The 114742-nt window shown below is 70.4% G+C and carries 104 protein-coding genes, 1 tRNA gene, 2 pseudogenes and 2 CRISPR repeat arrays (1 of these 109 cut by a window edge); of the genes and pseudogenes, 63 read left to right on the top strand and 44 right to left on the bottom strand.

The window, feature by feature from the left end; all coding sequences use genetic code 11:
* The 4 genes from gltB to pyk form a co-directional block, all read left to right on the top strand.
* Positions 1-981, top strand: the end of a protein-coding gene (gene gltB, locus AB0M95_RS11940) for a glutamate synthase large subunit (protein WP_363762431.1). Its footprint begins 3534 nt before the window's first position; 981 of the gene's 4515 nt are visible here — the last part of the coding sequence; its start codon lies beyond the left edge, outside the window; the stop codon is at positions 979-981.
* 16 nt (positions 982-997) lie between these two features.
* Positions 998-2482: a glutamate synthase subunit beta gene (locus AB0M95_RS11935; protein ID WP_363762428.1), complete on the top strand. Its 1485-nt coding sequence runs from the start codon at positions 998-1000 to the stop codon at positions 2480-2482.
* A 272-nt stretch (positions 2483-2754) separates the two neighbouring features.
* Positions 2755-4476 carry a S8 family serine peptidase gene (locus AB0M95_RS11930; protein WP_363762425.1) on the top strand — a complete coding sequence of 574 codons (1722 nt, stop codon included), beginning with the start codon at positions 2755-2757 and terminating at the stop codon, positions 4474-4476.
* A gap of 423 nt (positions 4477-4899) precedes the next feature.
* A complete protein-coding gene (pyk, locus tag AB0M95_RS11925; RefSeq protein ID WP_363762422.1) occupies positions 4900-6330 on the top strand; it encodes a pyruvate kinase in 1431 nt (476 codons plus the stop codon).
* 170 nt (positions 6331-6500) lie between these two features.
* On the opposite strand, the gene AB0M95_RS11920 is transcribed toward pyk, so the two are convergent.
* Positions 6501-6573 (bottom strand) — tRNA-Leu (locus AB0M95_RS11920).
* 50 nt (positions 6574-6623) lie between these two features.
* Here AB0M95_RS11920 and AB0M95_RS11915 point away from each other — a divergent pair.
* The 6 genes from AB0M95_RS11915 (at position 6624) to AB0M95_RS11890 (ending at position 12501) form a co-directional block, all read left to right on the top strand.
* Positions 6624-7217, top strand: a complete 594-nt coding sequence (locus AB0M95_RS11915; protein WP_363762419.1) for a response regulator — start codon at positions 6624-6626, stop codon at positions 7215-7217.
* 374 nt (positions 7218-7591) lie between these two features.
* Positions 7592-8788, top strand: a complete 1197-nt coding sequence (locus tag AB0M95_RS11910; protein ID WP_363762416.1) for a branched-chain amino acid ABC transporter substrate-binding protein — start codon at positions 7592-7594, stop codon at positions 8786-8788.
* 99 nt (positions 8789-8887) lie between these two features.
* Complete coding sequence (locus tag AB0M95_RS11905) at positions 8888-9856, top strand: branched-chain amino acid ABC transporter permease (protein ID WP_358513897.1); 969 nt, start codon at positions 8888-8890, stop codon at positions 9854-9856.
* Complete coding sequence (locus tag AB0M95_RS11900; protein ID WP_363762413.1) at positions 9853-11001, top strand: branched-chain amino acid ABC transporter permease; 1149 nt, start codon at positions 9853-9855, stop codon at positions 10999-11001. The genes AB0M95_RS11905 and AB0M95_RS11900 overlap by 4 nt, the downstream gene beginning before the upstream one ends.
* A complete protein-coding gene (locus AB0M95_RS11895; RefSeq protein WP_363762410.1) occupies positions 10998-11780 on the top strand; it encodes an ABC transporter ATP-binding protein in 783 nt (260 codons plus the stop codon). Before AB0M95_RS11900 ends, AB0M95_RS11895 begins: the two co-directional genes overlap by 4 nt.
* Entirely contained in the window at positions 11770-12501 is a 732-nt protein-coding gene (locus AB0M95_RS11890) for an ABC transporter ATP-binding protein (RefSeq protein ID WP_358513901.1), read from the top strand. The genes AB0M95_RS11895 and AB0M95_RS11890 overlap by 11 nt, the downstream gene beginning before the upstream one ends.
* Before the next feature lie 112 nt (positions 12502-12613).
* Here AB0M95_RS11890 and AB0M95_RS11885 read toward each other — a convergent pair whose 3' ends face one another.
* Positions 12614-13174, bottom strand: coding sequence for a DUF4352 domain-containing protein (locus tag AB0M95_RS11885; protein WP_363762407.1), 561 nt, complete (start codon positions 13172-13174; stop codon positions 12614-12616).
* Between the two features lie 190 nt (positions 13175-13364).
* Between AB0M95_RS11885 and AB0M95_RS11880 the strand changes: the two genes are divergently transcribed.
* The 3 genes from AB0M95_RS11880 (at position 13365) to AB0M95_RS11870 (ending at position 15902) form a co-directional block, all read left to right on the top strand.
* Entirely contained in the window at positions 13365-14210 is an 846-nt protein-coding gene (locus tag AB0M95_RS11880; RefSeq protein ID WP_363762404.1) for an ABC transporter substrate-binding protein, read from the top strand.
* A gap of 85 nt (positions 14211-14295) precedes the next feature.
* Complete coding sequence (locus AB0M95_RS11875) at positions 14296-15081, top strand: amino acid ABC transporter permease (RefSeq protein ID WP_358513907.1); 786 nt, start codon at positions 14296-14298, stop codon at positions 15079-15081.
* A 5-nt stretch (positions 15082-15086) separates the two neighbouring features.
* Complete coding sequence (locus tag AB0M95_RS11870; protein WP_363762400.1) at positions 15087-15902, top strand: amino acid ABC transporter ATP-binding protein; 816 nt, start codon at positions 15087-15089, stop codon at positions 15900-15902.
* Between the two features lie 283 nt (positions 15903-16185).
* On the opposite strand, the gene AB0M95_RS11865 is transcribed toward AB0M95_RS11870, so the two are convergent.
* On the bottom strand, positions 16186-16533 hold the full coding sequence (locus AB0M95_RS11865) for a hotdog fold thioesterase (RefSeq protein WP_358514240.1): 348 nt from the start codon (positions 16531-16533) through the stop codon (positions 16186-16188).
* Between the two features lie 167 nt (positions 16534-16700).
* Here AB0M95_RS11865 and polA point away from each other — a divergent pair, with 167 nt between their 5' ends.
* The gene (gene polA / locus AB0M95_RS11860) at positions 16701-19403 is read left to right on the top strand and encodes a DNA polymerase I (protein ID WP_363762397.1); all 2703 of its coding nucleotides are present in this window, start codon (positions 16701-16703) and stop codon (positions 19401-19403) included.
* A gap of 82 nt (positions 19404-19485) precedes the next feature.
* Here polA and AB0M95_RS11855 read toward each other — a convergent pair whose 3' ends face one another.
* On the bottom strand, positions 19486-20286 hold the full coding sequence (locus tag AB0M95_RS11855; protein ID WP_358513913.1) for a DUF2127 domain-containing protein: 801 nt from the start codon (positions 20284-20286) through the stop codon (positions 19486-19488).
* A gap of 142 nt (positions 20287-20428) precedes the next feature.
* Here AB0M95_RS11855 and AB0M95_RS11850 point away from each other — a divergent pair, with 142 nt between their 5' ends.
* From AB0M95_RS11850 to coaE, 4 genes are all read left to right on the top strand, one after another.
* Positions 20429-21478, top strand: a complete 1050-nt coding sequence (locus AB0M95_RS11850) for a polysaccharide deacetylase family protein (RefSeq protein WP_363762394.1) — start codon at positions 20429-20431, stop codon at positions 21476-21478.
* 217 nt (positions 21479-21695) lie between these two features.
* Entirely contained in the window at positions 21696-23174 is a 1479-nt protein-coding gene (gene rpsA / locus AB0M95_RS11845) for a 30S ribosomal protein S1 (RefSeq protein ID WP_363762391.1), read from the top strand.
* A gap of 80 nt (positions 23175-23254) precedes the next feature.
* Positions 23255-23725: a GNAT family N-acetyltransferase gene (locus AB0M95_RS11840; RefSeq protein ID WP_363762388.1), complete on the top strand. Its 471-nt coding sequence runs from the start codon at positions 23255-23257 to the stop codon at positions 23723-23725.
* Positions 23726-23774: 49 nt separating this feature from the next.
* Entirely contained in the window at positions 23775-24380 is a 606-nt protein-coding gene (coaE, locus tag AB0M95_RS11835; protein ID WP_363762385.1) for a dephospho-CoA kinase, read from the top strand.
* A 77-nt stretch (positions 24381-24457) separates the two neighbouring features.
* Here the strand turns inward: coaE and AB0M95_RS11830 are convergent, their stop codons facing one another.
* Entirely contained in the window at positions 24458-24682 is a 225-nt protein-coding gene (locus AB0M95_RS11830; RefSeq protein ID WP_363762382.1) for a hypothetical protein, read from the bottom strand.
* 88 nt (positions 24683-24770) lie between these two features.
* Here AB0M95_RS11830 and AB0M95_RS11825 point away from each other — a divergent pair, with 88 nt between their 5' ends.
* Positions 24771-25388, top strand: a complete 618-nt coding sequence (locus AB0M95_RS11825) for a hypothetical protein (protein ID WP_363762380.1) — start codon at positions 24771-24773, stop codon at positions 25386-25388.
* Between the two features lie 327 nt (positions 25389-25715).
* A complete protein-coding gene (gene uvrB, locus AB0M95_RS11820; RefSeq protein WP_363762377.1) occupies positions 25716-27827 on the top strand; it encodes an excinuclease ABC subunit UvrB in 2112 nt (703 codons plus the stop codon).
* A gap of 53 nt (positions 27828-27880) precedes the next feature.
* Here uvrB and AB0M95_RS11815 read toward each other — a convergent pair whose 3' ends face one another.
* Together AB0M95_RS11815 and AB0M95_RS11810 are read right to left on the bottom strand one after the other, a co-directional pair.
* Positions 27881-28045 carry a hypothetical protein gene (locus AB0M95_RS11815; RefSeq protein ID WP_363762374.1) on the bottom strand — a complete coding sequence of 55 codons (165 nt, stop codon included), beginning with the start codon at positions 28043-28045 and terminating at the stop codon, positions 27881-27883.
* 42 nt (positions 28046-28087) lie between these two features.
* Positions 28088-28636 carry a hypothetical protein gene (locus tag AB0M95_RS11810; RefSeq protein ID WP_363762372.1) on the bottom strand — a complete coding sequence of 183 codons (549 nt, stop codon included), beginning with the start codon at positions 28634-28636 and terminating at the stop codon, positions 28088-28090.
* A gap of 607 nt (positions 28637-29243) precedes the next feature.
* On the opposite strand from AB0M95_RS11810, the gene AB0M95_RS11805 reads away from it, so the two are divergent.
* From AB0M95_RS11805 to AB0M95_RS11785, 5 genes are all read left to right on the top strand, one after another.
* Entirely contained in the window at positions 29244-29441 is a 198-nt protein-coding gene (locus AB0M95_RS11805; RefSeq protein ID WP_363762568.1) for a DUF3073 family protein, read from the top strand.
* Positions 29438-29659: a hypothetical protein gene (locus AB0M95_RS11800; RefSeq protein WP_363762369.1), complete on the top strand. Its 222-nt coding sequence runs from the start codon at positions 29438-29440 to the stop codon at positions 29657-29659. The genes AB0M95_RS11805 and AB0M95_RS11800 overlap by 4 nt, the downstream gene beginning before the upstream one ends.
* Positions 29659-29988 carry a metalloregulator ArsR/SmtB family transcription factor gene (locus AB0M95_RS11795; protein WP_358513961.1) on the top strand — a complete coding sequence of 110 codons (330 nt, stop codon included), beginning with the start codon at positions 29659-29661 and terminating at the stop codon, positions 29986-29988. Before AB0M95_RS11800 ends, AB0M95_RS11795 begins: the two co-directional genes overlap by 1 nt.
* Positions 29985-31703 carry a SulP family inorganic anion transporter gene (locus AB0M95_RS11790; RefSeq protein WP_363762366.1) on the top strand — a complete coding sequence of 573 codons (1719 nt, stop codon included), beginning with the start codon at positions 29985-29987 and terminating at the stop codon, positions 31701-31703. The genes AB0M95_RS11795 and AB0M95_RS11790 overlap by 4 nt, the downstream gene beginning before the upstream one ends.
* Before the next feature lie 381 nt (positions 31704-32084).
* Complete coding sequence (locus AB0M95_RS11785) at positions 32085-33125, top strand: iron ABC transporter substrate-binding protein (RefSeq protein ID WP_363762363.1); 1041 nt, start codon at positions 32085-32087, stop codon at positions 33123-33125.
* Positions 33126-33488: 363 nt separating this feature from the next.
* Here the strand turns inward: AB0M95_RS11785 and AB0M95_RS11780 are convergent, their stop codons facing one another.
* The 6 genes from AB0M95_RS11780 to AB0M95_RS11755 all read right to left on the bottom strand — a co-directional run bounded on the left by AB0M95_RS11780 (position 33489) and on the right by AB0M95_RS11755 (position 38389).
* Positions 33489-34679 (bottom strand): Dyp-type peroxidase, encoded by a 1191-nt coding sequence (locus AB0M95_RS11780; RefSeq protein WP_363762360.1) that lies wholly within the window; start codon positions 34677-34679, stop codon positions 33489-33491.
* Positions 34672-35223 carry a copper chaperone PCu(A)C gene (locus AB0M95_RS11775; protein ID WP_363762358.1) on the bottom strand — a complete coding sequence of 184 codons (552 nt, stop codon included), beginning with the start codon at positions 35221-35223 and terminating at the stop codon, positions 34672-34674. Before AB0M95_RS11775 ends, AB0M95_RS11780 begins: the two co-directional genes overlap by 8 nt.
* A gap of 151 nt (positions 35224-35374) precedes the next feature.
* Positions 35375-35929, bottom strand: a complete 555-nt coding sequence (locus tag AB0M95_RS11770) for an MFS transporter (RefSeq protein WP_363762355.1) — start codon at positions 35927-35929, stop codon at positions 35375-35377.
* Positions 35930-36135: 206 nt separating this feature from the next.
* Positions 36136-36393, bottom strand: coding sequence for a Uma2 family endonuclease (locus tag AB0M95_RS11765; RefSeq protein WP_363762352.1), 258 nt, complete (start codon positions 36391-36393; stop codon positions 36136-36138).
* A 422-nt stretch (positions 36394-36815) separates the two neighbouring features.
* Positions 36816-37430 (bottom strand): DUF4126 domain-containing protein, encoded by a 615-nt coding sequence (locus AB0M95_RS11760; protein WP_363762349.1) that lies wholly within the window; start codon positions 37428-37430, stop codon positions 36816-36818.
* Between the two features lie 281 nt (positions 37431-37711).
* On the bottom strand, positions 37712-38389 hold the full coding sequence (locus AB0M95_RS11755; protein WP_363762347.1) for an acyltransferase: 678 nt from the start codon (positions 38387-38389) through the stop codon (positions 37712-37714).
* Positions 38390-38544: 155 nt separating this feature from the next.
* Here AB0M95_RS11755 and AB0M95_RS11750 point away from each other — a divergent pair, with 155 nt between their 5' ends.
* From AB0M95_RS11750 to der, 11 genes are all read left to right on the top strand, one after another.
* Complete coding sequence (locus tag AB0M95_RS11750; protein WP_358513977.1) at positions 38545-40215, top strand: CTP synthase; 1671 nt, start codon at positions 38545-38547, stop codon at positions 40213-40215.
* Positions 40216-40294: 79 nt separating this feature from the next.
* Positions 40295-40936: an NUDIX hydrolase gene (locus AB0M95_RS11745; protein ID WP_358514242.1), complete on the top strand. Its 642-nt coding sequence runs from the start codon at positions 40295-40297 to the stop codon at positions 40934-40936.
* A 41-nt stretch (positions 40937-40977) separates the two neighbouring features.
* A complete protein-coding gene (locus tag AB0M95_RS11740; protein ID WP_363762345.1) occupies positions 40978-41907 on the top strand; it encodes a site-specific tyrosine recombinase XerD in 930 nt (309 codons plus the stop codon).
* A gap of 90 nt (positions 41908-41997) precedes the next feature.
* Positions 41998-42927, top strand: a complete 930-nt coding sequence (locus AB0M95_RS11735) for an AAA family ATPase (protein WP_363762342.1) — start codon at positions 41998-42000, stop codon at positions 42925-42927.
* Between the two features lie 128 nt (positions 42928-43055).
* A complete protein-coding gene (locus AB0M95_RS11730; RefSeq protein WP_363762339.1) occupies positions 43056-43958 on the top strand; it encodes a segregation/condensation protein A in 903 nt (300 codons plus the stop codon).
* Positions 43948-44571: an SMC-Scp complex subunit ScpB gene (scpB, locus tag AB0M95_RS11725; protein ID WP_358513985.1), complete on the top strand. Its 624-nt coding sequence runs from the start codon at positions 43948-43950 to the stop codon at positions 44569-44571. Before AB0M95_RS11730 ends, scpB begins: the two co-directional genes overlap by 11 nt.
* A complete protein-coding gene (locus AB0M95_RS11720; protein WP_363762336.1) occupies positions 44568-46682 on the top strand; it encodes a pseudouridine synthase in 2115 nt (704 codons plus the stop codon). The genes scpB and AB0M95_RS11720 overlap by 4 nt, the downstream gene beginning before the upstream one ends.
* 174 nt (positions 46683-46856) lie before the next feature.
* Entirely contained in the window at positions 46857-47216 is a 360-nt protein-coding gene (gene aroH, locus AB0M95_RS11715; protein WP_358513989.1) for a chorismate mutase, read from the top strand.
* Positions 47213-48310, top strand: a complete 1098-nt coding sequence (locus AB0M95_RS11710) for a prephenate dehydrogenase (RefSeq protein WP_363762333.1) — start codon at positions 47213-47215, stop codon at positions 48308-48310. Before aroH ends, AB0M95_RS11710 begins: the two co-directional genes overlap by 4 nt.
* A gap of 100 nt (positions 48311-48410) precedes the next feature.
* A complete protein-coding gene (gene cmk / locus AB0M95_RS11705; protein WP_363762565.1) occupies positions 48411-49046 on the top strand; it encodes a (d)CMP kinase in 636 nt (211 codons plus the stop codon).
* 89 nt (positions 49047-49135) lie between these two features.
* Entirely contained in the window at positions 49136-50560 is a 1425-nt protein-coding gene (gene der, locus AB0M95_RS11700) for a ribosome biogenesis GTPase Der (RefSeq protein ID WP_363762330.1), read from the top strand.
* A 39-nt stretch (positions 50561-50599) separates the two neighbouring features.
* Here der and AB0M95_RS11695 read toward each other — a convergent pair whose 3' ends face one another.
* Positions 50600-52204, bottom strand: a complete 1605-nt coding sequence (locus AB0M95_RS11695) for an MFS transporter (RefSeq protein ID WP_363762327.1) — start codon at positions 52202-52204, stop codon at positions 50600-50602.
* Between the two features lie 6 nt (positions 52205-52210).
* Positions 52211-52963 (bottom strand): LppX_LprAFG lipoprotein, encoded by a 753-nt coding sequence (locus AB0M95_RS11690; RefSeq protein ID WP_363762324.1) that lies wholly within the window; start codon positions 52961-52963, stop codon positions 52211-52213.
* A 354-nt stretch (positions 52964-53317) separates the two neighbouring features.
* Here AB0M95_RS11690 and AB0M95_RS11685 point away from each other — a divergent pair, with 354 nt between their 5' ends.
* Together AB0M95_RS11685 and AB0M95_RS11680 are read left to right on the top strand one after the other, a co-directional pair.
* The gene (locus tag AB0M95_RS11685) at positions 53318-54157 is read left to right on the top strand and encodes a DUF1684 domain-containing protein (RefSeq protein WP_363762321.1); all 840 of its coding nucleotides are present in this window, start codon (positions 53318-53320) and stop codon (positions 54155-54157) included.
* A 71-nt stretch (positions 54158-54228) separates the two neighbouring features.
* A complete protein-coding gene (locus tag AB0M95_RS11680; RefSeq protein ID WP_363762318.1) occupies positions 54229-54591 on the top strand; it encodes a nuclear transport factor 2 family protein in 363 nt (120 codons plus the stop codon).
* Positions 54592-54881: 290 nt separating this feature from the next.
* Here the strand turns inward: AB0M95_RS11680 and AB0M95_RS11675 are convergent, their stop codons facing one another.
* The 7 genes from AB0M95_RS11675 to AB0M95_RS11645 all read right to left on the bottom strand — a co-directional run bounded on the left by AB0M95_RS11675 (position 54882) and on the right by AB0M95_RS11645 (position 61125).
* Positions 54882-55376: a MarR family transcriptional regulator gene (locus AB0M95_RS11675; protein WP_363762316.1), complete on the bottom strand. Its 495-nt coding sequence runs from the start codon at positions 55374-55376 to the stop codon at positions 54882-54884.
* 323 nt (positions 55377-55699) lie between these two features.
* Positions 55700-56467, bottom strand: a complete 768-nt coding sequence (locus AB0M95_RS11670; RefSeq protein ID WP_363762314.1) for an MBL fold metallo-hydrolase — start codon at positions 56465-56467, stop codon at positions 55700-55702.
* Between the two features lie 163 nt (positions 56468-56630).
* A complete protein-coding gene (locus AB0M95_RS11665; protein ID WP_363762312.1) occupies positions 56631-57620 on the bottom strand; it encodes an ornithine cyclodeaminase family protein in 990 nt (329 codons plus the stop codon).
* Positions 57617-58297 carry a GntR family transcriptional regulator gene (locus tag AB0M95_RS11660; protein ID WP_363762310.1) on the bottom strand — a complete coding sequence of 227 codons (681 nt, stop codon included), beginning with the start codon at positions 58295-58297 and terminating at the stop codon, positions 57617-57619. The genes AB0M95_RS11665 and AB0M95_RS11660 overlap by 4 nt, the downstream gene beginning before the upstream one ends.
* A gap of 160 nt (positions 58298-58457) precedes the next feature.
* Positions 58458-59261, bottom strand: a complete 804-nt coding sequence (locus AB0M95_RS11655) for an SDR family oxidoreductase (protein WP_363762308.1) — start codon at positions 59259-59261, stop codon at positions 58458-58460.
* Positions 59262-59338: 77 nt separating this feature from the next.
* Positions 59339-60163, bottom strand: a complete 825-nt coding sequence (locus tag AB0M95_RS11650) for a M55 family metallopeptidase (RefSeq protein ID WP_358514011.1) — start codon at positions 60161-60163, stop codon at positions 59339-59341.
* Entirely contained in the window at positions 60160-61125 is a 966-nt protein-coding gene (locus AB0M95_RS11645) for a N(4)-(beta-N-acetylglucosaminyl)-L-asparaginase (protein WP_358514013.1), read from the bottom strand. Before AB0M95_RS11645 ends, AB0M95_RS11650 begins: the two co-directional genes overlap by 4 nt.
* Positions 61126-61245: 120 nt before the next feature.
* Here AB0M95_RS11645 and AB0M95_RS11640 point away from each other — a divergent pair, with 120 nt between their 5' ends.
* The 9 genes and pseudogenes from AB0M95_RS11640 to AB0M95_RS11600 all read left to right on the top strand — a co-directional run bounded on the left by AB0M95_RS11640 (position 61246) and on the right by AB0M95_RS11600 (position 68628).
* A complete protein-coding gene (locus AB0M95_RS11640; RefSeq protein WP_363762562.1) occupies positions 61246-62184 on the top strand; it encodes a membrane dipeptidase in 939 nt (312 codons plus the stop codon).
* Positions 62181-62552 carry a serine hydrolase domain-containing protein gene (locus tag AB0M95_RS11635; protein ID WP_363762306.1) on the top strand — a complete coding sequence of 124 codons (372 nt, stop codon included), beginning with the start codon at positions 62181-62183 and terminating at the stop codon, positions 62550-62552. Before AB0M95_RS11640 ends, AB0M95_RS11635 begins: the two co-directional genes overlap by 4 nt.
* Positions 62553-62589: 37 nt before the next feature.
* Positions 62590-63546, top strand: a pseudogene (locus AB0M95_RS11630) (serine hydrolase domain-containing protein); the annotation flags it as partial.
* Positions 63547-63632: 86 nt separating this feature from the next.
* Positions 63633-64574 (top strand): ABC transporter substrate-binding protein, encoded by a 942-nt coding sequence (locus tag AB0M95_RS11625; RefSeq protein WP_363762304.1) that lies wholly within the window; start codon positions 63633-63635, stop codon positions 64572-64574.
* Positions 64571-65068 (top strand): hypothetical protein, encoded by a 498-nt coding sequence (locus tag AB0M95_RS11620; protein ID WP_363762302.1) that lies wholly within the window; start codon positions 64571-64573, stop codon positions 65066-65068. Before AB0M95_RS11625 ends, AB0M95_RS11620 begins: the two co-directional genes overlap by 4 nt.
* Positions 65068-65367: a hypothetical protein gene (locus AB0M95_RS11615; RefSeq protein WP_363762300.1), complete on the top strand. Its 300-nt coding sequence runs from the start codon at positions 65068-65070 to the stop codon at positions 65365-65367. The genes AB0M95_RS11620 and AB0M95_RS11615 overlap by 1 nt, the downstream gene beginning before the upstream one ends.
* The gene (locus tag AB0M95_RS11610) at positions 65364-65834 is read left to right on the top strand and encodes an ABC transporter permease (protein WP_363762298.1); all 471 of its coding nucleotides are present in this window, start codon (positions 65364-65366) and stop codon (positions 65832-65834) included. Before AB0M95_RS11615 ends, AB0M95_RS11610 begins: the two co-directional genes overlap by 4 nt.
* The gene (locus tag AB0M95_RS11605; RefSeq protein ID WP_363762296.1) at positions 65831-66721 is read left to right on the top strand and encodes an ABC transporter permease; all 891 of its coding nucleotides are present in this window, start codon (positions 65831-65833) and stop codon (positions 66719-66721) included. Before AB0M95_RS11610 ends, AB0M95_RS11605 begins: the two co-directional genes overlap by 4 nt.
* Before the next feature lie 35 nt (positions 66722-66756).
* Positions 66757-68628 (top strand): ABC transporter ATP-binding protein, encoded by a 1872-nt coding sequence (locus tag AB0M95_RS11600; protein WP_363762294.1) that lies wholly within the window; start codon positions 66757-66759, stop codon positions 68626-68628.
* Positions 68629-68739: 111 nt separating this feature from the next.
* Here AB0M95_RS11600 and AB0M95_RS11595 read toward each other — a convergent pair whose 3' ends face one another.
* A complete protein-coding gene (locus AB0M95_RS11595; protein WP_363762292.1) occupies positions 68740-69885 on the bottom strand; it encodes a Glu/Leu/Phe/Val dehydrogenase dimerization domain-containing protein in 1146 nt (381 codons plus the stop codon).
* A gap of 96 nt (positions 69886-69981) precedes the next feature.
* Positions 69982-70908 (bottom strand): LysR family transcriptional regulator, encoded by a 927-nt coding sequence (locus tag AB0M95_RS11590; protein WP_363762290.1) that lies wholly within the window; start codon positions 70906-70908, stop codon positions 69982-69984.
* Between AB0M95_RS11590 and AB0M95_RS11585 the strand changes: the two are divergent.
* The 3 genes and pseudogenes from AB0M95_RS11585 to AB0M95_RS11575 all read left to right on the top strand — a co-directional run.
* A pseudogene (locus tag AB0M95_RS11585) lies at positions 70891-71634 on the top strand (hypothetical protein); the annotation flags it as partial. The gene AB0M95_RS11590 and the pseudogene AB0M95_RS11585 sit on opposite strands and share 18 nt — an antisense overlap.
* Positions 71604-73283: a transketolase C-terminal domain-containing protein gene (locus tag AB0M95_RS11580; protein WP_363762288.1), complete on the top strand. Its 1680-nt coding sequence runs from the start codon at positions 71604-71606 to the stop codon at positions 73281-73283. The pseudogene AB0M95_RS11585 and the gene AB0M95_RS11580, both read left to right, overlap by 31 nt.
* 14 nt (positions 73284-73297) lie before the next feature.
* Positions 73298-74485, top strand: a complete 1188-nt coding sequence (locus AB0M95_RS11575; protein WP_363762286.1) for an acyl-CoA dehydrogenase family protein — start codon at positions 73298-73300, stop codon at positions 74483-74485.
* 30 nt (positions 74486-74515) lie between these two features.
* Here AB0M95_RS11575 and AB0M95_RS11570 read toward each other — a convergent pair whose 3' ends face one another.
* Positions 74516-75916, bottom strand: a complete 1401-nt coding sequence (locus tag AB0M95_RS11570) for an aminopeptidase P family protein (RefSeq protein WP_363762284.1) — start codon at positions 75914-75916, stop codon at positions 74516-74518.
* 176 nt (positions 75917-76092) lie between these two features.
* Between AB0M95_RS11570 and AB0M95_RS11565 the strand changes: the two genes are divergently transcribed.
* Together AB0M95_RS11565 and AB0M95_RS11560 are read left to right on the top strand one after the other, a co-directional pair.
* Positions 76093-76521 carry a CBS domain-containing protein gene (locus AB0M95_RS11565; RefSeq protein ID WP_363762282.1) on the top strand — a complete coding sequence of 143 codons (429 nt, stop codon included), beginning with the start codon at positions 76093-76095 and terminating at the stop codon, positions 76519-76521.
* A 43-nt stretch (positions 76522-76564) separates the two neighbouring features.
* A complete protein-coding gene (locus AB0M95_RS11560; RefSeq protein ID WP_363762280.1) occupies positions 76565-76795 on the top strand; it encodes a hypothetical protein in 231 nt (76 codons plus the stop codon).
* Between the two features lie 90 nt (positions 76796-76885).
* On the opposite strand, the gene AB0M95_RS11555 is transcribed toward AB0M95_RS11560, so the two are convergent.
* From AB0M95_RS11555 to AB0M95_RS11530, 6 genes are all read right to left on the bottom strand, one after another.
* On the bottom strand, positions 76886-77086 hold the full coding sequence (locus AB0M95_RS11555) for a DUF397 domain-containing protein (RefSeq protein WP_363762278.1): 201 nt from the start codon (positions 77084-77086) through the stop codon (positions 76886-76888).
* Positions 77077-77904: a helix-turn-helix transcriptional regulator gene (locus tag AB0M95_RS11550; protein ID WP_363762276.1), complete on the bottom strand. Its 828-nt coding sequence runs from the start codon at positions 77902-77904 to the stop codon at positions 77077-77079. The genes AB0M95_RS11555 and AB0M95_RS11550 overlap by 10 nt, the downstream gene beginning before the upstream one ends.
* Positions 77905-78176: 272 nt before the next feature.
* Positions 78177-78914, bottom strand: a complete 738-nt coding sequence (locus AB0M95_RS11545; RefSeq protein ID WP_363762274.1) for an ABC transporter permease — start codon at positions 78912-78914, stop codon at positions 78177-78179.
* Entirely contained in the window at positions 78911-79633 is a 723-nt protein-coding gene (locus AB0M95_RS11540; RefSeq protein ID WP_363762272.1) for an ABC transporter ATP-binding protein, read from the bottom strand. The genes AB0M95_RS11545 and AB0M95_RS11540 overlap by 4 nt, the downstream gene beginning before the upstream one ends.
* A 153-nt stretch (positions 79634-79786) precedes the next feature.
* The gene (locus tag AB0M95_RS11535) at positions 79787-81220 is read right to left on the bottom strand and encodes an FAD-binding monooxygenase (RefSeq protein WP_363762270.1); all 1434 of its coding nucleotides are present in this window, start codon (positions 81218-81220) and stop codon (positions 79787-79789) included.
* A gap of 177 nt (positions 81221-81397) precedes the next feature.
* Entirely contained in the window at positions 81398-84763 is a 3366-nt protein-coding gene (locus AB0M95_RS11530; protein WP_363762268.1) for a S8 family serine peptidase, read from the bottom strand.
* Between the two features lie 299 nt (positions 84764-85062).
* Between AB0M95_RS11530 and AB0M95_RS11525 the strand changes: the two genes are divergently transcribed.
* Together AB0M95_RS11525 and AB0M95_RS11520 are read left to right on the top strand one after the other, a co-directional pair.
* Complete coding sequence (locus tag AB0M95_RS11525) at positions 85063-85317, top strand: Smr/MutS family protein (RefSeq protein ID WP_203983620.1); 255 nt, start codon at positions 85063-85065, stop codon at positions 85315-85317.
* A gap of 97 nt (positions 85318-85414) precedes the next feature.
* Positions 85415-85777: a hypothetical protein gene (locus AB0M95_RS11520; RefSeq protein ID WP_363762266.1), complete on the top strand. Its 363-nt coding sequence runs from the start codon at positions 85415-85417 to the stop codon at positions 85775-85777.
* Positions 85778-85981: 204 nt separating this feature from the next.
* Here the strand turns inward: AB0M95_RS11520 and AB0M95_RS11515 are convergent, their stop codons facing one another.
* Positions 85982-86326: a metalloregulator ArsR/SmtB family transcription factor gene (locus AB0M95_RS11515; protein ID WP_363762264.1), complete on the bottom strand. Its 345-nt coding sequence runs from the start codon at positions 86324-86326 to the stop codon at positions 85982-85984.
* Between the two features lie 216 nt (positions 86327-86542).
* Here AB0M95_RS11515 and AB0M95_RS11510 point away from each other — a divergent pair, with 216 nt between their 5' ends.
* The gene (locus AB0M95_RS11510) at positions 86543-87748 is read left to right on the top strand and encodes an MFS transporter (protein WP_363762262.1); all 1206 of its coding nucleotides are present in this window, start codon (positions 86543-86545) and stop codon (positions 87746-87748) included.
* A 221-nt stretch (positions 87749-87969) separates the two neighbouring features.
* On the opposite strand, the gene AB0M95_RS11505 is transcribed toward AB0M95_RS11510, so the two are convergent.
* The 12 genes from AB0M95_RS11505 to AB0M95_RS11450 form a co-directional block, all read right to left on the bottom strand.
* Positions 87970-88974 (bottom strand): hypothetical protein, encoded by a 1005-nt coding sequence (locus tag AB0M95_RS11505; RefSeq protein WP_363762260.1) that lies wholly within the window; start codon positions 88972-88974, stop codon positions 87970-87972.
* Positions 88971-89531, bottom strand: a complete 561-nt coding sequence (locus tag AB0M95_RS11500; protein WP_363762258.1) for a sigma-70 family RNA polymerase sigma factor — start codon at positions 89529-89531, stop codon at positions 88971-88973. The genes AB0M95_RS11505 and AB0M95_RS11500 overlap by 4 nt, the downstream gene beginning before the upstream one ends.
* Positions 89532-89690: 159 nt before the next feature.
* Positions 89691-91112: an NAD(P)/FAD-dependent oxidoreductase gene (locus AB0M95_RS11495; protein ID WP_363762256.1), complete on the bottom strand. Its 1422-nt coding sequence runs from the start codon at positions 91110-91112 to the stop codon at positions 89691-89693.
* A gap of 117 nt (positions 91113-91229) precedes the next feature.
* Positions 91230-91445, bottom strand: coding sequence for a hypothetical protein (locus tag AB0M95_RS11490; protein WP_363762254.1), 216 nt, complete (start codon positions 91443-91445; stop codon positions 91230-91232).
* Positions 91446-91465: 20 nt separating this feature from the next.
* Positions 91466-92216: direct repeats of the CRISPR family, unit length 30 nt; unit sequence GTTGCGACCCCTCTCAGGGGCGATGAGGGC.
* 132 nt (positions 92217-92348) lie between these two features.
* The gene (gene cas2, locus AB0M95_RS11485) at positions 92349-92612 is read right to left on the bottom strand and encodes a CRISPR-associated endonuclease Cas2 (protein ID WP_363762252.1); all 264 of its coding nucleotides are present in this window, start codon (positions 92610-92612) and stop codon (positions 92349-92351) included.
* 6 nt (positions 92613-92618) lie between these two features.
* Positions 92619-93599, bottom strand: a complete 981-nt coding sequence (gene cas1b / locus AB0M95_RS11480) for a type I-B CRISPR-associated endonuclease Cas1b (RefSeq protein ID WP_363762250.1) — start codon at positions 93597-93599, stop codon at positions 92619-92621.
* Positions 93600-94097, bottom strand: coding sequence for a CRISPR-associated protein Cas4 (locus tag AB0M95_RS11475; protein WP_363762248.1), 498 nt, complete (start codon positions 94095-94097; stop codon positions 93600-93602). It lies immediately after the preceding gene.
* Positions 94094-96442, bottom strand: coding sequence for a CRISPR-associated helicase Cas3' (gene cas3, locus AB0M95_RS11470; protein WP_363762246.1), 2349 nt, complete (start codon positions 96440-96442; stop codon positions 94094-94096). The genes AB0M95_RS11475 and cas3 overlap by 4 nt, the downstream gene beginning before the upstream one ends.
* 2 nt (positions 96443-96444) lie before the next feature.
* Positions 96445-97113 carry a CRISPR-associated protein Cas5 gene (cas5, locus tag AB0M95_RS11465; RefSeq protein WP_363762244.1) on the bottom strand — a complete coding sequence of 223 codons (669 nt, stop codon included), beginning with the start codon at positions 97111-97113 and terminating at the stop codon, positions 96445-96447.
* Positions 97110-98144 (bottom strand): type I-B CRISPR-associated protein Cas7/Cst2/DevR, encoded by a 1035-nt coding sequence (cas7i, locus tag AB0M95_RS11460; protein ID WP_363762242.1) that lies wholly within the window; start codon positions 98142-98144, stop codon positions 97110-97112. Before cas7i ends, cas5 begins: the two co-directional genes overlap by 4 nt.
* Positions 98145-99569 carry a hypothetical protein gene (locus AB0M95_RS11455; RefSeq protein WP_363762240.1) on the bottom strand — a complete coding sequence of 475 codons (1425 nt, stop codon included), beginning with the start codon at positions 99567-99569 and terminating at the stop codon, positions 98145-98147. It abuts the gene before it with no gap.
* Positions 99566-100294, bottom strand: a complete 729-nt coding sequence (locus AB0M95_RS11450; RefSeq protein ID WP_363762238.1) for a CRISPR-associated endoribonuclease Cas6 — start codon at positions 100292-100294, stop codon at positions 99566-99568. Before AB0M95_RS11450 ends, AB0M95_RS11455 begins: the two co-directional genes overlap by 4 nt.
* Positions 100295-100595: 301 nt before the next feature.
* A CRISPR array of direct repeats spans positions 100596-101013; the repeat unit is 30 nt; unit sequence GTCCTCATCACCCCTGAGAGGGGTCGCAAC.
* A gap of 201 nt (positions 101014-101214) precedes the next feature.
* Between AB0M95_RS11450 and AB0M95_RS11445 the strand changes: the two genes are divergently transcribed.
* The 8 genes from AB0M95_RS11445 to AB0M95_RS11410 all read left to right on the top strand — a co-directional run bounded on the left by AB0M95_RS11445 (position 101215) and on the right by AB0M95_RS11410 (position 114352).
* A complete protein-coding gene (locus AB0M95_RS11445; RefSeq protein ID WP_363762236.1) occupies positions 101215-102303 on the top strand; it encodes a hypothetical protein in 1089 nt (362 codons plus the stop codon).
* Complete coding sequence (locus AB0M95_RS11440) at positions 102288-103895, top strand: hypothetical protein (protein ID WP_363762234.1); 1608 nt, start codon at positions 102288-102290, stop codon at positions 103893-103895. Before AB0M95_RS11445 ends, AB0M95_RS11440 begins: the two co-directional genes overlap by 16 nt.
* Positions 103892-106213 (top strand): RAMP superfamily CRISPR-associated protein, encoded by a 2322-nt coding sequence (locus AB0M95_RS11435; protein ID WP_363762232.1) that lies wholly within the window; start codon positions 103892-103894, stop codon positions 106211-106213. The genes AB0M95_RS11440 and AB0M95_RS11435 overlap by 4 nt, the downstream gene beginning before the upstream one ends.
* A complete protein-coding gene (locus AB0M95_RS11430; protein WP_363762230.1) occupies positions 106210-107892 on the top strand; it encodes an RAMP superfamily CRISPR-associated protein in 1683 nt (560 codons plus the stop codon). Before AB0M95_RS11435 ends, AB0M95_RS11430 begins: the two co-directional genes overlap by 4 nt.
* Positions 107889-108440 (top strand): CRISPR-associated protein Csx19, encoded by a 552-nt coding sequence (csx19, locus tag AB0M95_RS11425; protein WP_363762228.1) that lies wholly within the window; start codon positions 107889-107891, stop codon positions 108438-108440. The genes AB0M95_RS11430 and csx19 overlap by 4 nt, the downstream gene beginning before the upstream one ends.
* Positions 108437-110686, top strand: a complete 2250-nt coding sequence (locus tag AB0M95_RS11420) for a TIGR03986 family CRISPR-associated RAMP protein (RefSeq protein ID WP_363762226.1) — start codon at positions 108437-108439, stop codon at positions 110684-110686. The genes csx19 and AB0M95_RS11420 overlap by 4 nt, the downstream gene beginning before the upstream one ends.
* 109 nt (positions 110687-110795) lie before the next feature.
* Positions 110796-113048, top strand: coding sequence for a hypothetical protein (locus AB0M95_RS11415; RefSeq protein WP_363762224.1), 2253 nt, complete (start codon positions 110796-110798; stop codon positions 113046-113048).
* Positions 113049-113212: 164 nt separating this feature from the next.
* A complete protein-coding gene (locus AB0M95_RS11410) occupies positions 113213-114352 on the top strand; it encodes a hypothetical protein (protein ID WP_363762222.1) in 1140 nt (379 codons plus the stop codon).
* Positions 114353-114742 lie beyond the last annotated feature (390 nt).

The following is a 114742-nucleotide window of genomic DNA, read 5'->3' as shown; positions in this document are numbered from 1 at the left end:
GTCGGCCACGCCGAGTTCCTGGACACCACGGCCGCCGAGGACCACTGGAAGGCGGCGGGCCTGGACCTGTCCCCGATCCTGCACGTGCCCTCGCTTCCCGAGGGCACGCCGCTGCGGCACACCGTCCCGCAGGACCACGGCCTGGACAAGGCGCTGGACAACACGCTGATCCAGCTCGCCGAGGGCGCGCTGAAGTACGGCGACCGGGTGACGCTGGAGCTGCCGATCCGCAACGTCAACCGCACGGTCGGCACCATGCTGGGCAACCAGGTGACCAAGCGGTACGGCGGCGAGGGACTGCCGGACAACACGATCGACGTGAGCTTCACCGGCTCGGCGGGCAACTCCTTCGGCGCGTTCGTGCCGAAGGGCGTTACGCTGCGGCTGACCGGCGACGCCAACGACTACCTGGCCAAGGGCCTGTCGGGCGGGCGTGTCACCGTGCGGCCGCACCCGGACGCGCCGTTCAGCGCCGAGACGCAGGTCATCGCCGGCAACGTCGGCCTGTACGGCGCGACCTCCGGCGAGGTGTTCATCCGCGGCGTGGCCGGCGAGCGGTTCTGCGTCCGCAACTCCGGCGCGACCGCCGTCGTCGAGGGCGTGGGCGACCACGGCTGCGAGTACATGACCGGCGGACGCGCGGTCGTGCTCGGCCCGACCGGCCGCAACTTCGCGGCGGGCATGTCGGGCGGAATCGCCTACGTGCTGGACCTGAACCAGGCGCGGGTCAACCGCGAGATGGTCGAGATCGAGCAGCTCACCGAGTCCGACTCGGAGTTCCTGCGCGAGATCGTCGAGCGCCACCTGGCCGAGACGGGCTCCACCGTCGCCAAGGCGCTGCTGGACGACTGGGACGGCACGCTTACCCGCTTCGGCAAGATCATGCCGATCGACTACAAGAGGGTGCTCAAGGCCGCCGAGACCGCGCGGGCCGAGGGCCGGGACATCGACGAGGCGGTCATGGCCGCCGTGCACGGTTAAAGGGGGGTTTCACCGAATGGCCGACCCGAAGGGTTTCCTGACGCACGCCCGTGAGCTGCCGGCGCGCCGCCCGGTCGACGTGCGCATCCGCGACTGGCGCGAGGTCTACGAGGACTTCCCCAAGCCCGCGCTCACCACGCAGGCCGCGCGCTGCATGGACTGTGGCATCCCGTTCTGCCACAACGGCTGCCCGCTCGGGAACCTCATCCCCGAGTGGAACGACCTGGTCTATCGCGACGACTGGCGCGAGGCGATCGAGCGGCTGCACGCGACCAACAACTTCCCGGAGTTCACCGGTAGGTTGTGCCCCGCCCCGTGCGAGGCGGCGTGCGTGCTCGGCATCAACTCCGACCCGGTGGCGATCAAGCGCGTCGAGGTCGAGATCATCGACCGCGCCTTCGCCGAGGGCTGGGTGCCCCCGCGGCCGCCGACGTCCAAGACCGGCAAGCGGGTGGCCGTGGTCGGCTCCGGGCCCGCGGGCCTGGCGGCCGCCCAGCAGCTCACCCGGGCCGGGCACGACGTCGTGGTGTTCGAGCGGGCCGACCGTATCGGCGGCCTGCTGCGCTACGGCATCCCCGAGTTCAAGATGGAGAAGCGCCACGTCGACCGGCGCCTGGCGCAGATGCGCGCCGAGGGCACCGAGTTCCGCGCCGGGGTCAACGCCGGCGTGGACGTCACGGTCGCGCGCCTGCGCGAGGAGTTCGACGCCATCGTGCTGGCGGGCGGTGCCACGGCGTGGCGCGACCTGCCGGTGGCGGGGCGCGAGCTCGCGGGCGTGCACCAGGCGATGGAGTACCTCCCGCCCGCCAACAAGGCGCAGGAGGGCGACTACCCGCGGTCCCCGATCTCCGCCGAGGGCAAGCACGTCGTGGTGATCGGCGGCGGCGACACCGGCGCCGACTGCATCGGCACGGCGCTGCGCCAGGGCGCGGCCTCCATCACCCAGCTGGAGATCATGCCGATGCCGCCGGCCCAGCGGCCGGACGCCCAGCCGTGGCCGACCTACCCGATACTGTTCAAGGTGGAGAGCGCGCACGAGGAGCTCGAGGCCGAGGGCGGCGCGCGGGTGTACGCGGTGTCCACGACCGAGTTCGTCGGCGACGAGCGGGGCCGGCTGAAGGCGCTGCGCCTGGTGGACGTCGAGGGCCCTGCGAGCGGTTTCAAGCCCATCCCGGGCTCGGAGCGCGAGATCCCCGCCGAGCTGGTCACGCTGGCGATGGGCTTCGTGGGGCCGGAGAAGGGCCCGCTGCTCGACGACCTCGCGGCGCTCGCGGACGAGCCGGAGGCGTTCTTCGACGCCCGCGGCAACGTCGCGCGGGACAAGGGCTACATGTCGGGCGTCGAGGGCGTCTTCGTCGCCGGCGACATGGGCCGGGGGCAGTCGCTCATCGTCTGGGCGATCGCGGAGGGCCGCTCGGCGGCCGCGTCCGTCGACCGCTACCTGACCGGGCACACCGCCCTGCCCGTGGCGATCCCGCCGACGGCCCGCCCCCTGGTCTGAGGGGTACGCTCTGAGGGCTCACGGTGTGACGGCACGGTCCGGGGCGCGGCTGCGGCGGCCCTGGACCTGCCGGTGAGGTGACCTGCGAGGACGGCGTTTCGCCCACCGAAGCGCCGTCCTCTTTATGTGTTTTTATGCGCGTCTCATATAGCTTGTAGTTACATCTGTATAGATCGGATCGTATGCCGGAGGAATCTGTCCACAAGTTGCTTTGGTCCTCGATCCACTGAAAGATGCTGCCTCGTCGTAGGTGAGGCAAGAGGAGAGGGTCAATGGTGCGGGGGTACGGACGCCTGAAAGGCGCGGTCGTTTCGGTCACGGTGGGTGCGCTCGCCGCCGGTTCTGTCCTGACGGGTGCCGGTCCCGCCGGCGCCGCGCCGGCCTCCGGGGCGACGTCCGAGTTCCTGGTCTTCTACGCCCCCGGAGCCCGGGACGACGCGCTCGGCGCGATCAGGACCGCGGGCGGCTCGGCGGGCGCGGTGGACGCCAAGCTCGGCTACGTCGTCGCCCGGGGCGCGGGAACCGCGTTCGCCGCGCGGCTCGGCGCCTCCTCGTCCGTCGTCGGCGTGACGAGCGACCGCCGGATCGGCACGGCCACCGCCCTGACCTCCACGTCCGCGCGCGGCGCGGCGGACACGGTCCGGCGCGCTTCCGAGAGCACCGTCTCAGAGAGCACGGCGTCCGAGAGCACGGCGTCCGGGAGCGCCGCGGCCAAGGGCGGCGCGGACCCGCTCTCGTCCCGGCAGTGGGACATGAAGATGATCGGCGCCACCGCCACCGGCTCCTACGCCACGGCGCGCGGCAACAAGAAGGTCCTGGTCGGCATCATCGACACCGGCGTGGACGGCAAGCATCCCGACATCGCCCCGAACTTCAACCGGGCGCTCAGCCGCAACTTCGTCACCGACCGTCCCAACGACCCCAACGGCAAGACGCTCGACGGGCCGTGCGAGGCCAAGGGCTGCAAGGACCCGGTCGACGTGGACGACGACGGCCACGGCACCCACGTCGCCAGCACGATCGGCTCGCCGCTCAACGGCATCGGCGTCGCGGGCGTCGCGCCGGACGTGTCGCTGGTCAACATCCGCGCCGGCACGGACTCGGGCTTCTTCTTCCTCAAGCCGGTCCTGGACGCGCTCACCTACGCGGGCGACGCGGGCATCGACGTGGTCAACATGAGCTTCTTCGTCGACCCCTGGACGTTCAACTGCGCGCACAACCCGTCGGACTCGCGGGCCGAGCAGCTCCAGCAGCAGGGCGTCGTCACCGGCGTCCAGCGCGCGCTCGACTACGCCCGCGGCCACGGCGTCACGCTCATCAGCGCCCTCGGCAACGGTTCCACCGACCTCGGCCGCCCGACCGTGGACAAGGACAGCCCCGGCTACCCCCTCAACAGCGAGCGCGAGCGCAGGATCGACAACTCGTGCATCAACGTCCCGGCCGAGTCCCGCGGTGTCATCTCCATCTCCGCGCTCGGCCCGAGCGGCGGCAAGGCCTGGTACTCCGACTACGGCGTGGAGCAGACCGACCTGTCCGCCCCCGGCGGCGACCCGTCCGACGAGGGCACGTCCCTGAAGGGCACGGCCCGTGAGATCCTCGCCGCGGCTCCCGAGAAGGCGCTGCGCAGGCAGAACCTGATCGACGCCTCGGGCAGGCCCAAGAGCTCGCAGGTGGTACGCGACTGCCACAACGGGAAGTGCGCCTACTACCAGTACCTGTCGGGCACCTCGATGGCGTCGCCGCATGCCACCGGCGTCGCCGCGATCCTGATCAGCCGCTTCGGCAAGCCCGGCAAGGGCGGCCTGGCCCTCAGCCCGGCCACGGTGGAGAGGCTGCTGTACGCCACGGCCACCCCGATGGCGTGCCCCGCGTCCGGCTCCACGAAGTACTCCGTCAGCGAGGAGACGCACGTCTGCGCCGGCTCCCGCACCAAGAACGGCTTCTACGGGCGCGGCATCGTCAGCGCCTCCCGCGCCGCCGCCACCAAGGGCTGACCTGTTCGGGGCGCGGTGGTGTTCTGGAGGAGGAGGGAGGAAGGGTGAGGGACGAGCCCTTCCGAGTGACGACGGAAGAACATCGCCTGAAGTGTGCCCCGAACCCGCCGTGCCGAAGGCGCGGCAATAGGCACCGTTCGGGGCGCGGCGGTGTTCTGGAGTTCTCGGGTGCAAGGGTGAGGAACGGTCCCTTGTGCCTGAGGGCGGAAGAACGCCGCCTAAAGGGGCGCCCTGAATTGCCGAGCCGGAGGCTCGGCAATGGGCACAGTCGCGTCCCCACTCTGGCGACCCCCTGGCGACAGGGGCCTCTTCCTGCGACTCGGCGCGCCGCGGCCCTTATGGCGGCCCCACGTCACCTGGATTTCGCCGGGGGCTGTGGACTTCGTCATCGCCAAGTGGTCTGTACCAATTAGGGTAGGACTTGTGAGTCGTCGAGCGAAGATCGTGTGCACACTGGGGCCGGCCACCTCCTCTCCGGAGCGCCTGCGCGAACTGATCGCGGCGGGAATGAACGTCGCCCGGTTCAACCTCAGTCATGGGAGCCATGAGCTCCACAAGGAGATTCACGGCCGGGTGCGGGAGGCCGCCGCCGACCTAGGCAAGGCCGTAGGCGTCCTGGCGGACCTGCAGGGGCCCAAGATCCGGGTCGGCCGCTTCGCCGAGGGCCCGGTCCGCCTGGGCTTCGGCGACGTCTTCACGATCACGACCGAGGACGTCCCCGGCGACCGCGCGCTGGTCTCCACCACCTACGAGGGCCTGCCCACCGACGTCAAGCCGGGCGACAAGATCCTGGTCGACGACGGGCGCCTGGTCCTGGAGGCCACGGCCGTCGAGGGCCCGCGCGTCGTCACCAAGGTCGTCGTCGGCGGCATGATCTCCAACAACAAGGGCCTCAACCTGCCCGGCGTCGCCGTGTCCGCCCCCGCCCTCACCGAGAAGGACGAGGAAGACCTGCGCTGGGCGCTGCGCACGGGCTTCGACCTGATCGCCCTCTCCTTCGTCCGCAGCCCCGATGACGCCGCCCTGGTCCGGCAGATCATGGACGAGGAGGGCGTGCACCTCCCGCTGCTCGCCAAGATCGAGAAGCCGCAGGCCGTCGACCTCCTGGAGGAGATCGTCGACGCTTTCGACGGCATCATGGTCGCCCGCGGCGACCTCGGCGTGGAGCTTCCGCTGGAGCAGGTCCCGATCGTCCAGCGCCGTGCCATCGCCCTGGCGCGCGAGAAGGCCCACCCGGTCATCGTCGCCACCCAGATGCTGGACTCGATGATGAGCGCGCCCCGGCCCACCCGCGCCGAGGCCTCCGACGTCGCCTACGCCGTCATGGACGGCGCCGACGCGGTCATGCTCTCGGGCGAGACGTCGGTCGGCGACCACCCGATCGAGGCCGTGGCCACCATGGACCGCATCGCCTGCGCCGCCGAGGCCGAGACGCTGCAGTCCACCCACACCTTCGACCGCCTTCCGGAGACGACCGGCGGGGCCATCGCCCGCGCCGCCGCCGAGGTCGGCGCGATCGTCGGGGCCAAGGCCCTGTGCGCCTTCACGATGTCCGGTGAGACCGCGCGCCGTCTGGCCCGCTACCGCTCGCCGATCCCGCTGCTGGCCTTCACCTCCGCGCCCGAGGTGCGCGGCCAGCTCGCGCTCACGTGGGGCGTCGAGACCTTCGAGGTCCCCTTCGTCCACCACACCGACGACATGGTGCGCCAGGTCGAGTCGGCCCTGCTCTCGCTCGGCCGCTGCGAGAAGGGCGACAAGGTCGTGATCGTCGCCGGCTCGCCTCCCGGCAACCCCGGGTCCACCAACGCCCTGCGCGTGCACACCATCGGCTCGGCGGTCTCCAGCGCCGGCTGAGCGAAGTTCGGCCCGCCGGAGGGCTCCGGCGGGCCGAATCAGGACGATGTCGCGACGGAAACGGCCTCGCGGCGGACGGGAGCGGCCCTCGACGGGTCGCTCCCGTCGTGCGTGGGTGCCCGATTCGCGTCTGGGTCCCCGCCGCTGTTCGCGCTGGGTTCCCGCTTCAGTGCCCCGAGTGGGATTCGAACCCACACTTGATGGATTTTGAGGCCATTGACTCTGCCGTTGGTCTATCGGGGCGCCGTGAGGCTCGTGCCCCTAATCTAGCGGACGTAGGTACTCTCTTGGTCGTGAGTACGCAGCGGCGAGTGGTGATCGCGGAAGACGAGGCTCTGATCCGCCTCGACCTCAAGGAGATGCTGGAAGAGGAGGGCTATGCCGTCGTCGGGGAGGCCGGGGACGGCGAGTCGGCCGTCGGGCTCGCCTTGGAGCAACGCCCCGATCTGGTGATCCTGGACGTGAAGATGCCGATCCTGGACGGCATCTCGGCCGCCGAGCGCATCGTGTCCGAGCGCGTGGCCCCCTGCCTGATCCTGACGGCGTTCTCCCAGCGCGACCTGGTCGAGCGGGCCAGGGACGCCGGGGCCATGGCCTACCTGGTGAAGCCGTTCACCAAGTCCGACCTGGTGCCGGCCATCGAGATGGCCGTGAGCCGCCACGTCGAGATCATGGCGCTCGAGAAGGAGGTCACCACCCTCGGCGAGCGCCTGGAGACCCGCAAGCTCGTCGAGCGCGCCAAGGGCCTGCTGATTGCGCAGCACGGCTGGACCGAGCCGCAGGCTTTCCGCTGGATCCAGAAGGCCTCCATGGACCGCCGCATGAGCATGCGCCAGGTAGCCCAGGCCGTGGTCACCGACGCCCAGGACGTGCCCGCGGAGCCCTGAGGCTCCCTGAGGGCTTGTGAGGCAGCACCCCTACGCCGCGCGCTTCCGTGCGCATCCCGCTCGCTGGTGGGGGCGCACAGGGTGTGTCAGAATGACGGCGCCCTCCGTGTCAAAGAGTGGTGCGCGTGTGCTGTGGGCGATCCCCGGGGCCGGTCCCGTGAGGAGTGCGCCATGCCTCATCGCCCATGTGACCTTTACTTTTCGGGTCGATCGCCGAAGAGGACCGGTGTGATAACGAAGCGGTAACGTGATGTGACTCTGTACCGACCTGTGACTTGAGCTGAGTGTAATGCCGTCAACGAGCCCTGGACAGATCGCCAGGGTGGCTCTGTGAACCCGATCCCGACGCGGGATCAGGCGAAAGGAAGGCAACCTTGCGGCCCAAGATTGCTCGCCTCGGGGGCGTGCTCGCCGTCGGTGTGGCACTTACCGTTGGTCTCGCCGCGTGTGGTGGCGATTCAGGGTCGGGCTCGGGCGGTGACAGCTCCGGTTCCGCCGCGCCGTCCGTTCTCAAGATCGGCTTCATGGGCGACCTGTCGGGTGAGAACTCCGGCATCGTCATCCCGCCGAGCAACGGCGCCCAGCTTGCCGTCGACGAGTACAACGCCACCAACCCCAAGGTCAAGGTGGAGATGATCAAGTACGACAGCCGCGCGGACGCGACGACGGCTGTCTCCCTTGCTCAGAAGGCCATCAAGACCGACAAGATCGTCGGCCTGGTCGGTCCGGCTTTCTCCGGTGAGTCCAAGCAGGCCGTCCCGGTGCTGGAGGAGGCGAAGATCCCGAACATCTCCGCCTCGGCCACCAACGTGGACCTTGCCAAGAACGGATGGAAGTACTGGCACCGCGTCGTCCCGAACGACGGTGTGCAGGGGCCGGCCATCGCCGACTTCATCGCCGGCGCGGCGGCCGCCAAGAACGTCTTCGTCATCGACGACAAGTCCGAGTACGGCAAGGGCCTCGGCGACGCCGTCCGCGGGCAGCTCAAGTCCAAGGGCGTCACGCTGACGGACGACGCGCTCGACCCCGCGGCTACCGACTACTCCTCGACCGTCAACAAGGTCGTCTCCGCCAAGCCGGACGCCATCTTCTTCGGCGGCTACTACGCCGCCGCCGGCAAGCTGCTCAAGCAGCTCCGCGACAAGGGCGTGACGGCGAAGTTCTTCTCCGCTGACGGCTCGCTCGACAAGGGCCTCATCGAGAGCGCCGGCGCCCCGCAGGCCGAGGGCGCGCTCATCGGCTGCCCCTGCCGCATCCCGACCGCGGCCGAGACCGACGAGAAGGTCAAGAAGTTCGCCACCGACTACAAGGCGAAGTTCGGCGCCGACCCGCTGATCTACGCCACCGAGGGCTACGACGCGATGACGACGTTCCTGAAGGCGATCGGCTCCGGTGCGACCACCACCGACGCCATCAACGACGCGGTCGGCAAGTCGGACTTCCAGGGCATCTCCAAGCCCATCAAGTTCGACCCGAACGGTGAGCCCTCGGCGAAGTCGATCTACATTTACCAGGTCAAGGGTGGCCAGATCGGCCTGCTCGGCGACACGACGACGGCCACGCTCGGCTGACGGACCAAAGTTACCGGCCAGGTATGAGGGGGCGGGAACGCCTTGGCGGTCCCGCCCCCGTCCCTTCCCGCGTGAAGGCTCCCCTGAAAGCGATTATCCGTGTTCGATAACCTTCTCGGCTCCTTCTGGCCGTACACGATCGACGGCCTCATCCTGGGCGCGATCTACGGCCTCGTCGCCCTCGGCTACACGATGGTCTACGGCGTCCTGCGCCTCATCAACTTCGCGCACTCCGAGATCTTCATGATCGGCACCATGGCGTCGGCGTTCGTGGTGATGACGCTCGGCATCACCAAGCCGCTGACCGGCCTGGCGCTCGTCGGCGGCCTGCTGCTGATGCTGCTCGCGGGAGGCGCCGCGTCCGCCGGGTCGGCCATGCTGCTGGAGCGCATCGCCTACCGCCCGCTGCGAAAACGCGGCGCGTCCCGCCTGGCGGCGCTCATCTCGGCCATCGGTGCCTCGCTCTTCCTGCAGGAGCTCTTCGCCCTGGTGATCATCCCGCACGTGTTCAACCGTCCGCAGCAGGGCCGCAACCAGATGGGCGTCGCGCGCATCATGGAGAAGGACACCCTGTTCACGTTCGGCGGCGCGCAGGTCCGCATCGACCAGGTGCTGATCTTCGTGGCGGCGGTCGGCATGATGGTGCTGCTCGACCTGCTGGTGAACCGCACGAAGATCGGCCGCGGTATCCGCGCGACCTCGCAGGACCCGCAGACCGCGGTCCTGATGGGCGTCGACATCGACAAGATCGTGCGCGTGACGTTCCTCATCGGCGGCCTGATGGCCGGCCTCGCCGGTGCGCTGTTCATCCTGCAGTTCGAGGTCACCAAGTTCTCCATCGGCTTCCTCCTCGGCATCAAGGCGTTCACGGCCGCGGTGCTCGGGGGCATCGGCAACCTACGTGGAGCGTTGCTCGGCGGCCTGTTCCTCGGTCTCATCGAGAACTACGGCGCCGCCGTCTTCGGCTCGGGATGGAAGGATGTCATCGCCTTCACCGTTCTCGTCCTGGTCCTGATGTTCCGGCCCACCGGCATCCTCGGTGAATCTCTCCAGCAGGCGCGCGCATGAGCACCGATTCCACGATCGGCAACCGCCGTAACGCCGTCGGGTCGTTCCTCGACCGCGTCCGCGACCGCTGGGCGACCGCCTCCGGCTGGCAGCGATGGACGGTCTACGTCCTGCTGTTCGTCATCGCCCTGCTGCTGCCCTCGGACACCATCGGGCAGTTCATGTCGCCCTACAGCGACTGGGCCAGCGTCCTGTTCTTCCCCATCGGCACCTACGTGCTGCTGGGGATCGGCCTCAACGTGGTCGTCGGCCAGGCCGGGCTGCTCGACCTCGGGTACGTCGCGTTCTTCGCCATCGGCGGGTACGCGATGGCCCTGCTGGGCACCAGGGTCGGGCTGAACTTCTGGGAGATCCTGATCGCCGGCGTCCTGCTGTCGGCCTTGTCCGGCATCGTGCTGGGCGGTCCGACGCTGCGCCTCCGGGGCGACTACCTGGCGATCGTCACGCTCGGATTCGGTGAGATCGTCCGGCAGACGGCCGAGAACACCGACGCCATCGGCGGCCCCCGCGGCATCGCCGGCATCCCGCACCCGCCGAGCATCGACGGCGTCCAGATCTTCGGGGTGGACGTCTTCCACTACGGCGTGCTGGACCCCCGGCCGTACTACTACCTGCTGGTCGTCGTCGCCACCGCGATCATCATCTTCGTGAAGCGCTGGGAGAAGAGCCGCGTCGGCCGCGCGTGGGCCGCCATCCGCGAGGACGAGGACGCCGCCGAGGTCATGGGCGTGCCGACCTTCAAGTTCAAGCTGCTGGCCTTCGCGATCGGCGCCTCGATCGGCGGCGCCATGGGAGTCGTCTGGGCCGGCAAGACCATCTCGATCAACCCGAACGACTTCCTGTTCATGCTCTCGGCGACCATCCTGGCGGCGGTCGTGCTCGGCGGCTCGGGGAACATCCCCGGCGTCATCCTGGGCGCGTTCCTCGTCGCGTGGCTGCCCGAGCGCTTCCGCGGCCTGTCCGACTACCGCATCCTGGTCTTCGGCGCCGCCCTGGTCGCGCTGATGATCTTCCGTCCGGAGGGCCTGCTGCCGTCCCGCCGCCGCAAGGCGGAACTGGCGGAGGGCACGGGAGGAATGGGAAGCATGGGGGCCGAGGTCCCGGGTCCGGAGACCCAGGCCGCGGCCGAGGGAGCAGCCAAATGAGCGAACCGCGCCCGCTTCTGCAGTTGCAGAGCGTCAAGATGCAGTTCGGCGGCGTCGTCGCGCTGCGTGAGGTCGAGCTGACGATCAACGAGGGCGAGATCTTCGCGCTCATCGGCCCGAACGGCGCCGGGAAGACGACGGTGTTCAACGTCGTCACCGGCGTCTACAGGCCGACGTCCGGCATGGTGGTGTTCGACGGCGACCGCATCGACGGCATGAAGCGGTTCAAGGTCACCAAGCGCGGCATCGCCCGTACGTTCCAGAACATCCGGCTGTTCCACAACATGTCGGCGCTGGAGAACGTGATGGTCGGGGCCGACGCCCACCACCGCGCGGGCATGATCAGCGTGGCGCTCGGCCTCCCGTGGCACCGCAACGAGGAGCGGGACGGCAAGGCCCTCGCCATGGAGCTCCTGGAGTTCGTGGGCATCCCGCACCGCGCCGAGGAGACCGCCAAGAACCTCCCCTACGGCGACCAGCGGAGGCTGGAGATCGCCCGCGCGCTCGCCACCAAGCCCAAGTTGCTGCTGCTGGACGAGCCCGCGGCGGGTATGAACCCGGCGGAGAAGGAGTCGCTCCAGGTCCTGATCCGCAAGATCCGCGACGACGGGCGCACGGTCCTGCTCATCGAGCACGACATGGCCCTGGTGATGGGCATCAGCGACCGCATCGCGGTGCTCGACTTCGGGCAGAAGATCGCCGATGGTCTTCCAGCCGAGGTGCAGAACGACCCGCGGGTCATCGAGGCGTACTTGGGAGCTCCGGCAGATGCTTCTTGAAGTCAAGGACATGCGCGTCCACTACGGCAAGATCGAGGCCATCAAGGGCATCTCGCTGGAGGTGGCCGAGGGCGAGATCGTCACGCTGATCGGCGCGAACGGGGCCGGCAAGACCACGACGCTGAAGACGATCTCGGGCCTGCGGGCGCTGACGTCGGGTACCGTCACCTTCGACGGCAAGGACATCAGCAAGATGCCCGGGCACAAGCGGGTCCGCGCCGGGATCGGCCAGTCTCCGGAGGGCCGCGGGGTCTTCCCGGGCATGACGGTGACCGAGAACCTCCTGATGGGCGCCTACACCCGCAGCGGAGACCTCACCAAGGACCTCGACGAGGTCTTCGAGCTGTTCCCGCGGCTGGCCGAGCGCAGGAACCAGGCCGGCGGCACGATGTCGGGCGGTGAGCAGCAGATGGTCGCCATCGGGCGGGCGCTGATGAGCAAGCCCAAGGTGCTGCTGCTGGACGAGCCGTCGATGGGGCTCGCCCCGATGCTGGTCGCGCAGATCTTCACCATCATCAAGGAGATCAACGACCGCGGCACCACCGTCCTGCTGGTGGAGCAGAACGCCCAGCAGGCACTCCAGCTCGCCCACCGGGCGTACGTGCTGGAGACCGGCAAGGTCGTCAAGTCGGCGCCGGCGGCCGATCTTCTGAACGACCCGCAGGTGCGCGCGGCGTACCTCGGCGGCGAGTTCGGCCCGGCCGAGTCCGGCGCGAACTGAGCGGGCGGCCGCGGCGGGAGCCGAACCGGCGCCACCGGCGCGTGGTGTCGTGCGGAGCCCGCCGCGGCCGTGGCAGACTCACGGGCGCGGCGGGGTCGTGCCGGAGAAGGAGTCAGCGCAGCGCGACGTCGACGCCCTTGGACGGGCCGATCGCGCCGAGAGGCGGGTCGGCGACGAAGCGGATCTTGGTGATGCGCGAGTCCTTGGGCACGTCGTACCACAGGTCGAACTCCATGCGGACGAAGCTGCCCACGGGCAACTCGTCGGGCTGCCGCTTGATCGCCTGGGCGAAGCCGTCGACGTGGAAGGTGCGCCCGTCGGCCGCGACCAGCAGTTGCTGCTTGGCGTCGAACTTCTGGTTCGTCCGGTCGGTGCTCTCGATGAGGACGCGCACCCGGGCGTACCGGCCCTTGGCGTTCCACTCGGCGTGGCTGCCGAACATGCTCGGCATGCCGTCCTGGAACGACAGGACGCGGAACCGCATCTGGCCGTCGACGACCGGGGCCGCCGTGATGACCTTCTCGTCCGGCCGTGCCGTCTGCGGCGGGATCACGTAAGTGGGAGACGGCGTCGCGGCCGGCTTGGCGGGGGTACCGGAGCAGCCCGTGACCAGACCCGCGGCCAGAAAGGCGAGAAGGGCCGTGGAACTCAACATGACGGAGGGTGCCCGCACGTTCGAACTCTAGGCTTCGCCACGCAGGCCGGAGCACCAGGATGTGAGAGGTGTTGTGCGATCGTTTCTTTCCGGTAATACCCCAGGTGACCAGGTGCGGGACCATGGCCAGGGTTACGGTAAGTTAACTTAACTCCGACTTACAGCTAAAGAGGAGGACGTTGTGGTCTTTTGGTCCAGGCGTCGCCGTATGACATCAATCGGGGCGGTCGCCGTGGGCGCCGCATGCCTTCTCTCGGCCTGTGGTGGTGGCGGTTCCGGCTCCGACACGAGTGCGAGCAGCAGCGCCGGCGCGCCCGCCGGCGGCACCGACGCCTCGGGGATCAAGCTGATCAACCCCGGCAAGCTCACGACCTGCACGAACCTGCCCTACGAGCCCTTCCAGTTCAAGGAGGGTGACAAGACCGTCGGGTTCGACGTGGACATCGTCGACCTCGCGGCCAAGAAGCTCGGCGTGACGCAGGACATCGTCGACATCGACTTCGCGGTGATCAAGAGCGGCGCCGCGCTGAACGCCGGCAAGTGCGACGTCGCCGCGGCCGGCATGACGATCACAGACGAGCGCAAGAAGAACATGCTGTTCTCCGACCCGTATTTCGACGCGACGCAGGCGCTGCTCGCCAAGAAGGGTACGGGCGTGAAGTCGCTCGACGACGTGAAGGCGAAGAATCTCAAGCTGGGCGCGCAGGCCTCCACCACCGGCCTCGACTACGTCAAGGGCAAGGGCTTCAACCCGACCGAGTTCGCCGACTCCCCGAAGGAGCTGCTCGGCCTGCAGTCGGGCCAGGCGGACGTGATCGTCCAGGACCTGCCGGTCGTGCTCACCTGGCTGAAGAAGCCGGAGATCGCCGACAAGTTCGAGCTGGTCGCCAGCCTCGACACCGGTGAGCAGTACGGCATCGGCATGAAGCTGGGCAACGACGCGCTCGCCAAGACGATCAACGACGAGATCGCCAAGGCCAAGTCGGACGGCACCTACGAGCAGATCTACGTCAAGTGGTTCGGCAAGAAGCCCGGCGAGCTTGGAGTCTCCTGACCTCATGACCGATCAGTCCATGGCGGCCGGTCCCGCCGGTCCTGCCGGGCCCGTACCTGACAGGACAGGGCCCGGCAGGACCCGGATGAGCCCCCGGAAGCGGCAGCGCGTCAGCCGCGGCGTCCAGTACGTCGTGCTGATCGCCGCGGCGGTCGCCATCGCCCTCCTCACCAACTGGGAGGGGCTCGCCCAGAACTTCGCCAAGTGGGACGTGGCGAAGCAGGCGTTCCCCGACGTGTTCACGGTCGCGCTCAAGAACACGATCATCTACTCCGTCGGCGGCTTCGTCTTCGGTTCCCTGGGCGGCCTGCTGCTCGCCCTCATGCGCATGTCCTCCGTGCGGCCCTACCGCTGGATCGCGACGATCTACATCGAGATCTTCCGCGGCCTGCCCGCCCTGCTGATCTTCCTGTTGATCCTGTTCCTGCCGCTGGCCCTGCCCGGCTTCCAGGTGCCCGGCGGCATCTACGGCCAGGGCATCCTCGGTCTCACCGTCGTCAACGCCGCCTATATGGCCGAGACGCTGCGCGCGGGCCTGCAGGCCGTGCCGAGGGGCCAGACCGAGGCGGCCCGCTCGCTCGGCATGTCCCACTCGCGGGCCATGATCTCGGTGGTCATCCCGCAGGCCATCCGCATCGTGATCCCGCCGACGACCAACCAGTTCGTCGCCCTGCTCAAGGACTCCTCGCTCGTGCTCTTCCTCGGCGTGAGCAGTGAGTACGTCGAGCTCACGAAGTTCGGCAACGACCTCGCCTCGACGACGGCGAACGCCACTCCGATCATGGTGGTCGGCCTGACGTACCTGCTCGTCACCATCCCGCTGGGGTACCTGGCGAGACGCCTCGAAAAGCGTCAGGCGAAGGGACGGTGAGCCCGATGGCGCACGCGGTCGAGATCAAGGACCTGCACAAGTCGTTCGGTTCCCTGGAGGTGCTCAAGGGCGTCGACTTCACCGTGGACGAGGGGCAGGTGGTCTGCGTCATCGGCCCCTCGGGCTCGGGCAAGTCGACGTTGCTGCGCTGCGTGAACCTGCTGGAGCAGCCCACCAAGGGCAAGGTCACGGTCGGCGGCGTCGAGCTCACCGACCCCGACGTCGACATCGACGCCGCCCGGCGCAGGCTCGGCATGGTGTTCCAGTCGTTCAACCTGTTCCCGCACATGACGGTGCTGCAGAACGTCATGATCGCCCAGCGCCGCGTGCTCAAGCGCGGCAAGGCGGAGGCGGAGCGGATCGCCCGGGAGAACCTGGACAAGGTGGGCGTCGGCGCGAAGCGCGACAACTACCCGCCGCAGCTGTCCGGCGGCCAGCAGCAGCGCGTGGCCATCGCCCGCGCCCTCGCCATGGACCCCGCGCTGATGCTCTTCGACGAGCCGACGTCCGCGCTCGACCCCGAGCTGGTCGGCGACGTCCTGTCGGTGATGCGCAAGCTGGCCCAGGACGGCATGACGATGCTGGTGGTCACCCACGAGATGAGCTTCGCGCGCGAGGTCGCCGACCGCGTGGTGTTCATGGACGGGGGGGTGATCGTCGAGGAGGGCCCGCCCGAGCAGGTGATCGGCGACCCGCAGCACGCGCGCACCCGCACGTTCCTGCGGCGCGTGCTCGATCCGACGCATTCCGACGACGACGGCGCGGCGGGCGGCGCGGACGGCGGGGGCAGGGCCACGGCGCCCGGGTCCGCCGGAGGCTGAGCCGCGGATCGCGGTCGCGCCGGGGACCTCCGGCGAGGCATGCGAGGCGTTCACGACCCCCGCCGGCATCCCTGCCGCGGGGGTCGTCCCGCGCCGACCGCCCGGCGCGCCAGGCCAGGTCGGCGCGAGGAGCCCGCAGGTGATCTTTGGGGCCATGTAGGGCTTCCCCGGCCGCACACGTTGTCTACTCGATCACCCACGGGCTCTGGCGTCACAACGCTAGCGAGCCGGGACGCCCCCGTGCAAAGAGAGTGCTAAATCGTGCCCCGATACGGGGCGAATTTCACGGCGTGTCACGGATCATGCACGTAAGCCGGGACGTGCACACCAGTCGTCCCTCGTCGTCGGTGATCGAGATGTCGTAGGTCGCCAGGCTCCGCCCGCCGTGCAGCCACGTGGCCACGCCCGTCACGTACCCGGCCCGTGCGGAGCGGTGGTGGGTCGCGTTGATCTCGATCCCCACGGCCACCCGCCCCGGCCCGGCGTGCAGGGCCGCGCCGGTGGAGCCGATCGTCTCGGCCAGGACGCACGAGGCGCCCCCGTGCAGCAGGCCGTACGGCTGGGTGTTCCCCTTGACCGGCATGCGCGCCACCACGCGCTCGGCCGTGACCTCGAGGAACTCGATGCCCATGCTCTCGACCAGCGCCCCGTAGTAGTCGCCGCCGTGCAGGGTGGCCGGCCGGGTCAGGTCCCCGGGGTCCGGCTCCGGGTTCGGCCCGGGGTTCTGCATGGTCAAGGCAAGCCCTCCAGTCGCACATCGAGGGGTGTTCTGTCGTACATGGAGACTAGGCTGCGGGTGTGCCGAAGAAGGAACCGACCCCCACACGTCCCTGCCTGCTCCTGCTCGACGGGCATTCACTGGCGTACCGGGCGTTCTACGCGCTCAAGGAAGCCAACCTGATGACGACCGAGGGCCAGCACACCGAGGCGGTGTACGGCTTCACCTCGATGCTCATCAACGTCCTGCGCGACGAGAAGCCCACCCACGTCGTCGTGTGCTTCGACCGGTCGGAGCCCACCTTCCGGCACGAGGCGTACGAGCACTACAAGGCCAACCGCCAGGAGACCCCGGAGGACTTCCGCGGCCAGGTGAGCCTGATCTTCGAGGTGCTCGACGCGCTGCGCATCCCCTATCTCTCGCTCGCCGGCTACGAGGCCGACGACCTGATCGCCACGCTCGCCCACCGCGCGTCCGAGCAGGGCATGAACGTCCTGATCGTCACCGGCGACCGCGACGCCCTCCAGCTCGTCGACGACCGCGTCACGCTGCTGATGACCCGCCGCGGCATCAGCGACATGACCCGCTTCGACCCCGCCGCCGTCACCGAGAAGTACGGCCTGACCCCGCGGCAGTATCCCGACTTCGCGGCGCTGCGCGGCGACCCGAGCGACAACCTGCCGAGCATCCCCAGCGTGGGCGAGAAGACCGCCACCAAGTGGATCCAGGAGTTCGGCTCGCTCACCGAGCTGGTCGACCGCGTCGACGAGGTCAAGGGCAAGGTCGGCGACAAGCTGCGCGAGCACCTCGGCCAGGTCATCCACAACCGCCAGCTCACCGAGCTGCGGCGCGACGTCCCGCTGGAGGCCGACGTCGAGGGCCTGAAGATGGGCCAGTGGGACCGCGACGAGATCCACAAGCTCTTCGACACCCTGCAGTTCCGGGTCCTGCGCGACCGGCTCTACCAGAGCATCGGCACCGCCGAGCCCGAGGCCGAGGAAGGCTTCGACGTCGAGGTCGTGACGCTCGGCCCCGGCGAGGTCGAGGCCTGGCTGGCCGAGATGCCGCAGGGCCGGGCCGGCATCGCCGTCAAGGGCGCCTACGGCAGCGGCACCGGCAGGCTGGACGGCCTGGCGGTCGCGGCCCCCGCCGACTCCGAGGGGCACCGCCGTGCGGCCTACATCGATCTCACCGAGCTGACCCCCGCCGACGAGGCCGCCCTCGGGCGGTGGCTCGACGACGAGTCCGCCCCGAAGGCCCTGCACGACGCCAAGGGCCCCCTGCTCGCCCTGTGGGCCCAGGGGTTCGACATGCGCGGCCTGACGTGCGACACCGCCCTGGCGGCCTACCTCGCCATGCCCGGCCAGCGCTCCTTCCCCCTGGACGATCTCGTCCTGCGCTACCTGCACCGCGAGCTGCGCGCCGAGGCGGACACCGGCGGCCAGGCCGCCCTGTTCGACGACCCCGAGGAGAACGCCGGCCAGGAGCTCGGCGTCCGCGCCCAGGCCGTCCAGGAGCTCGCCGACGCGCTGGAGGCGCACCTGGAGCCCCGGGGCGGCATCCGGCTGATGCGCGAGGTCGAGCTGCCGCTCGTGCGCGTGCTCGCCGAGTTGGAGCGCGCCGGCATCGCCGCCGACCACGCCTACTTCACCGGGCTCGAGGCCGAGTTCGGCGCCGCCGTCAAGCAGGCCGTCGAGGAGGCCCACCGGGTGGTCGGCGAGCAGTTCAACCTCGGCTCGCCCAAGCAGCTCCAGGAGATCCTGTTCGTCAAGCTCGGCCTGCCGAAGACGAAGAAGATCAAGACCGGCTACACGACCGACGCGGACGCGCTGGCGACGCTCGCCACCCAGACCGACAACGAGCTGCCCACCATCCTGCTGCGCCACCGCGACCAGACCAAGCTCCGCGTCACCGTCGAGGGCCTGATCAAAGAGGTCGCCGACGACGGGCGCATCCACACCACCTACAACCAGATCATCGCGGCCACCGGGCGTCTGTCGTCGGAGAAGCCCAACCTGCAGAACATCCCCATCCGCACGGCCGAGGGGCGGCGCATCCGCCAGGGCTTCATCGTGGGGGAGGGGTACGAGAGCCTGCTCACCGCCGACTACAGCCAGATCGAGCTGCGGATCATGGCGCACCTGTCGGGCGACGCGGCGCTGATCGCCGCGTTCGAGTCGGGGCACGACTTCCACCAGGCCACCGCCTCGCGGGTGTTCGACATCCCGCCGGAGCAGGTCGGCGGCGAGTTGCGCGCCCGCATCAAGGCGATGAACTACGGCCTGGCGTACGGCCTGTCCGACTTCGGGCTGTCCGGCCAGCTCAACATCCCGGTCGCCGAGGCCCGCGCGCTCAAGAACGAGTACTTCGAGGAGTTCGGCGGCGTCCGCGACTACCTGGAGGCGATCGTCGCGCAGGCCCGCCACGACGGCTACACCGAGACCATCCTCGGCCGCCGTCGCTACCTGCCCGACCTCACCAGCGACAACCGGCAGCGCCGCGAGATGGCCGAGCGCATGGCGCTCAACGCCCCGATCCAGGGGTCGGCCGCCGACATCATCAAGGTCGCCATGCTGAACGTCCAGCGGGCCCTGCACGAGGGCGGGCTGCGCTCACGCATGCTGCTGCAGGTCCACGACGAACTCGTCTTCGAGGTGGCGCCGGGCGAGCTGGAGGTGCTGCGTGAGCTGGTCGTGTCCCAGATGTGCGCGGCGTACGAGCTGCGCGTCCCGCTGGACGTCTCGGTGGGCGTCGGCCGCACCTGGCAGGACGCCGGCCACTGACCCGCGCGGCCCGGGTCGCCACGGCCGGCCCGGGTCCCGGGGGCGGCGGCTCCACGGGCGGGCGCGCGACGCCGGCGGCGGGTCAGTCCGCCGGGGATGACAGGACGGGGGAGTGGCGGCCGCTGATCGTCTGGTTCAGAGCGGCGGTCTCCACCTCCAGCAGGCTCGTCTCGTGGCGCTCGGCCTCGTGCGCGGCGTGCCCGCCCCGCAGGCCGAACAGGCGTTTCGTCAGCAGGATGTACGCCACCGCCGCCAGGTTGATCATCAGGACGACGATCCTCAGCCAGGTGACCTTCTCGACGATCTCGTAGATCTCGATCGGGACGAACAGCGACGTCGCCACCACGGCGAAGTACTCGCCCCAGCGCTTCAGCAGCCACAGGCCGAAGCCCTCGGCCATCAGCAGCGCCCCGAACACCAGCAGGCCGGTGACGATCCACGTCAGCGTCCGGGTCTCGGCGGCCAGCACCGTGCGCAGCGTGTGCACCACGCCCGACTCCTCCAGGTTCCACCCGATCTTGTCGGCGAGCGGTTGCAGCAGCGGCAGGTCCTCGTTGAACGCCAGGTTGATGGCGTCGTGGTGGGCGCGGAAGCGCCAGACGCCGAACGCCGCCGCCAGCACGAGCAGCCCCTTGCCCCAGCGGAACACCGCCAGCACGCGCAGGATGGTCGCGTCGCGCAGCGCCTTGCCGCGCAGGACGATGGGGGCGTCGGCGGCCGGCCCCGAGCCGTGCGGCGCGCCCAGGGTGAAGTCGCCGCACCGCAGGCACCGCCACGCCTCCCCGAGCGCCGTCTCGGCCCTCAGACGCTCGCGAAGCGCCTCCTCGGCCGGGGCATAGGTTACGTGGCCGTGCCGGCCACAGGCGCGCAGACTCCAGTTCACGGTCAAATTTCAACACATGCTAGACGTGTACGCTGGCTCCAGACGAGGCCGAACGTGCTGTCCTGGCAGAAAAACGACCTGCCGCCGATCCTGGAGATAACTAGTGCGCCCCACGCCCGGCCTGACACCCGTCATCGCCATCGTGAACGTTGGCGTCGTGATCGTCGCCGCCGTGGTGCTGCTGCTGGTGTACCCCCTGGGAGGCGACGACGGCGACGCCCCGGCCACCGACCTCGCCGGGCCCGCCGCTTCGCCCGCCCCGTCCCCATCCCCGTCCGCCCCGCCGCCGGCGACCCCCGAGTCGGCGCGCCAAGCCCGGGCCAACGAGCTCGGCATGATCCCGGTGCTCATGTACCACCGCATCCTGAAGAAGCGGCTCGCCTCGATCGACCGCACACCCGACCAGTTGCGGCACGAGCTGGAGAGACTCGCCCGGAGCGGCTACGTGCCGATCACCGCGGCGGAGTTCGCCGAGGGCGCCATCGACGTCCCGGCGGGCGCGCACCCGGTGGTGCTCACCTTCGACGACGGCCACCCCTCGCACTTCGCCCTCGGCTCCGACGGCCGGCCCAAGCCGGGCACCGCCGTGCGGATCATCTTCGACGTCGCGGAGAAGTTCCCCGGCTTCCGGCCGGTGGCCACCTTCTGGATCAACAGGGACCCCTTCGGCCTGCGCGACCACGCGCGCCAGGCGGCGGCCGTCCAGTGGCTGGTGGCGCACGGCTTCGAGGTGGGCAACCACACCCACTCCCACCCCGATCTTCACCGGCTGACCGCCAAGAAGGTGAGCGAGGCGATCGTCCGCCAGCAGCGGCTGCTGGACTCCCTGGGAGCCCCCCGCACGCCGACCTTCGCCCTGCCCTACGGCAGTCGGCCGAAGAAGCGCTCGGGTGCGCGCGAGGGGAAGTGGGACGGCACGAAGTACGACTTCGACGCGGTCTTCCTCGCCGGGGCCCAACCCGCGATTTCGCCGTACGCGAAGGACTACGACCCCTATAACATCCCGAGAATCCAGTCCAACGGTAAAAAGGGGGAGTGCCGCAAGTGGTGCTCCGAGTACTGGCTCGGGTGGCTCGACAAGCATCCGGGCAGGCGTTACACCTCGGACGGCGATCTCACACATGTCTCCATGCCCCGTCGATTTCAGGGTAAGATCCAGGCAAAGCTCCGCGGGGTGGCGATCGCTTACTAGGGGTTGACGGGGTTGTGCGGGTGGGCGCCAGATTGACCACGCCCGCGTACTCTCATATGCTGATCGCTGCGCTGTGGGCTCGCGTGCCTCGGACGGAGCGGGCTCGCGCTCGGTCATGTCGACCACGGGTCATCCGACCATCCTCGGCTTGAACGATGAAGGGCCTGCCGCGCGTCCGCCACATCGACACCTGTCCGCGTTCGGAGCAATTCCACACATGACGAGCAGCACCGAGGCCACCTCGAACACCCCGCAGGTAGCGGTCAACGACATCGGTTCCGAGGAGGCCTTCCTCGCCGCGATCGACGAGACCATCAAGTACTTCAACGACGGCGACATCGTCGAAGGCACCGTCGTCAAGGTCGATCGAGACGAGGTCTTGCTCGACATCGGCTACAAGACCGAGGGCGTCATCCCCTCGCGTGAGCTCTCGATCAAGCACGATGTCGACCCGGCCGAGGTCGTCGAGGTCGGGGAACACGTCGAGGCGCTTGTTCTCCAGAAGGAGGACAAGGAAGGCCGTCTCATCCTGTCCAAGAAGCGCGCCCAGTACGAGCGCGCCTGGGGCACGATCGAGAAGATCAAGGACGAGGACGGCATCGTCACCGGCACGGTCATCGAGGTCGTCAAGGGTGGTCTCATCCTGGACATCGGCCTGCGCGGCTTCCTCCCGGCATCTCTGGTGGAGATGCGGCGGGTCCGCGACCTGCAGCCGTATGTCGGGCGCGAGCTCGAGGCGAAGATCATAGAGCTGGACAAGAACCGCAACAACGTGGTCTTGTCCCGCCGCGCCTGGCTGGAGCAGACCCAGTCCGAGGTCCGCCAGACCTTCCTCAACACCCTCCAGAAGGGGCAGGTCCGCAAGGGCGTCGTCTCTTCGATCGTCAACTTCGGCGCCTTCGTCGACCTCGGTGGTGTGGACGGTCTGGTCCACGTCTCCGAGCTCTCCTGGAAGCACATCGACCACCCCTCCGAGGTCGTCGAGGTCGGCCAGGAGGTCACCGTCGAGGTGCTCGACGTCGACATGGAGCGCGAGCGGGTCTCCCTGTCGCTCAAGGCGACGCAGGAGGACCCCTGGCAGCAGTTCGCCCGCACGCACCAGATCGGCCAGGTCGTCCCCGGCCGGGTCACCAAGCTGGTGCCGTTCGGTGCGTTCGTCCGCGTCGAGGAGGGCATCGAGGGCCTGGTCCACATCTCCGAGCTGGCCGAGCGCCACGTCGAGATCCCCGAGCAGGTCGTCCAGGTCGGCGACGAGATCTTCGTCAAGATCATCGACATCGACCTCGACCGCCGTCGCATCTCCCTGTCGCTGAAGCAGGCGAACGAGGGCGCGATCGGTGCCGACGTCGAGTTCGACCCCACGCTCTACGGCATGGCGGCGACGTACGACGATCAGGGCAACTACATCTACCCCGACGGCTTCGACCCCGAGACCGGCGAGTGGCTGGAAGGCTTCGAGAAGCAGCGCGAGGAGTGGGAGCGGCAGTACGCCGAGGCCCAGACCCGCTTCGAGGCCCACAAGTCGCAGGTCGAGAAGGCCCGTCAGGAAGAGGCTCAGGCGGCCGGCGCGTCCACCTACTCCGGTGAGACGGCTCCGGCGTCGAGCGGTGGCGGCTCGGCCCCGGCCGCGGGCGCCCTGGCATCCGACGAGGCCCTGGCGGCGCTCCGCGAGAAGCTCGCGGGCGGCCAGAGCTGACGCTCCGACAGCACCACGAGAAGGGCTCCACCGATCGATCCGGTGGGGCCCTTCCCCGTTTCCGCCCTAAAGTTGGGCGGGTGACGCGGATCGAGCGGGCCCTGCCCGAGGACGCCGGAGAGATCCTCACCCTCCAGCGCGCCGCCTATGTGACCGAGGCCCAGCTCTACGGCGACCCGTTCATCGCGCCGCTGGTGGAGTCGCTGGATCAGATGCGCTCGACGATCGGCTCCTCGACCGTCCTGAAGGCCCTCGGAGGAGCCCTCGGAGGCGACCGCATCGTCGGCGCGGTGCGCGGGCGGCTCGCCGACCGCACCGGCGTCATCGGGCGGCTGGTGGTCGCCCCCGACCACCAGGGCCGGGGCCTCGGGACGGCGCTGATGGGCGAGATCGAGCGCGAGCTCGGCGCGGAGGCCGAGGCGTTCGGCCTGTTCACCGGCCACCTCTCGGAGGGCAACCTGCGGCTGTACCGCCGCCTCGGCTACCGGGAGACGCGGCGCGAGCGCGTCCACGAGCACCTCACCCTGGTCCACATGAGGAAGCCCGCCTGACGGCACCTCGGGGAGGCCCCGGCCACCCGCGTTGGCTACCCTTCCGTGCATGCTGAAGATCGGGCTCACGGGCGGGATCGGATCGGGGAAGAGCGAGGTGTCCCGGCGCCTGGCCGGCCACGGCGCGGTGGTCATCGACGCCGACAAGATCGCGCGGGAGGTCGTCGAGCCGGGCACGAGCGGCCTGGCCCTCGTCGTCGAGGAGTTCGGCCCGGGTGTGCTGCGCGAGGACGGCACGCTCAACCGGGAGAAACTCGGCCAGATCGTGTTCCCCGACCCCGAGAAGCTCAAGCGGCTCAACGCGATCGTCCACCCGAGGGTGGGGGAGCGCATGGCCGAGCTGCAACGGCGGGCCCCGGCGGACGCCGTCGTGGTGTACGACGTGCCGCTGCTCGCCGAGAACGGCCTGGCGCCGATGTACGACCTGGTGATCGTGGTGGACGCCCCCGACGAGGTGCGCCTGGAGCGCCTGGTGTCGCTGCGCGGCATGGCGCGGGAGGACGCCCTGGCGCGGATCAGGGCCCAGGCCTCCCGGGAGGACCGGCTCAAGATCGCCGACATCGTCGTGGTGAACGAGGGCGGCCTCGGCGATCTGGACGCGCGCGTCGCCGAGGTGTGGGAGGACCTCCAGGCCCGCCGCGACCGCCCCGCCTGACGCCGGGCCGTACCGGACGGAGGCCGGACGGAGGCCCGACCGACACCAGATGGAGGCCGGACGGACGCCGGATGGGCTCACGGCTCGGGCGGGCTCACGGCTCGGACCGGGCTCGGGACTGCGGGCGGCCTTCGCGGCTCGATGAAGATCGGCGTCAGGTGGGGGAGTTCGGAGGGGATCCTGCGCGCCACCTCGCCCAGCGCGAACGTCTTGCCGCGCCCGAAGTCGCCGAGGAGCAGCACGAACCGGCCGTGGTCGGCCGCCAGCAGCCGCATCAGCTCGCCGGCGAGGTCGTCGCGCACCCCCGCCACCGCGCGGTCGACCTCGCGGAACCGCTGCGGGACGTACAGCGCCGGCGGGTAGCGGCGGTCGTCCGCTCTGCTCGGCGACGTGCTCGGACAGGTCGAGCAGCCCCTGGAACTCGGTGAAGCTGCGCAGGCGCACGCCGAGGCGCAGCGCGTCGTCGCGGACCTGCCGGGAGGGGGCCGGCCCTTGGTACACCAGCTCGGAGCCGTGCTCCAGCCCCGCCGCGTGGACGTGCCGCAGGAAGGACGTGACGTCCTCGCCGGTCAGCGGCCCGGCGTGGGCCCCGATGAGCTGCTGGCGGACGAAACCGTCCTCGGCGAGGGTGACGAGCAGGTGTGGCGGGTCGCCTTGCACCTTGCGGATGCGCGCCCGATCGCTGCGCGTCTCGCACACCTCGGCGATCCTGCCGAGCAGCGGGCCGGCGGGGTCGGCCTCGCGGGCGTGCTCGCCGCCGGTGTCCGGCGGGGCCTCCAGCGGGTCCAGCGCGGCCTGAGGGGCGGCGGCCGGAGGGAACGTCCCCCGGGCCGTGCGCCGGTCGTAGGAGAGCTCCTGGGGCGGGGAAAGGGTGGGACGGTCGCGCGCCCAGCGGCGAAGGCCCGCGGGACTTTCGGGTCCTCGACGGTGATGATGACGAAGTCCGCCGACAGGTCCCAGCGGACGTCATCGTGGACGACAGCCCGAGGTCGATGTCCAGCAGGCTGAACCGCTGGCGGTGCCAGCACGCCGCCAGGATCGTCGCGTGCCGAGGAAGGCGATGAACGCGGCCAGCAGGAGGGCGATGACGCCGTCGGCGTTCTTGCCCAGCCATGCCACGAACTTCCCCATGCGCCCCACAGCGCCCGCCCCGCCTCGACGATAGTCAGCCCCGCCGTCATGGTAACGACATGGTCAAAGTTGAACCAGCAGCGCATGGGATAGCCAGTGTTGACGGGTGTCCCGCCGCGCCGGGCGCGCCCGCGCGGGGGACCGGCCGGGACGGTCCGGCGAGCACCCCGGAAATGTCGGTGGCTCGGCGTAGGTTATGGAGGTGTGAGGCCGGTAACAGATTTGCAGCGCAGGGTGGCGCCCTTCGAGGTCGTCACCGACATGACCCCCTCCGGTGACCAGCCGACGGCCATCGCCGAGCTGGAGCGCCGCGTCAAGGGCGGAGAGAGGGACAACGTCCTGCTCGGCGCCACGGGCACCGGCAAGACGGCGACGGTGGCGTGGCTGATCGAGCGGCTGCAGCGGCCCGCCCTGGTGATGCAGCCCAACAAGACGCTCGCGGCCCAGTTCGCCAACGAGCTGCGCGAGATGCTGCCCAACAACGCGGTCGAATACTTCGTCTCCTACTACGACTACTACCAGCCGGAGGCGTACGTCCCGCAGACCGACACCTACATCGAGAAGGACTCCTCGATCAACGACGAGGTCGACCGGCTGCGCCACTCGGCGACCAACTCGCTGCTGACGCGCCGCGACACCGTCGTGGTCGCCTCGGTGTCGTGCATCTACGGCCTCGGCACGCCGCAGGAGTACGTCGACCGCATGGTCCGGCTCAAGGTCGGGCAGGAGGTCGAGCGCGACCGGCTGCTGCGCCGCCTGGTCGACATGCAGTACGCGCGCAACGACCTGTCGTTCACCCGCGGCACCTTCCGCGTGCGCGGTGACACGATCGAGGTCATCCCGCAGTACGAAGAGCTCGCCGTGCGCATCGAGATGTTCGGCGACGAGATCGAGAAGCTCTCCACGCTCCACCCCCTCACAGGCGAGGTCATCACCGAGGACCAGGAGCTGTACATCTTCCCGGCCTCCCACTACGTCGCCGGCCCCGAGCGCATGGAGCGCGCGATCCGCGACATCGAGACCGAACTCGCCGCCACGCTCGCCACCATGGAGAAGCAGGGCAAGCTGCTGGAGGCCCAGCGGCTGCGCATGCGCACCACCTACGACATCGAGATGATGCGCCAGGTCGGCACCTGCTCCGGTATCGAGAACTACTCGCGGCACATCGACGGCCGCGAGGCCGGCTCCGCGCCGAACACCCTGATCGACTACTTCCCCGAGGACTTCCTGCTCGTCCTCGACGAGTCCCACCAGACCGTGCCGCAGATCGGCGCGATGTACGAAGGCGACGCCTCACGCAAGCGCACCCTCGTCGACCACGGCTTCCGCCTGCCCTCGGCGATGGACAACCGGCCGCTCAAGTGGGAGGAGTTCCTCGGCCGCATCGGCCAGACCGTCTACCTGTCGGCGACGCCGGGGCCGTACGAGCTCGGCCGCAGCAAGGGCGAGGTCGTCGAGCAGGTCATCCGCCCGACCGGCCTGGTCGACCCCGAGGTCGTCGTCAAGCAGACCAAGGGCCAGATCGACGACCTGGTCCACGAGATCCGCGAGCGCGCCGACAGGGACGAGCGCGTCCTGGTCACCACCCTCACCAAGAAGATGGCCGAAGATCTCACCGACTACCTGCTGGAGCTCGGCATCCGCGTCCGCTACCTCCACAGCGAGGTCGACACGCTGCGCCGCATCGAGCTGCTCCGCGAGCTGCGCATGGGCGAGTTCGACGTCCTGGTGGGCATCAACCTGCTCCGCGAGGGCCTCGACCTGCCCGAGGTCTCCCTGGTCGCCATCCTCGACGCCGACAAGGAAGGCTTCCTGCGCAGCGAGACCTCGCTGATCCAGACGATCGGACGCGCCGCCCGCAACGTCTCGGGCCAGGTCCACATGTACGCCGACCGCGTCACCCCGTCCATGGAGCGCGCGATCGACGAGACCAACCGGCGCAGGGCCAAGCAGATCGCCTACAACGAGGCCAACGGGATCGATCCCAAGCCGCTGCGCAAGAAGATCGCCGACATCCTCGACTCGCTCGCCCGCGAGGACGTCGACACCGACCGCCTGCTCGGCGCGGGCCGCCAGCAGAGCCGCGGCAAGGCCCCCGTCGCCGGCATGGCCCCCGCCCGCCAGGTCGGCCAGCACGCCAAGACCATCGCGGGCGAGATGCCCCGTGCCCAGCTCGAGTCCCTGGTCCAGTCCCTGACCGAACAGATGCACACGGCCGCCGCCGACCTGCAGTTCGAGGTGGCCGCCCGCCTCCGCGACGAGATCAAGGAACTGAAGCGCGAACTCAGAGACATGCGCGAAGCCGGCGTCCACTGAAATCCACCAAGCCCGGCTCCGGCCAGCGAGCACTCGCCTTAGAAAGCGAGGGCTCACTGGTTCGAGCCCAGGACCGCCCAGCAGCCTTCCACGGGTCGCAGGCGCTCCTGTCCGCCGAGATCTCTCAACGGCAGATCGCCGGGCTCTGCTTCGCCCTGCGCCGTGCCCTGGCCGAGTGAGGCCGTCACGGCCGCCCAGGTCGGCCACACCCGAGGCATGGCCGCGGGCTATCAAGATCGCTGACACATGGGGGCTCGGTCTCAGTGGCCCAGGGCCACCTTCAGCAGGGCGATCGCGGCGGCCACCGCGGCCAGCGCCAGTCCGGCAAGGAGCGTGCGCATCGAGGCGCGGTCAGAGCGCAGTCTCTCCACGACGAGCCCGATGAGAGCCAGGCGCAGCAGCAGGTAGACGTCGGAGGTGCCGATCGCCGCCATACCGGGCAGCCAGTGCGCCCAGGCGGCGGCCATGAGCAGGCACGGGACGACGGCCGTCGTCGCGATCGGCCCCGCGTCGCGCAGCTCGTGCCGTATCATGGCGCGCGTGAGCCCCTCGTCGGTGCGGGCGTTGTGGCCGATCAGTTCGGCGAACACGTGCGCAAGGAACGTCGAGACCGCCACCCCGGACACCACCTGCAGCGCGTGGCCATGCGCCGCGTCCTTCGCCGTCATCGGCACGATGGCGGCGAAGAGGATGATGTTGCCGTACACGTAAGCGGAGACCCGGGCCGCCGCCTGCTCACGCGTCAGCGTCCTGCTCGCGCGGTAGTGGACAATACGCTCGCGCAGGCCGCGGGTGTCTGGACTACTCACCGAGCCACCCTAAGGGGTTATTTCCGGATTTCCACGGAGATCGGCAGTGATGCGGCCATTCGCATGGGATGGTGGGCATGCGGTTGAGGTTGCGGCGGTTTCAGGGGTGGGTCGGCGCGTCGGAGTGCCGGGTGGTGCGGCCCTGGGCGCCGCTGCGGCATACCGCGCTTGCGGATCCGGCCGGGTACGGCTGGCTGGTCGGTGACCACGACGGGCTGTCGCGTCTGGCTGTCCGTGGCGAGTACCCCGTTCAGGCAGGTCGGGGGAGTGATTTCGCCGGGCCTGTCACAGGCCGGAGGGCCGTCCTGTCTTAGCCGGCGGCCGAGGGCGGCCAAGCGCCCCGGCGGGCGGGAAGGCTCATCATGAAGATCGTGACAGTCGGCGGGACCGGCCTGATCGGGTCGAAGCTCGTGGCGAAGCCGACAGAGCAGGGTCACGAGGTCCACGTCCCGGGTGTCGGCGAAGGGCACGGCCGCGGTGGCGCTCTGCCGGATCCGCAGCGGCGATCGGCCGCGAGCTACGGGTAGGCGGGGGTGCTGGTTGCAGATTTTCTTAATTCTCTATAATCGCAACCACGGTGGACGTGTCGGTGAGGAGGCGATGCCGGGTGGGACGTGGTCGTGCCAAGGCCAAGCAGGTGAAGGTCGCCCGTGCGTTGAAGTACAGCGGTGGCGGTGATCTGGAAGCGCTGCGGCGGGAGCTGGGCGTCGATGCGATGCCCGCCGCACACGCGGAGCCGGACGATGGCGTGAGCGAAGCGGACGCGGACCTGGGCCCCGACCGGAAAGGGAAGGCGGGCGCATGAGTGCCTTCGAGGAGAGCCTCCGGCAGCGGCTGGCGGCGGCGCGCCGGGCATCGGCCGCGGCGGAACGGGACGGCGATGACTTCGGCGTGCGGACGCATGCCGCGGAGGTGGAGGAACTGGAACGGCTGGCCGCCGCCCATGGTGTCGTCTTGGCACCTGAACCGGCGGCCGAGCCCGCCGGCGAGAACGTCGAGGGCGTCGAGGGCGGGGCCGTGTGATGCCGGTCCCGCTCTACCAGGCCAAGGCCGAGCTGTTCAAAACGCTCGGCCATCCGCTGCGCATCCGGGTGCTGGAACTGCTGTGTGAGGGACCGAAGCAGGTCCGGGAGCTGCTGGCCGCGATCGACGTGGAGGCGCCGAATCTGTCACAGCAGCTGGCGGTGCTGCGACGGGCGGGCCTGGTCACCGCTCGGCGGGACGGGACGACCGTCGTCTACGAGCTGGCCGGGGCGGACGTGTCGGAGATGATGCGGGCGGCCCGCCGGATCCTCACCGAGTTGCTGGCCGACCAGCATGAACTGCTCGCCGAGCTGGAGCAGGCGACGTGAGGCCGCGGGAAGTCGTGCGGCGGCTGCCGGACCTGCTGCCTGGACGGTCGGATTGGACCGCCGCGCGCCGCTCACCGGGCCGGGACCTGGTGGCGGGGCTGATCGTCGCGGTGGTGGCGTTGCCGCTGGCGCTGGCGTTCGGGGTCTCCTCCGGGCTCGGCGCGCAGGCCGGCTTGGTGACCGCCATCGTCGCCGGCGCGCTCGCGGCCATCTTCGGTGGCAGCAACCTGCAGGTGTCCGGCCCGACCGGTGCGATGACCGTCGTACTCGTCCCGATCGTGCACACCTACGGCACCGACGGCGTGCTGATGGTCGGGCTGCTGGCCGGGCTGCTGTTACTGGCCTTGGCCGCGCTGCGGGTGGGGCGCTTCGCCCAGCTCCTGCCGACCTCGGTGATCGAGGGGTTCACGGCCGGAATCGCCGTGGTCATCGCGCTGCAGCAGGTCCCCGCCGCGCTCGGCGTGGCGGCCGGAGGCGGTGAGAAGGTGTGGCAGGTCGCGGCCTCGGCCTTCGCGCGCTTCGCGGCCGATCCGACGCCGGTCGCGCCCGTCATGGCGTTGTCGGTGGCCGCTTTGATGCTGGTCGGCGCCCGGCTGCGCCCGGGTGTGCCGTTCTCTCTGCTCGGGGTCGCCGCCGCGACGCTGGGCGCTCAGGTGTTCTCGCTCGACGTCGCCCGGATCGGGACGCTGCCGGCCGGGCTGCCCGCCCCCTCGCTCGGTTTCCTCGATCCCGGCATGGTGGGAACGCTTCTGCCGTCCGCGCTGGCGGTGGCCGCGCTGGCGGCGCTGGAGAGCCTGTTGTGCGCCACCGTCGCCGACGGCATGAGCGTCGGCGAGAAACACGACCCCGACCGGGAACTGTTCGGGCAGGGCATCGCCAACCTCGCCACGCCCATCCTGGGCGGCGTGCCGGCGACCGCCGCGATCGCCCGAACCGCGGTGAACGTGCGCGCCGGGGCCCGGTCCCGGCTGGCCGCGCTCACCCACGCCGCCGTCCTCGCCGGCATCGTGCTCGCCGCCGGCCCCCTGGTCGGCCGGATCCCGCTCGCGGCACTCGCCGGGGTGCTGCTGGCCACCACCGTCCGCATGATCGAGGTCGGCTCGTTGCGCGCGCTGGCCCGCGCGACGCGCGGCGACGCCGTAGTGCTCGCCTTGACCTTCATCGTGACCGTCGTTTTCGACCTCATCACCGCGGTGGCCACCGGTCTCGGCCTGGCCGTGGTGCTCGCGCTCCGCGCGGTCGCCCGGACATCCCGGCTCGAGCAGGTCCCGCTCGAGGCCGGTGACCACAGCGCGGAGGAACAGCGGCTGCTGAGCGAGCACATCGTCGCCTACCGGTTCGACGGGCCGCTGTTCTTCGCCGCCGCCCACCGCTTCCTGCTGGAGCTCTCCGAAGTCGCCGACGTCCGCGTGGTCATCTTGCGGATGTCACGGATCACCACCTTGGACGCCACCGGCGCCCAGATCCTCGGCGACGCCATCACCCGCATGGAACGCCGTGGCATCACCGTCCTGATCTCCGGCATCAAACCCGGGCACACCCAGGTGCTGGCCGCTCTCGGCATCGCCGACCACCTTCACCGCGACGGTCTGGTCTTCCCCGACACTCCCACCGCCATCACCCACGCCCGCACCCTCCTGCACCACCACGGATTGCTCCCCGCCTCCACCCCGGGAACCGATCGGACGGCCGTCAAGGCCGATCTCGGCCCGTAGGCGAGGCCACCCGCGGCACTCAGTCCGGTCCAGGGGGTCAACAGGGCGTCCCCCGGACGGTGTAGGCCAGGACGAGGGCGAGGTCGTACGGCCCCCAGATGGCGACCAGGATGAGCAGCGCGATCCCCACCGGCATGGCCGGCCACAAGGGCCACCGCGGCCGGCACGGCCACCAGAGGGCTGGTCTGCGCTCCCTCGCTGACCGCTCCAGCGGCAATCCGGCGTAGGCGGCGAAGCCCGCGAGCTGCGGCCGAAGACCTTCCGGCCACGGGCACGCTTGCCGCGCCATTCTTGCTTAGGTTAGGCTCAGCTAACTTCTACGGCACCGTAGTCGGAGTCGTGGCCAGGTTCCTCTTCTTTACTTTTATCAGGAGATCAGAAATGCGCAGGATTGGCCGGGCTCTGCTGGTCGCACTCGCCGCAACGCTCGGCGTGGCGGGCTGCGGAGGAACGGACGGCTCCAGCACGGCGAGTGCGCCCGCCTCCCCGGAGAAGGCCACGATCACGCTCTACAACGCCCAGCATGAGGACCTGATGAAGCTCATGGTGGACGCGTTCACCAAGGAGAGCGGGATCAAGGTGGACATGCGGTCCGGGGAGGACCCCGACATGGCCAACCAGATCGTCCAGGAGGGCTCGGCGTCCCCGGCCGACGTCTTCGTCACCGAGAACTCGCCGGCGATGACGCTGGTCGCGAGCAAGGGCGGCTTCGCCAAGGTCGACCCGGCGACGCTGGCGCAGGTCGGCAAGCAGTACGCCCCCTCGACCGGCGACTGGGTCGGGTTCGCGGCACGCTCGACGGTGTTCGCCTACAACTCCCAGCAGCTCAAGCAGGACGAGCTGCCCGCGTCGATCATGGATCTGGCCGATCCGAAGTGGAAGGGCAGGTTCGGCGTCGCCGCGGGCGGCGCGGACTTCCAGGCCATCGTCAGCGCCGTCCTCGCGGTCAAGGGCGAGGCCGCGACCGCCGAGTGGCTCAAGGGACTGAAGGCGAACGCGAAGATCTACCAGGGCAACGGGGCGGCGATGCGGGCCGTCAACGCCGGTGAGATCCAGGCGGCCGTGATCTACCACTACTACTGGTACCAGGACCGCGCCGAGGCCGGCACCAACAGCAAGAACGTCGAGCTGCACTTCTTCCCGGCCAAGGACGCCGGGGCGTTCGTGGGCGTCTCCGGCGCGGGCGTGCTCAAGTCCAGCAAGCACCCGGCCGAGGCGCAGGCCCTGGTGAAGTTCCTCACCGGCAAGAACGGCCAGCAGGTGCTGGCGGACAGCGACGCGCTGGAGTACTCGATCTCCCCCGAGGTGCCCACCAACCCCAAGCTCAAGCCGCTCGGCGAGCTCAGCCCGCCCGACATCGAGCTGTCCACGCTCAACGGGCCCAAGGTGATCGAGCTGATGCAGCAGGCGGGCCTGCTCTGACCCGCACCGCCCTACGCGGGATCGCACGACGGAGGGTACGCCACGACGGGCCGTACCCTCCGCTCCTGCCCGCCCCGTGCGCCTGGCGGCGTATGTCATCGTTCTGGGCTTAGCCGACCAATTGGTCGTGGCGGCCTCATACCCGGCGATGCGGCATGCCCGAGCCGGAGGCCCTCACCCTCTCCAGGCGGACGGCCGAACGGGTGGTGAGCCTCGGGAACGCCCTTGGAACTTCCAACGCGATGAGGTGAGGGTCCGCGCAGTACGTCGGGAGGCCGGTGAGCAGGAACGTCCGCCGGCCGCCCGGACCCCGACCGGCGAGGTGCCCGGGGGCACCTCGCCGGTGTGACCATCGACGCCGGCTCAGGTCAGGACGGTCTCGCCGATCCAGCCGTCCGGCCCGCATCCCGGCGGGATGACGAAGACGGCCGAGCCGATCGGCGTCGCCCAGGCGTTGAGCAGGTCGGCCTCGGCCAGGCGGCGCTGGATCGGGACGAACTGGCGGGCGACGTCGGCCTGAAAAGACGCGAACACCAGCCCGGAGTCCGCCACGCCGTCCCGGGTGACGCCCTCGTCGTAGTTGTAGACACGGCGCAGGATGCGTACGGCCGGATCCTCGGGACGGGCGCGGCGGATGTGGGCGTACTCCGAGATGACGGGGAATCCCGCTGGGCTGAGCCGCGTGAAGTCCGGTTCGTCGTGTTCGAGCCGCCCGGTCAGCGGAGCGCCGTCGGCGAGCTTGCGGCCGATGGTGAACTCCTTGGCGACGGTGTCGGCCTCGTCCCACTTCTCGAGGTTCGTACGGATCCGCCGGAGGACGAGGGTGGTGCCGCCGTCCGGTGCCCACACGATTCTCTCGAACTCCGGTGTGCCGGGGACCGGGTTGCCCGTCCCGTCGAGCTGGCCCATCACGTTGCGCTGGGTCAGGCCCGGCTTCTGGGAGTGCGCCGCCTGGCGGAAACCCCGCTGGGTCCAGCGGACCGTCGCGAACGAGCGGGCGTCCTTGACGATCATCCGCAGGGTGTGCGCGACGGTCAGCGGATCGTCCGCGCAGATCTGGACGAGCAGGTCGCCGCCGCTCCACCGGGGTTCCAGCCGGTCGACGACGAACGTCGGCAAGGTGGCGGGCTTTCCATCCACTTTCGCCGCCCCGTACAGGCCGGGGCCGAAGCCGAAGGTGACGGTCAGCCGCGCGGGCAGCAGCGCCAGGTGCGGCTCGGTGTCCGCCAGCGCCGGTCGGCCCTGGGTGAGCCGCCGGGCGTCGTCGGTGAGCAGCCGCAACAGCCGCGAGATCCCGTCCCGGTCCACTCCCTTCCGCAGGTCGAACCCGGCGAAGACGGCGTGCGCCTGGGGCAGGGTGGAGATCCCGGCCTGCCGAGGGCCGTGGAACGGCTCGGTGGCGGTGCCGTCGGTGACAGGGGTGCCCTCGGCGGCGTGCGCCCTGGACGTGGTGCCTGCGGCGACCGCGCCCGCCGCCATCGCGGCACCTCCGGTGAACAGGCGACGTCGCGTCAGCGCGGCCGTGGGGGTGATCCGGGCCGGTTGGTCAGCCATTGCCGCCGCCCATGTCCATGCCGCCCTGGTAGTCCTCGTTCCCGCCGGCGAAGTCCTTGCCGATGGCGGTGAAGGCGAAGGTGCCGCCGTCGGCGAGGGTGAGGGTGAAGGGGATCTCCGCGCCCGGCTTCACCTCTTCTGCGACGTCCATGAGCATGATGTGGTCGCCGCCGGGCTCCAGGACGTGGGTGCCGTGCGCGGGGATGACGAACCCGCCCTTCTTCGGCTGCATGACCATCTTGCCTTTGGACTCGACGACCTCGTGCAGTTCGATCTTGGGGGAGAGTGGCGTCGCGCCGGAGAGGACCGTGATGTCGGCGCCGGTGTTGTTGACGATGGTGCCGAACGCGGCGCTCATCCCCTTCTTGGCGGTCTTCACCCAGGGATCGGTGATGCTGAGCGCCGCGGTCGCCGAAGGGGAGGGGGCCGGTGTCGAGGAGGCGGCCACGGCGGGCGTCGTCGTCTCTGGGGAGGCGGTCTGGTCGGTTCCGCAGGCGGCGAGGACCACCAGACCGGCGATGACGACGATGGCACGGGAGAACATGAAAGGCCTTTCTGGTGCTGTGACACGATGTCGGGCCGGCGCGCACGCCGACGGCACCCCGCGGGCAGGCGGGGTGAGAGGAATCGTGAGTACCGCGCCGGAGCAGGCCGGAACAGGAAAGATCGGTAGGATCTCGCCGGATCTGGCAGGCTCAGGCGGAAGCGGTACGGACAGCGCCAGGCGGGCCGCGCCGGCCCATCTCATGGCCGAGCAGAACCGAGCGCACGACGATGCGCCGCTCGACTGGACGGACGACGACCGCGCTGTGGACGGGGTCGGGCGGAGCCGCGAACACGACGAGCAGCCGGACGGCGAGCCGCCGCAGCAGCGCCCACAGGACCGCCTCGCCGCGGGACAGCCACAGGGCCGTGAGCGCGACGGCCCATCCGTGCATGAGCAGCATGCCGAAGCCGGGCATCAACCCCGAGTGGGCATGGCCGTGATCGGGGGACAGGACGGGTTCGACGGTGTGCGCCAGGGAGAACAGGACGTGCAGCGCCGCCTGTGTCACGGCCAACGCTGAGATGATCACGACCTGCGTCCGCTCACGCCCGGCGAGGAACCATGCGGGCAGGAAGGACGTCCCCCAGGCGGCGAGCATCGCGAGCCCCGAGACGGATCCCCCCGCGAACCTGTGCGCGCCGATGCCGAGCATGATCGAGACCATCGCGAAGACGGCCGCCCTGAGGGCGCGAAGCGGGATCATGGCTGACATGGCGCCGCAATCATCCCATGCGACGACACCGCCCCCGATTCCGGTGTGCGCCGACCGTGAAGTCCGCGCGGGCCGACAGATGGCCGAGGCGGACGTTCGACGAGATCGGCCCCGCGCCCGCGTACCGCGCGGCCTGAACGCCACACGTGGTGACCGCGCGCGGGCGCGTTCGTCGCTACAACGCGCGAAGCGCAGGGTCAGCCGGTCGGTTTGCGTAGGTCGAGGTCGATGTCCACTACGAAGCCGATGTCGGTGCGCAGGTGACCGCGGTGGATGCCTGTGGGGACGTACGCCCTGATGGCGGGGTCCAGCTCATAGGCGTAGGCCACGGCGTCGCGACCGTCCAGTTCGATGCGCCAGAAGAACTTGATACCGGCGTTCGCGTACTTGATCGGCTTGGCGCTTCGATCGCGTTCCTCGGAGTCGGGGGTGACCACCTCAACGACAAGGTGCACTTCGTCCGGAGAGTAGGAGGTCCGGGAAAGGTCGCGCAGGCGTCGCTCTTCACCAGCAGCACGTCGGGTGTGGGCCGCTGTCTCGGTCCGAGGGTCACCGACATTCCTCCGATGGCCACCAGGCCTTCGGGAGGCCGGATACCCGACCCTCTGTCGAGGAGAAGGCTGGTCAGGGCCATGTGGAACAGCGGCTGAGGAGGGCTCAGGACGAGGGATCCGTCGATGAGCTCGACGTGGCGCGGAGCGTCCGGGGGGAGCCGGTCGAGCATTTCGGCGGTCCATCCGTTCTGTGGTCCGGGATAGAACCACTCGGGAAACGTCAAGGTCATCCGCCGGAACCGTCGTCGTTCATCGCACCATCGCTACGCACGGGAGTCATCATGGCACGTTCCGCGCCCATGCGGGGTTCTGGATGCCGGAGGTCAGGAAGGTTGGGATATGCCCCTGAGGCGTTGGGCGGCCCTGCGGGCTTTGCGGCGGCGGAGGGCTCGGATGGCGAAGAAGGCGGGGATCGCCAGGAGGATCAGGGCGACGATCACCAGGGCGGGGAAGAAGACGGCGACCAGGCTCATACCGAGGGAGCCGGCGTCCTCCATCGTGCTGACGACGGGGGCGCCCACTCCGGCGGTCGAGACGTTCACCACGGGGCGGGCCGAGGCCTTCATGATGTGGACGGCGAGGGCCACGCCGATGCCGATCACCCAGCTCACCCAGGGGTTCTGCGTCATCCAGGCCGAGTGGTCGATTTGCGAGGTGGCCTGCGTGGCGCTGAAGACGACGCCGCCCGCGGCGGGGCGCACGGCCGTCTGGATCATGTCGTTGACGTGGTCCACGACGGGCACCTTGTCGAGCACGACCTCGGCCAGCAGCAGGACGGCGATCACCGCGAGCACCCAGCCGTTGGTGAGCCACGCGTAGTCGTGCGGCAGGCGCACCGCGTCGGTGAAGTTGGCCAGCAGGCCGACCACGAGCAGCGGGATGTACGCGTTGAGCCCCGCCGCCGTCGACAGACCGAGGCCGGTCAGCGCCGCCAGCATTCGCACCCTCCACCAGACGTGATCTCCGACAAGGGAAAGAACGAAGGATCAGATGCCCCACGTTCCCACGATCAACCGCGCAGGCCCGCAAGGCGGTCGTCCATGGGAAGAAGGGCCCGGAACGGGGAGGGCTGACAGGGGCAGGCTCCTCCGAAGCGTGGACCGGTCCTTCCGCACTTCAGAGAGGTGCCGGGTGAAGTGTTGAGCTCTAAGGTGCGGGTGCGCAGGTGAGGACTCGGGAGGTTCTGTCGCTGTTTCGGGACGTGGGGGTGCGGGTGGGGTCAGGCGCCGGGGCGGAGGGCTCTGAGGGGGCCGGGGTCGGTCTTCAGCGGGGGGCGCCAGCCCATGTCGGGGGTGTGGCGGCGGACGATCTTGGCGGGGACGCCCGCGATGACGCAGTGGTCGGGGAACTCGCTGTTCACGACGGCGCCGGCCGCGACCACCGACTGCCGTCCGATGCGCGTGCCGGGCAGGATGATGGCGCCGGTGCCGAGCCATGAGCCGGCCCCGATGGCCACCGGCTTGTTTCGTGGCCACTGCCGTCCGATGGGCGTGTCGGGGTCGTCGTAGACGTGGTTCTGATCGGTGATGTAGACGTACGGGCCGGCGAAGACGTCGTCGCCGATGTCGATGGAGTGGTGGCCGACGATGTGGCTGCCCCGCCCGATCGAGCAGCCGCCGCCGATGCGGACGATCGAGTCCGGGCCGAGGTCGACGCCCGGACCCATGCCCGCCGAGATGGAGACGCGCTCGCCGATCAGCGTGTGGTCGCCGATCTCGATCCACGCCTCGCCGAAGATCGCCCCGGGGGGAAAGGAGATGCACGCGCCCTCGCCGAGCCGGCGGAACCGATACCCGGCGGGGGTGCTGGGGGTGATCGTGCCGGAGACCCGTACGGCGGCCCACGCGCGGTGGACGAGACCGCCGAAGATCCGGCGTACAGCATCACGGGGTGACATAACCGGAAAAGTTACCGCTTGGTTAGCATGCTGGGAACGGACGCCCGGGTGATGTTCGGGCACTTCGCAAGCGCGCTTTGATATTCTGAGAGCCCGTGGACACGCGGTCGCCCGTCGGACGGCCACGCCTACAACGGACCCACGGGAGAACCTCCTTGCGCAGCGCCGCAAACACCAAGCATCTGTTCGTCACGGGAGGCGTCGCCTCCAGTCTCGGCAAAGGGCTCACGGCCTCGAGTCTGGGGCGTCTGCTGAAGCTTCGCGGCCTGCGGGTCACCATGCAGAAGCTGGATCCCTACCTCAACGTCGACCCCGGAACGATGAACCCGTTCCAGCACGGTGAGGTGTTCGTCACAGACGACGGCGCCGAGACCGACCTCGACGTAGGCCACTACGAGCGATTCCTCGACACCGAGCTGCACGGCTCGGCCAACGTCACCACCGGCCAGGTGTACTCGAACGTCATCGCCAAGGAGCGCCGCGGCGAGTACCTCGGCGACACCGTCCAGGTGATCCCCCACATCACCAACGAGATCAAGGACCGTATCCGCGGCATGGCCGGCCCCGACGTCGACGTGGTGATCACCGAGGTCGGCGGCACCGTCGGCGACATCGAGTCGCTGCCGTTCCTGGAGGCCGTGCGCCAGGTCCGCCACGAGGTCGGCCGCGACAACGTCTTCTTCCTGCACGTCTCGCTCCTGCCGTACATCGGGCCGAGCGGCGAGCTGAAGACCAAGCCCACCCAGCACTCCGTCGCGGCGCTGCGCAGCATCGGCATCCAGCCCGACGCGATCGTCTGCCGCTCCGACCGTCCCATCACCACCTCGCTCAAGCGCAAGATCAGCCTGATGTGCGACGTGGACGAGGACGCGGTGGTGTCGGCCGTGGACGCGCCGAGCATCTACGACATCCCCAAGGTGCTCCACTCCGAGGGCCTGGACGCCTATGTCATCCGCCGTCTCGGCCTGCCCTTCCGCGACGTCGACTGGCACGAGTGGGACCAGCTCCTGCGCCGGGTCCACCGCCCGGCCAAGGAGGTCACGGTCGCGCTGGTCGGCAAGTACATCGACCTGCCGGACGCTTACCTGTCGGTGACCGAGGCGCTGCGGGCGGGCGGGTTCGCGTGCGACGCGCGGGTCAACATCCGCTGGGTCCAGAGCGACGACTGCGAGACCCCCGAGGGCGCCGCGCGCGAGCTGGACGGCGTGGACGGGGTGCTGATCCCCGGAGGGTTCGGCGTGCGCGGCATCGAGGGCAAGGTCGGGGCGATCCGGCACGCCCGCGAGCGGCTGATCCCGCTGCTCGGCCTGTGTCTGGGCATGCAGTGCATGGTCATCGAGGCGGCCCGCAACCTCGCGGGCATCGAGGGCGCCAACAGCGCCGAGTTCGACCCGGAGACCCCGCACCCGGTGATCTCCACGATGGCCGACCAGCAGGACGTCGTCGCCGGTGAGCGTGACATGGGCGGCACCATGCGGCTCGGCCTGTACCCGGCCAGGCTGGCGGAGGGGTCGATCGTCCGCGGCCTGTACGGCACGGCCGTCGCCGACGAGCGCCACCGGCACCGCTACGAGGTCGGCAACGCCTACCGGGAGCCGTTGGAGCGGGTCGGGATGGTCTTCTCGGGGCTGTCGCCCGACGGCCGCCTGGTCGAGTACGCCGAGCTGGACGCGGAGACGCACCCGTTCTTCGTGGGCACCCAGGCGCACCCGGAGTTCCGCTCGCGCCCGACCCGCCCGCACCCGCTGTTCCGCGGCCTGATCGAGGCGGCTTTGACGTACGCCGACGTGCGCGAGAGGGTCACCAAGGTCGGCCGTACGGCGTGAGCGGCGGCCACGCCCCGGCGGGAAACCGGGGCACCATCGACGGCGGAACTCGATCATGGGGGATGGCAGCGTGAGCGCAGTGGACGGCGAGACCTCGCGACCCACCGCCGAGGACGTCCGGGACGTCCCGGCGTCGTGGGAGGTCGTCGAGGGCACGGAGCACTTCAGGGCACGGGTGATCACCGTGCGCACCGACCGGGTGCGCATGCCCGGAGACCAGATCGCCGACCGCGACTACATCGTGCACCCCGGCTCGGTGGCCGTGGTCGCCCTGGACGAGCAGGACCGGGTGCTGCTGCTGCGGCAGTACCGCCACCCCGCCCGGCGGCTGCTGTGGGAGCTGCCGGCGGGCATCCGCGACGTCCAGGGCGAGCCGCTGGTCGACTGCGCCGCCCGGGAGCTGGCCGAGGAGGCCGGCTACCGCGCCAAGAACTGGCACACCCTGATCGACATCTACACCTCGCCCGGTTGCAGCGACGAGCGCATCCGCGTCTTCCTCGCCCGTGACCTGGAGGAGATCCCCGAGGAGGAGAACGGGTTCGTCCGCATGCACGAGGAGGTCGACATGCCGGTCGTCTGGGTGCCGCTGGCGGACGCGGTCCACCGGGCACTGACCGGAATGATCCACAACGCACCGGCCGTCGCGGGTATTCTCGCCGCGTACGCCGCTTTGCCGGACGGCTTCGCCTCCTTGCGTCCCGCCGACGCCGAGGAGGCCTGACAGGAGGTTCCGTCCTGCGCTCCCACGCCGACCCCGAGGCCGTGATCGCCGGTTACCTCGCCCACCTCGCGGCCGAGCGGGGGCTGGCGGTCAACACGCTGGCCTCCTATCGGCGTGACCTGCGGCGCTATCGGGACCACCTGCGGTCGCGCGCCCGCGCGTCCGTCTCCGAGGTGGACGAGGCGGACGTGCTGGCCTTCCTGACCGCACTGCGGGAGGGCGACGGCGACCACTCCGCCCTCGGGGCCGGCTCGGCCGCCAGGGCCGTCTCCGCGGTGCGCGGCCTGCACCGCTTCGCCCTGCGCGAGGGGTTCGCGGCCCACGACCCCGCGCGGGGCGTGCATCCGCCGAGCAGGCTGCGCCACCTGCCGAAGGCGATCGGCGTGGCCGAGGTCGAGCGGCTGATCGCGGCCGCAGGGCCGGACGACGGTCCGCTGGCCCACCGCAACCGCGCCCTGCTGGAGGTGTTGTACGGCACGGGCGCGCGGATCTCCGAGGCCGTCGGGCTGGCGGTGGACGATGTCGAGGCCGGGGTCGGGGGCGAGGTCGAGGGCGGCCAGGTGTGGCTGCGCGGCAAGGGCGGCCGGGCGCGGGTCGTCCCGCTCGGCAGGTTCGCGGGGGAGGCCCTGCGCGCCTACCTGCACCGGGGCCGCCCGCTGCTCTGCCCGCGCGGGCGCGACACCCCGGCGCTGTTCCTGAACGCCCGGGGCGGCCGCCTCACCCGCCAGGGGGCCTGGGAGGTCCTGCGGTCGGCGGCGGAGCGCGCCGGACTCGACGGCGTGTCCCCGCATATGTTGCGTCATTCGTTCGCAACTCACCTCCTTGACGGAGGAGCGGACGTTAGGGTTGTCCAGGAACTGCTCGGCCACGCCTCGGTGACGACCACCCAGGTCTACACCCTGGTCGGGGTCGACAGGCTTCGAGAGGCGTACGCGGCGGCCCGTCCAGGGGCTCGGCAGCCAACTTCATAGCTCTAGGGCGCGTCGCCTTGCCGCATACGTGCCGACCCCATAGTGTCCGTCCGGACGGTCCGGTTCGGGGCCGTCAGGGAGGTTCAACTGGTGACGACCACAGACGCTTCAATCCGGGGGATCGCCGCCCCTGCCGTCCCCGACGGCTCCTGGGGCGACACCAGGAACGAGGGGCTCCTCGGTCCCACCGGGCGTCCGCGTCCCGTCTTCCCGGAGCCGGTCCCGCCGACCACGCACGGTCCCGCGCGGGTCGTGGCGATGGTCAACCAGAAGGGCGGGGTCGGCAAGACCACCACGACGATCAACCTCGGCGCCTCGCTCGCCGAGTGCGGCCAGCGCGTGCTGCTCGTCGACTTCGACCCCCAGGGCGCCCTGTCGGTCGGGCTGGGCATCGACCCGCGCCCGCTGGAGGCCACGGTCTACGACCTGATCATGGAGGAGCCCGACGTCACCGCCGAGGACGTCCTCCTGGCGACCAGCGTCGAGGGCATGGATCTCCTGCCGAGCAACATCTTCCTGTCCGGCGCCGAGATCCGGCTCGTCAACGAGGTCGCCCGCGAGTACGCGCTGGGCCGGGCCCTGGAGCCGCTGATCCCGCACTACGACATCTGCCTCATCGACTGCCAGCCGTCGCTCGGCCTGCTCGCGGTGAACGCGCTGACCTGCGCCCACAGCGTGATGGTGCCGCTGGAGTGCGAGTTCTTCGCGCTGCGCGGCGTCGCCCTGCTGATGGAGTCGATCACCAAGGTCCAGGAGCGCCTCAACAAGGACCTGGAGATCGACGGCATCCTGGCCACGATGTACGACCCGCGCACGCTGCACGCGCGTGAGGTGCTGCAGACGATTATGCAGGGTTTCGGGGACAAGGTCTTCCACACCGTGATCAACCGGACCGTCCGCTTCCCGGACGCCACGCTCGCCGGCGAGCCGATCACCCAGTTCGACCCCGCGTCGATGGGCGCGACCGCCTACCGCGAGCTGGCCCGCGAGGTCCTCTCCCGGTGGTCCCAGGACGCCTGAGCCGCGCACGGCCGGCGGGGCGCCGGGCGCGTCCGCCTCGCGTGTCGGCGGCCCGCGGGGTTCCGCGACACGCGTGACCGTCCGATCGCGTGACGTGCGCGGCGGCCCGCGTGCGGGACAATGGAACGGTGACCGAACAGCCCGCGACCGGCCAGGCCGCCAGGCCCGACGCCTTCCAGGTGCACCTGGAGGTCTTCGAGGGGCCGTTCGACCTGCTGCTCGGGCTGATCGCCAAGCACAAGCTGGACATCACCGAGGTGTCCCTGCACCAGGTGACCGACGAGTTCATCGCCCACATCCGCTCGCGCGGCCGCGAATGGGATCTCGACCAGGCGAGCCACTTCCTGCTGGTGGCCGCCACCCTGCTCGACCTGAAGGCCGCGAGGCTCCTGCCCACCGGCGAGGTCGAGGACGAGGAGGACCTGGCGCTGCTGGAGGCCCGCGACCTGCTGTTCGCCCGCCTGCTGCAGTACCGCGCGTACAAGGAGGTCGCCAAGGTCTTCTCCGGCCGCATGGCCGAGGAGGCCCTGCGCTTCCCCCGGGTGGTGCCGATGGAGGCCCGGTTCGCCGGCCTGCTGCCCGAGCTCGTGCTCGGCGTCGGGCCGGAGCGGCTCGCCAAGATCGCGATGAGGGCCTTCACGCCCAAGCTGCCGCCCTCGGTGTCGACCGCGCACATCTATCAACCGGTCGCCAACGTCCGCGAGCAAGCGGCTATCCTGGTCGCACGGCTCCGGCGCGTGCGCAGGGCGACGTTCCGGGCTCTGACCGCCGATTGCGCGGGCACGTTCGAGGTCATCGCGCGCTTCCTCGCCATCCTGGAGCTGTTCCGGGAGGCCGCGGTCTCCTTCGAGCAGATAGAACCGCTCGGAGATCTGCACGTGATCTGGACGGGCGCCGACGACGGGGACATCGCGGTGGCCGACGACTACGACGAGGACGCTCCGCGCGCGGAGGGCCCGGAAGGCCATGACGGCGAGGCGGGCGGCGAGCGCGCCGGCCGGGAGAGCGAAGATGCAGCCGATGAATCCTGAGGACGCCGAGCGCGTCCGGGACGACCAGGACGACCAGGACGGTCAGGACGCCGCGCACGCCGCGGAGCCGGGGCCGGGCCTGCGCGCGGCCCTGGAGGCGATCCTGCTCGTCGTGGACGAGCCGGTCGCCGAGGTGACGCTCGCGCAGGTGCTGGAACGCCCCTCGCGCGAGGTCGCCGAGGCCCTGCGGGAGCTGTCGGCGGAATACACCCGGGACGGCCGGGGTTTCGATCTTCGAGAGGTGGCCGGAGGCTGGCGTTTCTACACGCGGGCCGACTACGCCGCCCACGTGGAGCGGTTCGTCCGCGACGGCCAGCAGACCCGGCTGACGCAGGCCGCCCTGGAGACCCTCGCGGTCGTGGCCTACCGCCAGCCGGTGAACCGCGCCCGCGTCGCCGCCATCCGAGGCGTCAACAGCGACGGTGTCATGCGCACGCTCGTGGCGCGCGGCCTCGTGGAAGAGGCCGGCACCGATCCCGAGAGCCAGGCGGTGCTGTACCGCACGAGCTCGTACTTCCTGGAGAGGCTGGGGTTGCGGAGTCTCGACGAGCTCCCCGCGATCGCCCCGTTCCTCCCCGACGACGTGGAAACCTTAGAGGAGCAACAGAAGTGAACAACAGGCGTGGTACCCCGTCCGGTGATGGACGCGGTCGAGGACGCGGCGACGCCCCCGGGGCACGGGGAGGTGCCGGGCAGCGCGGGGGCTCCGGTGGCTCCGGCGGCTTCCGCGGAGGATCTTCCCGGGGAGGCGCCCAGGGCGGGTTCCGTGGTGCGGGCGACGGCCGCGACGCCTTCCGCTCGGACGAGCGGCGCGGCACCGGCGACCGGGGTGCGGCCAGAGGGGGACGCGGCGCGGCCGGGTCCTCCCGTGACGATGACCGTGACTTCCGCTCGCGCGACGACTCCCGGTCCTTCGAGGGCGGTCCGCGCAGCGGGTCGTCCGGGTTCGGCGGGCCCCGTGGCGGTTCTTCGGGATACGGAGGCTCGCGGGGCGGGTCGCCCTCCGGCGGCTCGCGGGGCGGGTCGTCCGGGTTCGGCGGGTCCCGGGGTGGTTCATCCTCCTACGGCGGGGCACGGGGAGGTTCCCCGGGCGCGTCCCGCAGCCGGTACGGCAGGCCGGACGAGGGGCGTGGCCCCTCCATCCGCGCAGGCCGGGGTGGCTCGTCCGGCGACGACCGTCGTCCGGGCTCTTACGGCGACGACCGCAGCGGCGGGTTCCGCGCGGACCGCGAGGGTTCCTCGGGCGGATTCCGCGGTGGTCGCGAGGGTTCCTCGGGCGGATTCCGCGGTGGTCGCGAGGGTTCCTCGGGCGGATTCCGCGGTGGTCGCGAGGGCGCGTCCGGCGACCGCCGTGGCGGGTTCCGCGGTGGTCGCGAGGGCTCGTCCCGCGAGGGACGCGGCGGCTACGGCGGCGACCGCGGTGAGAGCCGTGGTGGGTACGGCGGCGACCGCGGTGATGGGCGGAGGTTCGGCGGGGCGCGGGAGTCGTCCTACGGTGGGCGTCCGGCGTTCCGCGGCCGGGACGACGAGCGCGCACCCTTCCGGGCAGACCGGGGCGGCTCGCACGAGCGGTACGGCCGCGACGAGGCCGTCCGCGACAGGCCCGTCCGCGACCGTTTCGAGTCCCGCTCCGAGTCCCGCTCCGAGTCCCGCTCAGAGTCGCGTTACGAGGACGCGTCCCGTGGCGGATCCGGCGGGCGCTACGAGCGCGGCGACCGGCGTGACGAGGTGCAGACCATCGGACGCGCCCCCGGCGGCTCACGCGGGCGGTACGGCCGCTCCGAGCAGGGCCGTGGAGCCGCGGCGGCCGGGCGCGCGGGCTCGGGCCGGACGGGGGCCGGAGCGCGGCGCCCCGGCGCGGGCGGCGAGGGCCGCGGCGGGCGTCCCCAGGCGCCCCGGGCCGGGCGCGGCGGCGCGTTCAAGAACGCGCGCCAGCCGCTGCGCGACCCCGCCTTCTTCCCCGCCGACTACACCGACGAGCGCGACACCACCGAGGTGCCGGACGGCGTGCGGCTGCAGAAGGTCCTCGCCGCCGCCGGCGTCGCGGCCCGGCGCACCTGCGAGGAGATGATCGGCGAGGGCCGCGTCACCGTGGACGGCCAGGTCGTGCGCCGCTTCGGCGCCCGGGTGGACCCCGCCAAGCAGGTCATCCACGTCGACGGCAAGCGCATCCCCACCGCCCCCGACCAGGTCTACTTCGCGATCAACAAGCCCATCGGCGTCATCAGCACGATGTCCGACCCCGAGGGCCGCCCGTCCCTGGCAGACTACGTGGCCGACCGCACCGAGCGGCTCTTCCACGTCGGCCGGCTGGACACCGAGACCGAGGGCCTGATCATCCTCACCAACGACGGCGAGCTGGCCCACCGGCTGACGCACCCGAGCTTCGGGGTGCAGAAGAAGTACTGGGCGAAGGTCCCGGGCCCGATCCCGCGCGATCTCGGCCGGCGGCTGAAGAACGGCGTCGAGCTGGAGGACGGCCTCGTCAAGGCGGACGAGTTCAAGATCGTCCAGGAGCACGGGCAGCAGGCGCTGGTGGAGGTCGTCCTGCACGAGGGCCGCAAGCACGTCGTGCGCCGCATGCTGGAGGCCGAGGGGCACCCGGTGATCGACCTGGCCCGCATCGAGTTCGGGCCGGTCAAGCTCGGGAGGCTCAAGGCGGGCACGATGCGCGCGCTCACGCTCAAGGAGGTCGGCGACCTTTACGCGGTCGTGGGACTGTAACCTGATCGGAAAGATGAAGCCGGTCCGGACACGCCGGGGTACACCCGGCGTGCTCGGCCAGGCTCGGGCACATCTGGACACACACCATGGCATTGCCGAAGGGTGTGTCCTGTGCCGAGGGCCGGGCCGGGGCTCGCCTGGGCCGCCGGGCGGTGATTCATGAAGGGGAATGACATGGTGCGTGCGATCCGGGGCGCCGTCCAGATCGACGCCGACACCCGGGAGGCGGTGCTGGCCGGAGTGACCGAGCTGGTCACCGAGGTCATGGAGCGCAACCGGCTGACGACCGACGACGTGATCAGCGTGATCTTCACCTCGACGCCCGACCTCACCTCCGAGTTCCCCGCGCTCGCCGCCCGCAAGCTCGGCTTCCACGACGTCCCGCTGATCTGCGCCAGCGAGATCGACGTGCCGGGGGCGCTGCCCCGCGTGGTGCGCCTCATGGCCCACGTGGAGACCGACAAGCCGCGCCAGGAGATCCAGCACGTCTACCTCAAGGGCGCGATGGCGTTGAGGGTGGACATCGCCCAGTGAACAACGAGACCAGGCCCGTCGAGACCGTGCTGATCGTCGGCACGGGCCTCATCGGCACGTCCGTCGCCCTCGCGCTGAGGGAGCACGGCCTGACCGTCCTGCTCGCCGACCAGAACCCGGGGGCCGTCCGGGTGGCGAGCGAGCTCGGCGCGGGGGCCGAATGGGTTCCCGGCGGGCATCCGGCCGACCTCGCGGTGATCGCGGTGCCGCCGCAGTTCGTGGCCGAGTGGCTGCTGGACCTGCAGAAGACCGGCGCCGCCCGCTTCTACACCGACGTGGCCAGCGTCAAGGCCCTGCCGATCGCGCAGGCCGCCCGGCTCGGCTGCGACATGACCACATTCGTGGCCGGCCACCCGCTGGCGGGCCGCGAGCGCTCGGGCCCGGCCGCGGCGCGGGCCGACATCTTCCTCGGCCGCCCGTGGGCGTACTGCCCGGGGCCCGAGACGTCGGGCGACGCGGTCGCGGCCGTGCTGGCGCTGATCGAGCTGTGCGGGGCCAACCCCGTCCAGGTCGACCCGGCCGCGCACGACGAGGCGGTCGCCCTGGTGTCCCATGCCCCGCACGTCGCCGCGTCGGCGGTGGCGGCGCGCCTGGCCGAGGCGTCGGAGACGGCGCTCGGCCTCGCCGGGCCCGGGGTGCGCGACGTGACCCGCGTGGCCGGGGGCGATCCCCGGCTGTGGACGGTCATCCTGTCGGGCAACGCCCGCCCGGTGGCCGAGGTGCTGGAGGCCGTGGCGGCCGACCTGAACGCGGCGGCGGCGGCCCTGCGCGCCGTGTCGGCGCGGGACGGTCACGTGGCGATCGGCCGGGTCACCGAACTGCTGGAGCGGGGCAACGCCGGCCAGAGCAGGATCCCGGGCAAGCACGGCGGCCCGCCGCGGTCGTACGCGGTGGTCCAGGTGCTGGTCGGAGACCGTCCCGGCGAGCTCGCCCGCCTGTTCCAGGCGGCCAAGGACGCCGGGGTCAACATCGAGGACGTCCGCCTGGAGCACGCTCCCGGGCTGCCGCTCGGAGCCGCCGAGCTGTCCGTGCAGCCCGAAGCGGCCGGGGTCCTCGCCGACGCCCTGCGCGCGCACGGCTGGCACGTGCCCTGAGCCGTTGATGCCAGGGTCGGGGAGGATTCCCGGTACCCTCTTTGCGGACAACTCAATCGCGAGTGCGGAGGGAGATACCGTGACCGCACTGGTCGTCGCCATGGACGGTCCTTCGGGGTCGGGCAAGTCGAGCGCGTCGCGCGGGGTCGCGCGGGCGCTGGGGCTTCGCTATCTCGACACCGGGGCGATGTACCGCGCGATCACCTGGTGGATGCTGGAGCACGGCGTCGACGTCGGCGACCCCGCGGCCGTGGCCGCCCAGGCGGGCGCCCCCAAGCTGGCCATCGCCGCCGACCCCGAGGCCCCGGGCATCGCGGTGGACGGGCGCGACGTGTCCGCCGAGATCCGCACCCAGGAGGTCACCTCCGCCGTCTCCGCCGTGAGCGCCGTGCCCGAGGTCCGCGCCCGGCTCGTCGCCGAGCAGCGGGCGATCATCGGTGACGGCGACATCGTCGTGGAGGGCCGTGACATCGGCTCGGTCGTGGCCCCCGGAGCGCCGGTCAAGGTCTACCTGACCGCGAGCCCCGAGGCCCGCGCGCGCCGCCGTACGGCCGAGCTCACCGGCACCACGCTGGAGGCGCAGCGTGTGGCCATGGCCCGCCGCGACACCCTGGACTCCACCCGTAAGGCCGACCCGCTCGTGATGGCGGCCGACGCGATCGAACTGGACACCACGGAGCTGAACCTGGAAGAGGTCATCTCCGAGGTTCTGAGACTTGTGAAGGAGCGCACCTGACGCGGTGACGCCACGCGGGCCCCGGCGAGTGCCGCCGTCCCGCGCCGGGCCGCCGAGAGGGTTGCGCATCGATAGGAAACGGACGTGACGTGACGGGGGAGTACGGCGACGAGGGCGGCTGGATCGAAGCGCACCTCGCCGAATTCGAGGAAGACGGAGTATCCCCGGAGGCCGAGCCGGATTCCGGCCCGCTACCGGTGGTCGCCGTGGTGGGCCGCCCCAACGTGGGCAAGTCCACGCTGGTCAACCGCATCATCGGCCGCCGCGAGGCGGTGGTCGAGGACGTCCCCGGCGTCACCCGTGACCGCGTGACCTACGAGGGCCTCTGGCGGGGCCGCCGGTTCACGCTGGTCGACACCGGCGGGTGGGATCCGGACGCGACCGGCATGGCGCTGCGCATCGCCGAGCAGGCGCAGGTCGCGGTCGAGCTGGCCGACGTGATCCTCTTCGTCGTGGACGCGACGGTCGGGGTGACCGACTCCGACGAGGCCGTGGCGGGCGTGCTGCGGCGGTCGGGCAAGCCGATCATCCTGGCCGCGAACAAGGTGGACGACCAGCGGCATGAACTGGAGGCGTCCACACTGTGGTCGCTGGGCCTCGGTGAGCCGCAGCCGGTCTCGGCGCTGCACGGCCGCTCCAGCGGCGACCTGCTGGACGTCATGCTCGACGTCATGCCCGAGGCGCCGCCGCAGCGGTTCGGCGTCGAGCGCGGGCCGCGCCGGGTGGCGCTGGTCGGCAAGCCCAACGTCGGCAAGTCCTCGCTGCTCAACAAGCTCGCCGGTGAGGAGCGCGTGCTGGTCGACCCGATGGCGGGCACCACCCGTGACCCGGTCGACGAGCTCGTCGAGCTGGGCGGTAAGACCTGGCGCTTCGTCGACACCGCGGGCATCCGCCGCCGGGAGCGCCAGCTCCAGGGCGCCGACTTCTACGCGGGCATGCGCACCAAGGCCGCGCTGGAGCGCTCGGAGGTCGCCGTCGTGCTGATCGACGCCTCCGACGTCCTCACCGAGCAGGACCTGCGGATCATCAGCATGGTGATCGAGTCCGGCCGGGCCATGGTGGTGGCGTTCAACAAGTGGGACCTCGTCGACGAGGACCGCCGCTACTACCTCGAGAAGGAGATCGACCGCCAGCTCATCCGCGTGCCGTGGGCGCTGCGGGTGAACATCTCCGCCAAGACCGGGCGGCACATCGACCGGCTGGTGCCCGCGATCGAGCGCGCCCTGGAGTCGTGGACGACCCGCGTCCCCACCGCGCAGCTCAACACCTTCCTGTCGGAGCTGCTCCAGGCGACGCCTCCGCCGGTGCGCAGCGGCAAGCAGCCGAAGATCCTCTTCGCGACGCAGGCGTCCACCGAGCCGCCCAAGTTCGTGCTGTTCACCTCGGGCTTCCTGGAGGAGACCTACCGCCGCTTCCTGGAGCGCCGCATCCGTGAGGAGTTCGGCTTCGCCGGCTCCCCGGTCGAGCTGACCATGAAGATCCGCGAGAAGCGCGGCGCGCCCAAGAAGAAGTGACCCGCCCCGCCGCCCCGGCTCGCGTGCCCGGGGCGGCGGTCAGGCGTGGTCCGCGGGGGCACGTCCGGGCAGGGTCAGGGCCGCCAGGGCGCCCGCGGCGCAGACGATCGCCGTCAGCAGGAAGATCTCGGTGTACTCCTGGTGCAGGGCGGCGGTCACCTTGCCGGTGTACTCGGCCAGGCGGCGGGCGTACTCGGCGGGCTCCACCCCGAACGGCAGCGGCGTGTCCAGGCCGGCCGTCAGCGACTGGAAGCGGTGGAATCCCCACGCCGACAGGGCGGCGACGCCGAGCAGCATGCCCATCATGCGGGCGACGACCACCGAGGCCGAGGCCAGCCCGTGCCGGTCCGCCGGGGTGACCCGCAGGACGGCCGAGGAGACCGGCGCGATCACCAGCCCGAGCCCGAGGCCCGCGACGACCAGGTCCACGTCCACCCGGGCGAGCCCGAGCGGGTAGTGGGCGCCGGCGAGCGCGACCGGCCACCGCGAGATCAGCGCGTACCCGGCGGCGGCCACGGCCATGCCCGCCACGGCGACGGTCCGCTCGCCGAACCGGCGCACCAGCAGGCCGCCCGCGAACGCCGTGACGGCGAGGGCGACCAGGAACCTCGACAGCACCAGCGCCCCGCCCACCGCGTCCCGGCCGAGCAGGGTCTGCGCGGTGAGCTGCACGTTCACGAGCGTCACCAGAAGCGCCGCGCCGGCCAGGAAGCTCGTCGCGAGCGTGCCGGCGAACGGTCCCCGGCGCACGCCCGTCATGTCCAGCAGCCGGACGGGGGAGCGCGCCTCCCACAGCACGAACGCCACGGCCGCCACCAGGCCCGCCCCGATGGCGGGGATCCCCCACGCGGGCAGCACGGCCTTGTCCGGCTCGGGGTTGTAGAGACCGGCCACCAGCAGGCCGAGGGCCAGGGCGAGCAGCAGGCCGCCCACGACGTCGATCCGCACGCGCGGGCCGCCGCGCGGGGCGGGCGGCGGCACCGTCCGCTGGACGGCCACCGCGGCGAGCGCGGCCAGCGGGATGTTGATCCAGAAGATGCCGCGCCACCCTGCCAGCGCTGCGACCCCGGCGCCGTACAGCGGGCCGAGGACGCTGCCGAGCTCCTGCGCCGCGCCGACTGCCCCGAGCGCGATCGGGCGGCCGCGCTCGTCCCACAGGTCGCCGACCAGGGCCATCGTGATGGGCAGCAAAGCGCCCCCGGCGACGCCCTGGAGCGCGCGGCCCGCCGTCAGCAGCGGGATCGACCCGGCGAGGGCGGTCAGCGCGGACCCGGCCGCGAAGCCCGCCAGGCACGCGTGGACGAGCGGCCTGCGCCCGTACCGGTCGGAGAGCCGGCCGAGCAGGGGCATGGCGGCGACGTAGCCGAGCAGGAAGCCGGTGACGATCGGGGTGGCGCGCTCCAGCCGGTTCAGCGGCACCCCGGCGTCGGTGGCGATGTCGACCAGGACGGTCACCACGACGTAGGCGTCCAGGGCGGCCAGCAGCACGGCGGTTCCCCCGACGCCGAGCGCGACCCGGCGGCGCGCGGAGGAGGCCGGCGCGCGCGGGGCGTCGTCCGGTGGCCTCGGCGCGGTGTCGTCCGGGGACGTGCGGGGGGTCTCGCCGGGGCCGGGGCCGAGGGCGGGGTAGGAGGAACCGGTCATCAGGGGCTACTTCGCCGGGGCGGTGATCGTGACCGGCACGTCGTAGTCGTCCAGCGTGACCAGGACGGTGCCCGCGTTCGCCTCGCCGCCGAGGGGGAGGCTGGCCTTCACCAGGCGGCTCGTGGCCTTGTCGACCCACACCTGCCCGTCCACCTCCTGGTTCACGCCCGGGACCAGCGTGGTCACCATCTGCTTGGGCAGGTGAACCGCGACGCGGTAGGCGTCCGCGCCGCCGATCTTCTCCTCGGCCTCGGTCTTCGCGCCGGTCGCGCCCGCCAGCAGCCCCGGCACGCCCTTGGCCGGGTCCAGGATCGCCGACGGGTCGTAGATCGCCGAGAGCTGCTCGCGGGTCATGGTCTGGTACCCGCCGGTGGGGCCCTTGAAGTAGACCGTGTCCCCCGTCAGCACGAAGGCCAGCTCCTGCAGGGCGCCGAGCACCTCGACCTGGATGGTGCCCTGGGCGTCGCCCTCGCTGGTCAGGGAGCCTTCGGCGTGCCGCACCGGCACGGGAGGCCTGCCCTCGGTCGCGATGGTGAAGGCCACGGTCCTGACCGACCGCATCGTCTCGGCCGACTTCTTCATCAGCTCGGGCCCGCCGGGCAGCGCGCCGCCGCCCGGCGATGAGGAGCACGCGGTGGCCAGGGACAGCGCCACGAGCAGCGGGGCGAACGTCCACCCCCGGGCGCGGCGGCGCGGCGCGGGCCGTCCGCGCGGGACGGGAGCAGGGCGGGGACTCGAGAAGAGCGACCGTATCGACACAGCCCGGATGCTAGCCACCCTCGCCGGGACGTCAGCGCCGTTCCCGGGTATCGGTTCGGGATAATCGCTCCCGGGCGGGGCCGCCGGAAGCTCACCGAGGACCTTGTGCGGCCGTCCTGCCGTGTGGTGATTGCCCGACCGGCAGTCCCAAGCCCCATCTCTTTGCCATATAAGCAAGCCGCTGTGCTTATAGCGCATGGTGGTCGTAAGTTCATCTCAGGCGCACAAGTCCGGCGTGCAAAGCCCCGCCGCGCCACATGACTCTCGGCATGGGGCATCACCACGGCGCCGCGCCGCATGCCGCTTCGGGCAAAGGCGTGCGGCCCTCGGCAGAAAAGAAAGGGATGACAACTCATGGATGCAGATCACGTTCCCTCGCACGACCAGTCGGCGAACAACGCCGCAGACAGCGTGCCCGCCGACTACGAGGCGTGGCGCGAGGGCAGGTGGGAAGAGATCGCCGGCCAGTTCGGCAAGGTGAAGGTCGTAGCCAACGGCAAGGTGGCCGGCCGGGACGCCCGCGTCATTCCGGGCGTTCCCGGGGAGTGGAGCGTCACCGAGGCGGGCGTTTTGACACTGTCGGTCGCTGCCGACGACGGCGTGACGATCAACGGCGAGGCGGTGAACGGAACGGCCGAAGTGCCTTCCGGCAGCTCTCTTGAGTTCTCTGGGGGGCGCGTGGGCTTTGCGGGAGGTGCGGACGGAACCTACGGCGTGATCGTCATGGACCACGAGGCCCTCGCCCGGTCGGGCCTCAGCGGGATCGACACGTACCCCTACGACCCGGCCTGGGTCTTCGAAGGCGTATATCGAGCGGCTCCGGAGGGCCGCCGCATCGAAGTGGAACGCCTGACGGCTCCCCGCAGCATGGATGCCATCCTGGCGCCCGTCGACCTCGTCGTCACCATCAACGGCACCGAGTACGTGCTGTCCGTACTCGAAGAGCGGCCGGGCCAGCGGCTCGTGATCTTCACCGACGAGACCAACGGCACCGAGACACCTGAAATCGGCCGCTGGCTGACGCTGCCGCTCCTGGAGCCCGGCAGCACCGTGACCGTCGACTTCAACCAGGCGACGCTCTCCTACCACCACCTGGTCCCGACCGTCTTCAACTGCCCCCTCTCGCCTGCCGGCAACCACCTGCCCATGCGCGTCGAGGCAGGAGAACGCGCTCTCGTCTACGCCAAGAACTGAGCGCCCTTCAGTTCCCCACAAGACCACCAGTTCCTGATAAGTCACACCACGCACAAACAGGGAGCAACACCATGAGCCAGGATCTCAAGGACAAGGCGATCGCCTATCTCCGCCACCTGGAGAACAGGGAATGGGCCGATGCGCAAGCGATGTGCTCGGAGAAGGCCACCGTCTGGCACAACGACGGCAAGGGCGACGGGACGATCCAGGAGAACGTCGCGGGCATGGAGGCCCAAATCGACCCCATCGAGTCGATGCGCTACGACATCACCCGGCAGATCTCCCAGCCCGGCGAAGTCCTCCAGCAGCACGTCGTGAACGTGGTCATGAAGGATGGAGGGGCCTTCCGGGTTGACGCCGCCGTGTACTTCCGCTTCGAAGACGGCCTCATCACCCGTATCGAGGAGTACGCCTGCTTGCCCAGCAACGGCTGAGCCGGCGGAGCACGCCTCGAAGGCGTCACATTCGCGCTGTGTCGCACCGAACCGTTCAGCTGGTGCGACACAGCGCTTGCCCGTTGTTTCGCAGACATCGCGGCTGACCCGGCCGTATGCTCGCGATATCCCTGGTTCTTCTGGGTCGGTCACGAACCGCGGCAGCGTCTCTGATTGGCTTAGCGATCCTGTGCGTTACACAGAAAGCCTTCTCATCGGCGTCGGGCCGATCGTCGTGGCGCCCGCCGGCCGGTAGGCCCTCGGAACGGCGGACGACCTGCGCGGCTCTCCTAGGCGCGTTCCTCGGCGCGCAGCTTCAGCAGGTGCTCGACGACCGGGGCGTAGGCTGCTTCCAGGGCTTCGATCAGCTCGGGGGCGAGGCGATCGATGAAGTGGTAGCGGACGTTGGCCACGTGCCTGGGCGCCACGCGCTGGATCGTGTCCCATCCGTGCTGGGTCAGCACCGCGAACGTGCCGCGCCGGTCGTCCGCGCAGCTCTCCCTGCTCACCAGCAGCGACGCCTCCATGCGCGCGATCTGGTGGGACAGGCGGCTGCGGGACTGGATCGTCGCCTCGGCCAGATCGCTCATGCGCATACGATGGCCAGGGCTCTCGGAGAGGTTGACCAGGATCTCGTAGTCGTTGATCGACAGCCCGAACTCCTGGAGCTCGCGGTCGAGCCGGTGCTCGAGAAGCTTGTGCGCGGACAGGTGGGCACGCCAGGCACGCTGCTCCCCGCTGCTCAGCCAGTGGGGGTCGAGTTCATCGGATTCCGCCGTGCTCATGGAGGTGAATCTATCTCTCTTCGGACTCCGCGCCACCACGAGCGGTGGTGAAATGCGGTGCTCCGGGGAGTCCGACCAATGAAACAAAGTTTCCCGTGCCGGACCGATGGCCGTGACCGGCGCCGGGAAGGAGCGGCGAGATGAGCGACAAGGCGGAGCGGGGCGAGACCCCGGAGCGGCCTGAGGCTGTGAGCGTCTTGAAGCTCTGGAGCGCACTGAGACCGGCGAGCGCCGTGACCTCGTCGCGGTCCGGGCCGCCGTCTGGCGACGGTGCCCGGTCGAGCGTCCGCCGGTCCGCCGCCGTCCTGTACTTGCGCGTGGTCTTACGCCCGGTAGCGGATGTAGTCCGCGGCGATCTCCCGCATACGGGCGCCGCCGAACGGGTCGCCGTGACCCGCGCGGACCTCCGCGACCTCGAGGTCGAGGAGGCGGCGCATCGTCGCAACGTACGCCGGGATGTCGGCGCCGTGCATCTCGTCCAACAGGCCGCCCTCGTAGATCACGTCCCCCGCGTACAGAACGCGGGCGGTCTCGTCCAGCAGGATCATGCTGCCCGGGGAGTGGCCGGGCGCGTGCAGGGCGCGCAGGGTGCGGTCGCCGAGGTCGATGAGGTCGCCTTCGTGCAGGCGGCGGGGTGGTGTGAGCACCGGGCGGACGCCGTACGCGGCGAGCTCGAAGTCGTCCACGGGGACGGCGTCGAGCAGCAGTTCGGGGAACGTGAACCCCGTGACGTCGATACCGAGGAGGTCCAGCTCGGTCGTCGTGTACAGGCTCGCCGGCGCCGGGTGGCGGAGGGCGTCCGCCTCGGAGGCGTGGACCCCGACCTCCCTGAACTCGTGGGCGCCGCCGACGTGATCGAGGTGCGTGTGCGTGATCAGCGCCAGGGGGTCGTGCGCGAACAGGTCGGGGAGATGGCGGCGCAGGGACGCGACACCCAGGCCGGTGTCGATGACCACGTCCCGTGCGGCGCCACGGATCCACCACAGGTTCGCCGCGACCAGTGCGTGGAGATGGGGCTCGGTGATCCGGATGACCTGATCGTCGGCCGGCTCGGTGACGAACCACCGTGTTGTGATGGGGAGTTGGGGCATGTCCGTGTCCCTCTCATGACGTGACCGGTGTCGCCACCGGCCTGGGTTCACCGGGCGGGATGCGGGGGCCGCAGGGCGTCCGGGGCGAGGTGGCCGGCGAGATGACGCCCGCGCCGATGACGACGACATGGCGGATTCCCTCTGGCGCCTTCGCGTTCCTCCCTTACACCTCCCCGGGAAGGCCCGGCGCCGAGTCCGTGCCGGACGCGAGCAGTTCGGCGACGGCCAGGTCGGCCAGCGCCGTGCCGACGGACTTGAACACGGTCTGTCCCTGGCGTACGGGCCGCGCGGTGAGCAGGGTGGCCAGGTCCCGCAGCCGTCCGGGGTGGAGCAGGCCGCGTTCGACGGCCTCCACGATCTCGCCCGACTCGACCGCGCACGCGGAGGCGTCGTCCACCGCCACGTACGAGGCGCCGCCGAGGAGTTCGGCGGGGAATTCCCGCATCGCCGCCCGGTACGACCCCACCGCGTTCAGGTGGGCCTCCGGCCCGAGTGAGGAGGCGGAGAACAGCGGTTCGGTGGCGCCCGTCGCACAGCAGACGACCTGCGCGTCCCGTACGGCGTCGTCCGGGTCGTCCGCGACGCTCACGCGGGCCTGCGGCATCGTCGCGGTCAGGCGTTCCGCGAGGAGATCGGCCCGGCGGCGGGTCCGGTTCCAGATGGTGACCTCGTCCACCGGGCGGACCAGGGCCACCGCCGCGACCTGTGCGGCGGCCTGTTCCCCCGCGCCGAGCACCGTCAGCCGGTGCGCGTGCCGCACCGCGAGGACGTCCGTGGCGAGACTGACCATCGCCGCGGTCCGCAGGACGGTCAGGACGTCGGCGTCGGCCGCCCAGACCGGTTCCCCGCTGCCCCCGACCCACAGCAACGTCCCGTCGATCATCGGTGTCCGTCCGCCGGACGTCGCGTCGGTGGCGACCTTCACGACCTTGACGATCGCGTTTCCGTCGGAGTGCCGCCGGGCCGCCATGACCAGCATCCGGCCGTTGCCCAGGGCCAGCCGCAGCGGCTGCTCGTACCCCGCCTCCGCGCCGCTCAGGAACGCCGCGCGGACGGCCTCGGTCGCGGCGCGCAGCGTGACATGCTCCTCGACCTCCCGCGCCGACCAGTACCGCATCGCCCGCCCGGTTTCCGTCCCGCTCGTCGCGCTCACTGCCCGGCCTCCTCGACCCGCCCGGACCACAGTCCGCGGGTATGGTGCAGATGGCATCGCATGAGGTCCGCGGCCTCGCGGGACCGGCCCGCCTCGATCAGGTCCAGCAGTTCGCCGTGCTCGGCGGCCGAGCGGAGGAACTCCGGGGATCCGGCGACCTTCTGGAGGCCGTACAGGCGGGTCTGGTCGCGGAGCAGTCCGACATGCTGGACAAGACGGCGGTTTCCGTACCGCTCCAGGATCCCGAGGTGGAGGTCCCGGTCGCGGGCGACGAAGTTGGCCATGTCGCCGTCGACGGCGTACTGGGTGATCTCGTCCGCGACGCGGCGCAGTTCGGACAGGTCCGGGGTGGGACGCGCGGCCGCTATGCGTTCGATGGCGGGCACCTCCAGCATCAGCCGCAGGTCCATCAGTTCGTCCAGGTCCTCGTCGCTGAGGGCGACCACCCGGAAGCCGCGGTTGCGCAGCATCTCGATCAGTTCGTCGCGGGCCAGGTCGAGCAGGGCCTCCCGGACCGGTGTGATCGACACCCCGAGCTTCTCGGCGAGCGAACCGATGGAGTGGATTTCCCCAGGCTGTAGTCCGCCCGAGACGATGAGGGCCCGGATCACCTGGCCGCACCGCGCGCGCAGGGATGCGCGCGACACCGTGAGTTCGGGTGACGGAGAGCTGGTCATGCGGCTCCTTCATGGAGGGAGAGACCCGCGAGCGGGGTCTGCCCGGGGTGAGTCTCTGTGTCTGTGTACGGTACGACCGTGCCCCTCGGTGAGGTATTAAACCGTACCAATGGGTCGGGTGGCCGTCGTGGGAGCCGTCCCGACGGCGTCTCTCCCGGGGTCAATTGCCGGCCTCCCCGTAGTTGAACGTGGTGACGCAGCCCCCGTCGACGGTGACGACGGACCCGGTCATGAAGGACGCGGCGTCCGACGCCAGGAACACGGCCACCTCGCCCACTTCGTCGGGGGTGCCTTGGCGGCCCAGCGGCTGCCGCCGTGCCGCTGCCTCCCGGACGGCGGTCGCCTCCGCGAAGGCCTCCGGCGACAGCCGCCGTCCCCGCGCCCCGAGCGCGGTGTCGATGTAGCCGGGGCACAAGGCGTTGACGCGGATGCCGTCCCCGCCGTAGTCCACGGCCATCTGGCGGGTCAGATTGATGATGCCGCCCTTCGTCGCACAGTAGGCGGGCGCCTGGGGTGCGCCGATGAGGCCGTAGGTGGAGGCGATGTTGACGACCCGGCCGTCTCCCTGGTCCAGGAAGTGGACGAGGGCGTACTTCGAGCAGAGGAAGGTGCCCCGCAGGTTCACGTCGAGGACGCGGTCGAAGTCGGCCGGCTCGACCTCGTGCAGCCGCCCCTTCAGGCCGCCCACCCCCGCGTTGTTGACGAGGATGTCCAGCCGTCCCCAGGTCCCGGCCGTGGCCGCCACCAGGTGTTCGGCCTGCGCGGCGTCCGCCACGTCGGCGCGGACCGCGATCGCGCGTCCACCCGCCTCGCCGATCTCCCGCGCCACCTTCCCGGCGTCGGGCTCCGACACGTCGGACACCGCGACCGAGGCGCCCGCGGCGGCCAGCCGGTGGGCGATCGCCCGCCCGATCCCGTTGCCCGCCCCGGTGACGATCGCCACCCTGTCGTCAAGTCGGTTCATCGCGGTTCGGTCACCTTCCGTGCGGGAACAAGCGGGCTGGTACGGGCCGGGGGTACGGGCCGTCGTGGTCGTCCTGCTCATCCCGGCAGGCTCCGGCACAGGAAGACCACGGTGACGAACCGGCGGTACAGCTCCAGCGGGTCCGGCGCGGTGATCCGCGCGGACAGGCCGGCCGCGGGACGGACACCCTCGATACGGCAGGCCAGTTCGAGGTAGTCGCTGGAACGGAACGTGACCGTGAGGTCCGTGGAGCTGTCGAACGCCGGTGCCGGGGTACGGCCCAGCCGGTCGATCGCCGTTTTCGCCCGGTCACGGATCAGTTCGGTGGCGACCGACGGGTGCAGCGAGTCGGCGGCGTATCGGCTGACCGAACGCTTCACCACGGCGGTCTGCACCCCCGGACAAAAGCGCCGGGTCTCCTCGGCGGTCACTTGGTCACCGGTGACCAGCGAGACGGGCACCCCGTACGCGCTCGCCACCAGCGCGTTGACCCCGGACTCACCGGCCACGACGTCATTGATCCGGACCTCGGCGATGGCGGGGGAGTAGTAGGTGTGCGACAGCGCGGAGCCGTGGCTGCTCGCCGACCCGTGGTACGAGACGAGGAAGACGGCGTCAAAGGTGCCGTCCAGCCCCTCCATCATGTACATCGGCTTGTACCGGCCCGAGAGATAGCGGGCCCGTCCGGCGAGGGCGTCCGGCCGGAGGTTGGTCATCGCCGAATGCGCGTCGTTGACCAGGAACTCGGTGGCCCCCGCGTCGATCGCGCCCTCGATGGCCGCGTTGATCTCGGCGGTCAGCAACTCGACGGCGTACGCGTATTGCGAGCCGTTCCGCGAGCACTGGTCCCAGTCCACCAGCCCGGCCGTGCCCTCCATGTCGGAAGAGATGAAGACCTTCACAGCACGCTCCGGGGGTGCATCTCCGGCTCGGTGGACGAGGCCGTCATCACCGCGTAGACCGAGCCCTCCATCCCGGCGGCGGCGCCGTGGCGGCCGTCGGGGGTCAGGGCCAGGCACCGCAGCTCGGCGCGGAACGCGTCGGGGAGGGACGCGGCGTCCTTCAGCATCGCGAGGCAGGCTTCGGCGGGGCCGAGCCCGGCGCGCAGGGAGGCGACGATGCTGTGCGCGCCGACGGCCCGCATGCTCAGCTCGCCCCGGCCGGTGCAGGCGGCCCCGCCATGGCGGGCGTCCGCGTAGTTCCCGGACCCCGGCAGCGCCGAGTCGCCGACCCGGCCCGGGTACTTCCACGGGTAGCCGCTGGTGGAGACACCGACGACCAGCTCGCCCGTCGAGTCGAGGGCGAGGATGTTGATCGTCCCCCAGGGGCCCGGGTGCGGGGCGAAGCGCTCGACCAGTTCCCTGACGGTCTCCCGGTAGTGCTGGTCACCCGCCTTCGCGCGGGTGTTCTCGCCCTCCACGGACTCCGGCGACGGCTCCAGCGTACTGAGCCAGAGCGCCTTCGACTCCTCGGTCAGCAGATCGCTGCGGGTGAAGCCGTTCTCCTCCGCGAACAGTTCGGCGCCCTCGCCCACCAGCAGGCTGTGCTGCGGCAGACGCTCCAGCACCGCGCGGGCGATCGAGATCGGATGGGCGAAGTCCTTGACCGCTCCCACCCCTCCGAACCGCCGGGTGGACCCCACCATCACCGAGGCGTCCAGCTCGACCACCCCCCGGGCGTTGGGCAGACCGCCCGTACCCACGTAGTGGTCGGACAGGTTGTCCTCGCAGCGGCGCAGGCCCTCCTCAACGGCGTCGAGGGCCGACCCCCCGTCCGCCAGGATCGCCATGGCGGCGGGCAGGCCCACTTCGCTGCGCTCGCTGCCGATCACCACCGGGGGAGTGGAAGCGGAACGAGGTGACATGCCATCTCCTTCACGTGGTCGTCTCTCAATCCTCCTGAGAGATCTGCTTGACACCCTTCGGATAGGGTATTACACCTTACTCGCACGAGTAATCAAGGGACGTCCGGCTGGAAGGACGCGCTGATCATCGACGCGACCTGCCCGCCCGACCTGTGGGTCCAGGGCTACCCGGACTGGATCGACGGCGGATTCTCCGCGTGTGCGCTGAGTGTCGGCGGCGGCAACCCGGGCGGCGCGGTCGCCGCGCTGGGCGCCGCCTACCGGATGATCCGGAACGACCCCCGGCTCACCCAGGTCCGGTCCGCGCAGGACATCCGCGCGGCCCACCGCGACGGCCGGCTCGGTGTGCTCCTGCACTTCCAGTCCACCCGCCCCCTGGACTACGACCCCGATCTCGTCGAGGTGTACCAGCGGCTCGGGATCCGGATGATGGGACTCGCGTACAACCGGCGCAATCCCCTGTGCGACGGCTGCGAGGAGCCCTCGGACGCTGGTCTGAGCGTCCTCGGCCGCCGGATGATCGCCGAGATGAACCGGACGGCGATCCTGGTCGACTTCGCGCACACCGGCTGGCGCACCTGCGCGGAGGCCCTGGAGGTGTCCACCGCGCCCTGTATCGCCTCGCACTCCAACGCCCACGCTGTGAAGGCCCACCGGCGCAATCTGCCCGACGCGATCATCCGGGGCATCGCCGCGTCCGGCGGTGTCCTCGGGATGAACGGATTCCCCGCCTTCGTCTCCCCGGACCTCGCGCCGACCCTGGACCAGTTCATCGACCACATCGTGCACATCGACTCCCTGGTCGGCAGCGGACACGTCGGCCTGGGCCTCGACTACTGCACCATCACCACCGCCGAGTACCAGGAGATGATCGACTCCGGCGCCTGGTCCGCGGAGAACTATCCGCCGCCACCGTGGAACTACCCGGCCGGCATCACCACTCCCCGGACCATCGGCGCCCTCGCGGACCGCATGGACGAACGCGGGTTCGCCGAGAGCGAGATCCGCGGTGTCCTCGGCGAGAACTGGATGCGCCTCTTCGAGCGGATGTGGCCATGATGACCGGACCGATCATGCCCGACGGCACCCTCGACCCGGCCCTCCTCGCCTACGCACGCCAGGAGATGGAGACCGACGACGTCCCCGGACTGGCCCTCGGCGTTCTCCACGCCGGGCGCACCGCGACCACCGGCCTCGGCGTGACCAGCGTCCCGCACCCCCGGCCGGTCGACGGCGAAACCCTGTTTCAGATCGGGTCCATCTCCAAGACCTTCACCGTGACCGCCCTCCTGCAACTCGCCGAGCGGGGCGCCCTGGACCTGGACGATCCCATCCGCGCCCACCTGCCCGGCTTCACCGTCGCCGACGACACCGTCTCGGCGCAGGTCACCGTCCGCGACTGCATGACCCACAGTTGCGGCCGGTGAGGGCGACTTCTTCGACCTCACCGGCCGGGGCGACGACGCCCTCGCCGCGACCGTCCACCACATGGCCACCCTGCGCCAAGTCACTCCGCGCGGACGCATGTGGTCGTACAACAACGCGGCCTTCTATCCCCTGGGCCGCATCATCGAGACCCTGCACGGCACCACGTACGAGAACGCCGTCGCACGGGAGCTCTTCGGACCCCTCCGCATGACCAGCGCCTGCTTCTTCGCCGAGGACGTCCTGCACCACGGCTTCGCCGTCGGCCACACCCGGCACGAGGGCCGCACCGTCGTCGCCCGCCCCTGGGCCATGCCCCGCAGCGCCAACCCCGTGGGCGGGGTGGTCGCCAGTGCGGAGGACCTGATGCGGTACGCCCACTTCCAGTTGTACGGCGGTCAGATCCTCGGCGACTCCCTGCGCCTGGCGGCACAGCGCCCGGCAGGACCGGCCGAGGACACCCCCGAGATCGGCCTCGGCTGGTGGATCGACGGCGACGGCCCCGACCGGATCGTCCACCACGGCGGCGGGGCGAACGGCCAGCCCGCCCTGTTCGCGATGATGCCGTCCCACGAACTGGCCGTCGCGGTCCTCACCAACGGATCCGGCGGCGCGGTCACCGCCCGCCGCATCCTGGACCGGATCGCCCGGACCTATGCCGGGGTGCGCGAGAAGCCCCCCGGGGCCGAGACCGAGGCCGTGGCGGACATCGGCACGGACGACTGGACTGGGACGTACGAGACCCGGCTCGACCGTTACGTCCTCCGGCGTGAGGACGACGGGCTCGTCCTGGACAGCTCCGTCCTCGGGGAGTGGCTGGAGAACCCGGACCCCCCGACCGTCCAGGGGATCCACACCACCCCCGTCCGGCCCCTGACCGACCGCACCCTGCTCATCTCGCCGGGGCAGCGACGGCAGACGACCGCGACCCTGCTGACGGACGACCGCGGAGACATCCGGTGGCTGCGGTTCGCCCACCGCGCCGCCCTCCGGTGACCACCACCGTCCCGGAACCCCCCCACCCATGTCGTGCACATCTGGAGAACATGTCGTGCACGTCTGGAGAACATGAGGACAACGCCATGGCCAACAGAACCACGGTCGTAGCCATCCTGACGGGTCTCATCACCGTCATGGCCGTCGGGTGCTCGCCCGGCACCGGCAGCCGCGTCGGCGCGGCGGGGGTCGTGGAGGAGCTGCGGGTCGCCTCCACACCCGTCTCCACCCTGGACTACAACAAGAACAACTCCGGATACGGCAGCGGGGTCGGCGGACTCGTCATGGAACCGCTGCTGACGAGGACCAAGACCGGGAAACTACGGCCGTGGCTCGCCGAGTCCTGGTCCACCCCCAACCCCACTACCTACGTCTACACGCTGCGCGACGGCGTCACCTTCACCGACGGCCACGAACTGACCGCCGAGGACGTCGCCTTCTCCCTGAACTACTACCGCAGCGAAGGCTCCACCAACGCCTACAACTTCCCCGCCACCCTCAAAAGCATCACCGCCACCGGCCGCCACACCCTGACAGTCACCCTCACCGAGCCCAACGCGGCCTGGGAAGGCGTCCTGGCCCGCAGTTCCCTGGGGATCTTCAGCAAGAGCTTCTACCAGAAGAACAAGGACACCTTCGGCCGGCCCGGCACCGGAGTCGTCGGGACCGGACCGTGGAAACTCATCGACTTCAACCCCACGACCGGCGCCGACCTGGAGGCCAACCCTCGCTACTGGGGTGAGAAGGTCCGGATCAAGAAGATCTCCTTCACCTTCTTCGACAGCGAGACCAGCCAGGCGTTCGCCTTCCGCGCCAAGGCCGTCGACCTCGCCTTCCCGTCGGACAGCCGCTCCTTCGCCTCGACCGCCGGGGTGAAGCTCGCCACCGCCCCCGGCTCCGGCGACCAGGGGCAGTTCGGCATGAACGTCCTCGTGGCCCCCTGGAACGACGTCCACCTCCGCCGGGCCGTCGCCCACGCACTCGACAAGAAGGCCCTCATCAACGCGTACGGCGGGGCGTGGACGTGACCATCGCGGTGGCGGACTACGGGCAGTACGCCAGCACCGTCGGCCAGGCGGTCGTCGCCCAGTTGAAGAAGATCGGCATCCGCGCGACTCTCAAGGTGAACTCGCCTGAGATGGACATCGCCGAAGCCACTGGCAGCGACCGGAAGAAGATCCACTCAGCCTTCTCCATCCTCGGCGCGGTCTCCTCCGACCCCGGTGAAGCCTTCAACTACTCCCTGGGCAGCGCCAACGCCACCCCGGGCAACTTCAACTCCACCAACTACGGCAGCAAAACCTCCGACCGACTCATCGCCGCCGCCTTCGCCACCTCCGACCCGGCGAAACGGCTGACCTACTACACGGAACTGCTGAAGGAGTACGCCGAACAGGTGCCCTTCGTGCCGCTCTTCTTCCTGGAGAGCACCTACGCACTGTCCACCGACTTCACCTGGCCCGCGTACACCGCCTCCTGGCGCAACAACGGACCCTGGGCACTGGATTTGAGGGCCGCCTGATGATGCTCCCCGCACTGGACGACACGACCACGTCCCCCGTGAAGACGGGCCCCGGTACCGCACGGAGTAGCCGGCTCGGACTGACCCTCCTCGGCGTGATCCTGCGCCGGCTCGCCGCCATCGCGGCCCTGCTGGTCGTGGTGTCGTTCGCCGTCTTCTCCCTGCTCCACCTCGCCCCCGGCAACCCCGTCGACCTTCTGCTGGGCACCACACCCCGCAGCCCCGAGACCGTCGCGGCCCTGAACCGGCAGTACCACCTCGACGAACCGTTCTGCTCTACGCGTTCGCCGTCCGCATGAACTGGTTCCCCGCCTTCGGCGCCGGCGGGGGATTCCTCGACCGGGTCTGGCACCTCACCCTCCCGGCCCTGACCCTCGCCCTCACCAGTTGCGCCTATGTCGTCAAGCACACCCGGTCGGCCATGATCCGCGTGCTCGACCAGGACTTCATCGTCTTCGCCCGCGCCCGTGGACTGTCCCTGTGGCAGGTCCTGTTCGGCCACGCGCTGCGCAACGCCGCGATCCCAGTGATCACCATGAGCGGATTCATCCTGTCGAGCCTCGTCATCGGCGCGGTCCTCGTCGAAGTGACCTTCTCCGTCCAGGGCATCGGCCAGATGCTCGTCAAGTCGGCCAGGGCACAGGACCTGCCGGTGATGCAGGCCGTCGCCCTGCTGACGGCCGCGGCCATCATGCTCACCGCTCTGCTGACGGACATCGTCTACATGCTGGCGGACCCGCGGGTCCGTCTGGGAGGCCGGTCATGACCACGTCGTACGAACGGGACACCCGTGCCGCCCGGCCCCGGGACAACGAGAGCGCCGGGAAGCGCCGGCGGCGCCTGCCGCGCTGGTCGGTCATGGGACTGTCGCTCGTGGTCATCGGCGTCGTCGTCTTCCTGACCGTCGTCGGAACGGCCATCGCCCCGCACGACCCGGCCGCCCAAGACCTCTCCCGGATCGCGGACGGGCCCTCCGCCCAGCACTGGCTGGGTACCGACGTCCTGGGCCGCGACACCCTCTCCCGGGTCGTCGCCGGAGCCCGGTCCGCCTTCGTCGGCCCCCTGGTCATCGCCGCCGGATCCTTCCTCCTCGGGAACCTCCTGGGCCTCTGGGCCGGGTACCGCGGCGGACGGGTCGACGGGCTCGTCATGCGCTGGGTCGACGTCATGTGGTCCATCCCGGCCCTGCTGGTGCTGATCGTCCTCGCGGGCTCCCTAGGCGCCGGGTACTGGACGACCGTCGCCATCCTCGTCGTCCTCACCGCCCCGTTCGACACCCGCGTGGTCCGCGGGGCGACCCTGGAACAGGTGCCCCGCCCATACGTCGAGTCCGCCAAGGTGCTCGGGGTGCCGGACCGGCGGATCGTCCTGCGGCACATCTGGCCCAACGTCCTGCCGGTATCGATCGCCAACGCCTTCCTGGTGTTCGCCAGTTCGGTCGGCGTGCTCGCCGCCATGTCGTTCCTCGGACTCGGCGTCCCGCCGGGCACACCGGACTGGGGCCTCATGCTCGCCGAGAACCAGGCCCTCCTCTTCACCCAGCCGCTCGCCGCGCTCGCGCCCGGCGTGATGATCGTCGTCATCGCCACCGCGATGAACCTGGCTGGAGACGGCATCTACGAACGGCTCTCCGCCCGAGGAGGCACGGCATGACGCAGCACAGCGATAGCCACAGCGAGGGGACCGGCATGAGAACCACGGCCCAGGACACCCGTCAGCCGCTCCTGTCGGTCAGCGGCCTCCGGGTCGAGCGGCAGGGCCCCGGCGGCTCCCGGACCGTCGTCTCCGGCGTCGGTCTGGAGGTCGCCGCGGGCGAGACCGTCGGCGTCGTCGGCGAGTCCGGCAGCGGCAAGTCGATCACCATGCGGGCCGTCCTGGGCCTCCTGCCCCGGGGGCTGGCGGCCACCGGCGAGGTGCGCTACGGCGACCGCGACCTGCTCGGACTGTCCGAGCGCGCCTGGCGCAGGACCGTACGCGGCACCGAGATCAGCATGATCATGCAGGACCCGTTCACCATGCTCAACCCCATAGCGACCTGCGGCGACATCATCGGCGCCTCGCTGCGCCGCCACGGCGGGGTGACCGGCCGCCGGGCCCTGCGCGAGGAGTCCGTCCGCCGGCTGCGCGAGGTCGGCATCGACGACGCCACCGTCGTCGACCGCTACCCCTTCCAGATGTCCGGCGGAATGCGGCAGCGCGTGGGTATCGCCGCCGCCCTCGCCGGCGACCCCCGCATCCTGATCGCCGACGAACCCACCACCGCCCTGGACGTCACCACCCAGCGCGAGATCCTGTCCCTGATCAAACGCATCCAGGCCGACCGCGGCATGGCCCTGATCCTCATCACCCACGACCTGCGCGTCGCCTTCGCCATGTGCGACCGGCTGCACGTCCTGTACGCGGGCTCGGTCGTGGAGAGCGCCCGCGCCGCGGACATCGACGCCGAACCGCTGCACCCGTACACGAACGCCCTGCTGCTCGCCGAACCCCCGGTGGACCGGCGCGTCGGCGAGTTGGTGTCCATCCCGGGCTCGGTCCCCGCACCGGACGAGGTCGCCGGGGGCTGTGTGTTCGTCTCCCGGTGCCCGTGGGCGACGGACGTCTGCCAGGACGGCACCCCGCCCCTGCTGGAGGTCACCCCTGGCCGCTGGTCGGCCTGCGCCCGCCTCACGGCGGCCCGGACCGAGATGACACGCCTGCGGGAACGGGCCGGCCAGGACCTCCCCTTCTCCGACGACACCCCGGAGAAGGAACCGGTGCTGTCCGGCGTCGGGATCTCCAAGGTGTTCACCGGCGCCGGGGGAGGGCCGGTCCACGCCCTGGACGACGTCTCGGTCACGGTGGCGCAGCACGAGAGCGTCGGCATCGTCGGCGAGTCCGGATCCGGCAAGTCCACCCTGGCCCGGGTCCTGGTCGGCCTGGAGAAGCCCACCACCGGGACGATCGCCATCGACGGTATCCCGGTCACCGACTGGGGCCGGCTCAGCCGGTCCGACCTGCGGCGGATCCGCCGGACCGTCCAGATCGTCTTCCAGGACCCGTACTCCAGCCTCAACCCCCTGCGGTCCGTCGGCTGGACCCTCGCCGAGGCCATCACCACCCACCGGCCGGATGCCAAGAACGTCGGCGCCGAGGTCGAACGGCTCCTGGACGAGGTGGGACTCGCCTCCGCGTACGCCCAGAAGCGGCCCGCAGCCCTGTCCGGCGGCATGCGGCAGCGGGTCGCGATCGCCCGCGCCCTCGCGACCCGCCCCAAGATCCTCATCTGCGACGAGTCCGTGTCCGCCCTCGACGTGTCCGTACAGGCCCAGATCCTCAATCTCCTGGTCCGGCTGCGCGACGAACACGACCTCGGCTACCTCTTCATCACCCATGACCTGGCCGTCGTCCGACAGGTGACGGAACGCCTGTACGTCATGCACCGGGGCCGGGTGGTCGAGTCCGGCGCGACCGCGCAGGTGATCGACAACCCGCGGGCTCCGTACACGATCCAGCTCCTCGCCTCCGCGCCCCGGGCCGAATCGGCATGGCTCGAAGGAACCGGGCGGCGCGATGACTGAACTCGCCGCCCGCGTCCCCACCGCCATCGACGCCCTCGCCGAGGGAGGCCCTAGCGCTCGGGAACGTCGGCATGGACACCCTCCGCGCGGGGCTGCTCCCGTGACGGTCCGTCAGCGGTCCGGGCACTGACCGCGCGCCCGCATCGCGGCGCGGACCCGCTCCTCGGCCAGAGCTCTGGCCGTGTCATGGGGGGCCAGGGCACGGGTCAGGCTCTCCCGGACGACCTGGGCGGTGTTGGCCCGCATCCGCTCCGAGATCATCTCCCGGACCGTGCCCGGGTCGACGGTGAACGGCGAGCGCCGGGCCTCCATGGAGTGTGCCGCGGCCACGATCCCCCCGGCGTTGGCGATGAAGTCCGGGACGACCATGACCCCGCGCTCGAAGAGGACGCGTTTCGCCGCCGGGGTGGTCGGCAGGTTCGCGGCCTCCACGACGAGCCGGGCCGTCGTCCGCGTGGCCACCTCCTCGCCGATGAGGTCCTCCCTGGCCGCTGGGACCATGATGTCGCAGTCGGCGGTCAGGGCGGTCTCCGTGTCCGTGCCGCCGCCGCAGTGCAGGACGCAGTCCTCGCCGTACGCATCCCGGGCGGCCACGAGACGCGCGATGTCCAGGCCGTCCGGGTCGGTCACGGAACCCCGGGCGGTGGACACGGCGACGACCACGGCCCCCAGCGCGACCAGGCGTTCCGCGACGGCCTGGCCGACGGCCCCGAACCCCTGGACGGTCACGCGCGCTCCGTGCAGCGGCAGATCCAGCTCCCGGGCCGCCGCGTCCACGGCCTCCGCGACCCCGAACCCGGTCAGCCCGAGCCGGTCGTACGGCAGTCCGCCCAGGCTCGCGGGCAGACCGACGGCCACCCCGCGGTCGCGGAGTTCGTCCACGAAGACCGCCGCGTCCTCCTCGCTCAACCCCATGTCCAGGCCGAAGACGTACTCACCGGGCACCTCGTTCGCCAGGGCGCGGGCGAAGGCGCGCAGGACGCCCTCCTTGCCGGGCGCCGTCGGATCACCGAGGATCCCCGCCTTGGCACCGCCGTGGAACAGGTCGCAGGCCGCCCACTTCCAGGTCATCGTCCGGGCCAGCCGTGCGACCTCCTCGACGTCGAGGTCCGGGCTCATCCGGGTGCCGCCCTTGCCCATGCCGCGGGCGGTGTTGTCGATGACCAGGACGCCGCGCATACCTGTTCGGCGGTCGGACACACAGACCACCTTCTCCGGTCCCCACGCGTCCATCAGTTCCAGGGTGTCTCGGGCCACGGGTCCGCCTCCTTCCGTCGGATCAATGGCTCCCACCCTGCGGGACGTACGCGGCGGACGGCAGGCCCCGGAGGACGACAGTCGGTCCGCCGAGACTCAGCAGATCTTGCCCTCGTTCGGACCGGGCTCCGGCATCCGCCGCCGGGCTACCTCCGCGATCGTGCTCAGGGCCAGCTCCACCGCGGGACTCGGATCGACGCGTCGCCGGACCGCGATCACCTGCCGTCGCGCCGTGCAGTCCCGCAGCCGGACCGCCCGGACCCCCGGACCGGGCTGGGCACCGAGCCGGGGCACCAGGGCCACCCCAAGCCCGGCCGCGACGAGGCTTCGGACGACGTCGTAGTCGTTGGTACGGAAGTCGACCTTGGGCACGAACCCCTCGGCGCCGCACAGCCGGTGCAGACAGGCCGACCCGCCCGTGCCCACGGTCGTCGAGATCCAGGACTCCTCCCGCAGATCGTCCAGCGCGGCCGATTCGGACAGGCGGTGATCGTCCGGCACCATCAGCACCAGGTCCTCGCTGGACACGGTGGTCCGCCGCACCTCCCGGGGCCAGGCCCGGGGCACGGTGTCGTACGCGTACACCAGGGCGAGGTCGAGCACCCGGTCGGACACCAGGGGGAGGAGCCGGTCGGGCTCGCCCTCCTCCAGTTCGATGGACACCTCGGGGAGCCGACGGGCGATTTCGGCGATGGCCGTCGGTAGCAGATACTCGCTCGCGGTCGGGAAGCTCCCGATCCGCAGATGTCCCAGCCGCCCCTCGGCCATCGACCGGACGTCGGCCTCCAGACCGTCGAGCAGGGCCAGGGCCTCCGCCGCGCGCCGCACCAGGAGTTCGGCCGCCGGGGTCGGCCGGACCGACCGGGCGTGCCGGTCGAACAGCCGCATCCGTACATCCCGTTCCAGCGCCGACATCTGCTGCGAGACCGCCGACGAGGTGTACCCCAGCTCCCTCGCCGCGGTCGCGAACGAACCGGTCCGTACGACGGCCCCCAGGGTCCGCAGATGCACCGGGTTGATCACGTTTCGAGTCCTCTCCTGCGCCGTCGCATGCCCCACCGATCATCGCCCCGGTGGACAGGTAAGAGCAAGCATCGCTGGTGCTTGGCCCATGAGCCCGCGGCTTCGGACGGTCGTCACGGCCTGGTGCCGCGCCACAGACTGGACGGGCAGCCAAGGAGTGTGGACATGGAGACCATCGACGGGCATTTCGTGCGCCGGATGCGCGAGACCGCCGCCGGAGCCGAGCGCGACCCCGGAGTCCCGGAACAGTGCCCCAGAGTCCTGTCACCCCGGGAGCGCCAGGAACTGCTGGCCTGTTTCGAGGCCCAACTCCTCAGCCGACACACGGACTTCGCCTGCCGCGCCCTCCAGGCCCGCGGCGAGGTCTTCTACACCATCGGCTCGTCCGGCCACGAGTCCAACGCGGCCGTCGCCCTCGCCCTGCGTCCCACCGACCCCGCCCTCCTGCACTACCGGTCCGGTGGCTTCTACGCCGCACGCGCGGGCCAGGTCCCCGGCACCTCCGCTGCCCACGACATCCTCAGCGGCGCCATGTCCTCGACCAGCGACCCCATCTCGGGTGGACGGCACAAGGTCTTCGGCAGCGTCCCGCTCCACGTCATCCCCCAGACCTCCACCATCGCGTCCCACCTTCCCCGGGCTTTCGGCCTCGCCTACGCCCTCGACAGCGGCGCCCGGCACCGGGCCGACTCCCCGTGGCCCGCCGACGCAGTCGTGATCACCAGCTTCGGCGACGCCTCCGCGAACCACTCCACCGCCCTCGGCGCCCTCAACGCCGCCGCGTACTGCGCCCACCGCCGGATCCCCCTCCCATCCTGTTCGTCTGCGAGGACAACGGACTCGGTATCAGCACCAAGAGCCCGGCCGGCTGGGTGGAGAACCTGCTCCGCAGCATCCCCGGCGTCGACTACTTCCACGGCTCGGGCACCGACCCCCGCCGTCTGCTGCGCACGGCCCATGAGGCGGCGGCCGTCGTCCGGACCGAACGCCGCCCGGCGGTCCTCCACCTGGAGACCGTCAGGCTCATGGGCCACGCCGGCTCCGACGCCGAGATCGCCTACCGGTCCCGCCGCGAGATCCAGGCCGAATACGCCAAGGACCCTCTCCTCGCGACCGCCCGCACCCTCACCCGCCTGCGCGTGATGAGCCCGGCGGACATCCTCGACCGGTACGACGCGGTACGCGCCGAGGTCGCGGACACCGCCGCCCGCATCCCCCGCGACCACCTCACCTCTGCCCCGGCGGTCACCGCCCCCCTTACCCGGACCGCCCCCGAGGAAGGCCGCCGCGTCTCACTCCGGGCCGCTCCCGGCCGCACCGACGTCTTCCGCGCCCGGCTCCCCGAACAGGAGCCCCCGCAGACACTCGCCCAGACCATCAAGGACGCGATGGCCGCTCTCCCGGACACCCTGGTCTTCGGGGAGGACGTCGCGCGCAAGGGCGGGATCTACGGCGTCACCCGCGGCCTCCAGAAGACCTTCGGCCCGGACCGCGTCTTCGACACCCTCCTCGACGAACAGACCGTCCTGGGCATCGCCCTCGGCTCCGCACTCGCCGGATTCCTCCCCGTCCCCGAGATCCAGTACCTCGCCTATCTGCACAACGCCGAGGACCAGCTCCGCGGCGAGGCGGCCGGCCTGCGATTCTTCTCCAACGGGCAGTACGAGAACGGCATGGTCGTCCGGATCGCGGGCCTCGCGTACCAGAAGGGCTTCGGCGGCCACTTCCACAACGACAACTCCCTCGCCGTCCTCCGGGACATCCCCGGACTGGTCCTCGCCGTACCCAGCCACCCCGCCTCCGCCGGAGGACTGCTCCGGCACTGCCTGGCCCTCGCCCGCACCGAGGGCCGGGTCTGTGTGTTCCTCGAACCGATCGCGCTGTACCACCAGCGGGACCTGTTCGATGGCGACGCGGCCTGGCTGGCGCCTTACCCCGCCCCCACGGCCTGGGAGAACGACGACACGTGCGCCCTGGGACGCGTACGCCCGGTGCGCGACGGCCGGGACCTGCTGCTGGTCACCTTTGGGAACGGCGTACGGATGAGCCTGCGGGCCGCGGCCACGCTCGCCCGACAGGGCGTCGACTGCGCCGTCCTGGACCTCCAGTGGCTCGCGCCGCTCCCCGAGGACGCCCTGCTCGCCGCCGCCGGGGAACACACCCGGATCCTCGTGGTCGACGAGACCCGCCGCAGCGGCGGCGTCTCGGAGCAGGTCGTCGCCACCCTCCTCGACCGCGGCCACCCCGGCCGGATCGCCCGGGTCACCGGCACCGACAGCTTCATCCCGCTCGGACCTGTCGCCGACCACGTCCTGCTGTCCGAGGACGACATCGTTACCGCGGCCATCGCCCTGGCCCGGCACCCCGCCCCCTGACCCGGAGGAGATCCGTGAAGACCGCCCGCCCGCCGCAGCCCGCCCCCCTCGACTTGGCCGGGATCGACGACCTGCTGACCCCGGAGGAGAAAGAGGTGCGCGCCTCCGTACGGACCCTGTGCGAGCGCCGCATCCAACCGCACATCGCCCAGTGGTACGAGGACGGCGCGATCCCTGACATCCGCGGACTCGCCCGGGAACTGGGCGCCCTGGGGCTCCTCGGCATGCACCTGGACGGCTACGGCTGCCCCGGCATGAGTGCCACCGACTACGGACTCGCCTGCCTGGAACTGGAGGCGGTGGACTCGGGCATCCGCTCCCTGGTGTCCGTCCAGGGCTCCCTGGCCATGTACGCGATCCACCGCTGGGCCACGGAGGAGACCCGGCAGCGATGGCTCCCGGGCATGGCCTCCGGCGACCTGATCGGCTGCTTCGGCCTCACCGAACCCGACTGCGGCTCCGACCCGGCTGCCATGCGGACCCGGGCCGTCCGCGACGGCGGCGACTGGGTCATCGACGGCCGCAAGATGTGGATCACCAACGGGTCGGTCGCCGACGTGGCCGTGGTCTGGGCGCAGACCGCCGACGGAATCCGGGGATTCGCGGTGCCCACCGGAACCCCGGGCTTCTCCGCCCCCGCGATCAGCCACAAGATGTCCCTGCGCGCGTCCGTGACGAGCGAACTCATCCTGGAGGGCGTCCGCGTCCCGGACGTCTGCGCCTTCCCCGAGGCCCGCGGCCTGGCGGGCCCGCTGAGCTGCCTGAACGAGGCACGCTACGGAATCGTCTGGGGCGCCCTCGGCGCGGCCCGTTCCTCCCTCGCGTCGGCGCTCTCCTACGCGGGCACCCGTGAGCAGTTCGGCCGTCCCCTCGCCGCGTTCCAGATGACCCAGCAGAAGCTCGCCGACATGAACGTCGAATATGTGAAGGGTCTTCTCCTGGCACTCCACCTCGGCCGCCGCAAGGACGCGGGCACGCTGCATCCCGCGCAGATCAGCCTCGCCAAGCTGAACAACGTCCGGGAGGCTCTGACGATCTGCCGCGCCGCGCGGACGATCCTAGGCGCCAACGGGATCTCGCTGGAGTACCCGGTCATCCGCCACATGAACAATCTGGAGTCGGTCCTGACGTACGAGGGAACGACCGAGATGCACACCCTGGTGGTCGGCCAGGCGATGACGGGGATCCCGGCGTTCCGCTAGGTGTGGAGGGGCAGCGCCCGGTGACCCGCCTCAGCGTTCGGCGAGCGCGGCCATCCACGACTCGACCTCGTCCGGGCGGCGGGGCAGCGCCGAGGACATCAGGCGGGCGCCGTCCTCGGTGATCAGCAGGTCGTCCTCGATGCGCACGCCGATGCCGCGCAGCTCCCGCGGCAGCGTCAGGTCGTCCGGCTGCAGGTACAGGCCCGGCTCGACCGTGAGCACCTGGCCCGCCTCCAGCACGCCGTCCAGGTACTGCGAGGCGCGGGCCTTGGCGCAGTCGTGCACGTCCAGGCCGAGCATGTGCCCGCTGCTGCACAGCGTGTAGCGCCGGTACAGGTCGTCCTCGGCGGAGGACAGCACGCCCCAGTCCCGCAGGCCCTCGGCGATCACCGCCATCGCCGCCCGGTGGAAGTCGCGGAAGCGCGCCCCAGGCCGCAGCGCGGCGATGCCGGCGTTCTGCGCCTCGTACACCAGCTCGTACACCTGCCGCTGGACCGGGCCGAAGCGGCCGGACAGCGGCAGGGTGCGGGTGATGTCGGCGGTGTACAGATCGTCGGTCTCGACGCCCGCGTCGAGCAGCAGCAGCTCGGCCGGGTTCAGGCGGCCGTCGTTACGGATCCAGTGCAGCACGCAGGCGTGCGCGCCCGAGGCCGCGATCGTCTCGTAGCCGGTGGCGTTGCCCTCCAGCCGGGCGCGCAGGCCGAAGACGCCCTCGACGTAGCGCTCGCCGCGCGGGTGGGTCAGCGCCCGGGGCAGCGCGCGCACGACGTCCTCGAAGCCGCGGGCGGTGGCGTCGACCGCGTGCTGGAGTTCGGCGATCTCCCATTCGTCCTTGATCAGGCGCATCTCCGACAGGAACGTGGTCAGCTCGGCGTCGCCCTCGTGCTCGGGCACGCGCGCGTCCACGGACGCGTCCACGCCGCGCAGCACCCGGGCGGGGCCGGTCAGCGCCTCGGGCAGCCGGTCGAGGCGCGCGCACTCGATCTGGTGGAGCGCCTCGGCCTCCTCCAGCGTGGGACGCGCGCCGACCCAGAACTCCCCGTACCTGCGGTCGCGGTAGAACTCCTGCCCGGCCTCGCCCTCGGCGGAGCGGGGCGAGCGGGGGCGGGTGAACAGCGTGGCCTGGCCCGACGGCGCGATGACCAGCACGTCGTCCGGCTCCTGCCCGCCGGTGAGGTAGGCGTACGCGCTGTGCGGGCGGAAGCGGTGGTCGCAGTCGTTGCTGCGCACCTTGAGCGTGCCCGACGGGATCACGAGCCGCTCGCCGGGGAACCGCTGGACGAGCGCGGCGCGCCGCTTGGCCGTGTACGCCGCCAGGGGAGACGGCGTGAGGCCCGCGCGGCCGGTGTCCTCCCAGCCAGTGGTCATGAAGGCGGCCAGCGCGTCGGAGACGGGCAGGTCGTGGCTTCCGGTGTTCAGGTGTTCGCTCATTGCGGTCCTCGTGGGAGACGATGGTGTGTGGCATGGTACTCATCGCCCCGGGGCTTCGGGCCGACCCGGAATCGGCCCCTACCCGTGCGGCTTTACCGGGCGGAACGCTTAACGATGACATCAGGTGGGGAAGTCACAGGTACTCTCCGGGTTCCCAGCATCACGAGGTGATGTCGATGCTCATCAGCGCGATCCTGCGGCGCAAGGGAAGCACGGTGGTGACCGTCCGCCCGCAGGCCACGGTAACGGAACTGCTCTCCATCTTCTCCGGCCACAACATCGGCGCCGCCGTCGTGTCCGAGGACGGCATGGCGATCCTCGGCATCGCCTCCGAGCGCGACGTCGTCCGCCACCTCCACCGGCGCGGCCCCGTCGTCCTCACCGAGCCGGTGTCCTCCATCATGACCACCCCCGTCCGCACCTGCACGCCGGACGCCGACGCCGGCGACCTGCGCCAGACCATGACCGACCACCGCGTCCGCCACGTCCCCGTGGTCACCGACGGCCGCCTCGCCGGAATCGTGAGCATCGGCGACGTCGTCAAGAGCGCCATCGAAGAGCTGGAGGCCGAGAAGGCCTACCTGGTCGACTACCTGCACGGGTGAGCGTGGCAGGAAGGCCGTGCGCGGGACACCGCGAGAGGCGTCCGTGAGAACGGCCTACATCGTCGGGATCTCGGTCCCCGCCGCCGAGTTCCGCGCGCGCCTGGCCGAGATCCCGGGCGCCGTCCTGGTCCGGGAACTCCCGCCCGCCCGCGTCGTGGTCGTCCTCCCGGACGGCACGTCCGCCAAGACGCTCGCCTCCCTCCCGGGCGTCACCTCCGTAAGGGAGGACCGCCCGGAGCGGCTGCTCCGCGCGGACTCCCGCGACCGCCCCTGACCGCTGCGGATCCCCGAGATCCGCCCTGACCGCCGGTGGCCGGGCCGCGGCGCAATCATTCTTCCGCCGGAGGCGGGGGCGTCCTGGCCCCTACTGGCGGTCCCCGTGCTGCTTCAGGCCGCTGAGGAACGCCTGCCATTCGCCTGTGGTGAAGAGGAGCACGGGCCCGTGCGGGTTTTTGCTGTCGCGCACCGCGACGCCCCCGCGCAGGTTGCCCGCGACCTCGACGCACTGCCCGCCGTTGTCCGAAGACCGCGACGATTTCCGCCAGACGGCGGCACTCACATCCATTCCAGTCTCGCTTCCTCGATCATCCTCAGGGATACGTGCACAGGATAGGCCCAGGCACGTACCGCCTCATATCGGTTCCGAATGGACGTCACATAATCTCGGCTGCTAGTGATTTGTCCCTGCACCGGTGAGTCCGCGTGGACGGCCTCCGGTTGGCCGTGCGGAAGCTCGGCAATCATGAAGGCACCCGCCAGGCCGGCCAGGCAGTCGGGGTCGACGACCTGGATCGTGACGTTCGGCCGATCGGCCACTTCCGCTAGATAGCCGAGTTGTTCCCGCATCACTGCCGCGCCGCCGACGTTGCGGCGTAGAACTCCGGCGTCGATGAGAACGACGACGAGCGGAGGATTTGGTCTGTCGAGTACCTGGCGGCGTCGCATGCGGGCCACGACGCTTTTCTCCACCTCTTCCGGATCTGCTTGCGGTCCCCGACTGAACAGTTCCCTGGCGTAGGACTCGGTCTGGAGGAGGCCCGGTACCAGCAATGGGTCCCAGGAGCGCAGGACGATGGCCTGCGGTTCGATCTCCTCGGCCCAGCCCGCGAACCAGATCGGGCCGCCGGGACGGATGGTGATGCGCCGGTGAAGGGCCGCGAAATACGCGCCACCCGCCGAGGCGAAGAGCCGGTCCAGCTTCTCGGCGTCGGACTTCGATGGCGTACGTGTCGCGGTCTCCAGGCGGCTGACCTGCGTCTGCGTGCAGCCGAGGCGTGCGGCGACGGCGGCCTGCGACAGTTGCGCGGCCTCGCGGAGGCGGCGCAGTTCGTTGCCGAAGATCGCGCGTGGGGAATCGGGGCCGGGGAACGCTTGGACGCTCATTTGCTTTCCTCTCTAAACAGAGAAAAACGGGCCTTTCAGCTCTGGCGGCAATGTCGGCCGCCGGTTGGGTAAACCAGAAACTGTCATCGCAGGGTCTTCCTTCCAGAAGGGGGGCGGCGCATGAATCCGCCGGTCGCGAGGGCAATTCAATCACGATTACTCGTCAATGAAGGAGGAAATGAAAAGCCGCCCCGGCATCGTATGAACGATGCGCGGGACGGCTGCTGATGACCGCGTACAGGCGAGCGGGCGCCTCTGCGCGGTGTGGTGGTTTAGGCGGTGCGGCGGCGGAGGGTGGCGGCGGCGAGGGTCAGGGTCACGATGACGCAGGCGACGATGATCGTGAAGTCGCGCCAGAGGGTGCCGGTGGCCGAGGTGTGCGCGCCGACCTCCTGGAGGGCCTCGACGGCGTACGTCATCGGCAGCACGCCGCTGATCGCCTCCAGCCAGCCCGCCATCTGGTCCCGGGGGACGAACAGGCCGCACAGGAGGATCTGGGGGATCACCACGATCGGCATGAACTGCACGGCCTGGAACTCGGTGCGGGCGAACGCGCTGCACAGCAGGCCGAGGGCGACCCCGAGCACGGCGTTGGCGATCGCGATGAGGATCACCAGGCCGACCGCGCCCGAGGTGTCGAGCCCGAGCAGCCAGTAGGCGACGGCGGAGGCGATCGAGGCCTGGACGGCGGCGGCGACGCCGAACGCGAGCCCGTAGGCGAACAGCAGGTCCAGCTTGCCCATCGGCGTGGTGAGCAGCCGTTCCAGCGTGCCCGTGGTGCGCTCGCGCAGCATCGCGATGCTGGTGATGAGGAACATGATCGTGAACGGGAAGACGCCGAGCATGACCAGGCCGGTGCGGTCGAAGACGCCGGGCACGTCCTGGAACATGTAGTAGATCAGTGCGAGCAGCAGGACGGGCACGACGACCAGGAGCGCCATGGTGCGCCGGTCGTGGCGGAGCTGGCGCAGGATGCGCGCCGTGGTGGCGGCGAGGATGCGCGCGTTCACGAGACCACCGCCTCGGCGCGGATCAGGTGGAGGAAGGCGGCCTCCAGGTCGGCGGTGCCGGTCCCGGCCAGGATCGCGCCCGGCGCGTCGTCGGCGATGAGCCGTCCCTCGCGGATGAGCAGCAGCCGGTCGCAACGGCCGGCCTCGTCCATCACGTGGCTGGAGACCAGGACGGTGGTGCCCTGGGCGGCCAACGCGCGGAAGCGCCGCCACAGCTCGTCGCGCAGGACGGGGTCCTGCCCGACCGTCGGCTCGTCGAGGATCAGCACCGTCGGCCGGCCGACCAGGGCGCAGGCCAGCGACGCGCGGGCGCGTTGCCCGCCGGACAGGGCGCCGACGAGCTGCCCGGCGGCGTCGGCGAGACCGACGCCGGCCACGGCCGCGTCCGCGTCGTCCGCCGTGACGCCCTTGTAGAGCGAGGCGAAGTAGCGGGCGTTCTCGCGGACCGTCAGGTCGGCGTAGACGCTGGGCGCCTGCGTGAGGTACCCGATCATGCCGCGCAGCGGGGCGGACCCGGCCGGCATGCCGAGCACGGTGACCGTGCCCGACTTCACCGTCTGCACGCCGACGATGGCGCGCATGAGGGTGGTCTTCCCGCTGCCGCTCGGGCCGAGCAGCCCGGTGACGCTGCCCCGCGGGATGGAACAGCTCAAACTGTGCAGAACGCGGCGCCTGCCACGTTCGACCACGAGATCACGAACCTCGATCGCGGGTTCCATAGGTACCACGGACTCCCTGGCGGACAAACTCAACGAGTGATGAAATCAAGGTAGTTGAGATCGCGAAGGCCGACAAGGGGGCGGGCGATAACGGAAGAACGCCCTGCCGGGAGCCCGGCAGGGCGTTCGGGGCGAGCCCGCGATCGAGGTCCGTCAGCGCGGAGCCTCGGCGCCGACCGCAGGCTCGCCGGACGCGAGGGCCGCAGGTTCGCTTGATGCGACACCTGTCGGCTCGCCGGACGCGACGGCCGTCGCCGGCAGGGCGCTCGCGGGGGCCTTGCGGTGCTTGCGCAGCACCTTGAGCAGGCGGTCCGGGCGGAGCAGGCCCTCGGGGCGGTCGAGCAGGCCGGTGACGCGGACGAACGCCGACGAAAGCGACGAATCGACGACCGCCGCCGCGTGCAGCCGGGGCAGGTAGGCGTTCACCAGGCGCACCTTCGGCGTACGGCGCCCGCGCACGCCCGGGAAGGCCAGGTCGGTGCCCGTGGCGATGCCCCAGGGGACGTCCACCACCTTGGCGACCGCCTTGAAGTATGCCTTCCAGCCCGGCGCGCGCCCGCCGGACAGCAGCCGGCGCAGGGTCGCGGCCTCCAGGGAGGCGACCGTCATCCCCTGGCCGTAGATCGGGTTGAACCCGCAGATGGCGTCGCCGAGCACGAGCAGCCCGTCCGGGAAGCGCGACAGCTTCTCGTAGCGCCGCCGCACGTTGGCCGGGTACTGGATGGCGACCGGATCGGTGAGCGGCTCGCCGTCCACGATCAACCGGTGGACGTCGTCGAAGGGCAGGCTTTCGGCGAAGGCGAGGAAGCCGTCGTGGTCGGTCGGCGGATGGTCGCCGAGCAGCCCGGCCAGCGTGACCAGGAACCGCCCGTCCTCCTGCGCGGACACGGCGGCGGCGCGGGGGTGCTCGGGGGTCCAGTTGGCCAGGATGAGACGGTCGCCGCGCAGCGCGTCCGGCGCGAGGCGATACGCGCGCGACGCGTAGCCCACGCCGATGTGGATCTTGTCGACCCGTGGCGGCCGGTACCCCAGCTTCTCCAGCCACACCGGCGTGCGCGAGCCCCGCCCGGAGGCGTCGACCACCAGGTCGGCGGGGATGCCGCGCAGCTCGCCGCCCGGCCCCCGCATGGTCACGCCGGTGACGGTCCGGCGGTCGGCGGTGGTGGTCAGCCCCGCGATGTCGTGGCCGTCGCACAGCCATACGCCCGGCAGCGCCAGCACCCGCGCACGTACGTGCGCCTCGAGCAGGGGACGGCTCGGGAACAGCACCGGCTGGCCGATGTCGACCCGGCTGATCCGGTGGCCCGACAGCAGCCAGCGGATCCCGCCCAGCAGGTCCCCGGCGGGCGCGCCCGCGGCGACCACTTCGGCGGTCAGCCCCGGGAACAGCTCGTCCAGCACCTCCCCGCCCCGGGCGAGAAGCGCGTGCACGTGGTGCCCCTGCGGCACGCCCCGCCGCTGCGCCGCCTCGCGCGGCAGGACGTCCCGCTCCACGATCGTCACCTTGTCGTAGAACTCGGCCAGCACCCGCGCGGCCAGCAACCCGGCCATGCTGCCCCCGAGCACGACCGCCCGCGTTCCCGCCATCCGCGCCACTTTCCGGCCCCCATTGTCCGACGCCTGCCGTCGATTCAGCATCCGCCGCGGACGGGGCCCGGACATCTCCGAGCGTGCCGTACGGCCGGAGGGCGCCCGGACACGCGGACGGGGCCGGTAGGATGCCGGCCCCGTCGTCGTGGTGCTGGTGAACTATCCGGTCGTGACCTACTGAACGGTGATCTTGTCGACCTCGACCGTGACGCCCTTCACCTCAGGTGTGGACGTCGCCGTCGTGATCGAGCCGACGCCGGACGTCACTCCCTTCACCTTCAGCGTGTAGGTCAGCTTGCCGCCGGGCGCGCCCGGGGTGCTGCTCACACGGTAGTCCTCGACCGGAGGCCCGGAGATCTGGCCGCCGGCCGTGCCCTCGGCGTTCTCGGCGCCCACGGTCAGCCCGTAGGACGGCCCGGGGTCGCCGGGGAGGTTGGACGGGTTGTAGGCGTAGGTGATGTCCTCGGTGCCGTTGACGCCGATCCACTGCTGGAAGGCCTTCAGCCCGGTCTGGCCGAACAGGTGGACGCGCCACTCCAGGACGAGCCAGGTGTCGACGCCGTCGGTGAGCGTACCGGCGTAGACGCCCGGCGCGCCCGTGCCGTCCAGGTCGGTCCAGTAGGACGCCAGCACGTTGTTGGGCGCCGCCGGGTCCGGCAGCGTCTGCGGCGCGAAGTCCACGTCGGCCGAGCCGGAGCTGCCGCCGGGGATGCTGTAGCCGTTGGAGACGACGCCGATGCGGTTGTAGGTCTTGCCCGCGTAGACGAAGCCCGGGACGTTGAAGTTGATCGCTTCCTCGTCGCCGATCGGGTTCGGCGTGATGCCGAACAGGTCGAGCGGCAGGTAGCCCGCCGGGCCCGTGCCCGGGGCGATGCCGGGCTTGTCGGGCTGGCGGCCCGGGAGTGCGGCCTTGGCCGTGGCGATCTGGCTGCCGACCTTGGTCGCGCCGGTCACGCTGTTGAGCCGCAGCTTGGAGTCCAGCGTGGTCAGCGCGGTGACCTCGGTGTCCTTCAGCGTGGTGTTCTCGACGGTGACCGTGCAGGTGGACTCGCCGGTGTTCTTGGCGATGGTGCTCGGCGCGCAGGTCTGGTCGACCGGGACCGCGCCCTCCTGGCGGTAGAAGGCCACCGGCAGGTGCAGGTTACGGCTGCCGCCGACCTGCTTCAGGTTGACCTGGCCGAAGTACTGACCGTCGGGCAGGTCGGGAGCGGCGATCAGGACGGTGAGGTCCTGCGTCTTGCCGGGCTTGACGGTGAACAGCGGGGGCAGCACCGTCACGGAGGCGCCGCTCGGGGCGGTGCCGGTGGCGGTGTAGACGAGCGTCTTGTCGGTGACGTTCTTGACCGTCCGCTTGGCCGTGATCGCGCCCGGCATGATCGGCGCGTTCACCGACGGCAGGTTCAGGTCGATGCGGTTGAGCGAGTCGCCTGCCGCGGCCGCGTAGTTGGCCGCGGTCTCGTCCAGCGTCAGACCCGGGTCGCCGGCCTTGGTGAGGTCGATGCGACCGCCGCCGTAGTCGAACGGGTCGGCCGGGGTGACCCGGTCCTCCTTGGTGACCGACGTCTTGGCCGTGGTCTCCAGGGCGGACTTGACCTGGCCCGGCGTCCAGTCCGGGTGCAGCGCGAACAGCAGCGCGCCGGCCCCGGCCACGTGCGGCGAGGACATCGAGGTGCCCGCGATGGCCTGGTACAGGTTGCCCGCGGGGCCTTCGGCGGCCGACTCGGGCGTCGGCGTGCCACCGGCGAGGATGTGCAGGCCGGGCGCGGTCACGTCCGGCTTGAGGAAGTCGCCGCCCGGTCCCCGCGAGGAGAACGAGGTCATGGCGTCGCCCTGCCAGGTGGTCTTGGTGCCCTGGGTGAACTTCGCGGTGGTCGCGGGGTTGGCGGCCAGGAAGTTCAGCAGGGTCGTGCTGTCAGGCTGATCGACGTGGACGGCCGGCAGCCAGTGGTTGTCGGTCATCACGTCGAGCGGCGTCGCGTTGTACATGATCATGCCGGCCGCGCCGCCCTGCTTGACGGTGAAGCCCTTCATGACGCGGCCGGGGCCGCGCTGGCAGAGAACGATCTTGCCGGCGAACAGGCCCGGCGGGGGCGTCCTCGTACACAGCGGGTCGGAGTACGGCGGGGCCGCGGCCGACACGACGGGGAGCGGCGAGCTGATGCCCGCCGTGATCGAGGCGCCCGAGACCGTGGCGGTCGCACCGCCGGCGCCGGTCAGCGTCACGGTCGACCGGTAGGTCCGGGTCTGCGTGGACGCGGCGACGGTGGTCACCCAGGGGCTGTGGTGGTCCGTGGTCGCCGCGCCGGGGCCCGAGTTGCCCGCGGAGGCCGAGACGAACACGCCGGCCGCGTACGCGTCGAGGAACGCCAGCTCCACCGGGTCGCTGTACGGGTCACTGCCGCCGGAGATCGAGAAGTTGATCACCCGGACGCCGTCGAGGATGGCCCGTCCCACGGCCGCGGCCGAGTCCGACGGGAAGCAGCCCTCGGCGCCGCAGATCTTGTAGACCGACACGGCCGCGGCGGGCGCGATGCCGTGGATCGGTCCCCGGCTGATGCCGAGCGGGTTGGCGTCGGCGACAGGGCCGCCCGCGGAGGTCGTCGCGGTGTGCGTGCCGTGGCCGTTGGAGTCACGGGCGCTGTCGGGGTACACCTCGCCGCCGAAGACGGCGTTGTAGGTGTCCAGGAACGGCCTGCCGCCGATCAGCTTGTTGTTGCAGACGAAGACGTCGGTGGCGGGCGTCAGCGGGTTGTCGCCGAAGTCGCAGACGCGCGGGGTGCCGTCCTTGGTCGGCGGGGGAGCGGGCAGGTTGCCCGGGTCCTTGAAGGACGGGTGCTCGGGCCAGACGCCGGAGTCCAGGTTCCCGTAGATCACGCCCTTGCCGGAGGACGGGCTGCCGCCGAGCTGGTTGTAGATCGTGGGGGCGCCGATGAAGTCGGGGCTGGAGTCGGTCAGCGGCTTCTGGAGCTTGTCCTCCTGCACCGCCGCGACGCCGGGGAGCTTCAGCAGCTCGACGGCCTTGTTGGCGGGCAGTCGCACGGTGATGCCGCCGTAGACCGTCCGCAGCCTCTGCCCGGCCCTCGCGCCCGGAACGTTCTTGCCGAGGGCGCTGAGGAAGTCGTTCTCGACGCCCTCGATGTGCTTCTCGTACTTCTTGGCGGCGTCGCTCTTGATGTCCAGGCTCTTGCCGGTGACCGACGGGCTCGTGCCCTTCAGGTCGTCGACGCCGCCCTTGTAGGCGGCCAGCGAGTCGTAGTCGAGCTTGACGACCACGTTGACCGGCGTGTTGCCGGTCGCCTTGAACAGCGCGGTGTCGCTCTTGGCCAGCTTGCCGCTGGGGGACTTGGCTCCCTGGACCCGGTCGACGGCGGTGAGGGGGGTCGCCTTCCACTTGCTCGTGGACGCCGCCGCCGGCCCCGGAGTGGGGGCCGCGGACGCCGGGACCGCCGGGCTGATCGCGCCGACGAGGACGAGACCGGCTCCGAGCGCCACGGCGCGGCGTGTCCGCGATAAGAGGAGAGGCAGGGGATTGCTTGGCACGGCACCTCCTGGAGGACCACTGGGACCTGCCGCCCAAAGGGCATGGAGAAGCCGCGCCGCCCGTACGAGGACATGACGAGGAGACTCCACCCTCCCCGTTGGGCGACATGTGCCCGGCCGCCCGGGTGTGCGGGCGACCAAACACAGGGGGAGTCTAAATGCCTGCTTGATATCCGCCTAGATCGATTTACCGACTGATCTGCGGCAATATATGACCAAAAGTGGACACATTCCGGTTAGATGGTGTGGTCGGTGCAGTTAGAAGAACGTTCCATTCGCCGGGACGTACAATCGGCGGCGTGAAGCTGAAGCTGGATCTCCACGACATCTACAACCGGGGCGCCGAGATCGACCGCGCCCTGCACGGGATCATCCAGGAGGCGGTGCGGAAGAAGGCCACCGAGGTCGAGATCATCCCGGGCAAGGGATCGGGCCAGCTCAAGAAGAAGGTCCTGCGCTTCCTGGACCAGAAGGAGATCAAGGCCCTGTACCACCGCATCGACAAGGACGCCAAGAACCACGGCCGCCTGTTCGTCTACTTCCGCTGGAAGTGACCCCGGTCTCGGGCGGAAGTCGCCCACCGGTCTGCTTGGTGGTTTTGCCGGGATGTGCGATACCGGACATAGGTGCTTGATGTCCCTATAACCGGAAATGGCCCCGCAAAGTACGCTCAGGGGCGTACGCAAGATCGCCTGGGGGTTCATGCGTTCGGCGCTGTGGACGCCGGAGACCTGGGAGCCGGACGCGTTGCCGCCGCACGCGCGCATCGTGAAGAGCGTCCAGCAGACAGAGGAGGCGCTGGAAGAGCTGGAGAAGTACTACGGCGCGGAGTACGCGGCCCGGCTCTACCGCAAGCCCCCCGCACGCCTTCGGGGGTATCGGGGACTTCGGGGCCATAAGGGGAGGAAGCGGTCGGCCATGCGCAGGGCCGGGTCCGTGCACTGCTCGGCGAGGAGGAGTGCGGCGAGGCCAAAGGCGTTCAGGCGTTCGATCGCTTCCTCGTTTCGAGCATAACCCCTGGTCATCGGCCCTGCGTTTCGGCCGGGAGGGTCGCGCGCCCAGCGATGTGTGGTGGCCCGCGCGTGGTCGTCCGCCTGCCCCGCGCGTGGTCGTCCGCGCGGCCCGCGGGTGGCTGCCCGCCGCTTATACCGCTTGTACGGTCGGGTTGTTGCACCGCTTGTCCGGTCGGGTCTTCCGCGGTCACCCCGCCGCCGGATGTCAGCGACCGGCGTCCGTACCCGTTCCTGCCGGTGTTCCGAGGATCGCGGCGAGCAGGCCGGGGAAGCGGTCCTCCAGGTCGTCCCGGCGCAGGCTCACGTACCGCTGCCGGCCCGAGGGGACGTTGCGGATCACGCCCGCCTCGCGCAGCGTCTTGAGCTGGTGGGACAGCGTGGACTTCGGGATCTCGCCGCCGGTGGGCTGGCAGGCGGCGACCTCCAGCGGGCCCTCCGCCAGCCGCCGCACGAGCGCGAGCCGCGCGGGGTCGCTCAAGGCGAACAGCACGTCGGTGACCGCCAGCTCGGCGGCCTCGGGATGTGCCAGCTCACGCGAGGTAGCATTCACGGTGCGATAATAGTTGAACAGTGGGCCCGGGTATCGTAACCTCTGATGGTTCGAAAAATTTGGAACAGTCAAGGGGGCGCCTCGATGCGCATCACCGAAGACGGGGCCACAACGCCGGCGACCGCCTCACCGCACGCCACACACGATCCCCGCCACGACGGGCACACCCCACGCGCCAGACGCCGTCCCGCCGCGGCGGGACGCCCGAGGCGGCGGATGTCACGGAGAGCCGGGTTCTGGCTGTTCGCGGGCACACTGCTCGCCTTCATGGCCGCCGCCGGCGCCCCCTCGCCCCTCTACGTCGTCTATCAGGCCCGATGGGGTTTCTCCCCCGCGACGCTCACCGCCGTCTTCGCCGTGTACGCGCTCGCCCTGCTGTGCGCGCTGCTCACCGTCGGAGGGCTCTCCGACTTCGTCGGACGCCGCCCCGTCCTGGTCGTCGCCCTGCTGCTGGAGGCCGTGGCCATGGCGATGTTCCTCACCGCAGGCGGGGCCGGGCATCTTCTCCTCGCCCGGGCGCTGCAGGGCCTCGCCACCGGCGCCGCGGCCGGAGCCATCAGCGCCGGGCTGGTCGACCTCCAGCCCGCCCCCGGATCCCGCCTCGGATCCCTGCTCAACAGTGTGGCGCCGACCGCCGGTCTCGCCGCGGGCGCCCTCGGCACCGGGCTTCTCGTGCAGTACGCGCCCGCCCCGACCGCCCTGGTGTTCGCCCTGCTCACCGTGGTCTTCCTGGCGCTGGCCTGCGCCGTCGCCTTCCTCCCCGACACGGTCGACCCCCGCCCGGGCGCGCTCGCCTCACTGCGCCCCAAGGTGTCGGTGCCCGCGGGCGCCCGCGGCGTCTTCCTCGCCGCGCTGCCGTGCCTGATCGCGACCTGGGCGCTCGGCGGCCTGTACCTCTCGCTCGGGCCCTCGCTGATGGCGGGCGTCCTGCACGTCACCGACCACTCCGTCGGCGGCCTCGTCGTCACCGCCCTCACGGGCGCGGGAGCAGTGGCCTCGATCGTCGTCCGCGACCTTCCCCCGCGCCGTGTGATGATCACCGGCTCGGCGACCCTCGCGGCCGGCATCGCCGTGACCCTGGCCGCGCTCGCCGTGTCGTCGGTGCTCCTCTTCTTCGCCGGCACGATCGTCGCGGGCTCCGGCTTCGGCACGTCCTTCCTCGGTGCCTTCCGCTCGCTGGCGACGCTCGCGGCCCCGTCCGAGCGCGCGGAGCTGTTCGCCGCGGTGTACCTCGCCAGCTACCTCGCTTTCAGCGTCCCCGCGGTCCTGGCGGGCAAGGCCGTCCCCGCCTTCGGCCTCGAACCCACCGCCCTCACCTATGGCGCCCTCGTCATCGCCCTGGCCCTCCTGTCCGCCACCATCACGGCCACCCGCCGCCCGTCCCTCGCCCACGGGACGCCTCCCGCCGGAGGAGCGGAGTAGGGCCTGAAGGGAGAGGGTTACGCCGGCCGGGGAGGCGGTGGGGTGTGCGGGGGAATCGGTCGGGCGGTGAGCCCAGGACGGCGCGGTGCGCGCTCGGCGTGCGGGCCGTCCTGTGCTCAAGACCGCGCCGGAGGTGAGGCGCTGCCATGGTCAGGGCAGCGCTGGGGTGCCCGGGGCAGGCCGTTGGCGTGGGTCAGGCAATGCCAGGGCGGACCGCCGGCTCAGGAGTGGGACGGGGGTGGCGCGCTGCCGTTGAAGAAGGGGTTCTCGGGGAGCCGTTCGGGGGTGACGAGCAGGCGGGCCACTCCGGCCTTCACCTGCCAGACGTTCCACACCGTCCAGTCTCCCGTCACCTTCCGTGCGGGCAGCGGCTCGAAGGAGAGCCCGCCGGTCCTCCCGTCCACTTTGACGAGGCTGAACACGGTGGTCAGGTTCCGCCTGCGGGCCTCCGCAAGGATCTCGCCCACTGGGCGGCCGTGTCGCAGCCTCACCCCGGCGAACATCTCGCCGGGAGCGGTGGCGGCGTCGAAGTTCGCGTACTCCTCGCCCTGCCTGGCCTGACGTCCCAGCCGGACGAAGACGCCGCCGGTGAAGCCCGCGGGGATGCGCATCACCATGACGCAGCCGGGTTCACGCCCGGGGTGGCAGTTCTCGGGGACCGTGTCCATGGTGAGGGGGACGCCGTTCACGACCGGGCCGGACGGGCTCGTCGTCACCTTGGCATCGGTGCCGAGGGCGCCGCCCGTCGTGATCATCATTCCGAGGATCTTTCCCACGGCCGCCGGGGAGACCGGCACCGGGCGCAGGTCGATGTTCAGGCCGACCGCCCGGAACGCCTCGGTGTACTTCCGATACTCGGCGAACGGGTCCTTGATGCGGGCGACGTACTGGTCGCCCTCGCGGACAATGTCGACGGCCGAGTTCGCGTAGCTCGTCGCGCTTCCCCCGCCCAGCAGGCCGGGACCGGCGACGACGCCCGCGGTGAGCAGCCCGGCGGCGGCCGCGCCCGCGGCCAGCCGGATCCGCCACGACCCGCGCGAGGCCGGTGGGACGGTCCGCGTGACCGGGACGGCCGGAAGCGCCGGCGCCTCGTCGTGGCCGGTCGTGCTAGGTGTGGACGTGATCGACGCGAGCAGCGCCCGCGCCGCCGCGGTGGACGCCCGGCCCGTCAGCTCGCCGTCGTGGACGCGGGCCAGCCCGCTCAGCAGCTCTTCGGTGTTTCTCATATCGACCTCCCCAGCGGGACCCGTGCGGCCCTGCTCATCGGCATGTGCTCGACCCCGGCCGCGGCGAGCCCACGCGAGAACCGCCGGCGGGCGCGGTGCAGCCGGATGCGTGCGGCGTTGCGCGAGCAGCCGAGGACGCCGGCGATCTCCCCGGCGTCCAGTCCCTCCCATGCGACCAGGGACAGCAGCTCGCGATCCTCGTCGGACAGGTCCCGGAAGACGCGGGCGATGGCCGCGAACTCCATGCGCTCCTCGGACAGCGACGTCCTGGCGTAGAGGTCGGCGACGTCCTCGCGCAGGCCCGCCTGGTGGACGTGACGCCGCATCAGGCCGCGGCGGTGGTTGGCCAGGACGTTGCGGGCCACGCCGTACAGCCAGAGCCTGGCCTGCTCGCCCGGCGGCAGGTCGTCCAGCCTGCGCCACGCGATCTCGAACGTCTCGGCCACCACGTCCGCCGCGTCCTCAGGGGAGTCGCAGCGGCGCGTCGCGTAGCCGAGGATCGGTTCGTAGGTATCGAGATAGACCCTCTCGAACAGCATTTTCCGGTCATCATCCACGGGCGATCCCCATGGCGAGCCTCCTCGGTGAAGGGGTCGACGGACACCCCTTCATGTCGAACGCTGCCGGATCATTTCACCGGAATGCCACCCAGGACGGGCGCGTGTGCGCCCGCCGCGCGGCCGGCGAGGTCGTCCCGCGCCCGTGGAGCACGCGCGTCACAGGCCGTACTCCTCCAGGAGGTGGAGCCAGAACTCGCTCACGGTCGGGAAGACCGGGACGGCGTGCCAGAGCCGGTCGAGGGGGATCTCCGAGGTCACCGCGATGGTGGCCGCGTGGAGGTGGTCCAGCACCGCGGGACCGGCCAGGGCGAAGCCGAGGAGCACGCGGCGGTCCTCGTCGACGATCATCTTGACGCGGCCGGTGTAGTCGTCGGCCTGGAGGTAGGCGCCTTGGACCCCGGCCAGGTCCACCTCGACGACGCGTACCGGGAAGCCCTCGGCGCGAGCCTGGGACTCCGTGCGGCCGACCGCGCAGACCTGCGGGTCGGTGAAGATGACCTGGGGCGCGCCCAGATGGTCGGCGACGTCGCGCAGCGCCGGCAGATCGTCGGGGAGGCCCTGAGCGCGGGCGGCGATCACGTCGCCGCAGATCCGGGCCTGGTACTTGCCCATGTGCGTGAGCAGGTCGAGCCCGTTGACGTCGCCGACGGCGTACAGCCAGCCCTCCGGGACGGCCGTCGCCCGCATGCTCGCGTCCACCTTGATCGGGCCGTCCGGCTCCAGGCCGATCGTGTCCAGGCCGATGTCCCCCACGGCCACCCGGCGGCCGGTGGCGACGAGGATCTCGTCCGCCTCGACGCCGGATCCGTCCTCGAGGTGGACGGTCACCGGGCCGTCCGGGAGCGGGCGTTCGACGCGGGCGGCGGAGGCGCCGAAACGCACGTCGACGCCCCACCGCCGGAGCGACTCGGCCAGGAGGACGCCCGCGAACGGCTCCATCCGGGACAGCAGGCGCTCGCCGCGCACGAGCATCGTCGTCTCCTGGGCGCCGAGGGAATGCAGCGCCTGGGACATCTCGCACGCCACGGCGCCGCCGCCGATCACGACCAGCCGCTTCGGCACCTGCTGGACGGCGGTCGCATCCCGGTTCGTCCACGGGTTCGCCTCGCGCAGGCCGGGCACGGCGGGGATCACCGGGTCGCTCCCGGTCGCGATCACGACGGCGTGCCGCGCCCGCAGCGCCCGGATGCCGCCGTCCGGGCTCGTCACGTCGACCCGCAGGGGCCCGGCCAGGCGTCCCCGGCCGCGGACGAACGTCGCCGGGAGGTTCTCGATCCAGCTCACCTGGCCGCCGTCGTCGAGGCCGGACACGGCCCGGTCGCGGCGGGCCAGCACGGCGGCGGTGTCGATCGGGCCACGCAGCTCCAGTCCCGGTAGGCGGCTCACCTCGTGCGCCAGCTCCATCGGCCGTAGCAGCGCCTTGCTCGGGACGCACGCGTAGTAGGCGCACTCGCCGCCGGCCAGGCGTTCCTCGATCACGGCCGCGGTCAGGCCGCCCCGCACGGCGCGTTTGGCGGCGGTCTCCCCGACCGGGCCCGCCCCTATCACGATCACGTCGAAGACATCGTCGTCCACCATGGAACTCGCCCCCTGTCGTCCCAGGTCAGTCATGCCCCGTGCGAGGCGGTTGCGTGCATGCTCTCCGGCATGCGGCGCAGAACGGGGGCCTGGGCCTGTGGACGTCGAGAGGCCGGGTCAGCGTTTGCGGTAGATCCTCGCGTCCTCGGCGGCGTCCAACACGTCCTGCAGGGAACCGCCGACGCCGGCCTGCACGGCGGCGGTCTCCGTACCGGTCGCCGCCGGGAGCGCCGCCGCCTCGCCGCTGCGGGCCGGCGCGATGACCGCGTGCGTACGGCGTTGCGCGAGCAGCAGAGGACGCGCGCGATCTCCCCGGCGTCCAGGCCCTCTCAATCTATGACCGGTCCGCAGATGTTGCGACCCTTCTCAGGGGCGATGAGGACGGGAGAGTCGCCGGGCTGGCTGTACCTGATCATGCGTTGCGACCCCTCTCAGGGGCGATGAGGGCGCGTCACGCTGGAGGGCACCGTGATCCACAGCGACCAGTTGCGACCCCTCTCAGGGGCGATGAGGGCTTTACAGTCCCGTGAAAAACCGCTACGGCAAGGCGTTGCGACCCCTCTCAGGGGCGATGAGGGCACGCCTTCACGGGTCTTGATGTTCTCCGGCACTTCCACGTTGCGACCCCTCTCAGGGGCGATGAGGGCTCTCATGACAACCAACCCGCTGGGGATGTTGGCCGTTGCGACCCCTCTCAGGGGCGATGAGGGCATGAGCAAGGCGGACTGGATCCGCCAGGCCCTGGAGATGTTGCGACCCCTCTCAGGGGCGATGAGGGCGAGGACGCGGGGCAGGTTGATGTGCCAGTGCTCGACCTGTTGCGACCCCTCTCAGGGGCGATGAGGGCGCGTCACGACCTGGGGTTGGCGTTGCTCGCCATGTTGCGACCCCTCTCAGGGGCGATGAGGGCTCCGTTCGCGGGTCTCGTCGGCGATGCCCTCGTCTTGTTGCGACCCCTCTCAGGGGCGATGAGGGCCTCCCCGGTGCTGGTGCGGGGATCCTGGCCGGACGTTGCGACCCCTCTCAGGGGCGATGAGGGCCCTACCGTCACGGAGACCGTGACGAGCTACGCACGTTGCGACCCCTCTCAGGGGCGATGAGGGCCCCACGGTAAAGTCGCAGTTCAGCGGCTATGTTGGCCCGTGGGTTCTGGGGTGTTTTGCAGTGGACCTCCGGTAGTGCGGGAAACCCGGGGGGTCTGCTGCAATTAGTCTTGATCACTCTCGTGCCAGGGTATTACAGGATGTCGCTTGGTGCGGGTTGGGCTATACCCCACTCCTGGCGTTCGGGTGTGGTGCCAGGCGGGAAGGTGAAGACGAGGACGCTGTCGTAGCCGGCGTCGATGACTCCTTCTACCTCGTGGCGGAACCGTCGTAACTGGGCAGGGCTCAAAGCGCCTTCGAATACGCTTCGCTGGACGTGGTGAAGGTATTGGCGGCACAGGCGCAGGATGGCGGCGTTGCGCTTGGCCAAGGTGTCGTACACCACGACCACGTACACGTGATGTCACCACCAGATCTTGAAGGGCTTGTACGGTGTGCCTTCCAGGCACGTGCGGGTCAGTTGCAGGGCTTCGAGGTAGAGCAGTTCGTCGTACGCGACGTTGCGGCCAAGAGCGCGGTGCTGGATCGTCACGGCGAGTTCGTCACGGACGGTCTGCACTACGAGCTTGCGTCCGGAGTCGCTCAGCATCGCCTGGTTGACGTCGACGTCGAAGTGGGCGGGTTTGAGCTGGCCGCGTCCTGCGAGCCGTAACAACAGTCGTTCGGCGAACAGTGGCTTGAACACTTCGGCAAGATCTAGGACGAGGGAGTGGCGCTGGCGCTCCATCGTGCTGTGCAGAAACGCCACGCCCGAATGCAGCGGCGTGAGCCGTACCGCTGATAGCAGTCGCGCGTAGACGATGCCGTTGACGTAGCTGATGAAGGCGTTTCCGGCATTGAGGGGCGGCCGTCGGCTACGGCCGTTGAGCCGCAGCCATTCGGGTAGGCGCGTGTCCAGCACGGCCCAGGCCGAGCGGCGGAAGGTGCCTTCGGCGCCCATCAGTTCTTCACGCGTGGACGACTCGGCGACGGAAGCCTCCAGTACGTCAACGGGCCGCGCCAGTAGCTTGCGGTCCACCACCCTGCGAATGTTCGCCGCCGCGCTGGTCACGATCGAACGAGCGATGTTCAGGGAGGCCGAGGGGTCGCCGGCCAGCCGGGCCTGGGCGATGACGGTCTGGCCGGAGGTACTCGTGTCGGAGGTCAGCAGCGATCCCGCGTAGTCGCCGTAGTGGCTGAGAAAGTGGATGTTGATCCGGTGCTGGTTGAGCAGGCTGATCACGGCGGTGTTGATGTCGACGGACTCGCACGCGACGATGTCTCGCACGTCGGTGATCGGGATGTGCACGGGCGAGCCATCTTCCCGTTCGATGCGCAGAGACTGATCTTTTCGGCGGATCCGGCATGAGGTGGTGAGCCAGTAGGTCCGGGAGGCAGTGGGCATCTATTCGTTCCAGCAGTAGTCGATGTAGGAGCAACCGCGGCAGGCCGGTCGTGTCAGCAGCGGCGGGGAGGCGCTCGCGGAGACCACATCCAGGACCACGGCGATATCGGCCCGGGCCTGTTCGGCGGCTTGAGCGGTGTAGGGCAGTCGTTTCGTGCGGCGGGTTTTCGGATAGTGCAGGATCGCGCCCTGAGCGGCCACACCGACGACGCGCAGCCGGTAGCAGTAGTGCATGGCCTGGGCTTCGTCTGCCTTGCTGGGCTTCGATGACGACTTGACCTCGTGCACCCAGGCCGCGCCATCAAGGTGGTCCAGCTTCGCGGCACCGAGGTCGACAGGTGAGCTGCGCGTATAGGAGGTCTCGTGGACCGCTTCGCCCAGCTGCACCGAGGCGTTGAGGTGCTCCGGTCGAACCCCGCGCGCGTACAGCCACAACTGGCGACGGCAGTGGTACAGATACTTGACGTGTACCCCGCCTACATCCTCGGGTCCGATCACAGTACCTCACCTGCCTGGTAGACCTGCGCCGCCGGGCCGTGGATCTTGCTCAGGCCCAGCCGTTCGTCGTATTCGGCGTTGACGATGCGCAGCCCGAGCCTCCTCTCCCAGGAGGTCTGAGGAGTGGCCCAGTAAGGCATCGGGATCAGGTAGCGCTCGGCCAGCAGGCGTCCGGCGGCCTTGTCGTCGATCACCTGGTTCAGGTCCGCCTCGTAGGCGTCACGGTCTTGGGCGAGGATCGCTTCCGTGCCGTTGAACAGTTCGTCGAAGTGTTCGGTGAGTTCGTCGCGGCTGACGAAGGGATGGGCGAAGCCGAGGAACGCCTCGGAGAAGATCCTCTGATTCTTCTGTACGTCGTCGTACCACTCCTGGCCCCATGCCGTGCTGTACACCTCGTCCAGCCACAGCCGGGCGTCCGCCTCGTCGACCTCGCCTCCGTCGTGGCGGGTCAGGATCTCCCACCCCGTCTCGACGGGAATCCTCGGGTAGACGCCGTCGGCGTGATCGTCACCGCCCGCGCGCCGGGGAGCGAAGGCGGCCGGATGGACGACGACGTCGGCGGGTGGTCGAGTCGCGACCCGGTTCACTCGGCCGAACCGCTGTAGCAGGGCCTCCAGCGGCGCCGCCGAGGTGAACAGGCAGTCGAAGTCCACGTCAAGGCTCACTTCGACGACTTGGGTGGCCACCACCAAACCTTTGTTCTTAGGCCGGCCGACGCCGAAGCGTTGCCCGATGGCCGTCTCCAGGGCGGACCGATCCATGCGGCGGAACCGGGAGTGCAACAGGAAGGCGGCCTCTTCATCGATCTCAGGCTGCAATTGGGCGAACAGGTGCTGAGCGTCCGCCACGTTGTTGGCCACGACGAGCACCGACTCCTCTCTCGCGAGCCGGGACTTGATCTCCTCGATGGAATCGGTGTCGGTAAGGTGCCTATGGCGCAGCGCGAGCCGATGCCGCAGCGGAGCACCGCCGGTCGATGCCTCGACCAAGAGTGCTTCCTGGTCCAGCGCACCGCGGAACAAGCGAACCAGCGCATCCGGCAGGGTGGCCGACAGTACGGCGATCCGCCCGCCGAGTCGCTCCCACAGCCCGGCAGTCGCGAGGATGTAGCCCAGCCGCCGGGAATCGTAGGCGTGGAGCTCGTCCAGCACGAACACCGAGTTCGCGGTGTCGATCAACGTGCCCGAATGGGCCGGACCGGCCAGCACGCCGCGCAGGATCTGGTACGGCGTGCCGACGCGTAACGTCTCCCGGAAGAGCCGGGTCGCCGCGGCGCGGGAGACGGCCTTCTTGGCGGCTTCTCCGCGCTCGTCGTCGCCGTCCTCCGGGCAGATGGCGGCGGCGAGGTGATAGGAAGCGGCACGTGAGTGCATCACTCCGACCAGGCCGTCATCTCCCAGCAGGTCGCCCAGCCGCCCGGCCATGGCGTTGATCGAGGACAGGTACGGCAGGGTGTAGAAGACCCTCGGCACGCCGCCCATCGCATCCGCGATCGCGGTGACCTGGGCGGCCGCCCACAGCAATCCCGCCTCTGTCTTGCCCGAGCCGGTCGGGGCCCGCAACAGAAGGTGGCCGTTCACCGCCTCCGCCTGCGTCTGGTGCGAACGGAGACTCCGGCCTTTCTCGTTGAACGCCTTCTCCAGCTTCGGCCGGAACTCAGCGTCCAACGGCTGTTCTGTGTGCAACATGCCGTGGGCGGAGGAGACATGGTCGGCCAATGTGACGGCTCCCTGCAGCAGGACCCCGGTAAGCCCTTCTTCCACCTGGACGGGAAGCTCCCACGCGTCCAGCAATTGACCGAACAGCCGCCGCGCCTCATCCACCACGTCGAGGCCGTCCAACGCACGGGGGGTGACGGGCAGTCCCGCCGAGGTGGCCGTGTCGGCGAGCCAGGTTGCCAGCTCGGTCGCCACGTCGGCGAGGATGGGGTGAAAGCGCTGCCGCCACTCCTCCGCTGAGGCTGTGCCGTAGGCCGGGGCCAGCGGGCCCCGCCCGCCCTCCAGCGACCGGTGGTGGGTGGCCACGCCTGTGGCGACCCAGAGGAGCAGGCGCCCGTCGCCGATCAGTCTCGGAAGGAAGCCGAGCGAGACGACCTCGTGCCGCTCGCCCCACCGCCTGGTGGCCCCCGCGAGCATCGCCTGGAATCCGTCCGGGATCTTCCCGGCGTCGTGGCACAAACCCGCAAGACAGACGGCCGACCAGAACAGCCCGTCGGTCGCCTGCTCTGTCAGGGCGATTCGTCCCAGACGCCGCCGCAACGCGACGGCACCCGCAAGTGTGGCGGCCAGATGAGCGGTGAGTGTTTCCCTGGGCGCGCTCTTGGCCAGCATCCTCCTCAGCCCCACGTTCATGCTCCCACGCCGGCAAGCTGAACAGGGTGGACGGGCGGCAGGAACTCCACGGCTCTGCCGTCCGCATCGGCAAATCCCGAGGCGATCACAACGTCGCTCCGCCCCGAGGCGTCGAAGTGGTAACCATCCCAGCGTGTCCGATCCCGGCGCGTGGACACGGCGGTCGGGAGCCGCAGGATGGTTCCGGCCGGTAGGGGAGTGATCCCCTCCGGGAGAACGGCGTCCGCTTGGCGTCCAGGTCCGGCACGCAGCGAGACGCGACGAGTTCTGAGACCGACGAGGTCTTGGCTCCTGCCCAGGCGCAGTGGCCATACCGGCCTATGCAGCCTCCGCTCCCAGAGCACGACGTCGTCGGCGAGCCACACCGTGAGCGTGACATCGGCCAGGAACTCCCGCTCCCGTGGTGTCGGATCGGCCTTCCTCCCGGTGGCATCGAGCGGGTGGTAGGTCTCCAGATCCACCCCCTTGCCACGGGCGTGGAAGGTCATCGCGAACCGCAACCCCGGATCTACGGCGTCCCAGCCGCCGGCGGCCGCAGCGAGCATGCCGCCCACCGTCGCCGGAGGAGGACAAGGCAGTGCCACCTGAACCCCCGCGTACAGAGGATTACGGAAAGAGACGATCGGCGCGGTGACCGCCACCTCCAAGGCCTCGACCGTGGTCATCCCTTCGGGTCCTCGAACCAGGTGTCCCGCTCTCCCCGCTCGATCCGCTCGGCGAGATCACCCAGCAGCACCCGGGGATGGCCGATGACCACGGTCTCGGTGGTGACCAGATCGGCGAGTTCGGAGCGGACCCGCTCCCGCTGCTCCGTGAGGAATCCGGGCGCCCATCCCAGGTACACGGGGCCCTCAAGCTCGTCGGCCCAGGCGTCGATCTCGGCGCGCAGGACGTCGGCGTCGAACCGCACACGGTCATTTCGCACACCTAGCACACGAGTGAACGGGTTGACCCCACCCTTGATCGGCGCGAGCAGGATCATGGCGGGCGTGCGATCCCCGTAGTGCATCGACTGCTTGGCACCGCCACGTATGGCGGTCAGCGTCCGCAGGAGCAGCGCCGCCCGGCGACGCCGCTCGTCCATCGTCAGTCGCAGCGCCGAAGACCCCCGGAAGGTGACTGGCTCGGCGCCGTTCTCCTGCGCCTCCTTGGCGGCGGGCTCCGGCAGGGCGACCTTCAGCCCCGTGCCGTCGGTCTCGAACACGCCGACTCGCGGCAGGTCCAGCAGCACGTCCCCGGCAAGCTCCGCGCTGTAGAACTCGTGCCCGTGCAGCACGGGGTTCTCTCCGGCGCCGAACCCGCGGCTCATCGTTCCGAAATCACGCTCCGGACGGCGCGGGGCGACCGACACGAAAGTGCCCGTGGCCAGCACCGTGTCCCGCTGGCAGGTCTTGGACTTGTCACCCTTGACCGCGACCATATAGCCGAACAGGTCGTCGTCGAAGTACCGATCGGGACGGCCCTGCGTGTACGCCTGCTGCTTCTGACCACTACCTGACCGCACGACCGGAGACGCCGGCTCCGCGGCGGGCAACGAGTCGCGCAGCCAGCGGCGAAACGCCTGCGCCGAGACGTACGGGTGGACATCGCGTCCGATCCGCAGCTGTTTCACCTTGGCGACGTTGTCTTCGCCCAGCCCGTTGTTGGGCGCCCCGGCCGTGACGTCCAGGACGATCTTCCCCACCAGGTAGGTCATCTACGACTCCTCGCCGTTCATGTAAGCGATGTCCTCGGGATGCTGTTCGTCTTCTTCGGCCGCCAGCGCCGCGGCCACCTCTGCGCGATCTTCCGGCTTGAAGCCCAGCTCGTGCAGCCGCTGGACCACCGACACGACGAGCAACTGCCGGTGAAACCATGCCTGCTCCACTTCTGGGTCGAAGAGGAGGCGGAACTGGTTCTCTGTGATGAGTGGACCCTCTATCGCGCTGTTACTGTCCAGCAGGGCGTCGATGTTTCGGCGCATCAGCCAGTGACGCATCCGCGGCTGATCCTTGAGGGTCGCGTTGAAGGCCCGAAGCCGGCCCGCGGAGTTCTCGGCCTTCAGCCAGGCCGCCACCTGGGCGCCGGCGGCCTTGATCTCGTCCATCTCGACTTTGTTCATTCGCATCACCTCGATCACTAGGGAAAAGCACAGCTCGGCCAGGTCCGCCGTTTCTTTGCGGATCACACCTTGGTGGAGGTAGGTGGTCAGGTAACGGCTGCACGCCCCGACGATCAGGTCCGGCGACCGGAACGCGTTACGGGCCAGCCCTACGATGCCCGGCCTGTCCGCCGTAGCGTGCGCACGGAGGAGAGCCGGAAAGCCGCGCCTTCGTGGAGGCCGCGACGAACGCCGCAGCCACTCCGCGATCGGTTGTTCCATGGAGTGGATCTCCAGCGTCTGGCCCCGGTTGTTGTTGCTGAAGACCAGCAGTTCCACCCCGGCGGTCAGCCTGTCCTCGTGGTTGCGTAGAGCCTGTAGCGCCAGGACCTCCCGGGCGGGAAGACCACGAGGGTCGGCCCTGCCAAGGGCGATCAGCTGCTTGTTGCGTTCCACCCGCCGCGACAGCGTCCGTGTCATGAACGGCTCGTCCCAGCTGTGCAAGGCGATCGACGGCCCGCCCGTCAGACGGCATCCGTACGGCAGGGCGTAGAAGCTGCACAGGCACGGCCAGCACAGCGCCATGCCCTCGTGGCCGCGCGGCGTGGTGTTGCGATAGAGATCGCTTTCGGCCAGGGGAACATCGACCTTCCCGAAGAACCCCACCGCCGCACGCCCGCACATCACGCACGCCGCCGCCGGCCAGGTCCCCCGCTTCGGACACCGGCGCCACGCCTGGACGGCGTCACCGATGGTGACGTCGTCCTTCTTCGCGTTGCTGTGATGGTTCATCTTGGAGTTCGGGAAGAAGGACAAGCTCGCCTTGAGCCAGAACCCGCGGTCGCTTTTCGTGTCTCGTGCCAATGCCGCTGTGACCGCGTGCTCGGTCAGTATGGAGACGGTCTTCTCGAACGCCTCCGGCGTCAGCCGCTCAGGCGTGGCGCCCTGCCCCAACGTCGCCAGCGCGAAGGCGCCGACCCGCTGCAGCGGATGCGGGCTCAGCACCAGCCGCGACTGCGCGTCCTGATCCGTATCGGTCACGCCGCGACCCAGCCGAAGCCCGCGGCGTTGGCCTGTCCCAGGCCCCAGCTCCAGATCGCCTGGAGCGTCTCCGGTGGCCCGGTCAGCTCGACCTCGATGGGCGCGCCCGGCTTTGCTCCCTTGCCCGCCGAGAAGGAGCGCTTGGGGCCCACCCAGGAGATCTCCGTCAGTGACACCTCGGGATCCATCCCCAGCGTCTCGGCCTTGCGCCGCAGGTTGCGCTGGAAGAACACCGGGAACTCCGGATCGGTCGGCAGCAGCCACGCCTGGCGCGTGACCCGCTGCCCCGATTCATCACGGCCGGTGCCCTTCATCACCACCGGAGTAGCCGTCCTGAACCGTCCCCGGCCCGACGCGAACCCGGGCGGTTCGAGCGCCGTGACATTCAGAATCCGGAACGCGGCCCCGCCCCAGTCGAGAAGCTCCCGCTGCTTGATGCCCTGGGCCAGCACGGCCAGCACCTCCAGGTGCGGGCTGCCCAGCTCCAACCAGCCGCGTCCCCCGACGGCGTACGCTCCCCGGCGCCGTTTCGCTTGTGGGAATATCGGCGCACCGTGGCCGATCGGCACCATGCCGTACGGCCCGGATCCGTGGTCGTGGAACTCCCATCCGAGATCCGGCGCGATCCGAGCGAGCAGGTCATACACCAGGGACCGCCCTGGCGCCAGCACGCTCGCCCACGTAAGCTCGGTGGCCGCCGTGGCGACGTCGATCCGCAACCTCACTGCTTCCTCCCGCGTCTTCGACTCTCACTGAATACAGATGGACGAAGGTCGGACGAGAGGGCATTTCCTGAATTGGCGCAGCTCAAGGACGGTGAGACAGGAGGGATCGCCACCCATGACGGCGGGGAGGTCTCACCTTGGCCAAGGTGCCTCACAGAAGAGAAACGAGAGCGGGGATGCTCCCTCATGATCATGGTTTTGCAGCAGACCTCCGGGGTTTTCCGCACAACCGGAGGTCCGCTGCAAAACCCGCCCTCCAGCCCTCGGCCTTGCACCTTCTCACCTGCGCCTTTACCGTGGGGTCCTCATCACCCCTGAGAGGGGTCGCAACTGATAGAGGTATGCAGGATATTTCAGTTGGCTATAAGTCCTCATCACCCCTGAGAGGGGTCGCAACCCAACCAATACAGAGACGAGCGCGGAAATTCTGGAGTCCTCATCACCCCTGAGAGGGGTCGCAACATACGGTGGGGGCCTACTCCTAGACCTAGCGCTAGTCCTCATCACCCCTGAGAGGGGTCGCAACCTGTACTCGCCAGGCTTGCCCGCGTCCGTCTGAAGTCCTCATCACCCCTGAGAGGGGTCGCAACATGACGTGTCCGGAGACGTCGTCATCGGAGCGAGCGTCCTCATCACCCCTGAGAGGGGTCGCAACCGCCGTTCGACGACTCCGAGCCGTACGAGGTGCAGTCCTCATCACCCCTGAGAGGGGTCGCAACTGATTCCAGCGGGCCGGGTGCGCGGTCTGGCGACTCGGGTGCCAGTTCAGTCATCGCCGCTCAACACGCCCGGTTTCGTCGTCCATCTGTAGTGGGTGGAGGGGAAATCAGGCTTGGAGGGGTGGCGGGATGGGGCTTTTGCCGGCTCGGGTCGGGAGGGGTAGGGCCTGGGGGGTGTTGGGAGGGGCGTCGCGTTGGGGGGTGGCGGCGCTTGCCGGGGTGGCTGCGGCGGTGTCCGCCGGGATGCTGCCGGATGTCATCAAGAGCTGGCTGGGTGATCAGAAGCCGTTTCTGACTGTGCTCTGCGTGGCCGCCGCCGTGGTGTTCGCCGGCATCAACCTGTGGCAGCAGCGCAGCAAGGGCGTGGGGATCGTGCTCGCTCTCCCGAGGGAGAACTGGCGGGGACCTTGGAGCGGTCAGTGGACGGACGCCGCCGTCGATCATGCCCGGCGCCATCACGACTCGTGTTTCACCGTCCGGCGCACCGTCTCGGCGGCGAGGCCCGACGCCGACGCGGGAGACAAGGCCGCGGCCCGCGAAGCCCGTAAGGACACTCTGGACCTGGCGTACGAGCTGGTCACCGCACGCCTCACCGAGTTGTCCGAGGCCGACCCCGCCACCCCGGTGTCGCTGTACGTGAATGCCGCCTTGCCCGATGCCTTCGAACTGGGTGCGAAGTTCAAGTTCAACGTGCAGCGCCGGCTGCGAGGAGTCGGCTCCGAGCCGGAACGGCAGGCCGATGAGCCTGTGCCGGCGGCCACTCCTGTCCTGCCGCAGCGTTCCGAACGCGCCCAGTCGGACTTCTTCGCCTCGGTGCGGATCAGCGGCCGGTTGAAGGAGCCGTTGAGCTCGGGGGAGGTCGCGCGGGCGGGCCGATTGGCCCGGGTGATCGAGGAACCGGATTACGAGGAGGTACCCGAGGGAACGGCCGTCGCCATCGTGGTGCATCTGTCGGACAACCCGCTCATGGTCGCCCAGGCCTTGCGAGCGGCGAGGGACGGCTGCGTGGACGCCGGCGGGCGCTGGGAGCGGTGCCGGGCCGCTCTGGTCGTCGACGGCGGGCCGTCGAACCTTCCCGAGGCCACCGTCGACTTCGAGCTGGCCGTCCGGCTTGTCTACACGGCATGGCGCGCGTGGATCGCGGCTCGCCCGCACCACGCCGGCCTGAACCCTCGGCTGTTCATCGCGGCCCCGGCCAGTGTGACGTTCGCACTCGGCTGGCTGCTCGGCCACACGGTGACGGCCGTTCCCCATCCCTACGAGAAGGGAGAGCCATGTATCTCGTCGTGATCAGTACGGCGGGCAACCAGCGCTACATCTTCGCCTCCGGCAAGCGTCAAGAGATCGTCGGGGCGTCCGGCCTGATCACCCGGGTGGACGGAACCTGGGCCGATGAGTCGCTGGAAGAGGTGTTCCCGGGCTTCTCCAGGAAGGACTGGCGTATCGGCGGCCACGACGCGGAGCTGCTCGTCGCCGGGGCGGGCGGGATCACGGTATTGGTCAGGAACAGGGACGCCGGGCGGCGCCTTGTGACGGAGCTGACCTGCCGCGCGCTGAAGGAGGCGCCGGGGCTGGACGTCTGCGGCGTGGTGATCGAATACACCCCCGGCACGCTGGCGGAGACGATGCGGAGGGCGCGAGTGGAACTGGCGGCCGTACGGGAAACGCGGCCGGGGCCGCCGGCACGATTCCTCCGCCTCCCGCTTGTCGAGGACTGCGGGTCGAGCGGGCTGCCCGCGACGGAAATCCGTCGCGAGGGCGAGGGGGAGCCCGCGCAGCCGAGGTCGGCGGCGGCCATGGCCAAGCTCGCCGCCCATCCCGCCGCGCTCAACAGGATGGCCGGGATCTCGGGTGCCGACCGGCCGACGATGAAGAAGATCGTCGACCGGCTGGGGCTGGAGGCGGAGTGGGTCGCGGTGGTGCACGCCGACGGCAACGGACTCGGTGAGGTCTTCCAGCGACTCGGCGAGCCGACGGCGGTGGGGAGCGGCGATGCGTCAGGGGAGGCGGGGATCGATCGCGATCGCCGATACGCGGACGCGATCCGGAACCTCTCCTCCGGCGTGGACGGGTGCGCGAAGAGGGCGTTCAGGGCGGCGTTGCGCCGCACGGCCGGCGAACTCGGCGAGGAAGCCTCCTCCCTGCCGGTGCTGCCGCTTGTGCTCGGTGGTGACGATCTCACCGTCGTGTGCGACGGCGCGGTGGCGCTGTCGTTCACCCGGCACTACCTGGAGGCGTTCGAGTGGGAGACGGCGCGTGATCCTCTGCTCGCTCCGACGCGGGCGAAGCTGGGCAGGGAGGATCTGAGCGCCGCCGCCGGTGTCGCGATCGTCAAGCGTAACTACCCGTTCCACTTCGCCTACGAGCTGGCGGAAAGGCTGACCGACGCCGAGGCCAAACGAGTGAAGGCGTGGAGCTCGGCCGTGGCGTTCGTGGTGCTGTTCGAGAGCTCGGCTCCCGATCTTGAGCGGATTCGCCGCTCGGTCACCTTGTCGGGCGGCTCGGGTGCCTCGGCCTCGCCGTACCTGGTGGGGCGGGGGAGCCGGGACGACCGGGCGCGGGGACAGCGGTGGGAGGACCTGGTACGGCGGGTGACGGCACTGACGCGACGCGACTCCGCGTCCGGGGAACTGCTCATCCCTCGTGGCGCCGCACATGATCTTCGTGAGGGATTGTGTCTCGGCGAGGAGGTCGCCGGTTCGAGGCTCGACCTGCTACGGCGCCGGTACGCCGGGGACGCGGTCCGTACGAGGGCGCTCGCCGAACTGACGGAAGAACAGGGTGGCCTGATGTGGACCGCCCCCGGGGAGGACAGGGTGACGGGGTTGCTGGACGCGATGGCGGCGTTGCCGTTCCTCCAGGTGAGGGAGGGCACGCGATGAGCGAGGCGGGCGATTTCACGATCTCACTGTTCATGGTGAGCGACTGGCGGGTGGGTACCGGGACCGGGATTCACGGGTACGCCGACCGGCTCGTCCAGCGGGAAGGAGAGGACCCGGGCGACGTCTCCAGGGGGCCTGCCGCCCCGGTCATACCGGCGAAGAGCCTGGTCGGAGTCTGGCGGGATGCCTGCGAACTGGCGGCGCACGCCCTGGACGGCGGGCCCGCCGGCGTGTGGCACGACTGGCTGGTGTTCCTGTTCGGAGGCTCGTACATCACGGGCACCGGCGTGCTGCGGCCCGCCGCGCTCGCCCTCGAAGGGCCTCTGCGACTACCCGGGAGACTGCCCGACCTGCTGAGGAGCAGGCCGAGGGTCGCGTGGGCGGCGACGTTCCGCAAGCCCGGCGTGGCGATCGACGGCCATACCGGCGCGGCCAAGGCCGACATGCTGCGTTTCGAGGAGATGGCCCGCGCCGGGGTCACATTGGAGGGCCGGGGCCGGATCGACGGGTTCACCGACCTGGACCAGCCCCAGCGGGACGCGGCCGTCGCGCTGCTGGACGCGGGGGCGCGTCTGCTGGAGACCATCGGCGGCAAGCGGCGTCGAGGGGCGGGGCGGTGCCGCATGACCATCGAGGGGGTGGGGTTCGCGCCGGAGTGGACGCCACCGCCGTCGAACGATGTCGTCCCGCCGCTGACGGCCTTGCCATGCGCGGTCGCCGATGAGCCCGCCACGACGGCTGCGGCGACGCGGCCGGGGTGGGAGTGCGCGGAACTCGTCATCACCGTGGAGCAGCCGGTGCTCGCCGCGGCGACCGTCCTCGGCAACGTCGTGAAGGGCGCGGACCACATCCCCGGCTGGTGCCTGATGCCGGAGGTGACCCGGCGGCTCGGTGGCGCGGCCCACGCCCTTGTCCGCCGGGGGGACCTGGTCGTCACGGCCGCCACCCCGCGATCGGCGCGCGGCGCTCGAACGCTCCCGGTGCCCAGGGTCCTCGTACACAGGAAGGGAGAGAGCCGGGTGTCCGGCAACCGGATGGCCGGTGACGGGCAACTCGGCAAGCCATACCGGAGTGGATATGTCGTGCCAGAAGGGGATGAGACGCACACCATCGTCATACCGGCCTCCACGGTACGCATGCACAACAGCGTCCGAGATGACGTTCAGCGGCCCACCCGAGACATCGGCGGCGTCTACGTCTACCGCGCCCTGGCCGCCGGCACGGTGCTGCACGCCGAGGTGCGGGCGCGGGCGGGTGCGCTGGAGCCGGGCTGGCAGAACGGGCTCACCGGGCGGTGGCGGATCGGGCGGTCGTCCAAAGACGACTACGGGCAGGTGACCGTGGAAGTACGTCCGGCCGCCGTCCGGCAGCGATCCGGGACAGGGCAGGGGAGCCTGCTTCGGGTGTGGCTGCTGTCCGATCTGCTGGTCCGGGACCTGAGGCTGCGGCCGAGCACCCACGTTGACGACGTCAGGCGCGCGCTGGAACAGGCCCTGGCCAGGGCAGGTGCCCGCGTGAGCCTGACGCCGGAGACGGAACGGCAGGACGGACGCGTCGGCGTCGCGCTCGGCGCGCATCGCACGGAGAGCTGGCACCGGGGCTGGGGCCTGCCCCGCCCCACCTTGTACGGCCTGGCGGCCGGGAGTTGCCTGACGTTCCGCGTGGACGGTGGCCCCATCGATCAGGCGGTGCTGGCGGAGGTCCGGACCTCGGGCGTGGGGGAACGCCGGGCCGAGGGGTTCGGGCAGGTGGAACTCGACCACGACCTGCTGCTCAGGCCTGTCGGAGACGACACCTCGTGCGCCCCTCTCGTACGGCCCGAGCCTGCTCCGGTTTCCGGCCCTCGGCTCATGGAACCAGGCGAGAAGGGCTACGAGGACGCGCGGATCTTCGAGCGGGCGGCATGGCGGTCCGAGATCCACCGGATGTGCGAAAGGATCAAGGGCGACGCCCGGCGGCGAGGCCGGATCATCCCCGCCGGGGTCTCCATCACGCAGGTGAACGCGTTACGCGAGATCACCCGTGAGCCCTCCCCTGAGCGCGCGGAAAGTCGCCTCCTGTGGCTCACCAGGACCAGGACGGGTCGTCCCGGCTGGCCACCGGAGGCGGTCCGATCGCTCCACGGCCTGTTCACCGACCCCGGCACGATCTGGACGCTGCTCGGCCTGCCCGAGGAACAACTCGTCGTGACCCGCGACGGCGTGGCTCTCCTGCGAGCCGAGCTGCGCGGTGAGGCCCTGCGGGTCCTGGTCGACGCCTGCCTGGCCGCGCACGCCCGTGACGAGGCCGGCCCGGCGGCCGTGGGAGGCGAGAAATGACCGCCAGGGTGGGACGCCACGTGACCAGCAGGGTCAGGGCGCGTGGCTGGCTTCGCACCGAGTCGCCGCTGCACGTCGGCGGCCTCGGTGGTGGTCCGTCCGAACCGTTGCCGATCGCGGTGGACGGTCTCGGGCGTCTCTACGTTCCCGGCACCACGCTCGCCGGAGTCCTGCGGCACTGGTCGCTGGGCGCAGACCCGGACACCGGCGTTCTCGACGAGCTGTGGGGGTTCGTGCGTCGGCAGGGCGGTGAAGGCCAGGCCAGCCGGGTGGTCGTCGCCGACGCCCTCATCACGGCCGCCCCCCGGCTGGACGATCGGGGTCTCCCGGCCGACCCCCTCGACCCGGCGATCCTGGAGTTCCGGCCGTCGGTGGGCATCGACCGGGTGACCGGTACGGCGGCCCCGGAGTTCCTGTACGGCAGAGCGGTCGTGCCAGCCGGTTACCACATCCGGCTGGAGATGGACATCGAGTCCCATCAGGACGGATCCGCCGACGAGGCCAGGATGGGGGCGCTGCTGGCAGCCCTGGGCGCGGGTGAGGTGCGGATCGGCGCCGCGACCGGACGGGGCCTCGGGGCGGTGCGGCTGCTCGACGACCCGCTCGACCTGGTCGTGGATCGGTTCGACTCCCCGGCGGGACTGGTGGCCCTGCTCAGGAACGACCCGGCCCGCAGGCGGACGGCCGCGGCGCTGCGCTCCGCCGACCCGCGGCTCCCGGCCCGGCGCGACCTTCTCGACGTCCGCGTCACATGGACTCCCAAGGCGCCGGTGATGGTCCGGGCGGGTACCGGCGGCCTGGTCATCGACACGCTGCCGCTCACCACCCGCGTCGACCGCCATCACCTGACGCTCGTCCTGCCCGGGGGATCGGTGAAGGGGATGCTGCGCAGTCACGCCGAGCTGGTGGAACGCACGGCCAGGTGCGCCGACGCGCCGACGGCCGGAGCGGCGGCCTCCCCGGGCGAGCACAGCGCCGCGTTCCGGTCACAGCTCGATCAGTTGCCCGCCGTACGGGCGCTGTTCGGCTCGGCCCGTGACGACTCGGCGGATCGCGGGGCCGGAGCGCTGCGCGCGGAAGAGTGCACCGCATTGGTGACGATTCCCGGCACACTGTGGAAGTCCGTGACCGGAGACGACGACCGGCGACCGGACCAGGACCGGCGGGAGCACCGCCACGGGCACGAGGACCGCGACCAACGAGCGGACCAAGTCCGGCGGCCGGACCAGTCGCACCGGGAAGCCCATGACGAGCGACGGGCCACGCTGCCGGACTCCGTCCGCGACCGGCTGGAGGACCTCGGCATGGCACGGGCGGATCATGTGGCACTCGACCGCTGGACGGGCGGAGCCGCCGACGGTCGACTGTTCAGCGTGCTGGAGCCGTACGACGTGGACTGGGAACCCATCCGCCTCTCCGTCGACCTCACCCGCCTCGGCGCCGAGCGTGACATCGCGCTGGCCCTGCTGCTCCTCACTCTCCGGGACCTCGCCGGCGGACGGCTCCCGCTCGGGGCTTCCACCAACCGTGGGTTCGGCGACATCGAGGTCACCCAGATCACCCTCACCGGCGGCCCGTGGCCCGATCCGATCGCGTTGCCCGACGCACTGGACGGGCCGGAGATCTCCGCCATCGCCCGGGCATGGACCGGCTACCTGGCACAGGAGGTGTCATCATGACGGCCCTGTACGGCGCCGCCGCCACCGGGATCACGTTGCCGGAGGCGCTGGAGGCGGCCCGGCTCGACGGCGGATGCGCACTGCTGACCGCGCCTTCGGCGTACCGCCTCGCCCGGGCCGCGGGGAGGGGCTGCGTCACACCCACCGGTCCGGCCGACCTGTCCGCCGTCTACGAGGCGCGGGTCTTCACCGCCCACGTCGAGCTGCGCTGGGTCGAGGCCGGATACGCGGTGCTGCTGACCGAGGACGCGAGCCTCCTGCCGGGCGCCTTTGGCGAGCCTTTGGACGCGCTGGACGTCGTGACCACGATAGAGACCCGTTATCTCGTCTGGGGAACCGCCACCACGTCCACGCCGGGCTGGGCCATGCTCGCCTCCGCGCGTGTGGGCGCCCTGGCGGTGCCCATGGCGGCGGCGCCGGAAACGGGCCGGATCCGGCTGGCTGTACGCGAGTACGTCGTCGCGGACAAGGCCCACGGCAACGCTTATGTCGCAGAGGAACGACTCATCGGCTTTGAGCCCTACCCCCTGGAAGGAGCCGCTAGATGAGCGGTGATCAGACGTTCCTCAACCCCTATACGTTCGTCCCGGCGTTTCCCCGCGCCGGCCTGCCCGAGCCGCTGCGGGATGCCGCGCCGCCCGGCCGTGATCGCCTGCACGAGGACCGGTGGACCGGCCGGATCGGCGTCACCCTGACCGCCGAGACCCCGCTGCTGCTCCTGGACACCACCCGCGCCACGTCGCCTTCCACCGGGGATCCCGGACACCAGGTCTATCCCGTCCAGGGCCGCGACGGCCGTCCTCACCTGTCGGCCACTTCGGTCAAGGGCATGCTGCGCGCCGCCTTCGAGGCCGTCACCAACTCCCGTTTCGGCGTCTTCGACGGCCACGACACGCCGCTGGGATTCCGCCGCGACGCCGGCTACGCCTTAGGCATGGTGCCGGTTTACATCGCCGCTGACGGAGTGCTCTTCAGGTGCCAGGTGGCATCGCTCAAGATGTACGACAAGTCCGGGCAGAGTCTTCACGAGCCTGGCGAAGCCCCCGAACATCTCGCACGACTGCGGGCGCTGATCGCCGATGACGGGCGCAACGGCGCCAAGGTGGTCGCGTTCGTACCGCGTGACGCGCCGGAGAAGCTCACCGCCGGGCCAGGGGAAACCCTCGTGGAAGGGATCGCGTACGTCACCGGGCCCAACATCGAGAACAAGACATCCGAGCGACTCTTTTTCATGGAGCCGGGGAGGAAACCAGAGGCGCTTCCCCTCGCGCGTGAATGGAGTGCGCTGGTCACCGACTGGAACCTTCTGATCCAGGACTATCAGCGCGCACACGACCACGAGCAACTCCATCAGCGCCCGACGCCGGACGGTCATCAGGCCGGTCCTGGCGAGAGGTTCGGAAACGGTCCCGGCCAGCTCGCCTGGAGCCCGCACATCCATGACACGGCGCGGATGGAGCTGAAACCCCGCACCCTCTGCTACGCCCGCTGCGATGAGGAAAACAGGGTCGACCGGCTGTATCCAGTACTGATCCCGCGTGACCTGTATCCGGTCGCACCCAAGGATCTCCTGGACCCCTCACTGTCACCGGCTTCCTGTTACGACGAACTCTCGCCCGCAGATCGCGTTTTCGGGTGGGTCGCTCCTCAAGGCTCGGGAGTACGGCCCTCGGCGTATCGCGGGCGGTTGCGTATCGGCCCGGTGACCTGTGAGCAGAATGCCGAAGAGGCGGTCGAGCGATTCGACGGCGATGGGCTCCCGCTCGCGATACTGGGGCGGCCCAAGCCCCAGCAGGGACGTTTCTATCTCGCGGAGTCCCGGCACAGGCCTGACGTGCCGGTCGGAGACGGGACGCCGAAGGAACGGCTCTACCAGGCGGGACGTGGCCTGCGCGGCCGGAAGGCGTACTGGCACCAGGCCGGGCTGGACCCTCGGCAGCACTGGACCGAAGGCCAGGGAAAGGTCGACCCCGGGCAGGTGCGTATCGGCATTCACTACCGCGAGTACCGGCGGTCGCGCAGCTCGCCGGACGACAGCGGCCACCCGACTCCCGACGGCAGGCGTTACCAGACGACCGGCAACGAGCAGCGGGACACCCAGAATCGGTCGATCAAGGGGTGGGTTCGGCCCGGGACGAGGTTCCGGTTCACGATCGACGTTCGCGATCTCGATGCGTACGAACTCGGCGCGATCACCTGGCTTTTGAGCCTGCCGCGCGGTCATTACCACCGGCTGGGCTTCGGCCGTCCGCTCGGCTTCGGCAGCGTACGCCTCGACATCGACGCCGACACCACCGATCTGCACTCCGGCGAGCAGTTCTCGGACTACTACCGGTCGCTGTCGGCGCCATTGCGGGACGTCGATGCGATGAAGATCCTTGATCAGGCGCGCGACGAGTTCATTCGGCTCGTCGACTCCTCTGATCACCTGGTCTCGGTAAGATCGGCCGTGCTCGCCGTGGCGCGGGGCAACCCCGACCTTCCTGTGCATTATCCCCGAGTGCGCCCGAGATGGCTCCCGGAGAACACGCAGGCGCCGCCCGATCCGCGTGGCCGGAACTACGAGTGGTTCACCCAGAACGAGAGGGTCGAGAAGGGGAAGATCATTCAAGGGCGCGGACGGTCTTTGCCCGGCCTCGTGGATCCCGCTCCGCCGCTGGAGGTCTACCCGGATAACGGGAACGCCGGCAATGGCGCTTCCCGAAGGAATGGGAACGGCCGAAAACCTTCGTCCAATGCTTCTCGTCGCCGCGATGCTGGAAAGGAACGGGGGAACGGCGGCCGGCAGCGGTGACTCTCGGTATCTTACGGCACGTGCGACCGGCGATGAGTTAGCGTCGACACGGTTACTCCAATTGTGTCGGCCGTGGAGGGGATGCGCCATTCTGGGAAAGACGGACGGCGTGCTGCTCGTGCACGCGGTCGGTGGCGGAGACCTCGGGTTTCCCGGAGCGCGGAGTTTCGCCGGAGCCGTTCCCGACGTGGAAGGCGATCCCGCCGCCCGTGGCAAGGACCGCCGTCCCCTGAGAAAGCTCTTCGAGGGCCTCGCCGCCGCCGACCTGCCCATCTCCCTGGTCGTCCTGCTGGGAACGACCACCCCCGGTGGTCCCGGTGGCCGGACGTTCGCCGACTGGGCCGGCGACATGCGGGCGCGGCTGATCGCAGAGGAAGGGCTCTGTGGCGCGCGCTTCGACCCGGACGCGGTGGCCGTCGTCCGGGTCGAAGCGCTCACGCTCAACGCCGCCTCCGAGGCCCTCAACAAGTGGCTTGCGGGGTATCACCCTGGAGAGATCCTGATCAGTTGTGGTTCAGGGGCGTTCACGCTCAGCGCCGGCGCGCTTTGTGCCGCACTGAGGGCCCGCCGGCCGTCGCGTATCGTGCACATCGACACGCCCGGCCGGTCGTACTCTCTGGACCGGCCAGGCGATATGGCCGCGCACCTGGAATCCTGGCTGCTCAGGCACCGATTCTGGGACGCGCTCGCCGAAGTGACACCTGGCGGGCAGGAGCATTGGAAGCTGCTCGCGGCCCGGCAGGCCGGCGACACGCGATATGCCGCCGGGTTACGGAGACGATCAAGAAATATCGGTAAATCGAGCCTTTCGTCGGGGCAGCTCACCAAATTCACTGAACTGTGGCCCACCGCCCAGGCAGCCCTGTTCGAGCGAGTCGGCCGAGGAGAGGCGGCCGACTACGGCCTTTTGCGCGCATGGTATGCCGAACGTCTCCGCCGCCTGTTCGCCAACGAGGAGCAGAAGCTGTCTCCCCGTACGAGAGAACAGGTGCGGACACTCGTCACCGCGCTCGGCGACCGAGCGGGCGGGGAGGGACGCCTGGCGGGGCGGATCCGCAGCACCGCCCGTTCCCTGGTGGGTGACAGCATGGCCGGTTGCGTCCAGTTGATCAGAGATTCCGCGCTGACAGATCTCTACACCGCCGCCTCCACCCATCAGGCGCATCTGATGCCGGGCCCTCTGGACCCCGGGTCGCTACCGCCGACTCTGCTGGCGGCCGCCGATCAGTGGGAGAAGAAGGACGATCCCGGCGTGGGCCTCGTCGCCGGCACGGGCAGGACCGGCTGGCCCGTCCTCGGCAGCGGCGACGTCCTTGGGTTGCTCGCCGTAGGACTGGACCGTGAAGACAGGGACGCCGAGGACCGGCAGGCCGTCCATGTGGTCGTCGCCGAGCTGCGGAGACGGCGTGACACCCTGTTACGCCGAGGTGTGCTGCGGCTTCGCTTGCTGGCCAGCGCCGAAACCCTGGTACGGGCTCGTCGGCTAGCCGCATGGGTCGAGGCCACCACCGCGGATGTGGACGCGCGGGTGATCGAGGACGTCTCGGGCGATCTGGACACGATCCGGGATGTCGTCGTCGCGGCTCTGAGGTCCGAGGCGGCGCCCACCGGGATGACGGGGTCGGGCAGCCTGCGGGACGTCGACGAGGTGGTGCTCGTGCTCAACCCCGGGCCGCCGATGACGAACTACGGCATGATCGCGGCAGGTGTGGAATGGTCGCTGACCGCCGCGTGCCCGCTTCGGGTCACCGAGCTCGCCCGCACATCGGAGACCTCGTCGGAACTGCGCGGTGGCCAGAGGGTCCTGGCCCGTCTCGGCGCGGATCAGGTGCTGGCCCGGCTCGCGATGAGCGCGGTCAAACGGCTGGACCTGCGGACGGCCCGCCGCCTGCTGGAGCGTGGTTCGGACGCGTTGCACGGCGTGCACCCCGAAGTGGCGAGGCTTGAGCAGGACCTGTTCGGGTCCGGCTCCGACAGATGGACATGGCGGGAACGCGTGGCAGCTGCCAGACGGCGCCTGCTGCTGATCGCCGAGGCGTGCCGCGAACACCCCGGACTCGCCGCCTACCTCGCTGTGGCCGCGCTGCGCCCGGCTTTGTTCACATGGGAGGAGTGGAGCCGTCTGCGTTCGGGGATTCCGGCCCTGGACGAACTCGGGCGGCAGGCGAACCGGTCCGTACAGGGCCATGCCCTGGATCAGCGGAGCCGTGGGAGCCATCGTGCGACCGGTGGCGATATATCGATGTTACTAGAGCGGGCCGTACGTGACCTGGGAGGCCCGGTCAGAGCCGATGATACGCTTACTATTCGCTACAAATCGGTTATAGAGGCACTATATCTACACTATCGGCAAAGCGGTTGACGCCCCTTAGGGCATGCTGCCAACCTGGACCAGTTCAACGGCTGACGCCCGCGAGCCTGAGCGGCTCCGCCCGCTCCTTCTGAGGGTCTCGAATTTCGAGGCCAGTGTCGGTAAGAAACGCGTTCACCGAGCGCGCCATCTTGCCATGTCTCGGAAGGAGCGCCATGAACCTCGGCGCCGTGGCGGCCGTACGCGAATCCATCGCCTTCCCCGCCTATGTTTCGTTGATCTCACCTGCCCTGCGCGACATCGCGCGTGGCCCGTTGCGCAGGGCCAGGCATGACGGCAGGCCCTGCAGCGGAGTAGACGGAACGCGCTGGTGCGACGAATGCGAGCAGACGATCCACGATCACCTCCTCGCCGGATACACCAGGTTGCGCCAGACCCTCGCCGGATCGCCACCCCGGACGCGAGGAGGTGATCCGATCCGTGAGATGGAGACCATCGTCCGATGGATGACCTCGCGGGAGGCGAGCACCACCGCCATTGAGCACATGGCCCGCCTCATCCGCGCAAGGCCCAGCGAGGGAGAGCCCGTCGGCGTCCGCGCCGCCCGTGCGCAGCTCGTCCACCACATCCTGCGCAGTCTTGAGGCGCGTGTCCGGCGCGAGGACGCGCACAGCCGCGGGGCCTCCGCCAAGCCGGATCGCGATCTCCGGACCGCCGCCTGGGCGGCGCCCCTACGCGAGAACGAGATCGGATTCGAGCTCCTGGTCGACGCGGTCATCCGGCTGCGCTATGGAGCCCACGACATCTACGACATTCCGGTTGGCCAGCTCGCCCAACTCGCTCGCCATGGTCTGGACCTCGCCGGCGCGCGGCGCGAACTGCGCGGAGCCCTCACTCGACTGCGAACGCTCCGCCCCGACTGGCACACGGCCAATGCGACCATCCATCTGGGCGAGGACGACCTGCTCTTCGGCCCGTCCCGCCCCTCGCGACTCACGCCCGAAGAACTGCACGTCCAGGGCGAAGAACAGCAACTGGCGCGGCACACTCTCGCGATGCTGCTCACCGGCGAGTATGCGGCACCCCGAAACGAACTTCACAGATCGCTGTTGTCCCGCATCAGCGCCGACACCCCCGAAAATGCCACCGAACTGCTCCAATGGACGGCTCGCGAGTTCGGTCTAACCCGACTCGCCGCGGAGCGATTTGTACGGCGCCTCATCCACCTGGCCTCCCAAGCCGACCTCGACTGGCTCGCCACCCAATGCCGGCCCGCCCCCACCGCCCCACATCACCTTGGGCCTACACGCCCGTCCCGTTCCCCGCACCCCGTTCCCCAGCCAGCGCATCCTTGACCGTCTGTGGCGATGTGTGCGTCGACCGACTACTGTCGACATGTCCCCAGACGCGAGGCACTCGCCACAAGATCACTTACCTTAAATGCAGCAAACCTCCGGGCCTTCCTACACAACCGGAGGTTCACTGCAAAACACCACCCCCAGCCCCTGATATTGTGCCCACTGACCTGCACCTTTACCGTGGGGTCCTCATAGCCCCTACGAGGGGTCGCAACATAACCGGACATGCCTTGCAAATCATCTTTGCAGTCCTCATAGCCCCTACGAGGGGTCGCAACTAAACTAGCGACAGTGAGGGGCCGAGATCATTCCGGACAGCGGAATTTGTGATTGTACTTTACGAGGCCAGCTGAAGCTCTGCGTACTCATCGAGAGCCTCGAATGGCG

Origin of the sequence: Sphaerisporangium sp. NPDC051017 (assembly GCF_040683095.1) — a bacterium.
Classification (GTDB): Bacteria; Actinomycetota; Actinomycetes; order Streptosporangiales; family Streptosporangiaceae; genus Sphaerisporangium.
Note: the sequence above shows the minus strand (reverse complement) of the source record. Positions and strands in the feature narration are given on the sequence as shown.

Coding starts and splice junctions, on each gene's coding strand:
- AB0M95_RS11565 (WP_363762282.1), top strand. CDS start 76,093: ATGCTCATCAGCGCGATCCTGCGGCGCAAGGGAAGCACGGTGGTGACC.
- AB0M95_RS11540 (WP_363762272.1), bottom strand. CDS start 79,633: ATGGAACCCGCGATCGAGGTTCGTGATCTCGTGGTCGAACGTGGCAGG.
- AB0M95_RS11600 (WP_363762294.1), top strand. CDS start 66,757: ATGAGAACCACGGCCCAGGACACCCGTCAGCCGCTCCTGTCGGTCAGC.
- AB0M95_RS11660 (WP_363762310.1), bottom strand. CDS start 58,297: ATGACCAGCTCTCCGTCACCCGAACTCACGGTGTCGCGCGCATCCCTG.
- AB0M95_RS11760 (WP_363762349.1), bottom strand. CDS start 37,430: ATGCTGGCGGCGCTGACCGGCCTCGGTCTGTCGACGGCGGCGGGGCTC.
- AB0M95_RS11875 (WP_358513907.1), top strand. CDS start 14,296: ATGAGCCCCCGGAAGCGGCAGCGCGTCAGCCGCGGCGTCCAGTACGTC.
- AB0M95_RS11865 (WP_358514240.1), bottom strand. CDS start 16,533: ATGGGCATCGAGTTCCTCGAGGTCACGGCCGAGCGCGTGGTGGCGCGC.
- AB0M95_RS11615 (WP_363762300.1), top strand. CDS start 65,068: ATGATGCTCCCCGCACTGGACGACACGACCACGTCCCCCGTGAAGACG.
- AB0M95_RS11645 (WP_358514013.1), bottom strand. CDS start 61,125: ATGTCACCTCGTTCCGCTTCCACTCCCCCGGTGGTGATCGGCAGCGAG.
- AB0M95_RS11675 (WP_363762316.1), bottom strand. CDS start 55,376: ATGAGCACGGCGGAATCCGATGAACTCGACCCCCACTGGCTGAGCAGC.
- AB0M95_RS11535 (WP_363762270.1), bottom strand. CDS start 81,220: ATGGCGGGAACGCGGGCGGTCGTGCTCGGGGGCAGCATGGCCGGGTTG.
- AB0M95_RS11520 (WP_363762266.1), top strand. CDS start 85,415: ATGGCCCCGCAAAGTACGCTCAGGGGCGTACGCAAGATCGCCTGGGGG.
- AB0M95_RS11680 (WP_363762318.1), top strand. CDS start 54,229: ATGAGCCAGGATCTCAAGGACAAGGCGATCGCCTATCTCCGCCACCTG.
- AB0M95_RS11780 (WP_363762360.1), bottom strand. CDS start 34,679: ATGGCTGACCAACCGGCCCGGATCACCCCCACGGCCGCGCTGACGCGA.
- cmk (WP_363762565.1), top strand. CDS start 48,411: ATGGACGGTCCTTCGGGGTCGGGCAAGTCGAGCGCGTCGCGCGGGGTC.
- AB0M95_RS11870 (WP_363762400.1), top strand. CDS start 15,087: ATGGCGCACGCGGTCGAGATCAAGGACCTGCACAAGTCGTTCGGTTCC.
- scpB (WP_358513985.1), top strand. CDS start 43,948: ATGAATCCTGAGGACGCCGAGCGCGTCCGGGACGACCAGGACGACCAG.
- AB0M95_RS11610 (WP_363762298.1), top strand. CDS start 65,364: ATGAACTGGTTCCCCGCCTTCGGCGCCGGCGGGGGATTCCTCGACCGG.
- AB0M95_RS11670 (WP_363762314.1), bottom strand. CDS start 56,467: ATGCCCCAACTCCCCATCACAACACGGTGGTTCGTCACCGAGCCGGCC.
- cas1b (WP_363762250.1), bottom strand. CDS start 93,599: ATGCCCACTGCCTCCCGGACCTACTGGCTCACCACCTCATGCCGGATC.
- AB0M95_RS11695 (WP_363762327.1), bottom strand. CDS start 52,204: ATGACCGGTTCCTCCTACCCCGCCCTCGGCCCCGGCCCCGGCGAGACC.
- AB0M95_RS11770 (WP_363762355.1), bottom strand. CDS start 35,929: ATGATCCCGCTTCGCGCCCTCAGGGCGGCCGTCTTCGCGATGGTCTCG.
- AB0M95_RS11935 (WP_363762428.1), top strand. CDS start 998: ATGGCCGACCCGAAGGGTTTCCTGACGCACGCCCGTGAGCTGCCGGCG.
- AB0M95_RS11420 (WP_363762226.1), top strand. CDS start 108,437: ATGAGCGGTGATCAGACGTTCCTCAACCCCTATACGTTCGTCCCGGCG.
- AB0M95_RS11430 (WP_363762230.1), top strand. CDS start 106,210: ATGACCGCCAGGGTGGGACGCCACGTGACCAGCAGGGTCAGGGCGCGT.
- AB0M95_RS11795 (WP_358513961.1), top strand. CDS start 29,659: ATGCCGGTCCCGCTCTACCAGGCCAAGGCCGAGCTGTTCAAAACGCTC.
- AB0M95_RS11785 (WP_363762363.1), top strand. CDS start 32,085: ATGCGCAGGATTGGCCGGGCTCTGCTGGTCGCACTCGCCGCAACGCTC.
- AB0M95_RS11440 (WP_363762234.1), top strand. CDS start 102,288: ATGTATCTCGTCGTGATCAGTACGGCGGGCAACCAGCGCTACATCTTC.
- cas5 (WP_363762244.1), bottom strand. CDS start 97,113: ATGACCACGGTCGAGGCCTTGGAGGTGGCGGTCACCGCGCCGATCGTC.
- AB0M95_RS11570 (WP_363762284.1), bottom strand. CDS start 75,916: ATGAGCGAACACCTGAACACCGGAAGCCACGACCTGCCCGTCTCCGAC.
- AB0M95_RS11505 (WP_363762260.1), bottom strand. CDS start 88,974: ATGAGAAACACCGAAGAGCTGCTGAGCGGGCTGGCCCGCGTCCACGAC.
- coaE (WP_363762385.1), top strand. CDS start 23,775: ATGCTGAAGATCGGGCTCACGGGCGGGATCGGATCGGGGAAGAGCGAG.
- AB0M95_RS11755 (WP_363762347.1), bottom strand. CDS start 38,389: ATGTCACCCCGTGATGCTGTACGCCGGATCTTCGGCGGTCTCGTCCAC.
- AB0M95_RS11635 (WP_363762306.1), top strand. CDS start 62,181: ATGATGACCGGACCGATCATGCCCGACGGCACCCTCGACCCGGCCCTC.
- AB0M95_RS11685 (WP_363762321.1), top strand. CDS start 53,318: ATGGATGCAGATCACGTTCCCTCGCACGACCAGTCGGCGAACAACGCC.
- AB0M95_RS11775 (WP_363762358.1), bottom strand. CDS start 35,223: ATGTTCTCCCGTGCCATCGTCGTCATCGCCGGTCTGGTGGTCCTCGCC.
- csx19 (WP_363762228.1), top strand. CDS start 107,889: ATGACGGCCCTGTACGGCGCCGCCGCCACCGGGATCACGTTGCCGGAG.
- AB0M95_RS11555 (WP_363762278.1), bottom strand. CDS start 77,086: ATGGATGTGAGTGCCGCCGTCTGGCGGAAATCGTCGCGGTCTTCGGAC.
- AB0M95_RS11890 (WP_358513901.1), top strand. CDS start 11,770: ATGCTTCTTGAAGTCAAGGACATGCGCGTCCACTACGGCAAGATCGAG.
- aroH (WP_358513989.1), top strand. CDS start 46,857: ATGGTGCGTGCGATCCGGGGCGCCGTCCAGATCGACGCCGACACCCGG.
- AB0M95_RS11930 (WP_363762425.1), top strand. CDS start 2,755: ATGGTGCGGGGGTACGGACGCCTGAAAGGCGCGGTCGTTTCGGTCACG.
- AB0M95_RS11900 (WP_363762413.1), top strand. CDS start 9,853: ATGAGCACCGATTCCACGATCGGCAACCGCCGTAACGCCGTCGGGTCG.
- AB0M95_RS11435 (WP_363762232.1), top strand. CDS start 103,892: ATGAGCGAGGCGGGCGATTTCACGATCTCACTGTTCATGGTGAGCGAC.
- AB0M95_RS11880 (WP_363762404.1), top strand. CDS start 13,365: ATGACATCAATCGGGGCGGTCGCCGTGGGCGCCGCATGCCTTCTCTCG.
- AB0M95_RS11410 (WP_363762222.1), top strand. CDS start 113,213: ATGAACCTCGGCGCCGTGGCGGCCGTACGCGAATCCATCGCCTTCCCC.
- AB0M95_RS11550 (WP_363762276.1), bottom strand. CDS start 77,904: ATGAGCGTCCAAGCGTTCCCCGGCCCCGATTCCCCACGCGCGATCTTC.
- AB0M95_RS11895 (WP_363762410.1), top strand. CDS start 10,998: ATGAGCGAACCGCGCCCGCTTCTGCAGTTGCAGAGCGTCAAGATGCAG.
- AB0M95_RS11625 (WP_363762304.1), top strand. CDS start 63,633: ATGGCCAACAGAACCACGGTCGTAGCCATCCTGACGGGTCTCATCACC.
- rpsA (WP_363762391.1), top strand. CDS start 21,696: ATGACGAGCAGCACCGAGGCCACCTCGAACACCCCGCAGGTAGCGGTC.
- AB0M95_RS11815 (WP_363762374.1), bottom strand. CDS start 28,045: ATGCCTCGGGTGTGGCCGACCTGGGCGGCCGTGACGGCCTCACTCGGC.
- AB0M95_RS11800 (WP_363762369.1), top strand. CDS start 29,438: ATGAGTGCCTTCGAGGAGAGCCTCCGGCAGCGGCTGGCGGCGGCGCGC.
- AB0M95_RS11605 (WP_363762296.1), top strand. CDS start 65,831: ATGACCACGTCGTACGAACGGGACACCCGTGCCGCCCGGCCCCGGGAC.
- AB0M95_RS11510 (WP_363762262.1), top strand. CDS start 86,543: ATGTCACGGAGAGCCGGGTTCTGGCTGTTCGCGGGCACACTGCTCGCC.
- AB0M95_RS11495 (WP_363762256.1), bottom strand. CDS start 91,112: ATGGTGGACGACGATGTCTTCGACGTGATCGTGATAGGGGCGGGCCCG.
- AB0M95_RS11655 (WP_363762308.1), bottom strand. CDS start 59,261: ATGAACCGACTTGACGACAGGGTGGCGATCGTCACCGGGGCGGGCAAC.
- cas7i (WP_363762242.1), bottom strand. CDS start 98,144: ATGACCTACCTGGTGGGGAAGATCGTCCTGGACGTCACGGCCGGGGCG.